This is a genomic window from Paucisalibacillus globulus, from assembly GCF_900184735.1.
Taxonomy (GTDB): Bacteria; Bacillota; Bacilli; order Bacillales; family Amphibacillaceae; genus Ornithinibacillus; species Ornithinibacillus globulus_B.
This window is the reverse complement of sequence record NZ_LT855388.1, coordinates 1-115,343: the sequence shown is the minus strand read 5'-3', so window position 1 is coordinate 115,343 and position 115,343 is coordinate 1. Positions and strand designations below refer to the sequence as shown.

Sequence of the window (115,343 nt, the reverse complement as noted above, 5' to 3'; positions counted from 1 at the left end):
TTACGCAATACCGGGTCAATTCCAACTGTTGGTTCATCTAGTATTAATAGTTCCGGTTCATGAAGGAGTGCAATAGCAAGTGACAATCTCCGTTTCATCCCACCAGAGTAATCGGACACTAATTTATTAACATGCTCTGTTAAATCAACTAGCTTCATCACTTCCTGAATTCTCTCTTTTAGCTTCATTCCTTTTAACCCATACAAACTGGAGAAGAATTGCAGATTTTCCTTCGCAGATAAATCCTCATACAGTGCATCTGATTGTGCCATATAACCTATTCGGTTAATTACATCCAACTTTGGCATTGTTTGACCTAAAACAATATTTTCACCGGAAGTAGGAGTATCTAACCCCGACAACTCTTTTACCAATGTTGTTTTTCCAGCCCCAGATGGACCTAGCAGCCCAAAAATCTCTCCTTCCAGAATATCTAAATGAATATTCTTTAGAACAACATGCTTTCCAAAATGTTTCGTTACATCTTTAATTGACACACAAAAATTGTTCATTAATCGTACACCCTCCTCATAGTGAGTGATTACTCACTACTAACATACAACGAGTTAAACACTTTGTAAAGTGAGTAATCACTCATCTATAAAAATAAACTAGTAATTAGCCCATTCTTGCCTAATAGACTCCCATCCTGGTTCATTTCCCCATATAGTAAATGGAATACATTTTAAGGAGGAATACGATTTGAATCACTTTGGACCACCACATGATGATGAGAGGCAATTTAACCTACCTGGGTATTTATTAGGACAATTCTTTGGTAATCAGGGACAGTTCCCTGGAGGAGGACAGACAGGTGGATTTTTCCCTGGCGGAGGTCAAACTGGCGGACAATTCCCGGGTGGCGGTTTTCCTGGAGGAGGATTCCCTGGGGGCGGAGGATTTCCTGGCGGAGGGTTCCCTGGACAGCCTGGTGGAGGGGGTCAACAAGGCGCGCCGAATACACCACCACCTAGTTTTACTCCACATCAGTCACAATTCCAGACCTTTGCAGTTGATCCAGGGGGAATCAGAGGATGTCTATTCCGCTTCACCTACATTTGGCTAGAGAATGGTAACTCTTTCTGGTATTATCCAACCTTTGTTGGAAGAAACTCTGTTGCTGGCTTTAGATGGCGTGGTAACCGTTGGGTATACTTTGGAATTGACTTAAACAGAGTCGCCTCTTTCCAATGCTTTTAGACAAGTGCCTAGGGTAGCTAGTTTAATATAATTGTTAGAAACGAGGCTCCCTCCTTCTGCATAAGATATAGTGGAAGGAGGGATTTTTGTGTGGGATAAAATAGTAGGATTATATCTAGCAGCTATTCTAGCTGGATTTGCTTTAACACGAGTGCCAACCTCTGCAATTGTGACATCTCAAATTCAAACCATTCTAGTACTAGTCGGTGGAATTGTCATTATCGTTTTTGCTATTGCAATTATACACCTTGCAATAAAAGCACTTTTTCATAAACATTCGTAACTTGAGTTATCATTCCTTTATAAGATTATCTATGAAAGGGACCTTATTGGTCTCTTTTTTCTCATTATTTCTGGGATAGTTACCACTTATAGAACAATTTGATATAAAACTCTGATTGAAATGATGTATAACGTATTGTCATACATCATTTGAGAGCAAAATTTTGGTTGTAATGATACGTGAGGGGGCACTATACTTCATATCGATGCTAGAATCTTAGCCAAATGATGAATGAGAGAGCATCATACATCATTTGAAGTAATAATCTTAGTTGAAATGATGTTAGAAGAGGAGCTATAAATCGTCTCATGTCAAAATCTTTATCTAAATGATGAATGAGAATGTACCGCTCCTCCTTTCAATTTAGGAACCTGGCCTAAATGCTATTTAAAAAACAAAAAACACGGCAAGGTTGCCGTGTCAATTCACTTAATTATTAATAATATCATTAACGGTTGATTCCACTTCTTCTCGAGATATTTTTTCTTTACCACTCTTCAAGGCATTTAATGTACGATGTGCTAATGCAAGTGGAATTTTACAGAATAGGATTATATTTTTTGTCTTAATGGATTTCATATATTCATCTGCTTTTGCTAAGTTTTCCTCCGCATATTCGAACATATCTTCACGGCTCCAATTATCCGGAAAAAACTTAACCCCACGATCTGCATCCTCATCTTGGTTACGTAGCACATTTACAGCTTGTAAGCCTCGTCCGTATCCAATAGCTAACTCAGGAACTGTATCTGTATTATCGTACCAACGCCAAATGTCAGAAAGCATGACTCCAACTAGTCCAGCTACATAATACGTATAATCATCTAAATCCTCTTTAGTACGAATCTGCCAGTTCTTTTCTACCCAATCAGCCATTCCATCGGCCATGATACTTGTTGATTCTTTCACTTTAGGAGTGATACCTTCTGGACAGAAAGCAATCCAGTCACCGAGACGCTTGGTTACTTCCGGTAATTTCTCCTCATATGGTTTAATTAATTGCTGATAGGCTTCTACGTTGAAATCATTCTTTAATAGTTCACTAGTTGCACGTAATAAATGTTGTTTTGTTTCCGATTCTAGCTCTTCATGATCCTCAATTTCATCAATTGCACGCATACATAAGTAGGCTGCTCCAACTGTTTTACGTAATGTTGGTTTTAAAAGCTTTATCGGTATATAGAAAGTTCTGCTTGTTTCCTTTAGCATCTTCATAGCTTCTTTTTCTAATTTCACTACATCATTCAAGCTGGTATATCCTCCTTAAAAAACACATACACAGAGATTATTCTTTGTATGAAAGGGATTCCTTGAAAGCTATCCTTTCTTAGAATCCCTTTATCTATCATGTATATCATCTACTGTTATTTTACTCTTAACATAGATAAAGTATAACAAACTTTTGAGGATATTGCTTAAAATAAGTCATTTAGAACTATTTCTATTCTACTGTGATGGTAATCTTTTGGTTAATGGCTTTTCCATCCCCTTGTTCTACTACGAGATCACCAGATAGTTTTTCTCCCATTTCTCCGTATGCTTCCTTAACCTGCTTACCATTGTTTCCATCAGCAGGATCAATCTCTAATTTAATATCATACTTCTCTAAATCTTTAATTCTATCATCTTTTTCCGGATCCTTAATATAAATAGTTGCTGAACCATCAGGGTTCGTATAAGTTGTTCCATTAAATCCTGTTGTAATATAATTTGGTATCATTCCAGTAGCACGAATAAACGTCTCTTCTACTAAATTACTTTCAATATTTATAACCACATAATCTTCAAATTTTTCGACGCTTGGATTAATCCATACATTTGCATCTCCTAAGTCGTCCGGAATATTCCAAACTGGTGCTTCGATAGAAAAGGATTGATCTTCCCCATCAAATACAATCGTCTTATGGAACGTTGCTTTACTTAATACCTCGTCCTCATAGGAATCATAGTATATTCTTGCAAATTTGCCTGTTATTCCATCAGCATAATGTTCTGTAATTTCATCCGTCTGGTTACCTGATTCGAATGAAAGTTCAATATGTAATACCCCTTCAAAGTCATCCGGAACTCCTGCTTCCAGTTCAAAATCCCCAGTTCCTTCCACATTGCCGAATCCATTTCCACCAATTATAATGCCATCAACAGAATCCGTTCTTAAAGCTAGTTGGGACTCTGGCAACAAATTTGTTTTACCTGAAAGTAAAATGTTATTCCCTTCCACCTTGAAGTCTCCCTCAAACCAAACGTCTAAGTCACCTTGGTCTTCAGGTGCAGTTGAGTCATTTACTTCAAAGGAAACGTCTTCTGATTCCTCTTCTTCCTCAACTACTTCTTCCTCCGATTGGTCCTTACTTTTCTCATTATTTTCAGAGGATTCTTCTGTTTTTTCATTTTCATTAACTGCCTTCTCTTTGTCCTCAGTATCACTACAAGCAGCTAATACAAAAAGAAATGCAATCAGTATTACAAACAACAACCTGTTTCTAATCATTAACATGACACGTCCCTTGATTTTATATGTACCATTTCATAATAGACTTAGGTCAATCTAATCATCAACAGGACTTTATACTTAATTTGTGATTCTACGATAAGACCTTTTTACTAAAGCACTAGAGGTAAGTTCAACTAGAAATGGAATATTTCCTCTCGTTCATCTATAATAAAAATAAAAAAGGAGACCCGCTACATGAATTCTGATAATCGCTTCATTAAATTCCTCGGGGGAAAAAATATTGTCTTTGTTCTATCCGTTTTAATTCTAATCGGATTAATGATATTTATTTATGATCAAGTATCGTATGTTTTTAATCCGCTTTTTGTGATTCTATCAACTATTACACCCCCAATTATTCTAGCATTTATTGCATTTTATCTATTAAATCCTATTGTTGATCTATTAGAGAAGATTAAAATCAAACGTATTTGGGGAATCGTTATTATCATTATTGGTATTACTGGGCTATTAACTGGGTTAATTTTATTAATAGCGCCAGCAATTGAAAAACAAATAACCGATTTGATTTCTACATTTCCAAAATATGTACAACAACTATGGATCGGTATCAATGAATGGGTTCAGAATTCTTTCCTAGCACCATATTACGATCAAGCATACAACTGGGTCGTATCCAACTTCAGTAATATTCCTGGAATAATAGGGTCCTACATTATCGATGCATTTGCCGGTGTACGAAATTTTGCAAGTACTGTTACAAATTTTGTAGTAGCACTTGTTACATTTCCAATTATCCTATTCTTCCTATTAAAAGACGGCGACCGTTTTAAAGCATATTTCTTAAAATTATTACCACCGAAATATCGTGGTGATGTGAATCAAATTCTAAACAATATGGATGCTCAAGTAGGATCATATATCCAGGGACAAATCATTGTTGCGTCTTGTATTGGTATTCTTTTATACATTGGTTATTTAGTCATTGGTTTGGATTATGCCATTACCTTAGCTATTCTGGCAGGAATTTTAAGTGTTGTTCCTTATCTTGGCCCGACACTATCGATCATCCCAGCGGTAATTATTGCAATTGTAAACTCTCCGTTCATGCTATTAAAGCTTGCAATTGTATGGGTCATTGTTCAATTCCTAGAAGGTAATTTAATTTCACCAAATATTATGGGTAGAACTATGAAGATACATCCATTAACAATCATTATTGTTTTACTGGTGGCAGGAAATCTATTTGGGCTTCTTGGCGTTATTCTCGGAATCCCAGGCTATGCAATCCTAAAAGTTCTTGTTACATATATATACAGTAAATTCAAGGAACGTTATAACCGTTTTTATGGCGAAAAATATGGTGAGTATACAACAGAGGAAGAATAAAAAGGTTGGCTTTAGAAGGAATGTTCCTCCTAAAGCCAACCTTTATTGTATGGTTAAATATTGGGGTTCGTTGTCATAAGTGAGTAACCTTTTATGGATAAGGTCTTACCATATTCATTCCTTACGTAAAACTAAAATAGATAACATTCCTAATCCAAATCCAATTGCGCCGCCAGCCTCCACATTATGAAACAACAATCCTATTCCAAATCCTGTAATTAAAAAACCAAAAAAAGCTAGACCACTACGTACATAGTTCATGCTTGAACCCCCAAATTCATGATATCTGTATAGTATATTCACGGGGGAATTTTTTGGTTAATTATTTACATAGTCCACATATAGATATTCAGAAAACTCTATTTGAAGGTCCTCTGGTACCCTTATATAAAAGAATCGAGATCCCGAAGAACTGTAGCCATTTCCAAATTGGCTTTCACCAATCATTTGCTTCATAGGAAATCCAAGTTCATTAAAGGCGAGTTCAATAATTATTTCTTCCTCTGGACTAACAAACTCAAGTGTATCCGAAATCAATTCAACACCCATATCCGGTGTATACTCACTTACATCCATATATGCTGCATTCACTCCGAGCGCCTGCCAGTCTTTAATATAGAATACCTCTATTGCTTCTTTTAACTCATCGGTTCTTTCAATTAATATACCTTCTTCATAAGAATCCGAAGAAAGCGTAAGTTTTTCCCCGGTATAAGAGTACTCCCAACTGTCTGCAATTCGTTGTTTATCAATGGAAGAGAATTCTCCCTGCTCTGCTTTCATAAATAAATTGTCCGTCATGTCACCACTAGGATCTAAGCCCTCCATCATATTTGCTTCAGAACTTGGAAGAAAGAAAGCAGACACTGTTCCTAGAATCAAAATAGAAATATAACCAATAAAAATTAGCTTCAATTTTTTAGTGGTTAAGGACTTTTGTGTCAATCGTTTATTCATGGCAATGAACCAAAATATAATGATCAATATAATAGATAAAATTGCCCCCATCATCTAACCTCCAATCGATTAGATAGTAATATTGCAAGTCCACTTCCTATAATTAAAGTGACCACAGCCTTTAGTAAAAATAGAGAAAACGAGTACTCCATAAAATAGAATTCTAGAATGTTAACAAAACCGGAATTCCCATTATGTTGTGCAATATAATTTAACCCAATTAGAAGAACTGGTATTAATATAATTAGTCTTTTATTAAATTGTGTCATCATCCCAATTAAGTAACCTGCTGTTGCAGCCAATAAGATATACAATAAAGTAACCACTGCCCCTGCAACATAATCACCTACAGAGACTTCATGTGTTACGGTTAGGAACACATCAATGTCTTGTGTTATATAAGTGAGAAGTTGAATGATACCACCTGATAATAGCGCTGTTATTGCACCTATTACACATGCCGTTAGGAGAAAGGCCATGTTTGATAGATTATACGATAATCGGTTGGAAACGAAAGTAAAGTCATCTTCACGATATGCCTTTGTTGTCATTAAAATTGCATTCAAAAATGCCCATATTATCGTCAGAATGATTACAAGACTTGGTGAGAACATTGAAACCTCAACTGTATAAACATTATTGGAGAATGATGTTTGCATACTTCCAACTAAAGTAAGAAGTATTCCAATCACTTGAACCAGTATTAATCCCATAAACACACCAGTATACGCTTTTAATTTATACCGATACTGCAATCGAACTACACTAGAGAGACTAACTTTTGTTAAAGACATCATCAATGGCCCCTTTCGTTTGATTGGTAAGGTAAACACAAATATCTGTAGGAGTAACGGGTGACACCTGTATTCCTAGTCTTTTTACTTCCTCATGGGAAAAGTTGTTCCGAACAACCACCGAACAATTGTCAATATTAACATCACGTTTATAAATGACCTCTTTATCCTGTAAAGTCTGCATAACAACAGCCGTTCTCCCACTTAAGGTAACAGCATACTCTTTCAACTCATCCACTGGTAGCTGAAGGACTTTCTTTCCTTCGTCGACCAATAATATATCCTCTAATATATCCTCGAGCTCATCTAAATGATGGCTAGAAATAATAATGGTCCGTGGGGCTATAAGATAATCTTTTAGTAACGCACGATAAAAGTCTTTTCTTACAGCTGCGTCCATCCCAGTTGTCGGCTCATCAAAAATGGTAAGGGGGCATTTAGCTGCAAGCCCTACAATCATGTTAAACGTACTTCTTTTCCCTTTGGAAAGACTTTGGTGGGTTTGTTTTGGGTTAAAATTAAAGTATTCCAGAAGTGCGAATGCAATTTCCTCATCCCAGTTAGGATAGAAAGCTTTAGCCTCATCTAAAATTTCTCCTAGATTTAACGTATACGTAAAACTCATCATGTCATCTACAAAAATAGAATTCATGGAAACTTCGAGATTATTAAAAGGACTTCGGTTGAAAACCTTCACTTCCCCTTCAGTTCCCCTCCAGAATCCAGCAATTATCTTAAGAAGTGTTGTCTTTCCTGCCCCATTGCGACCAATTAAGCCAGTGATGGTATTCTCTTCAATCGAAAAATTGATCTGATCTAGAGCCTTCATACTGCAATATGCTTTAACTAGCCTCTCACATTCAATTACCTTCACAGTTACTCCCCCTTGCTTTCTTTCATGATTTGTTTAAGCATTTCTAAAAGTTCCTCTTCTGTTACTTGTAAACGGGTAGCTTCTTGTACTGCTTCATTTAATAGACCCTTTAATTTCATTTCTTTTCTTTTTTCTAAGATAATGGTCATGGCCTCATGAGAAACAAACTTCCCCAGTCCCCGCTTGTTGTAGAGGATCTTTTCTTCATAAAGAAGATTAAGCCCTTTGGCAGCAGTTGCTGGGTTGATCGTAAACATATCTGCAAGTTTGTATTGAGAATATACCTTATCATCAATCTTCAGATTACCGTTCAGTATCTCGTTCTCAAGCCATTCCGCGATTTGAACATAAATCGGAATCGTACTGTCCATATTTAGAACCATATTCGGTCCTCCTTAACCAACATAGTGCATTAGTGTTGTAATGTAGTATATATAAAAACACAAAGGATTGCAAGGGCTAAATAATGATGCAAATAAAAAATACTCTCTAGATTCTAGAGAGTATTACTAGATTATGCCTTTAAGGCATGGATTACTTGATTTAATTCGACCGTTAAATCATTCAGCTTTTTCGATACATCTAACGTGTTCTGCACTTCATTATTTTGCTTCTCCGTAATAGAAGTAATTTCCTTTGCACCAGAGGAAGATCGATTAACGGATTGCTCAATTGCTTCCATTGCTCTGTTCATTTGTTCAGATGATGTTGTTATTTCCTCAACCAATGATGATATTCCTTGAATTTGAGCGGCAACCTCATTGGATGACTTTGAAATATGTTGAAAGACATTGTTAGACTTCTTCGCAAGTTCTAGGCCTTCCACTGTGGAGGTTTTAACATTATTTATGGAAGCAACAGAATGATTTGTATCGATAATCATTTGTTTAATAATCTCTGCAATATGTTCGGACGATTCCAATGATTGCTCTGCTAAACTTCTGACTTCACTAGCAACAACAGCAAAACCTTTTCCGTATTCTCCAGCTCTAGCTGATTCAATCGCTGCATTTAAGGCTAATAAGTTCGTTTGATCTGCTATTCCGGTAATGACTTCAATTATTCCCTCAATAGCTTGTGAGCGTTGGTGCAGTTCTTTAATAGCATGATAAGATTCATCTACTTCTTTATCAATCTCTTCCATTTGGCTTAATAGTACTTCTGTTTGATTACTTCCTTTTTGTGATTCCTCTGCAGTCGCATTTGAATTAACGGAAACACTTTGGGCCGTCTGGTTAATTGTTTGAATACCCTGATGAACGAAATTGATTGCTTCTACGTTCTCTTCAATACTAACCAACTGACTTTCTGTAATGGATGCGACTTCTTCGATAGACGCTGCTAATTCAGCACTAGAATCGGATGATACTTTTGCATTATGGGATAGCGTTTCAGACACTTGTAATATTTGATTAGAGGTAACCGCTAATCGGCCAACAATATCTTCAACTATATTCATTCTCTGTTCTTCTTGTTCTTTTTGATAATATTGTTCTATCTTTCTTCCACTATGTACTTGCCAACTAACAGCACTAGAAGTTAGCACTAAAAACAGCGCATGTAATAAAAACATAGAGAACATATACTCTTTTACACCAAACACGATTTCCGGTACCAGTAACAATCCCACTATATGTTGTACTGCAAAGATACTCGTCATCATGATTAATTGTTTAATTTCTTGGTAGAAACCTAGTGCAGCAACTACCATAAAAATACTAAAATGAAATTCTACCCTTCCACTACCTCCAGAAATAATCGCAATACTAGCAAATGTTAACACCAGTGTTAATAGATATGGTAAAAAAATATGATTTCGAACTTTCTTATATAAAACAACACCAAATAAGAACATTATTATTGGAATAGCTAAAAGAATATTTAGCAATCCCCCGAACTGCTCTTCAATCTCATATGATGTTAAAATTTCCATCCCTCCGTGCGAAAAATCAAAAAGATGAAAATACCTTCCTAGTATGTTAATCACTATCGCTAGAAAAGTTACGCTCCCTGCGATTAGTAACATTAACTTATTTCTCTCTCTCTTCATATTCTTCTCTCCCATTCTATATCTAAATCCCCAGTACTATATTACCATATATATTATAATTTTCAGACTGATAAGATTTGCGCAATACTTGCCGCTTTTTTTATAAGAGAGATTAGGCCAGACCTTATAGTATCGTTCCTATATATAAAAAAAGAGGATACCACAGTATCCCCTAACTTCTTAGCCATATTGATTTTGTATAAGCCACTCTTAACCCCATTTTTTCCATGTTATTCGAACTGACACTGGCATATTTGGCTTGTCCAACAACTAATTCAGCACCTTTATGATGTGCATCCTTTATTCTTTCTACTAGTAGAGCTCGGTGTATACCTTTCTTTCTATGTTCGGGGATAGTTGCTGACGCTGCGAGTGTCGCAATTCCATTTTGATAAAACATGACCCCAATTCCTGCTGGCTCGCCCATAATGGTTGCTAAGTAAAACTCCCATTCATTAAGTTGGTATAGCACTTTATTATTTTGAGCAATCCCTGGTTTAATGAATTCTGGTAAACCAAAACCTCTTACATAAATATCTGCAAATAAATCAAACTCATCTTCTCTTAGCTTCCGCAATGAAATCGCCGGGTTCACATTTTCAAATGTAGTAAATTCATTACCATATAGTACACTATGGAAATTACTCTGATAGAATCCTTTACTAGCTAATAACTTTAAGAGATCTGAATTAGTAAAAGAAGGTGTAATCTCAAATTGTACCGGAATATCTTTTTCGTTATAGAAATCTAGAATTTTATCAATCTCACAGGTATCCTCAGCCATCAAGCCTCTGACTGTATTGAATGATGGTCCGGGAATACCTTTTACTGAAAATGCAGTTGAATTGCCAAACTGCTCTACATCTACTTCCATTGGATTCCCGGGAAGATTCTGTATTGCTGTAAGTCTTGAATGAAGCATCTCTATTTCAGAAACTTCAATCCTTCTCGCTAACTCCTTTGTCAATACTGGAACCATCCAAAACCCTCCCTAATCAACACCAATAATTTTACTCCTTCGTTCTAAGAACACAACATCTCTCCATACACCATTTAGTTTTCCTACCCGTCTTCTAGTTCCTACGATATCGAACCCCAAACGGGTGTGGAGCTTAATACTAGCCGTATTTTCCGGAAAGATTAAAGACTGTAAAGTCCAAAAACCTGCTTCCTCACTAACTCGAACAAGTTCTTCTAATAATAATGTACCAACACCTAAACCGGAGCAAGAATTGGAGACATAAATACTATCCTCGGCAACACCACGATATGCTTGCTTATGAATAGATTGACTTAAAGCAGCCCATCCCACTACTTCGTTATCTATACAGGCAACTAATCGACATGACGCTACATGTCCTTTATCCCATTCTTCCCACGATGGAGGCTCCGTATCAAATGTTGCATGACCAGTTTGAATACCTTCTATATATATGTTTCGTACCGATTCCCAATCGGATTCTGTCATCTGTTTAATGATCACATGTTGTTTTCCCATCATACTCACCTAGTTTGTCTATAAATTAAACCAAAAACGTCTTTTCACTATGCCATCTGCATCTGTCTCAGAATGATCTTCTATTCCACCATTATTCATAATAACTTTGGCTGATCCTATATTATCTTCATCACATGTAATTAACACCTTGTCCATACCCAACTCTCTACATTTATGGAGTGCCTCCGCCAAGATATACGTGGCATAACCCCTCCTTCTTTCAGATGGGAGTACACTATAACCGATATGTCCTCCAATCCGATAAAGGAAATCGTTTAATTCATGACGGATATCTAGCATACCTAGTATTCTATTTTCCTCATTCACTAACAAGTAATTAGAACATGGTAGCCATTTTCCATGGCCTTTCTCTCTTTTAGATAATTCTTGTAGGTATACTTCATAGCTTTCAAATCCCTCTATTTCGAAGCCACTTGGGATAAGTCTTTTCGGCCCCCATTCTACCACATATGCACGATGCTCGTTTTCCCACTCCATAGAAGGTCTTACTAAACGCATATTCATCCCCCTTTACACAACTAACAACGAATTAATTATTCTAATCATAATCAATTCGTTGTTAGTTGAAAAGAACTATTTATCTTTTTCTTGCTTTAATAAAGCCGTCAATTGTATCCCATACTAAACCAACTAAGAAAAGGATAACAATTATTCTAGTACTATTTTCCCAAATCGATTCCCCAATCTGGTATCCTTCAGAACCTTCTGTGACTATTCCAGCATGAACTAAATCACTCATAAACTCTGGATTCCAAAAAGCATCTCCGGTAATGAGGAAGGAGACAACCATTATTCCTAATAGATTAATTACCACTGTATAACCTACTAATTTCATGGTCCACTTTCCTGAAATTAATTTTATACTTTCCTTTACAATGAAGATTGCTAGTAGCAATAATACAAATGGCATGAATTGTGAAAAGGTATCTTCATTTAAGAAAGGAACAACCTCTCTGAATCCCCCATCATTAAACACATAGACACCGAAGAAATTACTAGAAAAAGCAAACAATACCATGACGATAACGTAAAATATGATAGAAACGATCGGCTCTGATCTCTTTATTCGTCTTTTTGGATCTGGAACTGCTGAAAGCATAGATGGATGCCAAGTTTTATCTAATCCTAGATCCTTTGTCTTAATTCCCCCGTAGTAATCTGCTATTGCAAATGAAATGGTTACCCACCCTAGGGCTTGCGGTACCGCTGTCACCAATGAAACAATCAACCCTACAAAGTGATCCAGAATCTCGACTGGATTGATTATCGTTTCAATGACAAAAACAATTCCAAGTCCTGCTGTCATCGAAATTAAGACAATCTTCAATACAATGAGAAATGAGTCATAAAGCTCCGGTCCAATTAAATACCTTTTCGTTCCACGATATTTATTAGCCATTTCTCTTGGGCTACCTAATTCTAATAAAACACTCTCCATATCTTTCTTATTGATTTCACGATTGCCAACACGTTCCTCAAGCATATCTTCAATTAAACCACGCAGTTCAATTGCGATATCCTCACGCTGTGATTGTGGAAGCTTTTGTGTTACAGCGTAAATATAACGATCAATCATTTCCATCTTCTTCACCCTTTCCTGTATGAATTAAGTGATTCAAACTTACTACCATACTTTCCCATTCCTTACATAACTGCCCATAAACCTCGGTACCCATTTCACTTAACTTGTAATATTTCCTTGGTCTTGCCTCATTTGTATCCCACAGACTTTCCAATAAACCTTGTTTCTCCAGCCTTCTAAGTAGTGGATACAATGTGCCTGGTTCCACTTGAACACCTTTTTCATTTAGAATTGTCACAAGTGAATATCCATACTGCGGGATTGATAGCTGACTGAGTACACCAATGGTGATCGTACCCCGACGTAATTCGAGCATTAATTTATCGATATGTTCTTGTTCGTTCAACATGATCAACTCCTGACTACATTATAGTGTATGACACACACTATTGTAAAGTGCATATTATTAAAAAATAAAAAACATGATTGGATATACTCCAAGTCATGTTTAATTAATTGGCTTTGTTTTAAATATATCTAATCAAAGTAAAATAGCTCTTCAAACTTCTTATCTAATGCGATACATAATATTAATGCTAATTTGGCCGTTGGGTTGAACTGGCCTGTCTCGATAGAGCTAATGGTTTGCCTTGAGACTCCAACCGCACTTGCCAATTCACCTTGCGTCATATTTTTCTCTGCTCGGGCTATTTTTAAACGGTTCTTAAGTATAAGTTGTTCAGTTTTATCATTCATTTAGTACACTCCATATTGGCTAAGCAATGCTGCAAATGAAATAAAAACAGCCATTGTACTTAAAATTCCAGTAAATAAGTATCCTTTCTTATCCCGCATATTAAAATATTGATAAAAAGAAACTGCAGCTGTCTGTGCCATTAGTATCAAAACAATATCACTAGCAGATTCGTTGTATACACTACGAAGAATAATCAGTAATACCATAACTACGGAAACACTTATCCAACCAATATGAAATGCTTTAACTTTAATAAATTCTTCTCGTTCATCGTTTTTTTCTTGCTGAGCTTTTTTTAAGATGTCTATCTTATTCATTTATAAGCCTCCTAAGATTCTATGTTTTCATTTTATAATTCAAATAACCGCATGTCAAGTTTTGTTGTCATAAAGTAAAGTTTTATTATCACAACCAACATCAACCCTCTTTCAACCGAGAAAAGCGATTGCTCCATTGAACAATAGTGCAAATTTCCATTCCCATTGACAAATCATGTATAATTAGCTTTCATGGAAGTAGACAGAACTTAACAGGAGAATCTTAATGAAAATATATGTAGACGCAGATGCTAGTCCTGCTAAAGATATCGTTATTTCAGTAGCAAAGTCATTTTCTATTCCAGTTGTACTTGTAAAAAGTATTAGCCACTTTTCACATGATGAAGAATTAGAAGGTGTCGAGACCGTTTATGTAGATACCGGTGCAGATGCAGCAGATTACCGAATCATGCAGCTAGCTGAAAAGAAGGATTTAATTATAACTCAGGATTATGGACTTGCTTCTCTTGGGTTAGGAAAGGGTTGTCTTGTTTTACACCATAAAGGATTTGCCTATACGAATAAAAATATTGATCAGCTACTCCAAACCCGCCATCTTAGTGCGAAGGCAAGAAGAAGTGGCCAAAAGACAAAAGGACCTAAACCATATACGGAAGAAGATCGGAAGAATTTTAGGGAATTGCTTGAAAAAACTATTCAACGTAACATAAAAAACGGGAGCAATAATTAATTGCTCCCATTCGTTATAGTTTCCGAATAGTAAAGTTTGACTGAAGTACTGGCCAATTTTGTGGAAATGGATTACCCAATACCCAATAACTAACTCCCCTTAAGCCATATTCTCTCACTGTTTCATATTTAACTTGCACACTCCTCGCATCCTCAAACCATACTTCATGTTCCTGACCACTAGTATCCGTATACCGGTAATAGGGGGATTGATACGTGTTGTCATATTGAATACTTACATTGTTCCTAGCAGCAAGATTAATAGCCTCTTTTGGACTCACTGTCCGTGCAAAAGTACCTTGTACCCAAGGTATCTTCCAATCCCGACCATATAGCGGGATTCCCATCATAATTTTTTGACGTGGTATTACCGTTACAGCGTAATCCAATATATCTCTTACCTTATTGATTGGGGCAATTGCCCAAGGCTCTCCCCCTGCCCATCCCCATTCATAGGTCATCAATACAACAAAGTCACATAACTCTCCATGCACTTCGTAATCATGAGCTTCATATAGGAGTCCAGCTTGATCTCCAGATTCTTTTGGAGCTAGGGCTGTGGAGACTGTCAAGCCCAATGGTCGTAAACGATCGACCACTTTCCTTAAGAAGTTATTATAATTCTCCCTATCCTCTTGATAAAGATATTCAAAATCTATGTTTAAACCTGAATACCCTTTTGTTCGTATAGTGTTTACTATATTCTTAATCAGGGTATCTTGAATGTTAGGATTCCTTAAAAGAGTTGCACCCAAATCCGAGTTAAAACCACCACCCGTATAATTAGTTAATACAAGTAAAGGGGCAATGTCATTTACTCGAGCAGCTTCCAAAAGAGTAGTTTCGCGCATCTCGGTCAGACTACCATCCTCACGAAAGCTATACATAAATGGCGAAAGGTATGTAAAATATCTCCCTAATGCTAATACTTCTTGCCTTCCTTGTTCATTTGTCTCTGTCGTATAGGCATTTACTTCTGTACTTGTTCTCGGTTTTCTTGGAATTTTTAATTGCAGACCTGAATAGATTAACGAGGGACTTTCAATTCGATTTGCTTGAAGGAGTTTATTGATTGTTACACCGTAGCGTTGGGCAATGACCCAGAGGTATTCACCTAATTGAACCGTATGTAAACTATATGGCTTTTCTAATAATTCTCCTACAAAAATTAAATTAGGGTTAGTAATATTATTAAATTGTTGTAATTCCTGTACCGTTACTTCAAGCTTACTAGCAATCGCCCACAAATTATCTCCAGGTTGAATAACATATTCGAGATGCGGCTCCGGAATGACAAGTGACTGACCCACCACCAGAATATTTGGGTTATCCAATTGATTAAGATAAATAATTTGGTTTACATCAGAATGATACGCTTCTGCTATTCGCCACAAAACATCCCCTTGACTCACGACGTGAATTTGCATATAAATTCCCCCAATATAATTGATTACTATTCTCAAACATATTCTCTACATGCCTGTCCTAGTATTGAAATAATGGAAATTCATTACTTTTGTACTTATTTCCTTACCCTTCCACGTAATCAGGATCTTTCCTAGGATCATGGTGGTGATTTTGCCAATACATATGTGTTGATAACGTTCAAAATAAAAAAACGCTCCTAACGAGCGTTTTTCAACTTCTTCTCTTAACATCACTAATTACAAACCTACTCTTTGGCAAACTAGGAAAACGTACCATACTGTACTGCAAATCCTGTTTTGGTACTATATATTCTATATTGTTTACGAGAAAGTTAAGTACCACTTTCATCACTTCAATGGTTAGCCATTCACCAGGACAGCGATGTCCCCGGTAATAATCTCCGCCCCCTTGTGGAATAAAGTCATAGAAGTTTTCTTCTCGATTCTTAAATCGTTCTGGATGAAACAGATGTGGCTTTTCCCAAATATCAGGATGATGATTGGTACCGTATATATCAAGTAGAACTAAGTTTCCTTTTTTGAAGTCATGTCCATTCCACAGAAAGTCTTCCCTCACTTTTGCAGTTAAGACTGGGAAAAATGGATAATACCTTCTCACCTCTTGAATAAAGAGTTCTGCATATTCCTCCCCTTTTTGTTGGAGTTTTTCTTTTTCTTTCGGATGCTCATGCAACGCTAACGCTTCAAATGTAATGTACACCGAAACGGCAACGATTGGCCGTATGATATTGAGTAATTCAACAGCCACTATCTGCTCATTTAATAGTTTTCCGTTTTTATCTTGATACCAAGACATCTTATATAAAGCCGTTTCATTAGGGGGATTTATTTCACCACTGCGAACCTGTGCAACCATTGCCCGCAACCAAGCTTCCGCAAGATTTCTAGAGGTTCTTCCCTTCCAATGTCTTGGTCCTATTGCACCAACACTATCAAATAAAGCTTCTAGCTGATTAGCCCTTTTCTCCACTTCATTCTCTTCTAGCGGTATACCAGACCAAACACAAGCTACCATTGTAAGAACTTGAACCATTTCCTTGTATATCACAACTTTATGTTGTGTTGTCCATTTAGCCAATGTGATCTCTATTTGACTTTCAAGTAACTTTCTTAGATCCTCTAGTCTCTCTTTTGACATGAGGGACATAAATAATTCTTTACGATGTCGATGCTTATCTCCATCCATCGTCTGAACAGCATGTTCTCCAAAAAGAGTTTGACGTACTCGCTTCGGCGCAGCACCATGACGGATTAGTTTTTCTTCATCATAAAATGTCTTAACTGCCTCTTCCCCAGCGATACAAATTGCCTTTTGCCCGCCTAGAATCCTCGTCTCAAATATATCTCTGCCGTACTTTTTTCTTCGATTCGTTATATAGTTGTACCCTTCCAATAATAACTTTGCTGTATTATCGATTCCCTTATCAATAGGAATCTGTTCCCGATATGGCAAATTAGTCACTCACTTCTATTATTTACTATCTATAGTCTGTTGTAGTGCTCTAACCTTTATTCATAAGGATAAACTTTTACTCTTTATGCAAAGTTCATTTATAATGTATACGAGAGGTGAATGGATATGGCACGCGAACGAAAATTTTCCAGGGAAGAACTTTACTTGGAAACGAAGGAATTACTACTACAGCATGGGTATGAAGGCTATACCTTCACATTGCTCGCTAATCAATTAGACATTTCTAGGGCAGCAATTTATAAATACTATGATAATAAAGAAGAATTACTTAGCGAATATATGCTATATGAACTCACAAACTTCCTAAATGAACTGAAAAAAGTTAGTAAAGAGAAAACATTCTCCAATCAGTTCCATGCACTATTTGAATTCATTTTTTCAGATATGAGTCTTTATCATTTACGGGATATTGGATTACAAATTCCTAAAGTAAATAAGAAAGTAGCAGAAAACAAGAAAAAAATAAGCAAAATTATTGTAGAATTGTATACATCACTTCAACATTTCATAGACTTAGGAAGAAGCGAAAAAATATTAAGAGAAGACATTCCAACTAGTTTAATTATAGGAATGATTTTTCAAACGGTTAATATCCCAAACACGGAAAAGATTCCACATGATGATTGGGTAAAAAAAATAAAAGACGTAATTTGTCACGGAATCTTCACGGAATAATAATTGACACTAGTGTAACTTTCAAGTAATAATTAGATAGCGGTATATACCGTTATTTTTTCACCCAAAGTTACGCAAGTGTAACCTCGGGAAAGAAAGGGATTTTATATAATGAAGAATCTACTAAAGAAAATTACGGACGGAGTTTCCACCAAAAAAGGAATGTGGATTACATTAGCTTCATGGTTACTTGTAATGATCATCCTTACCGTTACTGTCCCAAGTGTAAGAGACTATCAAGTTACATCAATTGATTCATTACCAGAAGATATGCACTCCGTTGTTGCGAACGAAAAAATTGCCACCTATTTCGGTGACAGTGAGCTATTACCAGCTATTCTTGTGCTTCAATCAGAGAGTCAGGTTGAGCTCGAGGATTTAGTTACGATAACAGATGCGATTATTGCAGAAGATATTAAAGGTTTAAAAGAAATTATTCCAATGGGAAAATTACCAGAACCAGCTACAACCACCTTTTTCTCTAAGGATCGTACGACAGCAATTATCCCTGCTAACTTAGATGCTAGTCTAGATACTCCAGATGTAAAAGAAGTATTAGATCAAATCACTTCTATTATTTCTGAACAGACAGATTTAACAGTATCGGTAACTGGACCTGCAGGAATTGCGGTTGATACTACTGATTTATTCTCAAGAGCTGATATCGTCTTAATTATGTCCACAGTGGGTGTTATTCTTGTGTTATTAATATTGATTTACCGTTCACCATTAATTGCACTAATCCCATTATTAGCCGCTGTATTTGTGTATCAAGTTGTTACTCAGTTACTTGGACTATTTGGGAAAGCCGGATTACTCATGAGTTCACAGTCCGTTTCTATTATGTCAGTATTACTATTTGCAGCAGTAATTGATTACTCCTTATTCGTATTCTCACGATATAGGGAAGAGCTCAAGCAACATGAAAATAAGCACACTGCAATGAAATTAGCTATGAGAGGAACTGGTTTGCCAGTATTCTATTCAGGTGGTACGGTATTTCTTGCTATGATTATCTTGATATTTGCAGACCTTGGTGATTATAGAAACTTTGCCCCTATCTTTGGTACGGCATTAGCTGTTATCATGATAGCATCTGTAACACTTGTACCAGCCTTATTCACTATCTTCGGTAGAAAGTCATTCTGGCCAATCATTCCTAAAGTTGGCGATACGACTGTAAAACCAAGTTCTATTTGGAGTAAAATTGGAAAATTTGTAACGAAGAAACCAATCGTTGCGATAAGCGTTGTTGGGGTATTTATTGTATTAAGTTCGGTTTATAACGTAAATCTTAAATATGAATTTGATTTAATAAAATCATTCCCAGAAGATATGCCATCTCGAGTTGGGTATGAAGTATTAGAAGAAAAATTTGCACCAGGGGATTTAGCTCCTACAACCGTTCTTGTTGAGTCAGACAAAGAAATTTCCGAAGAGAGTCAGCAAGCTCTATTAGATGAACTTTCAAACGAAGATCATGTCAATACTATTAGAATTGAAAATCAAACTGATGACCAAAAAGTAGTATCCTATAGCCTTACATTTGATGAAAGTCCATATGCGATTGAGTCAATTAATGCCTTAGATGACATAAAAGAAAAATCAGGGGACATTCTGGAGGCAAGCAATATAGACGGTGAATTGTATTTTGCCGGTGAAACATCCGCATCACTTGATGATAAAAATACAAACGACCGAGACCTTGTGTTAATCGTAATATTGGAAACACTATTAATCTTTATCATGTTAATCTTCCTAACCAAGTCATTTAAAATGCCATTGTATATGATGGGTACAATTCTTGTTTCCTTCTTTGCAGCATTAGGTTTAGGGATGTTCTTAACCAATCTATTCTTCGGTATCGATACGATTAGTACTCGTGTTCCGGTATATGCGTTTATATTCCTAGTAGCTCTGGGAATAGATTATAATATTATTTTGGTATCGAGATTCATGGAAGAACGTGAAAAGCATTCCATCAAGGAAGCAACCCGAATCGCAGTCGCAAGTACCGGTGGCGTAATTTCCTCTGCAGGAATAATCTTAGCAGCCACATTTGCTGTACTGATGACTCAACCAATCCAGCTACTATTTGTATTCGGATTTATTGTTGCAGTTGGGATACTGATTGATACCTTCTTGATTAGAGGAGTATTATTACCAGGTTTAATTGTAATGTTCGAAAAAGATAAGAATAGAAAAGAAGCGAAGTAATAAATAACCTGAAGGATAATCCCTTCAGGTTATTTTATTTGTATCCTTTCGGGATGAGGAGAATCTGTCTGGTTAACGGGGAGATGGTTCTGGTTTTGGGGTTCATATTCTCTACTTAATGGAGCATACTCCTGACCATTAGGCTGATACTTTCTACTCTTGGGTGCATCCTCCAGGTTCTCGGGCTCATGCGCTCCACTCAAGGGCACATCATCCAGGCTCTCGGGCTCATGATATCTACTCAAGGGCACATCATCCAGGCTCTCAGGCTCATGATATCTACTCAAGGGCACATCATCCAGGCTCTCGGGCTCATGATATCTACTCAAGGGAGCATACACCTCGACTTCTAATCTCCCCCTCAGGCAACATCCCTTTAACCAAAAACAGCTTAATAGATGGAATGCCCTCCTCCCCTTTGTTAGAATTAACCTAACAAGCAAAATATGAAAGGGAGATTCATATGAAAATAGTATCAATTGAACCGACACCAAGCCCATATTCCATGAAAATAAATGTAGATGAAACAATGCCAGATGGAAAGACAGAAAACTACAAAGCTAATGATGATTTGTCCAGTGCACCTCCCTATATACGAGATCTTTTTTCTATCAGTGGGGTAAAAGGAATCTATCGTGTGATTGATTTTATTGCATTGGAACGTGATGCACGGACTCCATGGGAAGATATTTTACCAGACGTTCAGCGCACACTAGGTTCGGTTGATGGAGATCAAGACACTGAAACTTCAGTGGTGTCATCACCGGATGACCATTTTGGAGAGATAAAAGTGTTCGTTCAAATGTTTCGTTACATACCAACTCAAGTTAAGCTGGAAGAAGGAGATAAGGAGCACCGATATGGCCTCCCAGATCGCTTTATGAATGCGGCCATTGAGGCATCAATTGCATCGGACAATATGCTTGCAGAACGCAAATGGGTAGAGCAAAGTCCACGTTATGGTGATGTAGAAGAAATCGGCAAAGAGGTGGTGGAAGAACTCTCTGCTACGTATGATGATGAGCGTTTGAAAGAATTAATCCAATATGCATTGGATAATAAAGCTGCTCCATCACGCTGGATTAAAGTAACATTGGAAATGCTTGATCACCCTGACTGGAGAGAACGATATGCAGCACTAGATAAAATGGACCCCACTCTAGATGACTTACCTGTCTTAGATAAAGCTTTAGAAGATGAAAAGGCATCAATTCGTAGACTAGCAACCGCATATCTTGGAATGTTAGACGATAAAAAGGTACTACCATACTTATATAAAGCATTGAAAGATAAAGCAGTAAACGTAAGAAGAACAGCTGGAGATTGCTTATCAGACTTAAGTTTTACTGAAGCAATACCTGAAATGATAGAAACTTTGAAAGATAAAAGCAGGCTTGTACGTTGGCGTGCCGCAATGTTCCTCTATGAAATCGGTGATGAATCTGCTATTCCAGCACTTCAAGAAGCACTGGATGATCCTGAATTTGAAGTTCGAATGCAGGCTAAAATGGCTTTAGCACGTATCCAGGGCGGTGAAGAAGGTAAAGGTTCCATTTGGCATCAGATGTCACAACTAATAAATAAAGATAATTAGGGGGAAATGAAATGAAAGTAAGAGAAGCTAAGCCTTCGGATGCGGATAAACTGGCTTTACTCATTCAGGAAGTAGAAAACACCTCACCATATATGCTCTGGGAACCAGGGGAAAGAAAAATTCAAGCAGAGAACCAACAAAAGATGATTGAAAAGATTCAGAGTGAAGATAATTCTACTATTCTAGTGGCTGAACAAGATGATCATTTAATTGGTTATCTGTTTGCCATTGGCGGAAAGCCTAAGAAAACGAGACACACTATATACCTTGTAATAGGAATTCATGTAGATTATAGGGGAAAAGGTGTGGGGTCCTTGCTATTCCATGAGCTAGATCAGTGGGCAACTCATCATCATATACATCGAATTGAATTAACCGTAGCCTCCAAAAACGAGGCTGGGCTAGCCCTTTATAGAAAAATGGGATTTGAAATAGAAGGAACGAAAAGAGATTCATTATTCATAAATGGAGAATACGTGGATGAATACTATATGTCTAAAATAGTAAACTAATAGATTTTTCTATTGAAAAATCAACAATAATAGGAGTAAGGCAAACTCTATGCCTTACTCCTATCTTTCTAAGCAATACCTTTTTGAGGACTTACCTTAAGTAGATTTGCTTGAATAAGTCTATTCCTGACCGTTATCCCAATCCAACTTGCTAAGAAGGCTTTAATAAAACCAACAACAAGGAATGGATAAACCCCTGCCACAAGTGCAGCATTCCAATCCAAATCTAGTACAAACTTTAATTGGATTGTACCAAATGTAAGTGTCACAAACATACCAATAATATTTGCTATAAATGCCATTGGAATGGTGAATTTTGTTTTTTCAAGAATAAAACCAGTGATAAAAGCAGTAGCAATAAATCCAAAAATATAGCCCCCAGAAGGCCCAACGATTACTTGTAAGCCCCCACTAAATCCCGCAAATACAGGCACACCGACAGCACCAATTAGTGCATAACAAATCATTGCCAACGCACCTTGGCGACTGCCAAGGACAACTGCAGCTATTCCAACAGCCAGTGTTTGTCCACTAATTGGAATAAGTGGTAACGGTATTTCTACTTGTGCCAGAATCCCTGTTACAGCCGCAAAGATAGCTACATTCATCATAACTCTTAGTCTTTTACTCTGTTGATTCATATGTACAACTCCTTCTAAACTACCTATAACCTGTCAAAATTATATTACGACAAACCCCTAATGTCAACCCAAAAAATAAATGGTTAACATTAGGGGCGGATAGCCTATTACTTTGAACAAGAATGATAAATTGTAGTGATGAACTTTATGTACATATGAACCTATTTCCGAAGCGACCGAATCCGGTTAGCCTCTTCCTCTTTATCCAAATACTCAAACAAACCAATCGCATTTCCCCAGGGATCTGAAAATGTACACCACTTTACAGGTACTTCTGCTCTGGAGAAGACTTCAAAATCCTCTACCCCTAGTGTATTCATTAATCTGTCTTTAATCACTTCTATGTTCTTCACACCTAATCGAAGAGGACCACTTCCTTCTGCCGGAGTCCCCTCAGCTAACTGTAGCCAACTCCCCGGGACAAGCTCCCACTCAGCAAAGCCCGCGTGTGGTATAAAGTCAGGCTCTTTGTCTAATAATAATTGATACCACTGTATACCTTTTTCAAAATTAGTTACACGAATTTGGATTGTCATTTCAAACACCATCTAACTCACTCCATTCTAAAAATGTATTAAGCGAGGATCTATCTATGATGAATAATTCAATTGTTAAATTTGTCTGTTGCTCTCTTTTATTCTTTGGGGTGTTTACCAGTTATCAACCAATAGATAGTGTATCAGCCCAAAAGGAAGTGCCACCATATGCAAAATGGGGCCGACTAGCCATGCAGAAAGTAAAAGAAAAATATCCTGATGCGAATATTGTTGATTACTTACATGTTGGTCGAAAAAAAGAAATTGAAACTTCTACTGAAACATTTAAATTATGGCTGGAAGCACCCAATAAAGAATTTGGTGTATTTATTGATATCACATTTAATAATAACACAGAAGAAATCGTGGATATACAATATCGAGAAGTGTCTAGTTAGCTGGATATTACTACAACAGAACAGAAATGGCCCACTTCCAATTAGTGGGCCATTTACTATTAACCTATAATATTTAAGATAGCCATCATACATTAACCTGCACACTCTTCCCAAGTTATTGCATCATCTGCCTGATCTTTAATAGCTTTTATATATAATTCCTTTGAAAAGTCCGGGAATAACTCATCGACAAAACATAGCCTTGACTCTGAAGATTGCCACATTAAGAAGTTACTCACCCGTTTTTCTCCACCAGTCCTAATCACAATATCTGGATCTGGTAGCCCTCTAGTATACAGGTACTTTTCAAACGTTTCTTCGTTTAAATCATCCATTGAAATTTCATTTTTCTTTGCGTCTATAAGGATACGATAGATTGCCTGTAGAATTTCACTTCTACTACTATAATTCAAGGCAAAATTTACGATTAATCCCGTATTATTTCGCGTCTTCTCCATTGCCTTTTCTACGGCTTTCTTTGTTTTCTTAGGCAATCCTTCTATATCACCAGAAATAAGAATTTTAATATTTCTCCTCATAAATTCAGGAAGCTTTTGATTAAAGAATTTAATCGGTAGACTCATTAGATAATTCACTTCATCTTTTGGCCGCTTCCAGTTCTCTGTGGAGAAAGCATATAAAGTAAGAATTTTGACTCCCTGTTCCGTACTGGCATCGATAATCTCTTCCATCGCCTTCGTACCAGCATAATGTCCTTCACTCCGAGTGAGCCCTCTCTTTTTTCCCCAACGACCATTTCCATCCATAATAAGCGCAACATGTGTCGGGATTGTATTCATCGAACTCCTCCTTTTAATTTAATTCTAATTCTTGAAGTCTTTCCACAACCTGCTGTTTTTTAAAATTAAATGACTGCCAACTATCTAGTTCCAGATTCGCTATCATTTCTTTTCTGCTTTGAAGAATCTCTTTCAACTCAGGATAATCTGGATCTTCTTCATATAAGGTGATCAATCCATCAATCCCGGTATAAGACAAATAATTTAAGTAATAAATATCAATCTTCCCTGTTTCTTCATATCGTTCTAGATTATTCTCAACGATTATTTCCTCTAAATTCATTGCATTCAATCCTGTGTAAAAAATCAAACCAGCAATCAAATAAAAATGCAGTAATGAAATTCTCTCAAGCCATACACGTATAAGCGTATAGGCGAAAATTACAATTAAGAATAACATGAATGTATGTGCTAAAATCCGATCCAGCGTAAACCCATAAGCCGCTTCATATAGGCTTAATCGTAAGTAAGCAGATGTTAGCATGATGCTACTAACAACAATTAACAAGGAATATAGCATCTTTAAAAAGTAACCCATTGCTTTCTTAGTTGATTTAACAAACTTTAAGCATCCTAATAATATGGACCAGTTAATCAGCGTTACTAATAGCAGTTCAAAGAAACCTTTTCTTGCGTATTCTGCATAAGTTAAATTCTCTTGAAGTGCATCTCCAAAGAAATATTTAAATTGAACCGCAACAAATACTAGATAAATACAGTTTAATAAAACTAAGATTGTCGCAAGTGTAATGCCATCCCATCTTGTTTCCTTTTTATCCAATGTTGGTCTGACAATTGGTGGCACATATCGTTTATACAGTACTTGGAACGCGCCAAAGAACAGTAAAGTTAACAGAAGAACAGCTATTACTCGGAATACACCTTCTAAGAAATTCAATTTTAGAAGAAACTCTGGAATTTTCATGACCACATTACCAAAGTTCACATCAGCCAACATTAATAAAAATGTAATGAAAAATAATAACGGGCCACCGATTAGTAATCCAATAACAATTCGCTTAATAGTCTGTGCAGTCTCATTTTTCATTTGTTTAAACAATACTCGTTTAAAGAAGACTTTTACCAGACGTTTCCCATAACCGAATGTTTGCGAAAACTTCTGTAACACTCGATGAAAAAATGGAAGTGAGATCCAGTCTATATGGTTTGGTGCTGTGATTAACACAATATGGATAAACACTAGTACTGGTATTACTATGATATTCAACATATAGAAAAATTCATTATCAAAGAATAAATAAGATGCTGATAAAATCCAAATCACAACCATTAACAGTAAGCCTATTCGACGGTGATTGAACTTAAAACCAAATCGGTAATAAAGCACAGAATAGAATGCTGCAATAAATACAGGATAGGAAACACCTATCATCCCATGGAAGAAGCTTAACTCTGCAATTACGCCGAGCCCTAGACATATTAGTAAAAACAACAAACTTTTCTTTCTATCTTTCACCCTTTTCACCACCTATATAGTTATTCTACATACATAGTAATTCTATGTATACAAGCAAAAGAATTGTGGATTTTCAGTGATACCGAGGGCAAGGTGACCATTCTACACAGATGCTTTCCTTCCCCAACGATATCCAATCCAACTTATCGGATATAATACAATTGTTAATAAGATACAGGCCAGAATAAACGGGCCATTTAAAAGTGGCTGAAACCATTCGTGTGGAATGAGTTTAAAGACAATTAAATACATTAAAACAAGATTTGGTATAACGGCGTATGTAAATGTTCTTCGAAGAATTTTTAAACCGCCACTCCCAAATTCTTTCCCTATTTCATAGCCAAGTAATCCCCAAAACACCATATAAACCATTATGATAATGGAAGGAACTGCGGTAAGCCTCTTCCATAATACTTCAATCCATTCAAATTGGTACACATTATAGGCAATCGTTAGCGTGATTCCACCAAGAAAAATCAATATGTTTAGTAGAACAAATAATATTTGCATTTTTTTCGGTGTTACTTTGGCTTCTTCCATCCAAATCTCGGCAATTTCTTCTGGAGTTCCTAGACGCATCGTTATTGCTTCATAGACACCAGGCTCTGTAAACTTTTCCTCCTGGAGAAATTCATATACATGAGACCGGTACTCTGCGATAATCTGCTCCTTTTCAGGGTGTTTTCCAAGAACTTGATTAAGCTCTTGGAAGAACTGTTCTTCCCCTGCACTCACGATTCACTTCTCCCAATTAGGTTGTTCATCACCTGAACATAACGATGCCATTCACTTGTTTTTGCTTCAAGCATTTCTTTACCTTCAGAAGTAATTCGGTAATATTTACGCGCCGGACCTTTTTCTTGATTTTGCCAATAGCATTCAATGTACTCCTGCTTTTCAAGCTTGTGAAGCGCTGGATACAATGTCCCTTCTTTCATTTGAAAGTTATGGTCACTGCGATGATCCATCTCCTTTACTAGCTCATAGCCATACATATCACGTTCATTTAAAAGTTGTAGGACAAGTAGTGATGTACTTCCCTTTACTAATTCACGGTCAAACATTTTCTCACCTACCTAGAATTATTAGGTAACTATACTATATAGAAATTCGAGGTATATGTAAAGCCTAATTTAAAAGATTATTTTACCTTTGAGTATACACAAGTATCTCGAAGCTCTTCCCCATAAGCATCATAACTATCCTTGCGTAATATCCCCTCTAGCTGAAACCCTAGACGTTCTGCAATAGCACGACTCCGTATATTCTTTGTACACACTCGAATTTCTACACGATTTGCTTGCAATTGATTGAAGGCAAAGTTCGCTATTCCTTCTACAGCCTCTGTCATATACCCTTTCCCGCTATAACGAGAATCAATCCAATAGCCAATCTCAAATTTTCTTATCCCCCAATCAATACGATGCAACCCAGAGTTTGCGATTAATACACCTGTTTCCTTGTCAAAAACTAGTAGTCTTAAATCTTCTCTAGTTAAAAACTTCACGTGGGCCTCGCGAATATTGATCTCTGCATCTTCTTCACTTTCATCTCGATGTGCCCATGGCATCCACGGTTTTAATTCATTTAATGATGCCTTTTTTGAATTATATACCGCCTTTCCATCACCAGGTTTAGGCATACGAATCAGTAGCCTTTCTGTCTCAAATTCATTTGGAAAATCAATCAAAATCGGATTCATGCTGTTCCTCCTCAAAGATTGTAATAGGGTTGATTAATAGATATTAGTGCCTTTTTTACATGCTCTCGTAATTCTTCCTGTTTATTTATTACCTCTAAATGTAGGAAAAGACTTCTTAGGAATTGCTTAACATTGGTTCGTTGTATGAAAGGCTTCACTCCATCTTTAACAAAACTTTGTTGTAATTCGTTTGTAAGTTTGTCAATTTCCTCATATAAGAATGTGTCATCTAAACCTCTTTGCAATAAGGATATCATCGGAATAACCATTCGTTCATCCTCTTCAAACAGGAAGTAATCTTGGTCAAAACTCATTTTTTCAATTATAAGTAGGGCAATTTCTCTAAATCTCTCTTCTTTTAGTTGAGGTTGTTTGACGAGCTCATCTAGTGTATCAGCAATATGAGCTATACTATGCGCCCATCCTTTCCCTTCTACATACCCGCGAACATCTTCTTCCCGCTTCACATAATCCATTATTTTCGTAGCAACCTCATCCATCTCTTCATCTGCTATAAAGGAGTTTTTGACGTTTACAAATAGTAAGACTGCGATGATTAAAGAGGAGAAAGCCCTCTTGAATACTGCATCCTCTTCTCTCTTTTGATCTATTTTATAAAAGAGATGGTCGTCATCTAAGCAAATGTTTAATATTCTATTTAACTCCGGACGAGGATAGTATCCATTAATAATAAGATTGGATAGACTCGGGTAGATTAATGAATCTCTTAACTCCGAATCGGTATTTCCAATCTGTTCAAGCATCGCATTCGTTAGAGTGTAGATATCAACATTTCCAGGATGTTGAAAATTAGTATCCTTAAACATTTTTAGTATCGTTTTTAACTCATTTGCATTCATCTTTATCACCTGTTTTTATTATTTTGGTGCCACTATTTCAACTTTTATTCGATCAGGGTCCTCAAAGAAAACCGCATAATACCCCTCACCACCAGCATATGGATGTTTATTCTCATATAGAATCGTAACACCCTTCTCCTTTAATTGGTTGGTGACCTCATCAACATGCTTTCTAGAGTCAGCATAAAAGGCAAGATGATTCAATCCAACTCTTTTCCTGTGGTAGGGAACATCCAAGAAGCGTTCTTCTGCTTGTACAAAGACTATATAGGAGTCTGCAAGCTTCCAACTTCTCCCTTGTTTCCATGTTTGAAATTGTTCATAGCCCAATTCCTCTAGGAGCCACCCCCAAAATTCAATTGTCTTATCTAAGTCAGAAACATATATTTCGATATGATGTATGATTCCTCTCACAATCGTTTCCTCCAGTTTTACTTTAATCCTATATTATTCTATATCTTAATCCGAAAACCCTTTTTATTTCATGGAAAAGCGAATCGAAACTAATTCATGATCAACAAAAAAAGAGAGCCAACCGAAGTCAACTCTCTTCCCACCTAATGACCAGCAACATTCTCCAGCCCACCAGGTTTATTATAATTTGCAAGCTTATCAACTAATTTATTACTCTCGTCATTTAAGCCAACAACTTCTACTTTAATTCCATTTTGATGATATTTCTGTACAATCTTATCGATTGCTCCTACACCAGAATCATCCCAAATATGGGCATTAGCTAAATCTAATCTTATTACTTCTACATTTTCTTTATAGTTAAAGCTATCTACAAACTCCGTAACAGATGCAAAAAATAGCTGTCCTGAAACTCGGTAAATTTTCACCTTTGCATCGTTAGTAGCTAGTGTAGTAATTTTTACTTTAGAAATCTTAGCAGCAAAGAAGATTGCACTTAAGATAATACCAACCAAAACACCTTTCGATAAATCATGTGTAAATAATACCGTGACAACAGTAGCCACCATAACAATGGTATCGGTAACTGGTGTTTTACGCATATTTTTAATAGAAGACCAATCAAAAGTACTAATGGATACCATGAACATAATACCTACTAATACTGCCATTGGAATTTGAACTAACAGTCCATTAAATACTAAGATTAGCATCATTAAAAATGCACCGGCAACAAAAGCAGATAACCTGCCACGCCCTCCGGATTTCACATTAATAACAGACTGACCAATCATCGCACAACCTGCCATACCACCAAATAAACCGGAAACAATATTTGCGATACCTTGCCCTCTTGCTTCTTTATTCTTATCACTTTTCGTATCGGTAATATCATCTACAATCGATGCTGTTAGTAGCGATTCTACTAACCCAACGATAGCGATAGATAATGCATACGGGAAGATAATTTGTAAGGTTTCAAAGTTAAGTGGAATATCTGGGAATAAGAAGATTGGTAACGATTGGGTTAACTCTCCCATATCTCCTACTGTTTTAACACCACTTCCAGTAAAGATTGCTATCGCTGTGATTACAACTATAGCAACTAAAGGAGCCGGAATCACTTTAACAAATCTTGGTAAAATATAGATGATTGCTAGTGCTCCCGCAAGCATCGCATACATTTCCCAATTCGCTCCCGAAAAATGCTCAAGCTGTGCCATAAAAATCATAATTGCAAGTGCATTAACAAAGCCAATCATTACCGAGCGAGGAACAAATTTCATAAGTCGGCCAAGTTTTAATACACCCATTACAATTTGGATAATACCAGTAAGAATTGTAGCTGCTAATAGATATTGCAATCCATGCTCCGCAACCAACGTAACCATTAATAAAGCCGTAGCACCTGTTGCAGCAGAAATCATACCCGGACGTCCACCAACAAAGGCAATGGTTACTGCAATTGCGAATGATGCGTACAATCCAATCATCGGATCTACACCAGCAATAACAGAGAACGCAATTGCCTCTGGGATTAAAGCAATCGCTACAACGATACCAGCTAAAATATCTCCTCTGATATTTCCAAACCATTCATTTTTTAATGTTGCTAAATTCATTTACCCACCTCTTTTTAGTTTTAGATGACTTTCGACTCTCACGAAAGTCGGGACCGTAGCAAACAAATGTATTATAACGGGATATGATAGTTTTGTGAAACACGAAAGAAAACGTAAACATTTGTCGTTTCCTTGTTTTTTCTTTAATTCTCTAAATTTTAGACCCACATATGCTATAATGAGAAATAATTTTAGTAAATAATGGTTAGGTATTACTAGATTGGTAGAGGAGGAGTCCCATGTTCAAAAAAATTCTTTATGCAGCTGATGGATCAGAACATTCCTTACGTGCAGGTGAAAAAGCATTCGAATTGGCTAAGCTAAGTACCAAAGCAAAAGTAGATATTATATATATTGTGGATCCAAAGCACTCGAAAGATGATGTCTTAAGTAACTGGGGAAAAGATGCGGAAGATGCAAGAAAAGAAAAACTTGCCTTTATCATTCAAAAAGCGAAAAAATCTGGAATTGAATTTGAAGTCATTTTCCTTAATGGTGATCCTGGCCCTACCATTGTCGAACATGCAAATAAACATGATTATGACCTGATTGTTCTTGGAAGTCGTGGACTAAATAAATTTCAAGAAATGATGTTAGGTAGTGTTAGTCATAAGGTAGCTAAACGAGCTGTTAGTCCTGTACTAATTGTTAAGTAAACTAATTAACTCCCATGATTGGGAGTTTTTTATTTCTGCTTGCATATCTTAAATCCAAGTTGTTTGGTATGATTAAAAAACAACAGAATAAATGAGGTGAAATTTCATGTCTGAAAAAATATATATAATCCACGAGAATAGTGAGTGGACAGATCATCTTACAAAACGATTAAATGAACTAGATTTACCCTATGAGGAATGGTTTTTGGATAAAGGTACTGTAGACTTATCCACTGTTCCGCCTGAAGGAGTTTTTTATAATCGAATAAGTGCCTCGTCGCATACTAGAGACCATCGTTTTGCCCCAGAATTAACAGAGGCGGTATTAGCATGGTTAGAACTGCATGGTAGAAAAGTCTATAATGGAAGTCGTGCATTAAGGCTTGAAGTCAGTAAAGTAAATCAATATACAGCTCTACATGCGGCACAAATTCGCACACCTAAAACGATTGCAGCAGTCGGCAAGGAAGAGATTATAAAAGCTGCTAGAAGGTTGAATTTACCTTCTTTTATTACAAAACATAATCGGGCTGGTAAAGGTTTGGGTGTTCAGCTATTCCATTCCATAGAAGCATTAGAGAGTTATGTAAATGGTCCAACCTTTGAACCTTCTGTTGACGGTATCACTTTAATTCAAGAATATATTCAAGCACCGGAGCCTTATATCACTCGCTGTGAATTTGTCGGTGGGAAGTTCGTATACGCTGTTCGTGTAGATACTTCAGAAGGGTTTGAACTTTGTCCTGCAGATGCTTGTACGATTGAAGATATGTTTTGTCCAATTGGTGAGGAAGTTGATGAAAAGCCTAAATTTGAAATCATCGAGGGATTTAATGATCCAATAATAGAGAAATATGAACGATTTCTTCAGGTTAATAAGATTGATATTGCCGGAATTGAATTTATTCAGAATCAGGACGGTGAGATTTTCACTTATGATGTGAACACGAATACGAATTATAATTCCGATGCAGAAGCAAAGGCAGGAATTTATGGGATGCTGGAGCTGGCTAAATTTCTTGGTAGTAGGCTGAATGTGCCACTGAGGTAATATAATGAACAGAGCCTGATTGGGGTTTACCATCAGGCTCTGTTATTACTGTTCCAATAGAAACTCAATCTACCTTACTTGTCTTAACCCTCTGTCTAGCTACCACATAAAGCATAATCGTTAACAAAAGAGTGACAGGAATTCCTTGCCACCATTCTCTTCCATTTTGAAACAGAATTGCCTCTAGTGGCAGTAAATACTGAAACGGATTAAACCAAGTTAGCGGACTCCATGAGACAATTGCGGTCATCCCATAACCTACAGCTAATAATCCTAGGACAGTAAAGAGTGTTGCTAATGTATGCTTGAAAAGCAAACTAAACAATATACATAGAGAAATTATCATGAATATACTCAACGAAACCAAAATAATTCCTAATTGCATATACTCCGCAATGGTTATGAATTGAAATGCGTTATTGACTTCGATTACAATCGGATAGTTAAAAAAGCCTTGATATCCAAAGATATACCCAATCACTGAAGTTGTAGCTAACAGAAATATAGTTGTTATGAGATAAAGAATAATGGAACTTAAGAATTTACTCGTAATAATATGCGTTCGTTTCAATGGTTGGGTAAACAATAGGTTAATCGAACGATTCTCAAACTCCGATGACATAATTTCTCCCACTAATAAAATTATAATAAGAATTGCGCCCAAACTAAGGAAAAGATCTACCACTTGTTTGATAAAATTCGGCAATGCCCTACTATAGGTTTCATGTTCAGGTGGGATATTCAATTCGAGCAGTTTTTCATTTAATGCTAAGGAATAAGAGATCTCCTGAAACGTTAACGAGTGTTCCCCACCTTTTTCTTTATACTCTTCTGCAGTCGCATAGTACTCATTTTGTAGTCTTAGTCTTTCTTGAAATTGGTTAGGTTCTAGTAAATTCCTTGTTTCATACAAATTATTAATCATAGCGCTATTTAAACGCCTGAGTTCCTTTTCCTCTTCATTCTCTGGATCATCGTCAAGAACAGCTTGGTGTATCTTTGAATTGGCAAAATTAATCTCCAACAAATCATCTACCTGTTCTCTAGCCTCTTTTTCAATAGACGATTCAAATATTATATTACGGCCCATAAGAAAAGCTACACCAATAACAATACCAATTAAGATATATAAGAATTTTTTACTAAACAAAATCTTATTCAACTCAAATGACAACAATCTCATGGGGATAACTCCTCTTCAAACAGTTCACGATATCGTTTTTCAGCACCTACTTTTTGTACTTCAATATCTGTAATCGTGATATCATTTTCATTCAATGAATCAATAAAGCTCTGTAAGTCAATGTCGGTTTCTTCAAATCCCACTTGGTATTCGTCCGTTACAGAGAATGGTATACTTTTATCGTTTAGAACCTTTTGAGCTTTCCCGATATCATTTATAGTAATTAGGTACTTTTTCGCGGAAATATCTTGTAGGGATTCCTTTAGCAGTGCCCCATCTTTCATAAAGTAAATCGTATTCGTCAAGCGATCAATTTCATCTAGATTATGGGAGGAAACAATAATCGTAGTTCCTTCCTGGTATAACTCTAATAAAATATTACGCATATTAATCGCACTCGTTGGATCTAGTCCATTTAATGGCTCATCCATTAATAAAAGCTTTGGTTCATTGATAATAACCATGGCAAGCAACAGATGCTGCTTCATACCGAGAGAATAATTACGAACGCGCTTTTTCATATACTTTTCCATTCCAACGCGCTCCGCTACCTCTTTAATCTTTGAAAATGGTATTTTTTGTACACTACAAACAAATTTTAAATGATCATAGCCTGTTAGATTTCCATAGAGGATACGGTTATCCTGTAAATAGGATACTTTATAGAAAAGGGAAGCATCAGTATGTTTTTTACCTAATAACCTTACTTTGCCTTCTTGAAAGGAAAGTAGATTCGTCATACAGTTCAATAAAGTAGTTTTCCCTGAACCATTTGGACCTACCAAAGCGATAATTTGTGGTGTCTCTACTTGTATATCGATACCTTTAAGAACCATTTGCTTTTTATATCGTTTCTTTAAATTACTTACTTCTATAATCACATCACCACTCCCCTTTCCTAATTACCCTTTTTAGATTGAACAAAAGATATAATGTATGTGACAACTAACAAAACAAGACTAGCAATACCTAACGAAATTATTCCATTCGTGTAAGTGAGATTAAAGTTATCCAAGGTTAATGCTAATTCATTTGTTACTACTTCAAAAACGGAGAAATATTGAAAAGGGATATAGTGTGCAATGCTGGAAGTGACTAACCCCCCACTCATTTTCATTCCAATAAATAACAACCCAAGGGTAAGTCCCATTGCCACTAATACACGTTTAGTCAATATGGAAAATAGGAATAGAATCGTGTAAGAGAATAATAGAATTAACATAAATAAGAATGTCGCTTTAATTAGCACCTCTCCCATCCCCATAAGTGTGAACGTCCTATCCTCACCATAGATTAATACTGGATAGTCCCAATCACCAAGTCGATCAAAAATACTTCCAACTATTAATGAAAAGATAACCGCACACAAAAGTAGCAATAAACTAGTTAAAATGACAGTTAGATATTTACTGGCCAATATTTGATATTGTTTAATTGGTTGTGTTCGTAATAAATGAATAGGCCCATTTCTGCCAAGACCTTCCTTCGTAATAATGTCGCCAAACAAGAAAAGGAAGAAAACTGCACCAATAAAACTGAACAATAAACCAAACAGACGGAATAAGTAATGGATACTGGCTGATGAATATTTATTGCTATTTTCTTTTATATAATTCATTATTTTTTCCGCCTCAGCTGCACTAGTACTATTAACCTCCCGATCGTATAAAGTCACATAAGAATAATACTTATCCCATGGTAATAAAGGAACAATATCTTTCTCTTGCATCCACTTACTCATTGCTACATACGTTTCTAACGTAAACAATGTTGGATGACTATATGTATGTGTTTGGTTTTCATATCGCATCCGTCCAATATCTGGCTCGGTCTGATCAATCTCTTTTTGCAGGAAGGCATCCCAATTATGTTCTTCTAATAATCTTAATTCTATTTGCCTTTCCTCTAACCAGTTCTCATTAAACTCTAATGTTCCTTCTATTTCCTCTATTTCCGTATCTTCTGCTGATTCTAAAGCCAATTTATTTTCCTCAATAGTTAATTCCGTTCGTTGAATGTCTTCCTTTATTGGTTTTATCTCATCCTCAACACGTGTTGTATTCATATAAATAAACACATAATAGGCTATAGAAAATATGAGTAATGCCACCAGAAGTATCCGAAAAAATGTAGTATTCCACATCTTCTTTACCTCAAATAAGATTAACTTGGACAAAATTACACCCCCTCGTTTTATCTATTTACCGTACACTGATACTAAACACATAGTAAGCCTGCCCCACTAATTCCCCATCCCATTGTAGTTTCAAAGAATAATAATATCTCCCTGTTTCCATAGGAGCTAGGATTTGTCTATTGTTGATTTCCACTTCCTTCTCTTCACCCAATCTAACTTGTGTTAAATCAATGATATCAGGATAAAATATGTGATCTGGAACATCTGGTTCATCGGTAGATATCGAAATATTAATAACCTCATCTGGTTCCACTAGTAACGGTTGCATCCCATATAACTGCTCCTCTAGCGGATTTGGTTCCAACGAACAAAGGCTTTCTTCTTTCCAACACCAAACATCAAGAGCAACATATGTTGATTTATCACCGCTATGTACCTGTACACTTGGCGGTTTACTTACTGCGTTATTTTCTTTGGTTTCAGTTTCACCTTCCTTGGTATTAGTTGACTGAGGTACTTCTTCTTCCTTTAAACCTATCAATGCTGGATTCTCCGCACATCCCACTAACAGTAGTACTAATAAAATATGGGCATAAATAAAGTAATTTTTCACATCAAAAATCTCCTAACTTATAAAGGATATAAACTCAGTTAAAATGTCAACTTCATATTCGCTATAAACAGCGCTAATTAACGAACATTAATACCAATAGCAAAATAAACTTGACGTACTAATTCTCCATCCCACTGAAATTTAAGGACTTGACCAGTATAAACGACTCACTTTAACAGAATTGTAACACTAATTTAATATTTTGAATATTGATATTTCCAAGTTTGAATATAACCCTTTAATTTAGGCCACGTGATAAAATGGTAAGGAATTATATTCCTACTATATAGGTACATTAAAAAGGAACTCACATAAGGAAGTGATTACTTGATTCAAGCTGCCATTAAATTTCACGACGTCAATTATTCCGCAGATGGTCTACATATTTTAAAAAACATCACAGGATCCTTCCCCGAAGGTAAAATCACAACTCTAGTTGGTCCTTCGGGCGCAGGAAAGTCCACTCTTTTTAAACTATGTAACGGGTTACGTTCCCCTGATTCAGGTGAAATCTTAATCAAAGGAAAACCAATTGAAGAGTATAATCCAGTAGAGTTACGTAGAAATGTGGGCATTGCCCTACAAAGTGCAACGATGGTTAAAGGGAGTGTATTAGAAAACCTAGACCTCCCACTAACATTACAAGGTAAGAGTATTGACTTAGATGATGCAAAGGAGTTACTTCATGACGTCGGATTAGCAGATAACATATTAGAGCGAAACGCAAAGGATCTCTCCGGCGGGCAAAGACAGAAGCTTTCTATAGCACGGACATTAGTAAATAAACCAAAAGTATTATTATTAGACGAAATTACTTCATCACTCGACCGAGTATCACAACATGACATCGAGGAACTGATAGAAAAAATTAATGAAAAATATGGGACAACGATGATTTGGATTACCCATAATCTAGACCAAGCTTTAAGAATCGGTCACTGTACTTGGGTGATGATGAATGGAGAACTAATTGAATCAGGTGACAGTTCACTTTTAATGAATCCAAACGACAAGCGTGTCCAAGATTTTGTAAAGGGGGAAATAGAATGAGCTATCTCACACTATCACTGACACTTATTTTCGTTCTTATCCCGCTTATTCTATCTCGGACATTAAAACTGGGGTTAGAAAAAGATACCCTAATTGCAACAATTCGATCCATTATTCAATTATTAGCAGTTGGTTATGTCCTACAATATGTATTTGAAGTGGATAATATTATTTTCATTGTTCTTATGATTCTACTCATGATAGGAGCGGCAACCCAGAACGCGAGGAAAAAAGGCGCAACCATCCATGGAATTACCTGGAAACTTATTGTGACATTTGTCTTTATCGAAGTATTAACGCAAAGCATCTTGTTAGGGTTCCAAATTGTCCCACCAACACCACAGTATATAATTCCAATTAGTGGAATGGTAATCGGGAATTCGATGGTGCTTGGTATTCTATTTTTAAATCGCTTTACAGCAGAAGTAGAAAGTCGCCAAGACGAAACAGAACTCATTCTAACCTTGGGCGGCACCCCAAAACAAGCCATTCATACACAATTAATCACATCGATTAAAGCAAGTACGATTCCAACTATTGAAAGTCAAAAGACAATTGGTCTAGTACAGTTGCCAGGGATGATGAGTGGACAAATTATCGCTGGGGCTGACCCGGTCCAAGCAGTGCAATTTCAACTTTTAATCCTATTTATACTATTAACAACAGCAGTTGTAACCAGTATTATGTTAGGGTTTTTATCCTACCCTACTTTATTTAATAATCGAATGCAGTTTTTAAAACTAAAAAGTTAATGGTAAGGGAGTCTCAAAATAGACAGAGATTCCCTTTTTCCAATAGAATGAAAGTAACAAATATAGGAGGTCATGAAATTGTCAAAGAAAGTTCGCATAGGTAAAACAGATTTAGTTGTGAATCCAATCGGTCTCGGAGCAAATGCAATTGGTGGGCATAATCTTTACCCAGGAATCGATGAGCAAGTGAATAGAGAGTTATTGAAAACAGCGATCAATGAAGGATTAGATTTTATTGATACGGCATTTACATATGGGATGGGGCGTTCCGAGGAAATTATTGGTGAAGTAGTAAAGGAAATGAGGAAACGCCAAGACCTTATTATTGCTACGAAAGGAACCCAAAAATTTGTTAATAGTGAGAAACTAATCGATAACTCCCCAGAATACCTTCGTGAGACTGTTGACGCGAGCCTAAAAAGACTTCAAACAGACTATATTGACCTATTCTATATACATTACCCGGATGAGAACACACCGAAATATGAAGCAGTGGGTGCTTTAAAAGAACTTAAAGATGCAGGGAAAATTCGAGCAATTGGTGTATCTAACTTTTCACCAGAGCAACTAAAAGAAGCGAACCAGGATGGCTATGTGGATGTCTTACAGGGTCATTACAATCTGTTAAACCGTCAGGCAGAACAAGATTATTTCCCTTATACTATAAAAAACCATATTTCATTTGTCCCATACTTCCCATTTGCTTCCGGTCTACTTGCTGGAAAGTATTCAAAGGATACCCAGTTTAACGATTTCCGTTCTAATATGCCACAATTTCAAGGGGAAGCATTTGAGGAGAATCTTGCAAAAGTAGAAAGGTTACGCAGCATTGCTAACGAAAAACAAACAGAAGTATCTAATCTTGTATTAGCATGGTATTTAGCCCATGATGCCATTGATACAGTTATCCCAGGAGCAAAGAAGCCTGAACAAGTAATCCGTAATCTAAAAACTCTAGAGGTTCCATTAAATAAAGTAGAATTCGATGAGATTAGTAAGATATTTTCATAAGAGGGGGAAATCTCCCTCTTTTTTTAATGCTAATTATAGTGGTAAATGTCCATGCTAGTAGTAGTCATTTGACAAATGGTCCTAGATTTATTAATATATATTTAATTAAAGATATTTAAATTCATAATAAATAAATTAATTATAAGAAGGTGTAAAAATGAGCGAGAATCTTTCCCTAAAAGCATTCGTCGTTCTGATGAAGGCCTCGAAGTCACTCCAAGAGGTAATCAAAGATGACATAAGTAACCACGGAATGCGTACATCTGATTTTGAAATTTTAGAAGCGCTATATCATAAAGGTAGACTTACGGTTAGAGAAGTATCGGAAGCTGTATTAATTAACACAGGTTCCATAACTTATGTTATCGATAAATTGGAGAAAAAGGGGTTATTAGAAAGAAGTAATTGCAAGGATGACAGACGTGTCGTGTATATCCAAATTACAGACGAAGGGAAAAAGCTAATGAATACAATCTTCCCTGCACATCAACGTGTTATTGAGGAATTATTTGACGGGATCTCAGAGGAAGACAAGCAGACAGTAGTAAACGTATTAAAGCAAGTGGGAAGAAAAGCATCTAAAGATAAAGATGGAAAGTAAGTTATTAGAAGAAATGCCCTATTAGAAAGGACGGATACAATGAGACATATTTTTCAACAAGGAACCAATCCAGATAAACCAACATTATTATTGTTACATGGGACAGGAGGGACGGAACAAGACCTACTTCCACTAGCAGAAATCATAGATAAAGAAGCAAACGTTCTAAGTGTACGAGGGAATGTATTAGAAAACGGTATGCCACGATACTTTAAACGCTTAGCGGAAGGTGTTTTCGATGAAGAGGATTTAATTTTCCGCACACAAGAATTAAATGAGTTCTTAGATGAAGCTGCAGTGAAATATGAGTTTGACCGTAATAATATTGTTGCAGTAGGTTATTCGAATGGAGCAAACATCGCCGCTAGCTTAATGTTCCACTACCAAGATGCATTAAGAGGGGCAAGTCTTCACCATCCAATGGTGCCTAGAAGAGGAATTGAATTGCCAGATTTAACCGGTACACACGCATTTATTTCAGCTGGAACAAACGATCCAATATGTCCTGCTCAAGAATCTGAGGACTTGAAAGAATTACTGGAAAATGCTGGTGCTAATGTTAAGATACATTGGGAAGACAGAGGTCATCAGTTAACCATTAGTGAGGTAAGAGCTGCTGCTGCTTGGTATCAAGGGCTATAAGTACGAAATGCTCCCTGTTATGGGGAGCATTTTTAATTTCGAACTATAATATACACCATATATATTATATAGATAAAGGCTAAAATAAAACCTTCTTTCTTTCCAACAGTGTAGTGGGTTCTGGAAAATAGTAATAATATGAATGTCAAAACAATCATTAATATAACATCTAAGAACACCTTATCGTTTATTGGTAAAGGTGAGATTATCGATGAGGCACCTAATACAAATAGGATGTTAAAAATATTACTCCCTACTATATTTCCTAAGGCAATTTCACTTTCTTTTCGCAATGCTGCCGTAATTGATGTTACCAGTTCTGGTAGTGATGTACCAATTGCAATAATTGTCAATCCTACTAATGTTTCACTCATCCCAAGGGTGTACGCAATCTCTGTACCATTATCAACTACCATATCCCCACCAAGCACAATGGCCCCAAGACCTATTAAAGTTAAGAAGGTATTTCTTCCCCATGTAATATCTTTTGGAATTTCAACTGATAAACTTTCTTTTCGACTTTTTAGTCCAATTTCAATGACATAATACATAAAAACAGAAAAGAACAGTAGGAAAATTAACCCATCGCTTCGTGTTAATAAATTGGAACCAAAGCCCTGTAATACAATATCACTTATTAAGATAAGTAATGCCCCGCTAGCTAATAATGTGAAAGGAATTTCCTTCCTAATGGTTTCTGACTGAACCACTAAAGGGAAGATAAATGCAGCTACACCAACAACCAGAGTCAAATTAAAAATGTTACTCCCCACTACGTTACCTAAGGATACATCTGCATTTCCTTCTATGGCAGCAATGATGCTTACCGTTGCTTCTGGAGCACTTGTTCCAAAGGCAACAATAGTTAATCCTATTAATATGGGTGGTACTCTTAGAAGTCTAGCTAAATTTGAAGAACCTGCGACAAATAAATCTGCTCCCTTAATCAACAAAAGAAACCCTATAAGTAATAATATATATACCAACTGCTAATCCCCTCCGTTATAAGGTAGTATACCCCAAAGATTTTTCACTTATAAAAGTGAACTTAATTAATGGAGTTATTGCTCCTCCACTGAGAAGGGGGGTTAGAGTATTCAACTTTTTTATCATTTATCTCTCAATCTATAAAAATAAAGGCTGTCATAAATTGACAGCCCTCATTCTTTCTATACTTTTAGCTTTTGTTTACTTGTTTCCCTACGCAGTATGGGTGCAACCTCTGTAGCCAATAATTCGATTGTTTCTGCTACATTCTTAAAGGGCACTCCACCGATATCTGTTTGCAACATAAAACGGGAATGACCATAAAGTTCATGTTGATATAGTACCTTTTCAATTACTTCCTGTGGACTACCAATAAACATAACACTCTCTGGACCAGTCATCTGTTCAAAAACTTCACGAGGCAAGATACCAGATCTCATCCCTCGTTGTTCTTGGATTAACTTGAGATAATGCGCATAATAAGGATAAAACTCATCCCTTGCTTGCTCCATCGAATTTGCAATATACCCATGTCCTGTGACAGTAATCTTTAGTTGTCCATCTGTAAATCCAGCATGGTAGCCCGCTTCTCGATATGCATCAATTAATGGTAGAAAACGTTCATGTGTACCACCAATCATAGCAATCGCTAGTCCTGTTCCATATCTACCAGCTCTTCTAGCGCTTGAAGGTGTTCCTCCTACTCCAACGGAAATCGGTAGTTGTGCTTGTTCTGGTCTTGGAGCTATTTCAGCATTGTTTAATGCTGAACGATGCTTTCCACTCCAAGTTACACGTTCCCTTTTATTTAATTCCATCAATAATTGTAGATGCTCCTCAAATAATGCATCATAATCATTGAAATCATAACCAAATAACGGGAAGGACTCCACAAAGGCACCACGTCCAGCAGTTATTTCTGCTCTACCTCCAGAAATTAAATCTAGAGTAGCAAAGTCCTCAAATAAACGCACAGGATCCGTTGTGTTTAGTACCGTTGTCGTACTGGTAAGCTTTATATTATTAGTAGCTTGTGCTATTGCCGATAATACCATTTGTGGCGAGGAGACTGCATAATCTAATCGATGATGCTCCCCTACCCCAAAAACATCCAAACCTGCTTCATCTGCAAGTTTTGCCGCTTCAATTATTTCATGAATACGGCCGCCCGCACTAATTGTTTTTCCAGTTATCGGATTCTTGGCTATATCTGCAAGTGTATAAATCCCAATTTCAAATGGTTGATTTGTCTGTATTGTATTCATCGATGTTCCCCCAACAGTCTACCAGATCAATTATTAACGCGAAGTTGAATGGTATTTCCAGCAGGATCTTTTACTACATAGTAATTACCTTCTGCAACAACTTCTGCGCCAACTTTACGAAGACTTTCGATGCTTTCCTGTCTAGTCTCTTCATCAGCTAACACTAATGTAAACCAGTTTAGACCGACACTATTGTCTAGGGGAGCAGGTGCACCTACACCATTCCAAACATTTAAACCTAAATGATGATGATAGCCCCCAGTAGAAGCGAATAGCGCTCCAGGATATCTAGTTACAATATCAAATCCAAGGCCATTAACATAGAAGTTCTCTGTTTCTTCTAAATCAGCAACATGTAAATGGATATGTCCCATAACAGTATCTTTTGGTAGTCCATCCCAAACCTTATCACTCTCAGCTAAAAGTCCTTGAGCATCTAAAGCAACTGTTGCCATTTCAACATTACCATTATCCCAAGTCCAACTAGTAGCTGGTTTATCAGCAGCCACTTCAATTCCATTACCATCTGGATCATCGAAGTAAAGTGCCTCACTTACATAGTGATCAGATGCACCTAAACGTAATGTTTGTCCTTCTGTTTGCACTAAATGTTGTAGGAAATTAGCTAAGTCTGCTCTTCTAGGAAGTAAAATAGCAAAGTGGTAAAGTCCTGTTGTTCTACCTTGTTTTGGTTTTACATTTTCAGGTTGTTCCAAGATTAGAATTGGTTGAACACCATCAGCAGATAAAGCTACCTTACGCTCTGATTGTTCTAAAATTTGAAACCCAAATACTCGTTGATAGAAATCTAATGAGTTCTTTAAATTGGTTACATTTATATTCACTTCACCAACATATGTTGTAGGTTTTTGAAAGAATTTCTTTTCCATTTGATTAACTCCTCTATGATTAATTTGTTACTATTTTAAACTTAGTTACTTAATGTAATTTTAATGGTGTCTGTAGAATTTGTCAAGAATCATTAAGCTTCAAGTTACCATTATTCTCTTCGTATTTCGTTATATTATTTGTCAAAAGCCATACTATCTTAAAGGAAATAAAATACCTCTTTATATTTTCAAAAATCTATACTATACTAGATAAGTTGCTTGCAAGACGTGGTTCGAGACCATCCCACGTAAAAAAACTAAGGGAGAGATTAATATGAAAGCAAGAACATTAGTGGTGAATGCATTGATTGCGGCGTTATATATCGCTGTATCTGCCCTCATCGTTCCATTCGGATTTACTAACGTACAGTTCCGTATTTCCGAAGTTTTTAACCATCTTATTGTATTCAATAAGAAATACTTCTTCGGTATTGTAATAGGTGTTTTTCTATACAACCTATTATTCTCACCACTAGGTTGGTATGACCTCGTATTCGGTATTGCACATTCCGCAATATCACTTGGAATTATTATTCTTTTGAGTAAATATATTAAGAACATCATGGTACTCTTAGCAGCCAATACACTAGTGTTTACGTTCAATATGTTCATTATCGCGTTTGAGCTAAACCTAGCCCTAGAACTTCCATTCTTATTTACTTGGCTAACTACTGCCGCTGGGGAACTTGCTGTATTAGCAGTGGGTATACCAATTATTTATGCTCTTAATAAACGATTGAATTTTGATAAGATGATTTAAACAATAAAAAGAACCTTCACAGTACAATAAAGTCTGTGAAGGTTTTTCTTATTTAATACTATCTTGTAAAGCGTTCATTTCCTTATCTAACTGCTCCATCAACACATCCATACCTTCCTTTTTAGAAAGACCTTCTGGAAGATAAATTGGATCACCATAGATTAATCTTGGTTTAATTCGTTTAAATAAATCTTTAAAATTATTTGGCCCCACATAAGCTGCTGGCACAATTGGCACGTCCGCATGTGCTGCTATCGTTACCGCACCACGCTTAAGGGGAGCACCCTCACTAGAACGTGTACCACTAGGAAAAATTCCAACAACCTTTCCTTGCTTTAGAAGTTTCCTTGGTGTTTTAATTGCACTTGGCCCCGGATTTTCCCGATCCACCGGAAAAGCATGTAAACTTTCCATTAGCCATTTCAATAACCTCTTCTCAAATAACTCTTTTTTCGCCATATAGTGTATTTCTGTCGGCAGTGTTGCAATTCCTAACCATAAAATATCAACAAAACCCGTATGAGTACAGGCAATCACATAGCTACCTGACTTTGGTAATTTATCCTTTTGATAAACTTTAATTCTTCCAAAAAGGCTTAGAAAACCTTTAACTACATTAGCCGCGAATTTATACATTTGTTCTCCTCACTTCTTCCTAACACTATCTTAATTTTACCATAAACTAATAGCACCTGATACCAAATTATATCGAACAATTAAGTGGTACTTTTTAACACTTTACCAATTATAAGTTTTGAATAAACGTAACTAGACGTCCTGCTTCTTTAAATCCAACACTCTTATGGAAAGAATAACTGTCCAGATTACCTTCTTCCATATCCGACCCAATCTGTTTGCATCCTTTTTCCAATAGCCATGTTTTCCCATCATGAAAGAGTGCAGTTGATATGCCTTTTTTACGATAGTCTGGCATTACATATACCCCTTCTAAGTATCCGGTAGGGCTGGATTCACTACCTTGTACATAATCCACCCGAATAGAGAGGTGCATGAATGCGATTGGTTCTCCATTTAATATATATAAAAGAAACCGGTGTTTATCTGATAGAAACATCTCTTCAAACTCATCTTGCAATCCATCGTAACTACTTCCCGTATATACTCTCATTGCTAGATTGATAAGATGGTTCATCTCTTCTTTACCTGCAACTTTAATTTCCCCCAACCAAAACACCCTCTCTAAAATCAAATCTCTAAACATAGAATATCCTTTTCTCTTTCTACCTTCAACTACTTTTACTATTTGTAAAATCCTTCCTAAAGTCTGGTTAATTTTGAGTTGATTTGGTAAGTATAGATACTGTGATTCAAGTACATAGGAAAGAAGTGAGAAATGATGGTTCAAGATTCAAATGATATTCCGCAAACGAATATCGAGAACGAGGACACGCTAACAACGAGACAAGGACATCCCGTAACAAATAACCAAAATATCCGAACAGTTGGTAACCGCGGGCCAGCTACATTAGAAAACTATGATTTCATTGAGAAAATCAGTCATTTCGACCGAGAGAAAGTACCAGAGCGAATTGTACACGCAAGAGGTGCTGGTGCTCATGGATATTTTGAAACATATGGAACTGTTGGTGATGAGCCTGCTTCCAAGTATACAAGGGCAAAAGTTTTCAATGGAAAGGGGAAACAGACTCCTGTATTTGTTCGTTTTTCAACAGTTGTGGGGGGAAATGATTCTCCTGAGACCGCACGTGACCCTCGTGGCTTTGCTGTTAAGTTCTATACAGAGGATGGGAACTGGGATCTGGTTGGAAACAATTTAAAAATCTTCTTTATCCGAGATGCCATGAAGTTTCCAGATATGATCCATGCTTTCCGCGCAGACCCTGTAACCAACATGCAGGATCCGGAACGTTTTTTTGACTTTTGTTCTAATTCGCCGGAATCCTTCCATATGGTAACCTTTGTCTACTCCCCTTGGGGTATTCCAGCAAATTACCGTATGATGCAAGGTTCAGGAGTGAACACCTATAAATGGGTAAATAGTGAAGGAAAAGCTGTTCTGGTTAAATATCATTGGGAACCAAAACAAGGAATTAAGAATCTTACGGTGAAAGAAGCTTCAGAAATTCAAGCAAAGAGTGTTAACCACGCTACCCAAGATCTATATGAAGCAATCGAAAAAGGTGACTATCCGGAGTGGGAGCTATTTGTTCAGATAATGGAAGATGGTCCACATCCAGAACTTGACTTCGACCCATTAGATGACACTAAACTATGGCCTGAAGACCAATTCCCATGGCTTCCAGTTGGGAAAATGGTATTGAATAAGAACCCAGAGAACTACTTTATGGAAGTTGAACAATCTGCATTTGGTACGGGGGTTTTAGTAGATGGTTTAGATTTCTCTGATGATAAAATGTTACAAGGACGAACATTCTCTTACTCTGACACACAGCGTTATCGTGTTGGTGCTAATTATTTACAAGTACCTATTAACGCTGCCAAAAAACGCGTTGCTACCAATCAAGAAGGTGGCCAATTACGTCACTACAATGATAAAGCCCCTGGGCAAAACCCACATGTCAACTATGAACCATCCACACTAGGTGGTTTAAAAGAAGCTGAACAAGTTGGGAAAGAATACACACCAAAAATAGAAGGAAATCTAGTAAGAGAATCCATTGACCGAAATGATAATACCAAGCAAGCGGGTGAAACATACCGCCGCTTCGAGCAATGGGAAAAGGATGAGTTAATCAACAATCTTGTAAATGATTTATCAATTTGCGATAAACGAATCCAAGATAAAATGATCGCCTTAGCTGAAGAAGCCGATGAAGAATATGGCCGTCGCTTACGGGAAGGTATTGCAGCGAAGACCAAAGAAATGGGCGATATGAAGATGGAAGCTGGCGAGGAATTCCGTCCACTAGGTAAAGAAGATGCCGCTGAAGCAGTTGATGATGCAATAAAAAAAGGCAGAGATGCCGAGCCTTATTAATATTGATTGGAGGTACCGCGATGAACGGTTCCTCCTTTTTTCTTGCTTATATGATAAACCCCATTTTTTATTTGCATCGAGGTTTCATTTGTAAATGACCGTAATACGAGCTCTCTTTCTTCTTTTCAAGCGTTATTAGGGGGTGTAATGATGTACGAGGGTTTATCATTCTTCTTTTCAACCTTTGATGGAGGGCAAATGAAGTACGAGGAGCTCCCATTCTTCTTTTCAACCTTTGTCAGGGGACCAATTGATGTACAAGAAACTTCCATTCTTCTTTTCAACCTTTGTCTGAGGACCAATTGATGCATGAGGAACTTCCATTTTTCTTTTCAACCTTTGTCTGAGGACCAATTGATGTACAAGGAGCTCCCATTCTTCATTTCAACCTTTGTCTGAGGACCAATTGATGCATGAGGAACTTCCATTCTTCTTTTCAACCATTAATAGAGTTTCAAATGATGAATGAGGGATTTTCATTCGTCTTATCTACATCAAACTATGTTAATTTTAATATAGTTATGTTATATTGTTACCAACAAATACCAAAGGATGTGAAAAATGGAACTTAAAAATAGAACTATGCCAAAGGAACTCCAAATGTTTAATAGTTTAGCCCCTCGATTTGAACTGACTAACAAGGATAAACTAACCCACTTTAATCTCCAAAAAGGATATGAAGGAGAATTAATGTTTGATCAAATCCTACACAACCAACTTCAGTGTGAACACCTCATCATTAAAGACCTTCTCTTAGACCTTGACTCAAATATTTTCCAAATTGACACTCTTGTTATTTTCCCCTCTGTTATTGAACTGTTTGAGGTAAAAAACTTTGAAGGTGAACACTTTTATGACAGAGATAAGGACAAGCTTTATAGAAACATAGACTACGAAATTCAAAACCCCGAACATCAAATGTCACGAGCAGAATCTCTGTTAAGAAAACTTCTAAAACAACATGGATTTCCTGTAAACCTACGAGGTACCGTAGTATTCGTCAATCCTGAATTTACTCTTTACAACCATACCCCAGACAAACCGATAATTCTCCCGTCACAGATAAATCCATTAATGAGAAAACTCAATCAAAATTCCACCCGAAAAATAACTAACCAACAAAAGACCATTGGTAATAAGCTTGTTTCCCTTCACGAAGAAGATTATCCAACAAAGAAGGTACCTGAATATACTTTCAGAGAGTTGAGAAAAGGTATTAATTGTGGCCATTGCAGCTCATTTTCTGTAACGATAAAAGGACACTATTGTTACTGTGGCGTATGCGGACAAAGAGAATTAGTAAAAAGTGTAGTTATTCGTAGTGTTCAAGATTACAAACTACTTTTCCCGAAGGAGCGCGTCACAAAAGCAATAATATTTGAGTGGTGCGGAGGCATGGTATCTGAACAAAGAGTTATGAGAATATTAACTAAGCACTTTCAATTGGTAAATAAGAAAAGATGGGCATATTATGAGACAAGTACCACTAGTAGTTAAAACTACTAGTGGTTTTTTCTTTTTGGGTTTGTAGATATTATTTAATAAAATGGGGTTTCAAGAAATCTCTCCATCATGTTATTACAATTGCTCTAGCAAATGGTGTATAGAATCTTTCATTTTTCATTTCAAACCCTTTTCCAGTTTCAAATGATGTACTGCACTCTCTATCTCTTCTTTTCAAACCCAATTTCTGTTTCAAATGATGTACTGCACCCTCCCTTTCTTCTTTTCAAACCCACTTCCAGTTTCAAATGATGTACTGCACTCTCGCTTTCTTCTTTTCAAACCCACTTCCAGTTTCAAATGATGTACTGTACCCTCCCTTTCTTCTTTTCATCACAGATTCTCTTTCAAAATGATTAATAACGCTTCCTTTCTTTCTATATCAAGGCACAAAAAAAGCAGCGACCTTAGTCCCTGCCAAATCAATAACTATTAATGATGATGTCCAAACTTAGGATTCGTAATAAACATCTCTTCCTGTGGAACATAGAAATATTGAATCCAGACACCATCTAGATACTCATTTCCTTTTTCTAAAATAATATCAATATCTTTATCGGTTTTAACAACTTCATCATTCTCTGTTGGGGTATCCAATTCAACATCATAATGTGCATGGTCGCCATGTACATGTGTGACAACTACCCGAATCATTTTCCCTTGAGCTTCTTCTGTCTCAAGCATCTTTTTTAATACTTTTGCTGCATTACGATTTATTTTACATTTCATATGATGTGTAGCTCCTTTTACTTTTTTCTACTACATTGTTTCAGTTTTTGCAAAAAAATACAATTTAAACAACTTAGATACAAATTCGCATATTCACAAGCAATGTTTTCATGTATACTAGAATTAGGTATTTTTTGAGAGGGGGAAAAGTTTTGCCGGTACCTGTCAATCATTCTAAACCTATTCGTACGACAGCAAAAGAAAGCGCATACAAACAAATCTTGCATTGGATTATTGATGGAACCTTATATCCGGGTGAGAAGTTAAATGACACAGAACTAGCTGAGGCACTTGGAGTTAGTAGGACACCGGTTCGAGAGTCACTACAACTTTTAGAATCACAAGGTCTCGTAAAAATGTATCCTGGAAAAGCGACTCAAGTAACAGAAATAGAAAAAGAGTCGATCAAAGATTTACTTCCACCATTGGCCGTTTTACAAGCTTTATCTGCAGAGCTTGCAATCGATCATATTACACGTGATGAGATTTCTTCATTAAAAAGTATTAACCAAGAATTTGCCGAAGCTCTTTATAAGAAGGATTTCCATGCAGCTTTAAACATCGATGAACAATTTCACCAACTGATTGTCGATACGGCTAATAATTCTTATATTATTGACATAGTGGAAAGATTACAAGCTCATGTTAGACGTTTGTTTTTCCACAACTCTATCATACTTTCGGAAAGCTCAATAGATGTTCATGATCATATTATTCGTTCCATCGAAAACAAGGACAAAGAAAAAGCATCTGCTTTAATGAAAGAAAACTGGTTAGAAATTCTGAAAGACTTCTATCTTCCAGATGAAGTCACCAAATAAAAAAGTCGGTTTCCTAATGAATAGGAACCGACTTTTTATTATGCTTCTACCGGATGCGATACTTTCTGAAACCGTGCTACGATACCTGTAATAATAATGACAATTAATGCAGGTACTAGCCATCCTAGACCTTCATTATAAAGTGGCAGGGTGTTTTCAAAAAAGGTAACAATAGGTTGAAAGAATCCATAACCCTCGATTTCTAGTGATTGGTATAACGTCTTTAAACCATCAAAAATACTTATTACGAACGTAACTGCAATAGTTGCGACATACACAACACGAGAATGATTAAATAATGGTGACAAGAAAGTTAGTAACATTAGTACAATAGCTAGTGGGTAAAGGAACATTAATACAGGAACCGAGTAGGTGATAATGTTCGATAGTCCAAAATTAGCAATGATAAATGTTATGGTTGTAAAAAATACCACTAATGTCTTATAACTTAATTTAGGCATTAGACGATGGAAATACTCCGCACATGCTACCATTAGTCCAATATTGGTTGTTAGACAAGCTAAAATAATGACTACTCCTAATAAAACAGCGCCTAATATACCAAAGTAATAATCAGCTGCACTACTTAGAACAGCGCCACCAGTATCAAACACTCCAAATGCCTCAACACTTACTGATCCTAAATAAGCAATCCCAACATAAATTAATCCTAAGAGAGCAATAGCGATAACACCAGTTCTAGCAGTAGTAGCTAGAATTTCCTTTTTAGATGTAACTCCTAGTGCACGAATTGCCTTGATAACAATAATACCGAATACGAGTGATGCCAGAGCATCCATTGTATTATATCCTTCTAAAAACCCGGTCACGAAAGCATTACTCTGATAAGAGTTTAGAGGTCCTTGTGCATCACCCATAGGTTTAAATACTACTAGTACAAGTAATACCGAAAGTAATACTACAATTCCTGGAGCTAGCAATTTTCCAACGTTATCAACAATTTTTGCTGGATTTAATGAAAACCAGAGTGAGATAGCAAAGAATATAACGGTAAAAATTAGTATTGCTATTTGTGTAGATCCTCCCCCTAAATGAGGCGCAATTGCGATATCAAATGCTACTGCACCTGTTCTTGGAGCCGCGAAAAATGGTCCAATTGTTAAATATAGTAATGATGTAAAGAATACCGCATAGGCGGGATGAATTCTACTAGAAAGGTCCTGTAAATCCTTACTTCCAGAGAACCCCATTGCAAAAACTCCCAGAAACGGTAACCCTACTCCTGTAATTAAGAATCCAAGTACCGCAGGCCATAAATTGGTCCCTGCAGCTTGTCCAAGCTGTGCTGGGAAGATTAAATTTCCAGCTCCAAAAAATAGTGCAAATAACATGACTCCAATCGCTAATTGCGATGTGAATGAAAGTTTTCCGTTCATTTATCTCTCTCCTCGATGTATAGTTTCAAAATTATCTGAAATCGTGATATGCAATATATTACTTAAGTTATGAAAATCATCATACTATGATTTCCGTCCAAAAGCAACACATTTTGGTTAAATTTTTAGATTTTTTTAATTGTTTTATTTAATTGTAATATTTTGGTGATTAGGGAATCGTTTTCATATAACTTTTTCAGGATATCATACCCAGATTTACTAATAATCTTTAGGTGGCGCAGCCAAAAGCCTTAATCGATAAGCATTCATTGCTGTTTCCCCTAAATGATCGAGAAGATTATAGTTAGCATAAGCTCCAACAACTGCACCAATCCCTGGTAATAGTTGTAGCATTTTCACAAAATCAATATAATCACGATATTCTTGTTGGAAAACTCGCCAGTCCATGTCGATAAGTTTCTCTTTTTGTTCTTCCCAGTTTTCTATTATGAATAAGGTTTCTCGCTGCTTCTCATCACTAGAAAAGGCGAGCTGAAAAATATGAAGTATAAATAGACGTTCTTCATATTCTTCCGTATCGAAACCATAAATTGCAGCCGCTTCAAATAGAAACTTCATCTTTATTGACATTAATAATGGAAAGTCAGCTAACCCAAGAAAAATTCCACCTGCTCCGGTACCTGCACCCTCTACTGTCGCAGTCTTTCGATATGTCGATAATTTTTCTTTTGCAAGTTCGTCTCGATCATAAAGACTTGTTTCTGTTGCAATTACTTTTTTGGTTGTTATGTTAGAGCCTACTAAAGTAGCTTTTACCATCTGCTTAATGCTTTCCGTAATGATTTGATGTGCCTTTTCAGGTATCATACCATTGATTTTATTTTGAGCTTTTTTAGCTAATCGATTTACCATTCCAGATCGTTTCATAATTTTTGTTCGCCATTCTTGAATTTCATCATAGACTTTTATTTCATATTCTTTCATAGCATTCTTCCTTTAATTTTGTTGTATATAAATTTATACGCTTTTATTTCTGTTTCAGTTTCATTTATCACTTATTTATCTTATGCACCTATTCTTTCCTTCTTCCTAAGCTATTCTTAATAAGATACCAACTATGATGGTAATTGTTTTATTTGTATCCAGAATAAAAAGCTGTACAGGTATTATTACCTTCACAGCTTTACATTAATTACTATAAATTAGATCTTCTATTTTGAAAATCAACATTTCGATAATATGCATTTTTCACTAACAAGTTTGGACCCAAGCATTTCACTGCAGGACAATGACAGTTTAGACTTTTGGCAGTCTTTGATTCCATCCAGTTACTATATGCATCTTCCAGTCTGGTATCCTTAATATTACCTAATGATGGTTCCTCATCACCGAAGTCCGTTACGATGATGTCCCCAGTAAATATATTGACATTTAAACGTGATCTTCCATCAGGATCATTTCTTAGAGTGACATTCTTTTCCTTATACAAGCGCTTTAATAAAGCTAATTCCTCCGCGTTTGAACTACAAGCATAAAAAGGTAATGTGCCAAATAACATCCAAACATTTTCGTTACGGTGATCAAGAAGCCTAGTAATTCCTTCACGCATTTCATCCAAGGATAGGGTTTCTAGTTTACTAGCAAAATCAACAGGATACATGGGGTGAATTTCGTGACGCGCACATCCCATTTCTAAGACATGATCATGAATTTTTTCTAGGTATGGAAATGTCCTTTTATTTAACATTGTTTCTGCAGATACCATAACACCTTGCTTAGAAAGCTTTTGAGCATTTTCCACCATTCTAGCAAAATATTTTTTCCGATTTTCCTCAGTCGGTTTTCGTTCCATATGAGCAAAACCAGTTTCCGCAAATTCTTCCTCTGTACCCCAGTTATGCGAAATATGTAATACGTCTAAATATGGAATGATTTCCTCATACCGTTCAAATGGTAAGGTTAGATTGGAATTTATCTGGGTCCTACATCCGCGCTCATGAGCATATTTTAGCAGTGGGACAACATAATTACGAACCGACTTTTTATTCATCATCGGTTCCCCACCAGTTATGCTCATTGTTCGTAAATGAGGAATCTCCTCTAATCGTTGAATTAATAGTTCAATAGGGAATGCATCCGGGTCCATAGCCTGTAACATATATCCTACTGCACAATGAGCACAACGCATATTGCACATATAGGTTGTCGTAAATTCTACATTGGATAACATCATTTTCCCATGTTCTTCTACATCTAAGTACGCTTCCCACGGGTCATACTTTGGTGACATTGGTTTTCGTTCAATTATTTTCATATAATTTTCCTTTCAGTAAAAACATGTTGTTTATTCATTATATAATAGGATTCCGGTACTTATTCTACCATGTTTGTTACCCCAAAGTAATAAAATCCATAGCCTTTATAGACTATGGATTCGGATACATTTAGATATTTAACATCGACAAGCAATGCCTAACGTTCTAGGCGTCCCAGCCTCAATTTTTTCCTATGTCAATTGTTGTTCTGCAAATTCCCGATACAGATCATGGGTTTCAATTAATTCCTGATGCGTTCCAGCACCTGTTACCTTCCCTTTCTCAATAAAAATAATCTTATCTGCATCAACAATTGTGGATAATCTGTGTGCAATAACAAATGTGGTACGCCCTTCCATCAATCTAGAAAGAGCCTTTTGTACAATTCCTTCCGATTGGCTATCAAGGCTTGCTGTAGCTTCGTCCATCATAAGGATTTTTGGATCTCGTAGAAAAGCTCGCGCGATACTAATTCGTTGTCTTTGCCCTCCTGACAATTTCACACCACGTTCGCCTACTTCTGTATCCAATCCTTTTTCAAATCCTTTTATAAATTCATCAGCATAGGCCATTCTAGCCACTTCCCATAGTTGGTCATCTGGTACACTATCGGAATTAGGTAACCCATATGTTAAATTCTCCCGTATTGTCCCCGCCATCATGGCACTTTCCTGGGATACATAACCTATTTGACTGCGCCAAGAATTCATAGATAGCTGGCCAATTGGGATATCACCAACTCGTATCTCTCCTGAAGTTGGTTCATAATATCGTTCTAATAAACCGAACATGGTGGTTTTCCCACCACCACTTGGTCCTGCAAAAGCAATCATTTCCCCAGGACGAGCTTCAAAGGAAACATTCTCAAGTACCGCTTCACCTTCTTCATAAGCGAATGATACATTGGAAACACGGATTGGTTGATTCGTAATATCCTTCTCCAATCCTTCTTGTCCCGCTTCTTCGGGAACTTCTAAGATCTCAATAATTCGCTCTGTCGCACCTTTTGCTTTTTGTAACTCCGTGAAAAACATCGCAAAGGATGTTACGGGATAGATAATTTGGAACAAATAAAGTAAAAAAGCGACCAATGATCCTGTTGACATGGTACCTTCCGCAACACGTATTCCACCATAGCCAATGATTACTACTATGACAAACATCATGACCGTATACATAAAGGGGCCAATTAGTGCGAAAATACGAGCTTCTTTTAGTCCAAAATCATATAGCTTTACTATACCTTTCATTCCTTTAGTCTTTTCCACTTCCTCAGCGGTTGAAGCTTTCATGAGCCTAGCCTCACTCAATGTCTGTTGAATCTCTCCAGTAAATGTGGCCGTTTCATCTTGTAACCCTTTTGAAATCTTGGCCATTTTACTCCCTAGTGGCATCATGATAATAAAAGTAACTGGCACTGCAATAAGCATTAATAAGGTCATTTTCCAGTCCATAATCAGTAATATTACAATTGCTCCAATAATAGTAATTAATCCTGTAATAAACTGAGGGAATTGCTGTGAAATTAAATTTTTCACAATTCCTGTATCATTCACAACGCGACTGACCGATTCACCACTAGGTTGTTTATCAAAATAACTTACTGGTAATCGAATTAATTTAAACCACATCATTTCACGTAACCTTGCGACAATCTTTTGTCCTACAACGGATAATAAATAGGTAGAAACCCCGTCTACCACTGCTTGAAGGATGAACACGACAAATATTACGACTACAAGTGTAGTGCTTAATGATTCAACAGAGAAACCATCTACCAGTTCTCTTGTTAAAAGTGGGATTGATAGCCCAACAAGCATGGTAATAATACTCCCAATCAATCCGATAGTTAGTGCTAATTTGGGAATTTTAGTTGATAACATCAGGGTTATAAAGGGTTTGAGGCCATTATCTTTTTCTTTCATTAGTACACCTTCTATTAGTTAATATGATACTTCCATTATTCACTAGTTTTTTTGTCCTTACTCTTGTACGAGTAATAATTACATTCTTTTTTCGTACAGTATGTTGCTATTTGCAGAAACTGTGCGGTAACTAAGGATTTTGGATAGCGCAACATACCCGCTACAGAAATACACTCCGCTTTCCGCGGGCGGCTGGTGAGCCTCCTCGTGCTTACGCACTGCGGGGTCTCACCGATGCCTTTCCTCCCGCAGGAGTCTCCGTGTATTTCCTTCGCTAGTAATAAGTGATTAAGGGCAATAAAACCACTTAAATCCAAAACATGATCAATAACTAACAATAATTAGAATACTAAACTAGCGCAGGCAGAATACGTAGACTCCTACGGGAATAGCACGTGTCCGAAGACCCCGCAGCGGCGAACTTTCCGCGAGGAGGCTGAGGCCGGGCCCGTGGAAAGCGGAGTATTCTGCCGGAGCGGTATTGTACCGCTATACCCGCTAACTATGGTATTTGAAGCAGTTACCACGAAGTTTCTATCTATTATTTGTTAAATTACACTAACCGAAATGAAACAGCAGATTATTAGAAAACAGGCAATTTAAAAAGCACCTGATATTTGCTTTTATTAATGGGCAAATACCAGGTGAGTAAAGAGAGACATTACCTAAGGGGGATTCCTGATCCCCGTATCCGTTTATCCATTCTGTTCCTCAATGTATTTATATTAGTATACCATGTTTTAGCCGAAACAGAGCAGTCATTACCCGTGAATATCACGTCTGCAATATCCAATAATACCAATTACAGCTAATACCGCTGAGACAAATACGAGTATGATACTACCTATCCAATCCATTTCCTCGATTGGTAGCTGCGGGATATATCCGAATGGGGAAAGTTTACCTACCCATTCTGAAAACTGGAATAATCCACCAAGATATAAGACAAAGAAGGAATAAAATACATATAGCCATATGAGGCTAGTTCTTCTCGGAAACCATCCTATCAGAACAACAGCTAGACTAATCATAACTAGTACTGCCGGATAATACACCATGGTTGCTCCGTACACCATTCCAAAGTCAAGACCGTCTTCGACAACTGAAGTACCAGCAGCCCACAAGCCAATCCCTGTTAATGAAAGCATGACAAATCCATTAACAATCGAGATTAGTAGATAACTAGAAATTAGTTTTGACCGTGATACTGCTTTGCTTAATACATGTTCTACACGTCCCTTTTTCTCTTCCCCGTACAATTTGTTTATATTCATAACTGCTGGAACAGTAGCCAGTATCGACATTACCATCATTAACATTGGTAAAAACTGTTCTGTTAGGGTATATCCTTCAGCCGCAACTAACATATTCTGTAATTCTTCACTACCCGCAAAGAAAGATTCAAGGTCACCTAGAACAGAGCCATACGAAGCTCCCATAACAAACATTCCAATTGCCCATGAGATAATCGCAGTACGCTGAAGTCTTACACCTAATCCAATAGGAGATTGTAAAAAAGTACTTGCATACTTTCTTCCAGGTTTGGCAGGAATAAAACCTGCTCCCATATCCCGAACAGAATTAAGATAATTGGCCAGAACAACCAATACGAAAGCTGCGCCTAATAACACTATTACCGGCAACCAATTGTTGGTAGAATATACATCAGTTTGTGTTACCAACCCCAATGGGGATAACCAGCTTAGCACCTCATTGCTAACATCACCAATTGCTCGTAATAGGTAAGCCAATATCAACACTGTGATGGATAATCCAATGGTTCCCCTAGAACTTTCTGAAGCTTGAGCAAAAACAGCAGTTAAACCGGTAAAGAAAATACCTGTTGCTCCTAACACAGCACCATATAGCAGGGAACCTTCTAAATCCATACTCTCGATATTTAACGCAAATAACCCAAGACCTATAATCAAAGCTAGTAGTATAAACGTAACCACATAGACTATTATAGTTGCATGGAGATTAGATAAACGACCAACTGGCAGAGAACGAACCAATTCTATCCGTCCATCTTCTTCATCAGCACGAGTATGTCTTGTTACAAGTAAAATACTCATTAAACCTACGACAATTGCTGTAAAAATTAACATCTGATGAGCAGTCATAACCCCAATCGTATAATTCTCAAAATCTGCAGGCCCAGCCATTGCTACCATAGCAGGGTTATTCATCGTTTCTGCCATGATATCTCTGTCCTCTTGTGAAGGATATAGATCTAGAAAGGCACTAGGGATGATGAAAGTAAAAAATACAATGCCAAGAATCCATAAAGGAAGCCGTACTCGATCTCGTCTCAAAATAAATCTAGACAAACGACCTGTTCCAGAAAGTGAATTGGAAGCCACTAGGATCTCCCCCCTACCCCTATTTCCGGGTTTCCTTTTCTTTCATAATGTTGCATAAACAAGTCTTCTAATGTTGGGGCAGCACTTTCTAGCTTAGTCACTCCATATTGACTAATATGTTTTATAACAGAATCCAACTGTTCCGAATCAACCTGGAAGGAGATTGTTTGACCTTTTTCTACTAGCTCATGTACACCCGGGAAGTCATTTAAATCTTTAACACGATTCTTTGTTTCCACTAATAGATTAGTACGTGTTAAATGGCGCAACTCATTTAATGTACCGGTTTCAATGATTTTACCTTGTCTAATAATCCCTACACGGTCACATAACTTCTCTACTTCTGACAAGATATGACTCGATAACAGAATACTTTTCCCAGCATTTTTTGCTTCCAGTACACATGCTTGAAAAACTTGTTCCATCAGTGGATCTAGCCCCGAAGTCGGTTCATCCAAAATATATAAATCCGCATCTGAAGAAAAGGCAGCAACTAACGCTACTTTTTGGCGATTTCCCTTAGAATATGTCCTGCATTTTTTAGATGGGTCTAGGTCAAATCGTTTGATAAGTTCATCACGTCTCTGTTTATTGATTCCTCCTCGAAGAGAACCAAATAAGTCAATTACTTCTCCACCAGTTAGATTTGGCCAAAGATTCACATCACCAGGAACATAGGCAATTCGCTTATGAATCTCTACCGCATCAGACCATGCATCGTTTCCAAAAATCTTCGCCGCACCTTCTGTTGCCTTTAAAATTCCAAGTAATATACGGATTGTTGTAGACTTACCTGCTCCATTAGGGCCAATAAACCCAAAGACTTCTCCTTCATCCACATCTAAATTCACACCATCTAAAGCAGTAAATTTACCAAATCTTTTTGTTAACTCCGTAACCTTTAAGACAGTCATTCTCCTACCCCCTTATAGTTATAGCAAATTCAAGTTTTGAAATATTTTATCGTTATGAGTTCATAATATAAAAAAATTAAGGATTGCGCAAGAGATTTATGAACTATTTTAATTGTTATATTTCAAAAGTTTTATTAAACTAATGAGGAGGTGAACAATATTGGATGGTTTTAAACGAAGAAGTGAAATGAAAAAGACTAGTATTCTTCAGTCTGCACTAGATCTTTTTATGAGATATGGAATTAAAAAAGTTTCCGTCGCTGAAATCGCAAAAGCTGCTACTGTATCACAAGTAACAATCTATAATTACTTTGAAAGTAAGGATCAACTAGTAGATGAGGTCATATCTTATTATATTGATCTTATGTGGAATGAATATGAAGAGATTGTAAAGAGTGACATGGATTTCACCGATAAGATAAAGCAGTTTATTTTTAACAAAAGAACATCCGCTAACTCGATCCATGAAGAAGTTTATCATTATATTATGCAGGAATTTACTTCTGGGAAAAACTCCTATATTGAAGAATTCTATACTAAAAAGGCACTTCCAGAATTGATTAAACTATTTGAGCAAGCTAAAGAAGAGGGTAAGATTGACCCTACTATTTCGAATGAGGCAATCTTAGTTTATATTCAGATGTTTCGTGAGTATTTACAACAGAAAGATGTCTATGAACATGTCTTACCATTAACAGAGGACCTAACTAAATTATTCTTTTACGGTATTGTTGGGGGCAGAAATAAATAATTCAGTTATAAATAAAAAGGGTAGAAACATTTTATTATTTCTACCCCATGAATTATTTTGAAATGGTAATACTACCATTTACAGTTTTCAACTTAATCCTATGTTCTCCATCTCCAATTACAGCATTTCTTGAATCATTTCCAAAAACATCGACTTTTCCATTGACTACATTGACTTCGATTGTTGCATTAGTTGGTTCTTGATCTGTCACTACTTTAATTTTTCCATTAACCGATTCTAAATCGATTGAGCGATCTAAGTTATCTGTAATGAAGGTGGTACTACCGTTTACTACGTCACTCGTAATGATTCCATTAACATATTCTAATTCTATACTTCCATTTTCAGAGGATACAGTAGTTCTTGTTGTATTCAAATCCTCCATTACAATCCTGCCATTGACTGTCTTTGCATGGATAGTTTCCACATTAATTTGTTTCACACTAACTTTGCCGTTTATATTATCAACCATTAATTTTTCATATTGCTTATGTGGTAAATAAACAGTAATTTTGGGACCAGAAAAATCAAAGTCTAAGTTAAAGTTAATAAACTGAATGAGTTTTTCACTTAATTCCACAGATAGAGTATCCCCATCTTCTTCAATCTCTAATTTGTATTTATTGTATTTAGACTCCTTAGCAGCAAACTTAACGGTAATATGTTCATCAGTTGTCGGTAAAACTTCAATTGTAGCATTGTCTGATTCAATTGATATATCGGTTATATTCGGATTCTGTATCACTTTCTCATTCATCGTTTCTTCTGCTGCACCAGATGACTTATAGGTAAATAGAACACCAATCAGCCCTACAACAATCAAACCTGTGGCAATAAACGTCATTAGCCTTTGTTTAGGCATGCTTCATTCCTCCTTTAACCATTCTCACATTAAAGTTCAAATACTTCACAAATCCCTTAAACAACCAGCGAGTTACATAGAACATTCCAATCGCTATAAATATCCCTAATCCAGACAAGAATAAAGCAAAAAACAGATCAAACCATGCAAATATTTCTGGATAGATTACAACATTTAACAAATACAAAATAGGAGTTAAAATAAATCCTAAGCCCGCAGCCCATCCAGAAAACACAATCCCAGCTAAGGCCACGAACGGCCCGAGAACGATAACAAGATTAAAGAACCCAAGCCCAATCACCGCCCATACTGCCCGGAGTACATTTCCTGTTGAAGCAGATTCTTCCACCTGCTCTAATCGATACGATGCAACCATCTCCTTAGCAATCTGATGAGGTGAACCAAGTCCTTTTGCGATTTCCTCTTCTGAATTTCCTTCACTTAAACCAACTTCAAAATGCTCTCTAAAGTCCTGTAAAATATCCTCCCGTTCAGTAGAAGGTAGCCGCTTCAAAGCATCATTCATTTTTGCCAAGAATTGTTCCTTATTCATCCCTTACACCTTCCTTTATTAATTGATTCACACCATTTGTGAACTTCTCCCAATCAGTTAGGAGATCACCTAGGTATGTTCGTCCTTCCTCAGTTAGAGCATAATACTTTCGTGAAGGTCCTTCTGAAGACTCTTTTAAATACGTAGTAAAGTATCCTTCTTTTGTTAACCTTCTTAGTAATGGGTAAACCGAGCCCTCTGATATAGCAATTTGGTCAGAAATCTTTTGAACTAATTCATAACCATACCGATCTTGTTTATCTAATAAAACGAGAACACAAAGCTCTAATACACCCTTTTTAAATTGTACATTCAAGACTTTCACCTCTTTAATAGGAATAGGTTTAACTACTATACATTATATAGTACCATTCTATAAATTATACCTTTAGCTATAATTTATCATACACTACTATTTAATGCAAGGTACTATTTATAAAAAATAGTTACATAAGTAAAAAGCCCAGGGAATCCCTGAGCTATGCTAAATTTAATTGTTTACGATTTTCTATAGTAGTTAATTCGTTTATTAAGAACATAGAACAGTCGTAAGTATACAAGAATAAGTACGACATCTACACCAATAACAATATAACGGGGCCATCCACCCCAAGATGTAAATACTCCTAATTGAGAAACTAGAAATAGAATGAAAATGAGTAAATAGAAGCCTCGCATTCTAATATAGGAATCTTGAATCGACTGGCTATCGGAGTATATCTTTTGAACATCTGGCCTTTTAGAATCTGTGCGAAAGTAATGAAATACGCCAATCACTTCTGTTATATATTCCCACCCAGCATCTTTATATAATTGAAAATAATCCTGTTTAGCACCTTGTCTAAAGTCGATTTGGTACGTATAAGATTTAGAATGGTCCTCCTCAAAGTAATAGGTAAAGAATCGATACTTTTGTAGATGCAACCCTTTTTGGGACATCTCTGTTAACCATTCTTCCTCTTTGTTAATATCAGGAGCTAACCATATCTTAAACTTTTTCACTGTCATTTATCTCTCCCCCATTTCCTTGATCAGTACACCTGAATTCTCAACTAAGGATTTTAACCTTTTATACTCTAATAACAATACTTCTTTTCCCAAGTCAGTAAGTTGATAATACTTCCGCCGGTCATCATCTTGTACGGTAGCCATTTCTATGACATTCTGTTTTTCTAGCTTACCCATTGCACCATACAATGTACCCGGACCGATCTTCACTTCCCCTTTACTTACCTCTTCTACATCTTGCATAATTCCATAACCATGACGCACTTCCCTTAATGACAACAGAATATAATACGTAGCTTGAGATAAAGGTAAAAACGATTCTGGTTTTTTAGCCATTTTTCCACCACCAACTTATATCACGTTTCGATGTATCTACTAACGATATATCGTATGACGATATAATAACATGGACGTATTCATATTGCAATAAGTATTTTGTGAAAATACAATCCTTGTTGAATAAGTAGCATATTTTAATAGCAAATGATTATTTATCTTTAATTGCGAGAAAGATAAATTGAAGCAATTAGGCTTTTTCATTATACTAGGGACAATGAAAGGGGTAAGAATATGGAACAAACTAAATTAGAATCAAAAGTACTATCTGTTTTGAAGGACAAAATTCAATCAATTAATACACCAGAAGGCGCTATCTATTTAGTAGGGCCCATTCGCCTTCCTGTTAATTTATATGGAGAAACTGTCGAGTTTAAATGGTATTGCTGGCTAAACTGTACGGATGTTACCGATGATTATCAAACTATCATCGATAATCTTTCCTCTCAAAACTTGGCCGAATTCCAACAATCCAGTGTATTAGTTTATGGAGATTTTGAAAATGATGATGATGCATTAATTCGTATGCACTCCATTTGTCATACTGGGGACATATTTGGTAGCAAACGTTGTGACTGTGGATTTCAGTTGAAAGAATCCATGCACAAAATTAAGGAGCATGGGACTGGAGCTATTTTTTATTTAGCAAACCATGAAGGTAGAGGAATCGGCTTATTCTCAAAAGCAATGGCTTATATCTTACAGGAAAATGGTTATGACACGGTAGAAGCAAATGAAGCTCTTGGATTTGTAAATGACTCCAGAAATTATAGTGATGCGATACAAGTTCTTAAGCGTCTACGCTCTAAACCGGTAACCTTAATTACAAACAACCCACTAAAGCTTGACGCTTTAAAAAATGCAGGTTTAACAGTTTCAGGTCGTGTTCCATTATGGGGGGATGTTTCCGAATATAATGAACGTTACTTGAAAACAAAAGTAGAAAAATCGGGCCATATGGAGGAAGAAAGGAATTGCTCCAATGACTAGTCATGAATTTTACATGGATCTCGCCCTCCAAAATGCAAAAGCAATGAAAGGACAAACAGACCCTAATCCTTTGGTTGGCTCTGTAATTGTTAATGATAATCGCATCGTTGGTGTTGGTACTCACTTGAAGGCAGGAGAACCCCATGCCGAGATTCATGCCCTGCGCATGGCTGGCGACAAGGCTAAAGGAGGTACTATTTATGTTACCTTAGAGCCTTGTTCCCACCATGGACGGACCGGTCCATGTGCAGAAGCAATTGTACAAGCTGGGATTAAAAAAGTTGTCATCGCTACTCTTGACCCTAACCCAATTGTGGCAGGGAATGGTGTTAAGATCCTTGAGGATGCAGGAATAGAAGTTATTACAGGTGTAAGAGAACAATCTTCCATAGAAATGAACGAAGTGTTTAATAAGTTTATTGTGGAGAAAAAACCATTTATAACCATGAAAGCCGGAGTGACCCTTGACGGAAAGGTAGCAACCCATACATTTAGTAGTAAGTGGATTACTTCCGAAGATGCAAGACTAGATGTTCATCATCTTAGAAATGAGCATATGGCCATTCTAGTCGGAATTAATACCGTATTAAAGGATAATCCATCTTTAACAACTAGAATCCCCAATGGCAGAAATCCGCTACGGGTCATTATGGATTCATCTTTGAAAATTCCATTGGATGCCAATGTAGTTACAGACCAACATGCAAAAACTTGGGTATTTACTAGTCAAAATTACGATGAAGATAAAAAGCAAGCATTAGAAGATCTAGGAGTTCGTGTCTTCGTAACAGCCAGCACAAACTCCGTTAACCCAAATGAGGTAGTAGATATTCTAGGGGAACACCTAGTATCTTCTGTATTTATTGAGGGCGGCGGTAACATCCATGCGTCCTTCCTCGAAAATAAATTAGTTGATAAGGTCGTTCTATATTTTGCTCCTAAGTTAGTTGGTGGGAAGAATGCTCCGACATTCCTAGAGGGAGAAGGAATTAGCGATATGGCTGATGCTATAGAACTCTCAAATACGGACATCGTCAAGATTGGGAAGGATTATAAATTTACTGGTTACCCAATTTATAAAGATTAAGGAGATATCATGAGATTTGGATTTGATATTGATGATACACTAATCAACTTACGAGAACATGCTTTTAATATATATAAAAGGAAGCTAAATAAAGATGTTCCAGTGAACGAGTTTCATGAACTACAACGAGTAGAAATTCATGAGCCCTTCGGATTAACAGATGATGAGGGTAGTGAAATGTGGAATCGTTCACTTGAGGAGATCTATTATACAAACTGCCCTCCATTTCCAGGAGCAGTGGAAGCCTTAAATAAGTTAGAAGAAGATGGCCATGAAATCTTCTATATTACAGCAAGACCAAAACAACATGGGGAACGAACGAAAGAATGGTTAAAGGAGCGAGGTTTTCCGGTTCATAATAACCAGTTCTTCTATGGCATGAAGGACCATGAGAAAATCGATATCATTAAAGACTTAAACTTAAATTACTATGTAGATGATAAACCAACCATCTTAGCTACCCTAACCGAACAACCGATAAAACTTTTCTTGATGGATCAATCGTATAATCGTACAAGTAACTTTAATAGAATCAAGAAATGGTCTGAGTTTTTGAAAGAAATATAAAAAAGGTATTGCTTAAAAGCAGTACCTTTTTCCCTTTTCTAAAGAACATTTTTTCTTAAATTTGTACCAGGTCTTTAGCAAAGAGACCCAGTCTCTTCAACTGATCTACGGCAACTTTTTTCTCTTCGACGTTTAGACCTCCCATGATTTCACTCATTGCAACTGCATGTTGAGGGAAGATTTCGTCCATTAATTGAGTACCAGCTTCAGTTATCACGGCGTGTGTTACCCTTCTATCTGTAGGACACGCTTCACGAGTTAAGTAATTCTTTTCTTCCAATTTATCTACTACATAGGTAATACTACTACTTGCAAGTAATACCTTTTGTCCGATTTTCTGAATAGGTTGTCCACCTTTATGATATAACAATTCAAGTACGCCAAATTCGGTTAAATTTAGTCCATAGCTCTTAATATTATGGGTCACCTGTTTTTCAATTGCTTCTAATGCTCTTGTTAATACAACAAATAGCTTTAGAGAAAACTCTTGGTCTTCGTTAAACTGATTCGTTTTGACCATAAAATATCAATCCTTTTACTTATTGTAATCAAGTTGAATATAGTATATCTTATAAATTCGTGATTTTCTATGAATTTCACATTAAATAGTTATTTATTTCCATTCATGAAGGTGAATAGAAGCCATATTATAAGAGTATTATGTTTTACAGTCTCTCAAATTACGTCAAGCACAGAGGAGCACTACATCTATGAAATTTCGAGACTTATTGTGTGAGCTTAATGTAAATCCTTTATCCTATAAAGGATTTGAAGATAAAACAGTAAGAGGAATTGCTGATAACTCAAATGATGTCAAAGATGGATATATATTTATCGCGATAAAAGGCCATCAAGCAGATGGTCATGATTATATTCAGAATGCTATTCGTAAAGGCGTAAGTCTAATAATTGGAGAAAAGGAGATTGGTGATCTCCCGGTTCCCTACATTAAGACTGACAATAGCCGAAAAGCATTAGGAGTAATTTCCAAAAAGTATTACCAAAATCCATCTAAAGACAAGATTATGATTGGAATAACGGGTACAAATGGCAAAACAACCACAAGTTATGTACTAAAACATATTGTCGAGCAATGTGGTAAAACTTGCGCCATTATCGGTACTATTCAAAATACCATAAACGGAAAAACCTTACCAAGTGGTAATTCCACCCCAAGTGTACTCATGATTAATCAATTACTCTCTGTAAGTACTGACGATGTAGTGATTATGGAGGTATCTTCGCACGGCCTAACTCAATGTCGTGTAGAAGGGGTTGAATTTGATATTGGCATCTTTACCAATCTCTACCACGAACATCTTGACTATCACCGGACAATGGACGAATACTTTCAAGCAAAGCTACTATTATATAATCACTTAAAGAAGAATGGTGTTGCCATTATTAATAGGGATAATGAATGGGGAGAAAAGCTAGCTGCTATTCTAATTGAACGTAAAATTCCAGTCTTTAGTATTGGAGAAGACCAAGACAATGATGTTCAACTACTAGACTTTTTAGCTACTACGTCTACGATAAAAGCTAAGGAAAACGATACAGCTTTTGAAGTGGCATGTCCTATTCCAGGAATACATAATATGTACAATACCATGATGGCCTACTTAACAGCTCGGCATATTAATATCTCCCGTCCATTAGTGCAACAGGCTATTTTGAGCTTTACTGGGGTAGATGGGCGATTCGAGCAATATAAATCGGACCACATGCCAACGGTTATCGTGGATTATGCCCACACACCAGATGCTATTTTCCATTGTATAGCTTCAGCGAAAACCTATGGAGCGAAGAGAATTATCCATGTATTTGGATTTAGAGGTAATCGAGATAAAACCAAACGCCCACAAATGGTATCGATATCAGCAAAGTATAGTGATATATACATACTTACATTGGATGATTTAAATGGAATTCCGGAAAATGAGATGGTCAAAACACTAGAAGATTTGCATCACAAATTCGGTAACCAAAAAGGGGTAATTATACCTGACCGTACAGTTGCTATACAGCGCGCGATGGAGTTTGCTAATGATGGGGACTGGGTTATTATTACAGGAAAAGGTCACGAAAGCTATAAACAAAACTTTTCTTTACATACACACTCTGATAAAGAAACTGTAGAACTGCTTTTGGAACCATCGAAGGTACAAGAGATAACCAATTAAAAGGATGTGCTACAGGGAATTTCCCCTATAGCACATCCTTTTTCATTAACCGCATAGAATTCAAGACCACTATCAATGTCGCTCCCATATCAGCGAAGATAGCAATCCATAAGGTTAACCATCCCGGGATGACTAATAATAACGCGACAAGTTTTAACACGAATGCAAATGTGATGTTCTGTTTAATGATTGCCAATGTCTTTCTACTTAGTGAAATAGTATACGGCAACTTCTCTAAGTCATCTGCCATTAAGGCAATATCTGCTGTCTCAAGAGCGGTATCTGTTCCAGCTCCTCCCATCGCAATTCCAACATCAGCACTTGCTAGAGCAGGTGCATCATTTACCCCATCACCAACCATTGCAACAGTACCATATTTTTCTTTTATATTGTTTATCTCCAATAATTTATCTTCTGGTAAAAGTTCTGCCTTTGTTTCGGATAAACCAAGGCTTGATCCTATCACATTCCCAGCTAGTTTATTATCACCTGTTAACATAACAGTCTGCTTAATACCAAGCTGATGTAGCTTTTGGATAACAGTTTTGCTTGATTTACGAATTTGGTCAGCAACCGCAATAAGAGCATCGACTTTCGTTTCTGTTCCTATTAGCATAACGGTTTTTCCATCTGGTTGTAGCTGGCTAATTTTGTCTTGCACTTCACTAGTTATGGAAAATTTATCTTCAAACAGTGCAGGTGAGCCAATATAGTATTCTTCCCCTTGCACCATGGCCTTTGCGCCTTTTCCCGTAATAGATTGGAATCCATCTGCTTGATAAACATCTGCGTGTACACGAATTGATTTTCGTGTAATGGCAGAGGCAAGTGGATGTTGCGAAAACTGTTCAATAGCTTGAGCGATACCTAATACCTCTTGTTCGGTTTTGTCTGTTAATAAAACGATGTCCGTCACTTCTGGTTTTCCTTTTGTAAGGGTTCCGGTTTTATCAAAGGCTATTGCATTTAATCGCCCTGCCTCTTCCAGATGAATTCCGCCTTTAATTAACACACCATTTCGCGCGCCATTTCCTATTGCTGTTACAATGGCTACTGGTGTTGAAACCACTAATGCACATGGACAACCAACTACCAATACCGCTAATCCACTATATACCCATTCTGACCAGGACCCTCCAAAGAGTAGTGGGGGAACAACAGCAACTAATAAAGCTATGATCATAATGGCTGGCGTATAATATTTAGCAAATCGATCAACGAACTGCTGAGAAGGTGCCTTTTCAGCCTGTGCTTCTTCAACAAGATGAATAATTTTAGCAATGGTAGTATCTTCTACACGCTTCGTAACACGTACTTCTAATGAGCCTTCTTCATTCATTGTTCCGGCAAATACTTCATCACCCGCTGACTTATGAACAGGTATGGACTCACCCGTAATCGCAGCTTGATTAATAGAGGATTGACCTTTTACTACCTCTCCATCCATGGCAATCTTTTGACCTGGTTTAATCATTAGTATATCGTCAATCTGAACATCTTCCACATCGATTTCCATTGTCGCACTACCACGTTTAATCGTAGCTTTCTTTGGCGCAATATCCATTAATGACTTTATTGACTTTCGTGCTTTATCCATGGAATAGCTTTCCAAGGCTTCACTCAGGGCAAACAAGAAGACTACAACAGCACCTTCTGCCCACTCACCAATAATTGCTGCTCCAATAATAGCTATAGTCATTAAGGTCTTCATATCAAACTGTAGCTTTGTTAAGTTCTTCAATCCAACCTTAAATAGACTATAACCACCAATTAAGATTGCACCGACGAATACACCAATTGTAGCAGGGTGACTTTCACCCATAATAAAGTATAGTACATATCCAATAGCAGTTAGTATCAGTGAAATCATGGTGGTAATATTTTCTCGTTTCTTCCAAAATGATTGCTTATTCTCAGGTTCTCGGCTTTTCTCCGGATAGACTTTGATCCCATCAAATGCTCCTGCTTCTTCTAGTTGTTCAATCGTTGCTGCTCCTTGTACCGTTAACTTAGCCGCGCCAAAATTCAACTGAACATCTTCTACACTGGTAATTCCTCGAACATTCTTTTCAAATTTAGCAGCACAATTTGTACAGGATAAACCTTGTAGTCGATAGACCTGTTTACTTTCCTCCAACTCATGCACCTTCCTTCGAATGGATCAATGCAATGGAAACCAGCTGGTATACGTGTTCATCCTTTAAAGAATAGAAAACGAGTTTACCTTCCTTCCGATATTTAGCGAGCCCCATGTTTCGAAGTAATCGTAAATGATGGGATGCAGTTGCTGTGGTAGACCCAATGATATTCGCAACATCACATACACATAATTCTTCCTCTAAAGTAAGTGCATACGTAATCTTCAGGCGTGTTGCATCTGACAATGCCTTGAATATCATTTCAACACCAGCAACCTCTTCCACTCTTGGCTTAATTCTATTCACTTTCTCTTCATCAAAACAAAAGCTATCACATGTATCTTTCTCTACCTTTTTCAACAAAGTATCCGACATCTATATCGCCTCATTCTAATATTCGTTTGATTATATGAATATTGTATGCTGCGTACGAATATTTTGTCAATTATAACATTCAAATGGGCGTTTGAATGTTAAGATGGTTGTAAGGAGGAATTCAGATGTACAATACGATTGTAGTTGGAGCTGGCCAGGCAGGCCTTTCAATAGGATATTATCTAAAAAAGACTGGGCGGGACTACCTTATCCTAGATATGAATCAAGAAATTGGCCAGGTGTGGAGAGAAAGATACGATTCTTTAATACTTTTCACTTCCAAACAATATAGCTCTCTTCCAGGGTTAACACTAGAAGGGGACCCAAATTCACTTCCAACTAAAGATGAAATTTCAACTTATTTAAAGCGATATGCAGAAATGTATGACTTGCCAGTAAAACTTAATACTGAAGTTTATCAAATAAAAAAGACTGGGAAATATTTCACTATCTCTACTAATCAACTAGAATACAAAGCCAAGAATGTCATTATTGCTACGGGTCCGTTTCAACATCCAAAAATCCCTGTTTTTGCAAAAAACTTGTCATCAGATGTTTTACAACTCCATTCATCTGAATATAGAAACCCTACCCAATTGATTGAAGGAAACGTTTTAGTCGTTGGGGGAGGAAATAGCGGAGCCCAAATAGCTACAGAAGTCTCTAAGGAGAGAACTACCTATTTATCAACTAGTCAAAAGCTAAGGTATATGCCACTACACATTGGAAAAAGAAGTATGTTTTGGTGGTTTGACAAGATAGGTATTCTATCAGCTAGTTCTTCCTCATTCCTCGGAAAAAGAATCCAGAAACAAGGCGATCCTATTTTTGGTAATGATTTAAAGGAAGCGATTGTTGAAAAGAATGTGAAAATAGTAGGGCGCGCTTTCGATGCAAAAGGAACTACTGTATTTGTTAAAGAACAAGACCAGCTTAAGATTCAAAATGTGATTTGGGCAACTGGTTTTAAGCCCGACTATGAATTTCTTGGTACTATAGAAGGGGTTATTAACCACCATGGATTCCCAATACATAAAAGAGGAATTTCAACTATTGAGGGGCTATTTTTCCTTGGTTTACCATGGCAGCATAGAAGAGGTTCGGCTTTACTCCAGGGCATCGGTTATGATGCCAAATTCTTAATTAATCATCTAAGACAATAGGACAGGTATCCCCTGTCCTATTGTTACTAGTTATAAACCTTCAAGACCTCATATTGAAAACCTATATACTGATAATTTTGTCTCTGATACATTTCTCTTGGGGTATCATCCCCATCCGCGACTAAAATTACTTTTCTATCTTTATAAGAATCCATAACCATTTTCTGTAATCTACTGCCAATTCCCTTACGCTGGAAAGATTCAACCACAAACAAATTATCAATCTCAGCGAATCCATCCGTCAGAATAACATCCACTGCACCAGCAGCAATCCCTTTATAGTAAGCGATAATCTGAATAATCGAATCACTGTCAAAATGGTGTTTCAGCAAATTCTGTTTCTCTCGTGCAAAGTTCTCTCCATACGTCAGGTCCTGTTCGTACTGTAGAAGTAGATAGTCCTTGAACGTCTCCCTACTTACCTTCTTAACTTGAATATCTTTATTTGCTAGAACCTCAGGGAAATTTTGAGGTTCGATGACATATAATTCATTTTTGGAAATGGAGTATTCTTGCTTATTCAGGTACTCAATTAGTTCAATTGTAGGTTTTCCGTCTTGAGGAAAAACAAATTCCACGTGATGTTGCCCATGTTTTGCATGAAAGTCACGTAATAAAGTTTCTGCTTCTAAAAATTCATGAAGCGTTGGCATTCTTTTGAATGCTATAAAATTACTAGAATACCGATTCAACATTTCTGGATAATGATAATGTTGATAGAGATTATTTTCATTAATGATGTTTCCTATTACGTCAATATTGTTAAATGATATATTCATCGTTGTCTCCTTAATCTTCCTGTTACCCTGTGCAGATCATGATCACATTTTGGTCCGGGTCTCGTACGGTGAAGAAAGATAAATCTTCAAATCGTATTATTTCAGAATCGATATCGTAATTTAGTTGTTTAATATAATCATAGGCTTCATCAATATCATCCGTATGAAAATTGAACAATGGATGATCTAACCCACCTAGATGTTTAGAAGTATCATCTGGACCAGCATCTAAAGTTATTCCTACCTGTGAATTAACTTGCAAGTTATATACGGGTCTTTTTACGGTTGATAAATCATGATCTTGTCCTAGTAAATTACAATACCACTCCACAGAACGTTCCAAATTACTTACATGAATAAAAATAGTATGGACCCTATTTTGAATTGGGCTCTTCAAGTTCCCCACTCCCCTTAAATTATCAGTCTTTATTCTATCTAATTCGACAGACCACCAAGAATTCCTTTTATTTCAGGGGAAAAATTCATTTCGAAATATAGACCTATAATCTACAAAAAACTTTTTAACCGATAAATTAAAAAACGCTCATTCGAATTCTTTTCGTAATAGTAAGGCACCTTTACTTCCTGAATTAGCTCAAAAGCCGTATCATTTTCTAAATAAAAAATGTATTCCTTGGAAGGATAATAAATGATGATATCTACGTTTCTCGGTAACTCCTCTACTGATAATAGAATTCGATTAACGACTCGTTGGAAGATATGGACCGAGAATGGATTGAAGAAATAAAAGCAATTATCTTTTTCATCAATGTCATATTCCTCTGCTCGACAACATTTAAATTCAATTTTTTCGATATACCTATTTGTTTTTTGAGCATAGTGTTTTCGGTTTTGGAGAGCTTTCTTAAAAGAGATTTCATTCATCTCAATTCCAACCACAAAAGCATGATAAAAGTAATGGATAAAGAAATTTAGTCTTCCTAGCCCACAACCAAAGTCAACAACTTGGTCACTGCTATTCAATTCATATTGTTCAAACAGTGCCTCTAATGCTTCATACGGTGTTGGTTCATAGGGATAATAATGGCCTAATTTATTGGGGACGCCTTTCCCATTTGTATGTATGTTCAGAAGTTTATCGTAAGAATACTCCTTCATATGATATTCACCCTAGTTGTATTTTTATAGTTATTCTACGCTTGTTCGTATGTTTAGACAAGGTGTTCTCAGGGTGTGTTCTAACTGCTTGATTTCCTGCTTGTTTTCCCTCGTCAACACGGTTATCATTAAAAGGTATTTAGAAAGGACGTATTTACTTCATGGACAAGCGCGTATATTTTTTAATGATTGTTTCGTTTATCGTTGGAATGGTTGAGCTAATTATTAGTGGGTTATTAGATTTAATCGCTAAAGATCTAGATGTATCTCTAGGAGCGGCAGGCTTTCTAGTGACTATCTTTTCATTAATATTTGCCATTGCATCTCCGATTTTACTTATCATGACAGCTAAGATTGAACGGAAAAAGTTAACACTAAACTTCTTAGTTCTTTTCTTACTTGGGAATATCATATCTGTTATTAGTCCAACTTACACCATATTATTACTTGGGCGAATTATCTCTGCTTTAAGTGGAGCACTTCTCATTATCTTATGTCTTGTAATGGCACCAAGACTTGTGGAACCGAAATACCGTGGTCGAGCAATTGGTATTGTATCGATGGGAGTTAGTGGTTCTTTAGTGCTTGGCGTACCGATTGGGCTAATGTTAGGAGAAATGTTTAGTTGGCGAGCACCTTTTATACTTATTTCGGTATTAACAGCATTCTCTATTATCGGTGTTTATCTATGGATGGATCGTGTTGAACCAAGGCCCTCTGTGCCAATAGGTAAACAACTTGCCACGTTGAAGAGTCGGAGAATACTATTTGCACATATTACCACCTTTTTATATATGACCGGACACTCTGTGCTTTACACTTATCTAAAGCCTTTTCTACAGGAATCCATGGATTTGGAAGCAACATGGATTAGTGTTATCTTCTTAATCTTTGGTATAGCCGCCGTAAGTGGCGGTGGAATTGGTGGTACCTTAGCAGATACATTAGGAACAAAAAGAACCGTGATATCAGCTATTGTTCTTTTCGGTGTGATTATGATGATCATTCCATTTACAACTGGTATCATGCCGATATTCATTATTACCTTAATTATATGGGGTATTATGAGCTGGGCTATCTCCCCCGCTATGCAAAGCTACCTCATAGAGAGCTCACCAGAAACTGCTGATATTCAACAGAGCTTAAGTAATTCTTCCTTACATTTTGGAATAGCAGTAGGAGCATTCTTTGGAGGAATTATTATTGGGCAATTTACTACAGATGCCAATGCATTTGTTGGAGGAATATTAATTATTGCTTCACTTGGATCTATGTATGTCTCGTTAAGAAGTGGAAATTCAACGAAAGCTTCCACCACAAACTAACCCTTACAAAAATACCCCTGGAGAGATATTCCCCAAGGGTATTTTTATATTAAGCTACATCATAGCCTTGATCTTCAACCGCTTCTTGCATTTTTTCTAATGTAACTTTTGACTCATCATACGTTACATTTACTTTACCAGTGCCTAAATCTACTTCCACAATGGATACACCTTCTAACGTATTTAGAGCACCTTCTACTGACATTTTGCAATGACCACAAGTCATGCCTCTGACATCTAGAGTAGTTGTTTGCATATTATATATCTCCTTTCTTAATGGTTTAAGTATTTTATTGGGGACTGGACTTGCTACCGTCCCCAATAAGAATTTATATTAAATTTTTACTCGTTTCAAACGAAGAGAGTTCGTTACAACACTAACCGAGCTAAAGGCCATCGCTGCACCAGCAATCCAAGGTGCTAACAGTCCTAATGCTGCGATTGGTATCCCTGCGGTATTATAACCGAATGCCCAAAATAAGTTTTGACGAATATTTTTAATGGTTGCCTTACTTATTTTAATTGCTTGTGGAATTAACAATAATTCGCCACCAAGAATAGTTACATCTGCAGCTTCAATCGCCACCTCTGTACCTGTTCCAATCGCAATACCAATATCTGCAACTGCTAAAGCTGGTGCATCATTTACACCATCACCGACCATGGCTACTTTCTTACCTTGCAACTGAATTTCTTTTACTCGATCCGCTTTCTCCTCTGGTAAAACTTGGGCAATAACTCGGTCTATACCAACCTGTTTTGCTATTGCATTAGCGGTACGTTCATTATCACCGGTTAACATGATCACTTCTAATCCTAATTCTTTTAGTTCTCTAATTGCTTGAGCAGCTGTCTCTTTAACTGTATCCGCAACGGCAATGATACCTTTAAATTCACCATCTACTGCGATTAACATAGCGGTATTACCATTCGTTTCGTAGTTAACGAGTTCTTCTTCCACTTCAGAAACAGATATATGATGGTCATTCATTAACTTTCTAGTACCTACTAATATAGTTTTACCGCCTATAACTGCTTCAATACCATGCCCAGGTATTGCACGGAATTCTTCTGTCTCTACTAGCGGGACACTATTTTCTGTTGCATAAGCTACAATAGCATCTGCTAATGGATGTTCTGAGCCTTTTTCAGCGCTAGCCAGTAATGATAATGTTTCCTCGTCTGCAGTAAAATGAGTAACCTCAGGTTTTCCTTTGGTAATCGTTCCTGTTTTATCAAGAACAATCGCATTTAATTGATGTGTCCGTTCTAAATGTTCTCCACCTTTAAATAGAATCCCACTTTCCGCAGCTCGACCAGAACCAACCATGATAGAAGTTGGCGTTGCTAGTCCTAAAGCACATGGACATGCAATTACTAATACAGCAATTGAAGCAACTAATGAAGGTTCCAATTCACCTGGTGTAACGAAAATAATCCAGACTAAGAATGTTAGAAAGGCTATCCCAACAACAATTGGTACAAAGTAACCGGAAATCACATCTGCTAAACGTTGGATTGGTGCTTTGGAGCCTTGAGCATCTTCTACAACTTTAATAATCGACGCCAGTGCTGTGTCTTTTCCAACCTTAGTTGCTTCCATCTCAATCGTTCCGTTTTTATTGATGGTTGAACCAATCACATTAGCCCCCGCATCTTTTTCAATCGGAATCGATTCACCTGTAATCATCGATTCATCAATAGAAGTTCTACCTTTGACTACAATACCATCCACCGGTATTTTTTCTCCCGGTTTTACAACAAGACTGTCGCCCACAACAACTTCCTCAATTGGAATCATTAATTCTTCTCCATCTCGTAATACCCTTGCCTGCTTCGCTTGAAGATTTAATAATTTTGATATTGCCACTGTAGTTCTGCTTTTAGCACTCGTTTCAAGGTACTTACCAAATAATATCAAGGTAATGAGAATGGCACTTGTTTCAAAATATAGATGTGGCATGTATTCTGGATTACCAATGGTTTTGAATGCCTCATATAGACTATAGAAAAACGCTGCACTTGTACCCAGCGCCACTAAAACATCCATATTTGCCCCACCATTGCGAAGGTTTTTATATGCACCAACATAGAATTGCCAACCAATGATAAATTGCACCGGAGTAGCCAACGCAAATTGGAACCAAGGATTCATGAAGATATCTGGTATATTCATTCCACCTAAATGAACTAACATAGTTACTAATAATGGTGCAGATAATATGGCAGAAATAATTAACTTTATCTTCATTTTTTGAAGTTGCTTTTCTTTCTGTGTTTGTTTTTCTTCTTTATCTGCTTTCCGCTTTGCATCATACCCGAGTTTTTGAATCCTTCCGATTAAATCAAGTTCCTCAATAAGCCCAGGGTTATATTCAATGGAAGCACTCTCTGTTGCTAGGTTAACCGTTGCCTGCTTAACCCCTTCTTGCTTATTCAACACTTTTTCAATTCGAGTGGAACATGCCGCACAGGTCATGCCTAATACATCAAATTCAACCTTTTCCAATTGTACCCCGTATCCAAGCTTTTCAATCTTTGCCGTTATATCTTGAACGGAAACCGTAGAAGGATTATAATCAACCGTTGCCTTTTCAGTCGTTAAATTGACCTGTGCCTCCACGCCTTCCATTTTGTTTAGAACCTTTTCAATCCGATTGGAACACGCGGCACAAGTCATCCCCGTTACGCCAACGGTAATATGTTGAGATTCACTCATTTAGAATACCCCCCTTACTTGGAGAAATGTTTCATGATCTCCATTAGTTCGTCAATTGCTGCATCACCTTCACCAGATCTAACAGCACCACTTACACAGTGTTTCATATGTCTTTCTGTCACTTGATAGCCAACTTTTTTCAATGCTGCACTAATGGCGCTAATCTGAACTAATATATCTGCACAATAGCGATCATCCTCAACCATCTTCTGTATACCCCGAACCTGTCCTTCGATCCGCTTCAGACGATTGACTACCGCTTGTTTTTCTGCGTCTGTTCTTGGTGTAACTGGATGATCATGTAAAAAGTGATCCATGTGAACACCTTCTTTCGTTATCTTTAATTATACTATACCCCCCTATAGTATAATTGTCAAATGAATTTACTTATTGTTATATAGGGGGAATTACTATTACTATAAATGTTTACTTTCCTTCTAGATTTAAATCTATAAATTTAACGCTGCCTTAATTTGTTCAAAACCAAAGCGGTCCACAAAACGATAGAATTTCTCTCTTTTTTTCCCATTCTCTCGGTAAATATCTAGAATTTGGTCAACAAGTTGATATAATTCCTCAGGATTTAAGTTCTTTCTTACTAACTGGCCTGCCCTTGCTTCTCTCCCTTTAGGATGGCCACCAATATAGAGCTCATATTCATCATGATCCTTCATGACACCTATGTCATTCATTAATGGCTCACCACACCCAATCGGACAACCTGTATAAGCAGGACGCAAAGTAAATGGAACCTCTTGTCCAGCAATTCTCTTATTTAGCTCTTTAGCTACAGGCATTCCTTCCTCTATTTCCCCCTTACAAAAATTACATGTTCGAAGGTTCTTTACAAACTTCCCTACCGGATAATGAGAAAGACCAACTTCTTCAAACCTTCTCTTTGCTTCTTCTATTTTTTCTTCAGGTATCTGCACAATTAGTTGTTGTAGAGTTGTTAATTCGATTTCACTATCCTCATCCAGATACTCCCCTAATACTGCTAATTGTTTTGGCTTTAGCTTTGAACCAAAACCAATTCCTCCATTCACTGCTAGAGGTATATATTTTTTTATCAATGTATTTTCTCCCCTTGCCATCTTCATGATCTGTCTTTATTATCTTTTGTTTTTATACTATACCCCCGGAGGGTAAGATTCAAATGATAAAACTTAGATTGACTATCTTAATATCATTTTTAGTCAAATAATCACCATTTTTACTTGAACAGTAACGCAAACATATTTATTACCCATGCATTTAAAGGTATTTTATCCCAATTATTGCTAATGATAGTAAATATAAAATTAGGAAAGGGGTACATAGAATGATTGAATTAGAAACGGAATTAGAAGGAAAAAGAATATACTTCGGAGATGCCCGCAGACTAGCAAAACAGTTCGGCTTAAGTATGTGTGGAAGTTGGGAGTATGACGGGGCTTTCTTTGATGCTACGATGCATCGCGAAGGTGGAGAAACGATATATCTTCGCATGCCTTTTCATGTGATAGAGGGAATGTTGGATAGAAGTGATGCATTTATTGAGTTTAGGAGACCGTTTATTATTAAACACGTTGTACATCTAGGATTAGATAAAGATGAGAATTCCTTACTTGCAGCAACAGGTTTTAACCAGTTTCAGGCTCCACTCGATAAAGACGGTCATATCCGCGATAAGACGAAGTGGGAAGAGATTGGGGAAGATGTGTCCAATCAGTTTGCCAACGAGATAGCTGTTCGTAATAAATCTATATCTTAAAAGATAAATTTAATATATATGACTAAAGCAACATATCTTTTATGTTGCTTTTTGTTGTTTCACAGCTGAATTAACGAAATAAATTAATTATTTTTCATTATTTATTTATTTTGATTTTTCTTGACAATTGTTTGTACGTACATATAAAATACTAGATATGTAAGCGTTTTTCAAAAAAATCAAGGAGGAGAAAGTGCATGAAAAAGTTACTATATTTTAGTTTAATAATCACTTTAATTCTCATTTTATCCGCATGTGGCGACTCTACCTCAGGTGAAGGCGGAGATGGAGTTTATACGGTTGGCGTTGACACTACATATCCACCATTTGAATATCAAGAAGATGGTGAAATGAAAGGAATCGATATTGATTTAATCAATGCAATTGCTGAAGACCAAGGTTTCGAGATTAAGATTGAAGCAATGGATTTCAGTGGGATTATTCCTGCCATGCAAGCTGGTGAACTTGATATTGGTATGGGTGGAATGAGTATTACTGAAGAACGTAAGAAAACAGTAGACTTTTCTGATCCATATTTTGAATCTGGTTTATCACTAGTAGTTGCGAAAGACAATTCAGAGATTACTAGTATTGAAGATTTAGAAGGAAAGACAATTGCTGTTAAAAATGGAACAACTGGTGCTAATTATGCAACGGAAAACAAAGACGAGTACGGCTACGAGATTATCCAAGTGAAAGACAGTACTTCCATGTTCCAAGAAGTTTCAAATGGTAGTGCCGATGCTTTATTGGAAGACTATCCAGTTATCATGTATGCCATTGCAACAAGTGATCTTGAATTAAAAGTTGCAGGAGATAAGTTAAATGGTGATAACTACGGTATATCTGTATTAAAAGGTAAAAATGATGAGCTATTAAAGAAAATAAATGATGGATTAGCTAATTTAAAGGAAAACGGAAAGTACGACGAGATTATCAGTAAGTACCTAGGAGAGTAAGTAATCTATAAATGAAGCGAGCGCGCAAATAATTAGCGCGCTTTCTTGTTTAAAGGAGTTGAATCAATGGAGGCCATCATGAATGCCCTTCCTTATCTTTTGGAAGGATTAAAAGTGACTATATATATATTTGTTATTGCGATTATTCTTGGTTTTATAATTGGACTTATCATGGCATTGTTACGCTTATCACCTATCAGGGCATTAAATTGGATAGCCAAAATATTTATCGATGCTATTCGTGGAACCCCTATTCTAGTCCAGTTGTTCTTTTTCTACTTTGGTCTAAACTCTCTAGAATTTATCTCTTTTGATCGAACTACTGCGGGTATTATTACTGTAGCAATTAACGCTGGAGCATACTTTGCCGAAATAATCCGCGCTGGTATCCAATCGATGGATAAGGGTCAAACCGAAGCAGCACGTTCCCTAGGATTGACTGGCACGCAAAATATGCGCTATATCATACTACCTCAAGCATTTAGAAGGATGCTACCAACCTTTACAAACCAAGCAATAATCAGTTTAAAGGATACATCCTTACTATCCGTAATCGGGATTGCCGATTTAACACAACAAGGACAAATTGCTATTGCAGCAACATTCAAGGCTTTTGAAATATGGCTTGTAGTAGGTATTATGTATTTCCTATTAATCTATTTATTATCCCTGCTATCTAGTTTCCTGGAAAGGAGATTTGAACTACGGTGACAATGATTGACGTAAGAAACTTAAAGAAATCATATGGTAAATTAGAAGTATTGAAAGATATTAGTGTAGAAATTAAAGAAAAAGAAGTGGTCTGCGTAATTGGAGCATCTGGTTCGGGTAAAAGTACATTCCTTCGTTGCTTAAATCGTCTAGAAGAAATTACCGATGGTCAGGTCATAATTGATGGGCAGGATATAACAGCAAAGGAAGCAAACATTAATAAAATACGCCAAGAAGTGGGTATGGTATTTCAACAATTTAATTTGTTCCCTCATAAAACAGTATTAGAAAATATTATCCTTGCACCCATGAAAACGCGTGGAACACCAAAAACAGAAGCAACGAATAAAGCGATGGAACTTCTTGATAAGGTTGGTCTGAAGGAAAAAGCAGGAAGTTACCCTGGCGAACTATCTGGTGGACAGAAGCAACGTGTGGCAATCGCAAGAGCATTAGCAATGAATCCAAAAGTAATGCTGTTTGATGAGCCCACTTCCGCTCTAGATCCCGAAATGGTCGGGGATGTGTTGGAAGTAATGAAACAACTAGCACAAGAAGGTATGACAATGGTCGTTGTAACACATGAAATGGGCTTTGCCCGAGAAGTAAGTGATCGTGTATTATTTATCGATGAGGGTGTTATTGCAGAACAAAATGTACCTAGTGAATTATTTACGAATCCAAGAAATAAACGTACCCAAGCATTTTTAAGTAAAGTGTTATAGAGGAGTTAGTTACAAGTAATTCAATTGGGCAGATTTTCTGATTTAATAGAAACTCTGTCTTTTAAATTAGTTCTTATTGACAGAATTAGCGATTTTTAATTAACTTTGTCTTTTAGACCCGTTCTTTTAGACAGAGTTAACCCCTTTTCCTTAACTCTGTCTTTTATAACCATTTGAATAGCCTCAGATAATATTTCTCTATACTCCACTGCCCCATCGTTACAGCATAATACCAGGATCCGTAAGATACTCCATATTCACAAATGGTGAAGTTGAATTTAGCTTACCTTTTATTTGCTTAATAAGTACCTTTTCTCCATCAAGCCACTTGTTAAAGTCAAAGATTACAGGTTTCTGATTTCCACCAATTGAAAACCAAGCTTTCATTTCTTTTGGGAAATAAGCAGCCGTGTGCAAGGTCCCTGCCCACGCGCCATACTTCTCGGAAAATACCCCTCTTTCTATTTCATTCATCATTTGGAATGCTTGATAACCATCTTGTAAATCTGCTCCTTGAGCACTCATCTTTCCCTGTCTTTCCATGGATTCATCCATTCGATACCGATTTTCCTCGGTTAATTTTTCAAAGTGGTTGGTACAAACATTACCTTGATGTATATCGACCCTACGCGGGGAGGCTTCTACCACGTATGTCTGGCCCTTCCGATCTAACAGTACATAATTAAATGAATGCCTATGTGGTATCTCCTTAAGTAGATCAACTGCTTCTTCAACGGATGCACAGGTCTCCAAGATAATTCGCCCTAGCATATTACAAACAAAACCGCTCCCAGACTTTTTTCGGTTAACAAAGTTGTATCCCATCGCAAGTCCCTTTTCATTCAACCCATCAATCCGCCCGGTTATTTGCATCGAAGGTCCGACTACAGCATACCCCCGGTCGTTAGGTTGATAAAATACATATCGCCCCTCATAAGAAGCTGGGTGGTTATCATAATTCCGTATCATAAAATCTTTGCCCGTAAAGATAGAACAGCCGCTTCGACCATACTCCAAATAATATCCACCAAATTCACGTATCGCATCATGCATATTCATATCTAAAGCATCAGCAAGTCCCTCTATTTCATCCCATATTCCTGATGCAAATTTAGTCAATACATTCTTTACTTCCCTTACATCAATCGAAAAATGAAATTTCCTTTTCGCACCCCATTGTTGTTCCCGATTAGGGAGAATAGGGGATTCCTTTAACCGCTCACCTTGCATATAGCCGAAATCATAATGACTACCTCGAAATTGGATGATATCACTATATACTTGTTTCATCATAATTCTCCCCTCTGATTTACCAATAGTGTAGATTATTTTTGATAAGATATGAAAAATTATGCCTATGGAATAAAAGCACCACTATAAGCCAATCTACTAAAGAGGTGAATAGTATGACAAAAGAAGATGCAAAAAAGAAATTTAGTATGCCAACCCCGGCAAATGTGGACGGTGAATTTGGAGTACAAAATGGACTTCGTGAGAATTACCCTTTTGATTATCAGAACAAAATGGTTGGAGACTCTGTAAAGGAACATAAGGAGTTAGAGGCAGCTAATGAAGTTATTGCAGAAAAGGAGATAGGTCAGAGTTTTAATAACTCTTAAGGGTATACCATTCATTTAAGGTTGAAATTTTATCTTCTTCATTGTATTAATACAGGCTTATTTAAGAGACCCCGAACAGCGGAGTCTCTTATTTATCTATTATCTCTAATTTAATTAGAACGCAATTAGTCAAATGCCTTACATCAAATCTTGAGAAACTAAAAAGCACAACTCCTAAAATTGTGCTTTTAATCAATCAATCTATTATTCCGCTGCCATAGCCTCTGCCTTTGTTCGATGAATCGTTCCACGAGGATGGTGTGGCGGCGCGTAGATTGTATAAAGTTTGATTGGCTCATTTCCTGTATTTATCAGGTTATGCCATGTTCCAGCTGGTACCATAATCGCGGAGTCTTCTTTTACTCTCTTTTCAAAGTTTAAGTTATGTTGACTGCGGCCCATTTTAACGACTCCTTGACCTTCCTCTATACGTAAGAACTGATCAGTATCTGGATGAACTTCTAACCCGATATCTCCTCCGACTGGAATACTCATGACAGTAACTTGAAGATATTCACCAGTCCACAGTGCTGTGCGGTAATTCTTATTTTGCTCACTTGCTGCTTCAATATCGACAACAAATGGATTGGGACCATAGTCTTGTAATGGAACCCTAGACTTCATTTTTTTAACTTGCCATGTACCCCATCTTTCATCTACAGGCCAATTAGGCTGCATTCTAACATCATGAAATTGCGGTACATAATATGGGGTAGGATATGGATATGCATATGGGAAATAGTACATTTTTTCCATCCTTTCATAGAATTTCTAAACTATTCTATGCAGATAGTTGGGTATGTGTACTTATTGAAAGATAAATGAACGTCAAGTTAGCTTTAAAACCTCACTTAAGTCATCAATGATGAAGTCCGCATCATCACAACTCCAAGTGTCATCTCTTTTCAATACACTAATCATTCCTGCATTATTAGCAGCTTTTACATCGTTAATGGGATGATCTCCTATGTAGATTGATTCATGAGGAGCAACACCTAATTCAGATAATGCTTTACGAAATATTGCTTGGTTTGGTTTCTTGATCCCTTCCCACTCTGAAATTAGGATCACATCAAATAAACTCTCTATTCCTAGTGCGCGGATATTATCCATTTGGAATTGGCCGAGACCATTTGTAATAACACCTATACGAATGGATTTACTTTTTAACTGTGTTAGTGTCTGTTTTAAGTTTGGGAAAGGTATACAGTTCTTGTGGAATTGTTCCATATAGTCTTGGAGCAAGGCTTCCCAGGTTATAAGGTTTATATAGAATTCCTCTGTTAATTGTTGATAAACAATATCTTTCCAAACATACCCCTTGTTGTCTAATTCTAGAAATCTTGAGATATATTGTTCTTGCGGGATATGACTCAAGTACTCGATCAACCTATCATACTGACTCTCTATAAAGTGTTTAACTGAAGCATCCCTGTTTAATAGCGTCCCGTCTAAATCAAATAACACGGCTTTAATTATTAGTTTCACTCCTTTACTATCCAGTCGTTGTATTTATTTACCTTTAAGCCTAGGTCGTTTGTTTCCAACCACTCCATTGCTTTCAGAACAAGTGGAGATGCATTATCTTCTGAAATATCCTGCCGATTTACCCACTCAGCACCTAATGAATCTTGTCCTTCAAATTCTTCAGGAACTGATATCTCTCCCCCAACTTTCATCACCTTGTAGAACACTGCGATATGGTGTACATCGGTGTGACCTTTCCATTTCCAAGGAAGAAGAAAATCTGAAATACCTATTTGTTCTACAATTTCAATTTCAATTCCTGTTTCTTCTTTAAATTCGCGCACCATCGCCTCAGATAAACTTTCCCCCTCTTCTAAACTACCTCCAGGAAGGTCAAAGCGATTTTTATACGGCCCACCATTCTTATGTATTACTAGCAATTGATTGTCTTCTACATAGATACCATACACTCCAAATGCTCGGTGGTACTTTCTTTTATACGACAATTTCATCACCCCCAGTAGAAAAGGCCATGGGGACAGGTTCATCGGCCCGTAAATACCATGCCACAGTACATGTCCCCATGACTCTAATTAGTGTGTTTCCCTATCTCAAATTGTCCCTTGGAATTGATACTGATTCTATGATGATCGGAAGTTTTTATTTCTATCGGATATACAGCAGATAATTTATCAGAAAAGATCCATCTTCGTCCAGGCTGGTTTAAAATGATAAAAATTCCTTTATCTTTATCACCCATAAAGTTCAAAGAGGTTGAGCTTAACGGCTTATTAAACCTTTCATAAATACCATTCGCAATCATTTCGTTTCCAACAGAAATGGCATCTTTTACTGTTAGACCGATTTCACTGATATTGATTATGTCATGAATAGAAAACGGATTAACCCCTTCTTCTGACGTTTTTCTAGCAATGAATTCAACAATATTTCCGGAAGGGTCGGAAAAATACAGTGCATCAGCTCTCATAAACGAGAAATGAGCTTCATCATCCCCATCTTCTTTACTTAGTTCTACTCTTTCACTTGCCCATGACTTTGCCTCATGAAATACATTAGAAGGTATATTAAACGCAAAATGATAATAAGGGTTCCCTTCCACACCATCAGATGTAAAACCTAGCTCACTAGAACCAGTTGCAATACGAAAGCTATGCTCATCTTCATTCACTAGAGGAAATCCTAGCTTTTCAACATAAAATTCTCTCATGTCTTTTATATTTGTAGTATGTAAGAGTACGGATGTTATTTCCATTATGTGACCTCCTGTTTTTACAAAACTTTCTGTCACCATTAGTATAATAGGTTATCAGCAATAAGAAAAATACTAATTACAAATTCATATGTATAATTAAAGGTTATACTTGGGTTGGTAAACCCTAGTTGCCGCATATTTTCTATTACAATAAACCGTGCTAAAACAGGCCAGAAAAAAGAAAGCAATTCATCTTGATGAAAAAGATCAAAATGAATTGCTTTACTATAATGCCTAGTTTGTATTGAAGATAGTTTTGTTCTTCCCTGAATTCTTAGCCTGATATAAAGCTGAATCCGCTCCTTTAAACAGTTGTTCCTTATTCATACCAGCTACCAAATTCTGTACGCCAATACTAACCGTAACCATTTTACCATCTAAATCACTAAAAGATAGATTTGATATAGCTTTTCTAATCCTTTCGAGCTTTTGAATAAACTCTTCAGTGGATGGTCCTATACTAATAATCGCAAATTCTTCGCCACCATAACGAGAAGGAAAATCATCACCTACCATGTGTGACTCTATTAGTTTAGCCACTTCAATAATGACATGGTCACCCGCTCTATGCCCGTACGTATCATTAATTGATTTAAAGTTATCTATGTCTAGAATTGCTACATGAACACTAAATTTCTCTGGTGATTTAAAGGCGAAGATGGATTTAAGATGTTCATGAAATGATCGGTGATTATATAAATTAGTTACTGCGTCAACTCGAGTTAATCTTTCCATATGTATATTCTTAGAAAATAGATCTTGTTTCTCTTTCTCAGTTTCAATTAACTGGTTTGCTAATTGATAGCTGTGCTTTATCAACTTGTATAATAACAGCGTAATACCAATTAACATAGCAATAATAAAGATAAACTCTGAATGCTTCATATTTGGTCTAAGACTGTCTGAAAAAATATATATAGATAAAAATGAGATAATTGCCATATAAAAAGCAAATGTTAATAGTTTAGTTTTGTAAAAATATAAAGATATCAGAACCGGAACAATTAATAATAAAAGCGCCATCGTCAAGGTTTGTAAACCATAGATAATGACATCAATAATGATCGTAATAATAACTAGCAACCAATATTCTAAGTGCTTTATTTTCTTTGTATAAAGAAATTCTAAGATTACCATTAACATGATAAATTGTATGGTAGGAGGTACCATGATTTCTTTTACAAATAACCATTTATCATATGTTGTGAATATAAGATTTGTACTAGTTCCTATGATGTATAGCCCAACACCCATCCATAAAATATTTAGTATATCCCTAATTAACGAATGAGTATTTATAACCTCTTTGTTATTCATAACTTTCCTCCAAGTCAAGGTAACACACCTAACGCAACTTTAAGCAATTGCAAATCTTACATTCGCTCATCTGTATCCATTATAGTACTCCAATAAATTGTTATAAAGATTTTAACTATAGACAATATTATCCAAAAGAATATTGGATGATTTGGCTTGTGGTGAAGTATATTCAAAGCCATTAATACTTTAAGCAATATAACAGACCATAAATAAGAATAATTTTAAGGTCAAATGCCATCATAACCTTATGAAAGAAATTAAAATAAGGAGAGAAATAATGAAAAAGTTGCTAAACTTCATGACTGTTTTTATGTTAGTTTTCGGAACCTTTGTTATTAGTGGACCAACAACTGCTAATGCACAGATCGAATATGTTCCAAATGCAGGAGTCTATATCAATGGAAAAGTGGTAAATGGAATTAATCCAATTATTGAAAATGGCGTTTATTACTTACCATTTGTTGATCTTGCTAAGATATTAAATTACAACAGCATAAAATTTGAAGAAAAAACAAAGACCTATGAGATCACAGACGGTTCAACGGTTATTCGAGTAACAATGGGTGGGACTAGGGCCAAAAAAGGTAACGAATATATAAATATAAAGCCTCCAAGATGGATTAATGAAACAGGATATATTTCCTTACATGCTGGTGGAGCTTTGTTTAACTCCTATATTACGTTTAAAAAAGAAAATGGCTCTATTCAAATCCAAAACCCAGCAACTAAGTATGCGGTCCATAAAGGTGATACACTATACAATATTTCTCGCATACACCATATCAGTGTTCAAGAACTAAAACAAGCAAACAATCTTACCTCCAACCTAATTAAGGATGGACAAATATTAAAGTTACCATCTCCTGATACGTCAAAAGGTGAAATGGAACCTATCAAAGAAAAGAAGCCTGTTAAAAACAATAGCAATGCATCCGTAGGAGAACAGGCAGAAAAAATCCTAAGGGAAGCCAAGAAATATATTGGCGCGAAATATAAATTTGGAGCAACACTTGCTGAGGCACCAAACTTATTTGATTGTTCGTCTTACACACAATTTGTCTTCGGACATGCTGGTGTTCAGCTTCCAAGGGTTTCTCGGGACCAGGCGAGTACGGGTGTTGCGGTTTCCACTTCTAACCTAAAAGCTGGAGATTTAATGTTCTTTACTATGAAGGATACGTATACCGATGGAAGAGTAGCCCATGTTGGTATTTATATGGGTGATGGAAACATGATTCATGCTTCCACCTCCAAAGGTGTCATGATTACAACAAACGTATTGCAAAATCCTTATTGGTCAAAAAATTATCTATTCTCAAAGCGTGTACTTCGATAAACATCAATTGAGATAGGGGGAGGTGACTAACCTCCTTCCCTCTCACACCACCGTACGTACGGTTCCGTATACGGCGGTTCCAGATTATGTATGACGCAAAATTTCATATCTAATGGTTATGCTCTTTAGCCCTTGGTCTGTCCAGTATTTGGTGCCAAGGGCTATGTGTAATATAGGACTCTTTGCGATACGCCAATATGCTTTCCTAGAGTTTGCCCATTCATATGCCTTTTGTGGCGATATTCCTAACGAGATAAGTTTCTTCTTCTTCGTTTTGGGTAATCTCCATTCTTTCCAGCGTATCATTCGAAGTCTTCGGTGTAACCACGATTCTAGCTGTTTTAGTTTGCTTGGCGTTTCAATCAATTGATAGTACCCAAGCCAACCATTGAGATAACTATTTAGTTTGGCAATGCGTTGTTCCATTGTTATTTGATGTTTTCGTGAAGTCCATTTCCTAATACGTGCTTTGAATCGTTTAATGGATTGCTTTGCTAATCGAATTTTAGGCTGTTTCTTATTGTTTGTGAAACTAAACCCCAAGAATTTACGTTTCCAAGGGCGGTCTATCGTACTCTTTTCCCGATTAACCTTGAGTCTAAGTTTCTTTTCGATGAACGTTGTGATGGATTCCATCACTCGCTCTCCAGCACGTTTGGATTTCACATAGATTTGAAAATCATCCGCATACCTCACGAATTTGTGACCACGTTTCTCCAGTTCTTTATCCAGTTCATCTAGTACAATGTTGGAAAGTAATGGACTTAATGGACCACCTTGTGGTGCTCCTTCTGTGATTGGACGGACCAGTCCGTTTTCCATTACACCTGCTTGTAGGAAGCTTCGGATAAGACGGAGAAGTGCTTTGTCTTTAATCTTATTCGCAAGTCTTGCCATTAATCGGTCGTGGTTTACTCTATCGAAGAATTTCTCCAAATCCATATCTACAACCCAGCGATATCCTTCTTTCATATAAGCTCTTGCCTGTTTGACTGCGGTATGTGCCCTTCTGTTTGGACGGAATCCATAACTGAACTCCGAAAATGTTGGGTCAAATACCAATGTTAATTGTTGGGCAATTGCTTGTTGAACGAAACGGTCTGTCACCGTAGGGATACCTAACTTCCTAGTCCCTCCGTCTGCTTTCGGGATTTCGACTCGACGGACTGGTTTCGGTTGATAGGTACCCGACCTCAGTTGGTTCGTTATGGTTGTCCAATTTTCTACCAAATGATTCCGCAGGTCTTTTGTGGTCATTTGGTCGACACCATGACTTCCTTTATTCTCTTCTACTCGTTTAATTGCTTGTAAAAGATTCGGTCGTGCCAGAATCCGTTCCATCATGAGATATTCCTCCTGCGTGAATCACCATTCTTCTTGTGCCATTTCATCCTCCACCCTCTTAAAGTCCCCCACGGGATTCACCGTTTCCTCCTCCAAGTAGGTTGTTATCTTTTCTGTTTCATTGGATGAAATGAACGCCTAGATGTGATTCTTCATAATCGGTTCAGTCCTTCCCTACTTCCTTAAGTAAAGTAGGTACTGTGACCTCTGCTGACGCCTATTGTTCAACAACCCTTCACAAGGTTGCTTACCGTGTGAGCACGGCACTCCAATAGGTTCTCCCCGGGTAAGAGTACAGACTTTCCTTCCATGTCCCCGCCTCATTTACTCTGTAATACCTTTGGCAGTAAGAACTTTGTCTTGTTTAGCAGACTCATTCAATATTACCTAGCCTATATGAGATTCGTGTTCCTCGGGGCGGAAGTTTGCCGCCGACTTCCTTCAGACATGACGGTCACCCGTCATGCCCTTGTCTTAAGCTACAGCTACTACTGCCTTCACTGTTCGGGACTTTCACCCTATAGTCTGCACCCATGCCGGGCACACTAAAAGAATATTCCCTAACTAATTGGTTAGGAAATATTCTTTTATAGAGATTACTCTGGAATAACTACATATATTCTTGATGTATCAGATGCAATTTGACCAGTTGTTTTTGAGTATGCGGTTACCGAAGCATAGTATGTTCCTGTACTTCCATAAGTACACGGCATAGTGGTCGAGCCAGGACCTGAAAAAGGATTAGTAATCCTAGAACCATTACCACAATTCATAGTGACATCGTAACTTCCTATTTCACCACCCCAAGACAAGTCAAACCAAAGAGTAGTTCCTTTGGAAATGGTTAGGTTTCCAGGGCTAAGTGTAGCATACATGAAGAACGCACTTGCAGGATTAGTAAATGCTGTCAAACCTAGTATCGTTACTAATGACATGATAATAAGTTTGGCTCGCTTTTTAGATAAAACTCCTTTTAACATAACTCTTCCCTCCTATATTATTTTTAATTCAATATATAATTCGATAAAGTATTTCATTTTTCCTTCTGTTTTTACAGAAAAATTAATATAATTTAAAATAATTAAATAATTGAAGCGCTTTTTGAGATTGGAATTTTCCCTGAAGTAGAAGGAACAGTATAAAAGTACTTCAAGTCCCTAGTAGATAAAGGATATGGATTTAATCATGATGGTAAAGGTTGGAGAAAAGCATACAGAAAACGAACAAATAAATCTATAGTTAGTAGAGGAATGTGTTGAAATTGTGGCGAATACTTTAAACATATCTTTTAAGAGATAATTATTCTACTCGTTAACACAAGATGGTTCTGCCCTTGTTGTACTAACCTGCCCCTTTAATAGAATATCTTCAACAAAATAAACGATAATCCTTTTTGAATTATCGCACTCGATAGCTTAATAAAGTAAATAAAAAAATGCTAGTGAGCAGAGTAATGGATGTCTTCAGATTCTATAACCACTCCGTCCTTATCTGTTATTACCACTTTAATAAATTCGTTATCGTAACCAATTTGTTCAAGATCTTTTTCATTGATTTCTTCCTTTAAGTTAAAATATGTACCAAAGCCCGATACACCATTTTCAGTTTGAAGGACTGAACTCTCTATTACCAAACTTGCTTTTTGATTTTCATCTAAATATGACAATAAGTAATCATTAGTGACATCTATTGTTATAAGAAAAGGGTGACTTTCTCTCCATATAAAATGTTCAAACTCTATCCCAAAGTTAAAAGTTTTATTTTCAGAATCAAAACCAACAAAGGTTAGTTCTGGTAGGATATTGATACGATTAATTTCCTGTTTCTTCAAACCCAACTTCTTAGATTCTTTATGATTTTGGGATAATTTGCTCGGTGATTCATAAGATTCCGTTGTTCCTAAAAATGTAGAGAAAATAAATAATACAAGTAAAGCAATTATCGATAAAAATACTTTGTTAGAGTTCATTTTCAATCTTTTCCCTTCCTTTCATCATATATCTTCAAGTATTCTGCCTTATTAGTCAAGTACTTAATATTAATAATATTATTCATATTTTAACATGAGTATCCATTTCTTAGCTCAAATAGTTCCTAAAAAAATTACCCCGATAATTTGTACGATTTCCAATCACTCTAAAGTAACCACAAAAAAACCTCTGTCCCTATTTAAGGGCAGAGGTTGAAAAAAAGTATCTATCCACTTTTTGAAATTTACCAACTATAATGTTATTGGACATCAAGTATCAAATTCAATTATAGATTGTCTCAAGTATAATTATTTTAAGTCTCACTTATAAGGATAAATCACACTGTTCACTTACATTATAGTTGGTAAATTTAAAATGCTTATATAACAGGTGTTTTGCGTTTTTCTGTAAACTAAATAATTACATTAAAGTTGGTAACTTTGCATGGGGGGAAAATAGCAATTACATTAAAGTTGGTAAATATACCTCACTCCTATGATTGTAATGCTGATGTAGAAGCAGTTTTTAATTGCACAAAAATGTTAAGTGAAAATAAAGTTGTTTACTTTTGCTCACAATCGCGCCCAATAATTCTATAAGGACTGGTTTTTTTAAAAGCTCATAGAAAGCTAACTGAATGTTTTGGTTAAAAGTAGCTTTTTCTGAGTTTTACTCATTTATCTCTTAGTAAATTTAACACTTTCTTAATTGAAGTGTTCGGATCAATAAAAGCATCAATAGTTTCTTCTGCAATATCAATATAATCATTTTTTTGTAAGAAGTGGGCTTTTTCTTTATCAACTTCGGTGTCTGGAATTACTTTATCCCATTTAATCTCACCCGATTTTAACTTCTTCACATAGCTATCTAAAAAAACCCACAAAGTACCCTTATCATACATTTCTTTAAGATAAGGATGAAGATTATTCTCCTGTAAGAGATCATCAATAAAGTTTTGATATTGATTAAGCTTAAAATCCTGTTCTTGGTCATAATAAACAGCATATACTAATAATCTAAAGTACTTATAATTTTCGATATCTTCATGATTCTTACTAGGCATAATTTCTTCAGAAGTATAATCTATCTTTAATTCAGCACCACAATCATGGCAATACTTTGATTGTTGAAAAAGAAGTTCTACACCACATCGAAAACAAAACTTCATTTCTTCCCCTCCATTATTATCATATGTCATTCACTCTATATTCATCGAGTTGGAAACCCTCACATGTGAAATGTTTTACAATAGTTTTAGCATATTTTGTACTATAACCCTGCCTGTTAATTAAAGATGTCTTTTTAACAAAGTCAATTAATAATGAAGATCTTTGCTGCACAGTATAGATCTACTAAGCAGGGTTAGAGTTACTCCACAATCTGGACCCGTTTGCGGTAAAGTGATAGCCGGGTCCAGTATAGAATTTTGTTCCAAAGAAAATAACTATTTTCCCAAGTAAAAACTTTATTTCCACGAAACAAAAAAAATACCGAGAAAGCATACCTTTGGGTACGTTCCCGATTCTGAATTGATCCAGTAAGTTTACTAACTTTGTTGTAAATTTACCAACTATAATGTTACTGGACACATGGAACTATAAACATAAGATAAGTTCCTTTCTTTAAAGGACAATTTGGTACTATTTTTACCATTAACATAATGTAAGCTATACAGTAGAATAGTCAGTAAGAAAATTAAAAAGACAAGACATTCCTAAGGGAACATAGCCTCGTCTTTTTTAGATAGACTTTAAAAAACCTATTACTTATAGACTAATTATAATCTAGGGGTGGTTCCATAACTCCAATTCTGAGGAATTACTATTCCAATTGGCGTACCTTTAACAACTACACCTAACACATAATCGCCATAAATCTTAAATCCAACAGTTTTTCCATTGTTGGTAATGCTGTAGGTTGAATGTCTATGATGATAAGTTCCCGCAACTGCACCAACATAATCAGCTTTAATGTTTTTTACTTTCTTAATCTTGCCAGAGATATCATAGTACTGATAAGAAATTCTTCTGAATTGAAAAGCAGCGTCATACCAGGCCTTTCTAACGAATGAATCATAACGCCATGTTACATTTGTAGTGAATACAGGATCGTGACTAATTTCTTTGAGAATCGGTTCTTCAACCGATGGCGCTTCTACTTCATCCATGACTGCATGGTTGTTTAAATCAACTACTTGTTTCGTGGTGTTCAAGATTTCAAAATTAGAATTCATTTCTACCATTTCAGTTCCTTCTGGTAATTCGCTAGCGTCTATTAGCTTAATATTAGGATCAATAGCTTTTAGAGCCTTTTCTAATTCTGCTAGTTCTAATTCTTTCTGGTCTAGTTCACTAACACTTGTATCAGCACTTACAGGACTTACCACAAATGCAGAAACTAGTAATACTAATGCCAAAAATATCAATCCAATCTTTTTTAATGTCATTAGTACTTACCTCCCTTGTTTTTTTATTTTATTTCAGGTAAATTATATCATATGCTTGTATTAAAATTGTTAAAATTTAGAAAAATGGAAAACTAGCACTAGAACGGAGGTGAATATTAATGAAAACAAGGGTATTTATACTTAGTCTTTTATTAACCTTGCTAACTATTTTCTTATTTAGTGAGAAAGTAGAGGGGGATAAAGTACTGGGCTTCCCTCTGTCGTTTTATGTATTTTATGATTACGAACAATGGTATAACAGCCCATTGTCTGTATTAAATCCACTTAATTTAGTTAATATAAGTTTCAATGCTCTGGCCTTTTTAATCAATTCGCTTATTTATTATTTCATTATCTTGCTGGGCGTTAAAGTATATAAAAAGATAAAGAACTAAATTTACTCTTAAAATAAAATAAAAAGACATCCAATCTTATTTTATGAATAAATTAGATGTCTTTTTTAGCATTGAGTTAAGCTACAATCCGCACTTCAATTGTGCCACAATTGTCACAAGTAGCACAACCAGCAGCATCTCTTAACGTGCCTACTTCACAAATGGAAACGGAGAAAAAGGTTAGAAGCGGTTTTAATTTGCACAAAAAAAGAACCGAGAAAGCGTACTTTTAGTACGTTCCCGATCCTGATTGATTTTACATAAAGGTTCAGTACATAGCTGTCACCTGTAACTCCTTATTTGTAAAACTAAGTTACCTCTTCTAGGACTTAGTTTTAAATTGCAAAGCAGAGTTTCAGATAGATATCCACTTTATTGAAATTTACCAACTTTAATGTAAATTTACCAACTTTAATGTAAGTGGACACACACCGAAAAACATGTGTTATTAACCAAAACTACTCCACCGTCACACTCTTCGCCAAATTACGAGGCTTATCAACATCACATCCACGATGTAATGCAGCATAATAAGCAATAATTTGTAGGGCAATAACGCTAGCTAATGGCGTCAATAGTTTATGGACTGTTGGAATGACAAATGCATCATCATCCTGTTCAAGGCCTTTCATACTAATGATTAATGCATTAGCTCCACGTGCTACCACCTCTTGCACATTACCACGAATAGAATAATTAACTTTTTCCTGTGTTACAAGAGCAATGACAGGAGTTCCTTTTTCAATTAAAGCAATAGTACCATGCTTTAATTCTCCTCCAGCAAATCCCTCTGCCTGGATATAGGAAATTTCTTTTAATTTCAATGCACCTTCAAGAGATACATAATAATCTAAACTACGCCCAATAAAGAATGCATTTCGAGTAGTTGAGAGATACTCTCTTGTTATTTGTTCAAGCTCTTCTTTCTGTGCAATTAAGACATCCATTGCATTGGCCACAATTCCAAGTTCTTGGAATAGATCAAAATCTAATTTATAGCCTTTTACTTGAGCTGTATCTGCCGCTAATATTGCAAGAACCGCAATTTGTGCTGTATATGCTTTAGTAGATGCAACAGCAATTTCTGGTCCTGCATATAGGTGTAACGTATAATCTGCTTCACGAGAAAGGGTAGATCCTGGCACATTTGTAACTGTTAGTGCTGGGTATCCCATTTCTTTAATTTTTACAAGAACTGTTCGACTATCCGCTGTTTCCCCACTTTGAGAAATAAAGATAAATAATGGTTTTTCTGATAACAATGGCATGTTATAAGAGAATTCACTAGATACATGCACTTCAACCGGAACATTCGCTAATTTTTCAATTAGGTTTTTACCAACTAATCCAGCATGGTAACTTGTTCCTGCAGCAATAATATAGATACGATCACAATTTTTCATTGCAGAGCGTATATCATCATCTACTTTTAATTCACCATTTTCATCCTGATACTCGTTGATGATTTTACGCATTACAATTGGTTGCTCATCCACTTCTTTCAACATAAAGTGTGGATAGGTTCCTTTTTCAATGTCGCTTGCATCAATCTGTGCAGTATATGGAGCACGTTCCATCACTGTACCGTCTAATGATAGAATCCGAACAGAGTTACGTTTAACAATAACGATTTCTTTATCATGAATCTCAAGATATTGATTTGTCTCCTTTAATGTTGCCATAGCATCACTTGCCACAACATTAAATTCATCACCAAGACCTACTAATAATGGGCTTTTATTTTTTGCCACATAAAGTGTTTCCGCATCTTGATTATCAATCATCGCAATAGCATAAGACCCATTTAGAAGTTCCATTGCTTGACGGAAGCTTTCTAACGTATCGTTTGTTTCTCTATGAAGTTCTTCAATCAAGTGAACAATTACCTCTGTATCTGTTTCACTATGAAATTCCACACCCTGGAGATAATCACGCTTTAAGTCTTGATAATTCTCAATAACCCCATTATGCACAAGGGTAAATCTTCCTGATAGACTTTGATGTGGGTGAGCATTATCCACACTTGGTTCCCCATGTGTTGCCCAGCGTGTATGACCAATTCCCATCGTCGCATAGGCATCTAGATCAACTTTTTCTTTAAGGGCAGCAATACGACCTTTTACCTTAAATAGATCCACGCCACTCTCTTGTAATAAAGCAATACCAGCTGAGTCATAACCACGGTATTCTAATTTTTCTAGTCCATTTAGTAATACTTCTTTTGAATTATTCTGTCCAATATATCCAACAATTCCACACATTCGTTTAGTTCCTCCTCGTAGGGGCAACAAACGACCAATAAAAGGACAAAATCTTTCTACGGGGCGTTTCATTGCCCCTTTCTCGTGTTTTTATCTGTAACACTCGACTTTTTTCCTTTGTGCAGTAAGTTACCCCACTGTTTTAAGAAAAAAGCATCACGACTGGAGTGTACAATCGGAAGGCATCCGCCGAATACTTCGATAACCTTCTTCCTCGTCAACTATTTTCCTTTTTCCGATCAGAAAATAGTCCTGGCGCTTTTTATTACTATTCTTTTCTATCCTCCTTGTAGTTATAATAATGACCAACATGTTCTTGGCAATACAGATGCCAAAAGTGAACACCAAATAATTTTACATGAAAAGGTATTAGTTGGTCAATATTAATTTATGCAGGTGAGGACATATTTATAGTATATGGCTATTTCATAATAATCGTTCTTTTTTAAAACGCACAAAAAAGCATATGGGAAAAATGGTTCCCCATATGCCTCTCACTTTAGCCCTGATGCTTTTCTAAGAAATCCAACATCATATTATAAACTTTAATCTCATTCTCTTTTTTAGAGAATCCATGCCCTTCATCTTCTAAGACGAGATATTCGACGTCGCGTCCTTTTTCTTCTAGTTTTGCAACAATTTGATCTGATTCTTCTTTTACTACTCTAGGATCTTTTGCTCCTTGAATAACTAACATAGGCTTGGTCATGGTATCCAAGTATGTGATTGGTGAATCTTTTATAAATCGTTCTTTATCCCTCTCAGGATCTCCCACCCAACGTTCCATCATTGGTTTCCAATGAGGTGGAACAGAATTAACAAATGTAAATAAATCGGATGGGCCGAAGATGTCGACAACCGCTTTAAAATATTCTGGATGACGGCCATGCAGGAGTAAGGACATATATCCACCATAGCTACCGCCAACTAAGAACAACTTATCTCTATCGGTTACATTATTTTCAAATAGCCACTCAATTCCTGCAACGCAATCTAGGCGCGGCCCATGTCCCCAATCTTGTTCCACTAATTTTACAAAGGATGACCCATAACCTGTACTCCCACGGAAGTTAGGTGCAAAAATAGTATATCCGCGATTTAATGCACTTTGGAACATTGCACGGAACATTTTACGTTCTGACGCTTGCGGTCCCCCATGTGGCCAAAAAATGGTATAGCCATTATCATTATCCGGCTTAGCCTTAAATAATAATGCTTCAATTTCCATTCCATCAAATGATGAATAGGTAACTACTTCTGGTTCAACCATCACTTCTTGGCTTACACCTAGTACTCGGTTATTGGTAAGGGATTCCCAATTTTCTCCGTCTGTACTCTTGTAAATGTTAAATGGAATTGTTGCACTACGTCCCAGTATATAAAGATTACCGGATTTTGTAACAACCAGTTTTTCCAGTACATCTACTGGAGTAGTTAACTTTTCAACCTCATTTGTTTCCAAGTTATAGCGATAAAGAATATCCTCTACCCCTTTTTCCGTACCGAAATAAAGGTAATTATTTTCTTTATCATACTGAAGTCCTTCAATACTTTCATTATCAATACTAACTACTTCTTCAAACTTCTTAGTATCCAAGTTATATTTGGCTACATAACTATATTCTTGATCATAGTTCGTAGTAAAATAAATATCCTTATCCCCAACAAACACTGGACCAGTAGCAACATGTACTTTATCTGGATCAGGAGTTAAGCTAACCATTTCTTCGCCATCTTTAACAAATAGCTGTATATAGGTATTCGCCAACAAACGCATGTAAACCAATACATCTTCTTTCTCCGATACACCTGTCAAGTAAGTTGGACCGTTTGTCCCCTCATTTAATAAGATATCTGATCCGTCTTCTAAATTACGAACTCGTGTGTTTAAAAAGTTAGGATTTCCTTCTGATGTAACATAATAAACGCGTTTACCATCATCACTTAAATGCACATAATAATACTTTTCCGAAGCGTCCCCTGTAATTAATCCTTGAGGCACTCCACCTTCACTCGGTACTGCATAGATCTGATAATTCTCATCCCCATCATTATCATATCCCGTTAGTACATAACGACCTTCCGGGTCAAATTTAATAAAATTGGAAGATTGATCCTTTTGAGCGAATAAATACGGAAATGTACTTGGTAAATCCATAGCCCATAAATTCATCTTTCCATTTAAATTCGTATTAAAAACAAGTCGACTTTCATCTTTACTCACAGCAAAGTTCGATATGACATATGTACGTAAAAATTGTTCTACCGTTGGCTTTGAAAATTTAATCATAGTTATCTCTCCATTCTTAAAAATGTGTGACATAGATAGTATAACGTATTTTCTATTATCTGACATTTTTAAATACTGCAGATTACTCTTAATTTTTGAGCTAGATTAAGATGGTGAGTGGTGATTATTTATCATTTGATAGTAGAATTGCGTTCCAAATAAATAATGGGGATAGTACAAACATCATTTGATGCGGAATTCATGAATCAAATGATGAATGATAGCTCCTCTTACATCATTTGATGTAGAATTCATAGATAAAACGATGAATGACTGCTCCTCTTACATCATCTGGTGCTGTATTCATGAATCAAATGATGAATGACAGCTCTTCTTACATCATTTGGTGCTGTATTCATGGGTCAAAACGATTAATGACAGCTTCTCACTCATCATTTGATGCGCAAGGTACTGGAATCAAAACCTAAATAAAAAAACTGCCCTCATCATGAGAGCAGTTAAACATTATTCTTTAATTCCTAGTAAATCCTCAATTACATTTGCAATTTGATTAGTATATTGTTCACATTCTTCTTTGGTAGGTGCTTCTACCATTACTCGAACTAGTGGTTCCGTTCCAGACGGTCTTACAAGCACACGACCATTGCTTCCAAGTGCCGCTTCTACCTTATCAACTTCTTGTTTGATGGTTGGATCATTTAATGCCTTTTCTTTATCCGTTACTCTTACATTTTTTAATACCTGAGGGAAAACAGTCATTTCACTAGCTAGTTCAGATAACGGCTTTCCAGTTTCTTTCATGACATTCACTAATTGAATAGCAGATAACATGCCATCACCTGTTGTACTGTAATCTAGGAATATAATGTGACCAGATTGCTCACCACCTAGGTTATAGCCACCTTTACGCATTTCTTCCATTACATAACGGTCACCAACTGCTGTTTTATCGCTTCGCATGCCGTTTTCTTCTAGTGCTTTATAGAACCCAATATTACTCATAACAGTGGATACAACTGTGTTATGACGTAGGAATCCTTTTTCATTCATATATTTTGCACATATGTACATAATTTGGTCGCCGTCTACAATATTACCTTTTTCGTCGACTGCGATTAATCTGTCACCATCACCATCAAATGCTAGCCCGATGTCTGCACCCTTTTCTAAGACAAAAGATTGTAGTGTTTCAGGGTGTGTGGAACCAACACCATCATTAATATTCAGACCATCTGGTGATGCCCCAATTGTATAAATATCAGCTTCTAAGTCCGCAAATAAATGCGTTGCTAAACTAGAAGTCGCACCATGTGCACAATCTAGTGCAATTTGCATTCCTACAAAGTCATTATCAATAGATTCTTTAAGGAATGAAAGATACTTATGACCTGCTTCAAAGTAATCAGAAACAACCCCTACATCAGCACCTACTGGACGAGGTAGATTATCTTCTCCATCCATTAACGTTTCGATTTCTTCTTCTTGAGCATCTAACAGTTTAAATCCATCTGGACCGAAGAATTTAATTCCATTATCTTCAACTGGATTATGAGAAGCAGAAATCATGATTCCAGCTTGAGCACTGGTTGCTTTTGTTAAGTATGCAACTCCAGGTGTTGAAATAACACCTAAGCGCATTACCTCAGCTCCGATTGATAATAGCCCTGCAACCAATGCACCTTCTAACATATTTCCTGAGATACGTGTATCTCGACCAATTAATACTCTTGGTTTTTGTGTTTCTTTTGTTAACACGTAACCTCCAAATCTACCTAACTTAAACGCTAATTCAGGAGTTAACTCCTTATTTGCTACACCACGAACACCATCTGTTCCAAAATATTTACCCATATTAGTACCTCTCCTTTACATCCATTACTGCAGGACGTTATTTAGCACGGATGAGATAAGTCCTCTTATCTCATTAAACTTCTTCTAATTCAATAGTAACCTCGTTTACTTCAACATCCACCGATACGTTTTCAGGTCCTTCTACTTCAATTGGTACCGTACTTCTACCAGTATCTAAACCATTAGCATTAATAAATACCCGAAAATCTTCTATACTTAATTCTCTAACATCTTGTTCATTTCCAGTCACAGTTATACTCAACTGTCCATTACTCGGTTCGGTAAAGTGAACTATATACCCATCTTGTAGGTTGTCCACTTCAATAGCTACATCATCAAATGACTTCGTTTGCTCAAGTTCTACCACTACCTCTAATTCTGTCACATCTGGAGCTTGTACCTTTTCAGGCAACGCCAGTTCAACCTTAATGGTCCCTGATTGTTTAAGTTCTGAAAGGTTTACTGGTTCTGTTGTAATCTCATCTAACGTTTCCAGTATCTCGGATATAGCAAAGACCTCAACTTCTTTTGTTACCAGTTCCATGGAAACCAATTCATACCCTTCCGCCAACTCTCCTGACGTTGCGACACTTACTGGTACTTTCTTGCTAGGGTTCTCTATTTCCGCAGAGATAACAACGGTTCCTGGTTCTACTCTTACAGCCAATTCATTTCCTTGACTATCGTATACATTTACTGGCACTTCTCGTTTATTAATTGATTCCTTTAATCCTGCAACATCCACATATACTTTTACAATCGCAATTCGATCAATGATTTCTTTGGAACTTGTAATCGTTACTGTTTCCGTATTTAACTCGTGGTCACCTATTTGATAGCCTTGTGGAAGTTTATCTGTATTAATAAAGTCTACCGCAACTTCAAATTCTTTCGAAGAGCGTTCTTCAATCATGACGTTTATCGTTTTCGGTTCAATATACACGGAGAGTTGACTTGAAACCGGTTCATGCTGAATCTCAACTTGGTGCTCTCCTTCTTCTAGCCCCGTTAAGTCAATAAACACATCAATATTTTGTTGTTTTACCACTGGGGTAATAGCACTGGACGGCCCTTCTAAAGTGACGGTTACTGTTTCCGGAACCCCACTGACCACAAATTTCTCACTATCAATCCGAATATCATCTAACGGAATATCGGGCAGTGTTTGTGTTTGTGTCGAACCTCCAAAAAGGGTAGTAAAGGAAATTGGGCTTTCCTCTTCTGTATCTACCTCTTCAATCGCAACAAATACATACAATAGGATAGCAAAGCCTAGAGAAATTCCTCGGATAAACCATTTGCTTCTAAACCAATTATCCATTCTTTTTCCCCCTTATCTTCCAGGTCTTCTTCTCAGAAGCTCTTTGAATAGGAGCTAAATTCTCTAGCAAAAAGTCTCTTAATCCATCTTGACCCAAGTCTCTACGCAACTCACCATTTTTAGTTCCAGATATTCCACCAGTTTCTTCTGATACAACAATGGTCAAGGCATCCGTCACTTCGCTAATCCCCATTGCCGCTCTATGTCTTGTTCCTAGTTCCTTAGAAATAAATGGACTTTCGGATAACGGGAGGTAACATGCAGCAGCCACAATTACGTCCTCTTTTATAATGACAGCCCCATCATGAAGTGGGGTATTTGGTGTAAAAATGTTAGTTAATAATTGGTGGGTCAAATTCCCATTGATTGGTATCCCAGTTTCAATATATTCACCAATACCTGTCTCGCGTTCTATGGTAATTAGTGCCCCAATTCTACGCTTTGCCATATAATTACAAGACTGAACGATATCCGTGACAAGCTTCTCAAATTTCTCCTCTTCGGACTTCGTGCTTCGCGAAAAGATATTTCCTCTACCTAGCTGTTCCAAGGCTCTTCTTAATTCTGGTTGGAACAGAATAATAATAACAAGCACACCCCAGGTAATGATTTGATCTGTTGCCCACATTAATGTCTTTAATTCAAACATCATACTGAGTAACCTGACAACAAATACCACAACGATACCCTTGAGCAGCTGAATCGCCTTTGTTCCTCGTATTAACATGATCAATTTATATAGAACATACCATACGAGACCTATATCTACGCCTATCCTTAGTAGGTCTACTATACCGAAATCTCCATTAGGCATGTCTGCACTTCCTTTTATACATCGAATTCTTAACTATTTTCTTAAGAGATTTTTTATCAGATGATTTATGTAGTGAATCATAGTTCGCAATTAGTATCTTTAAAAAGTGTTCACTCTAAAAATGTCGCTTCCATTATACCATAATTTGAATCGATATACGCTACTTTAGCTAGTCTCTATTTTCAGAAATTTCCCTTGCTTCAATACATTAGTTACCAAAGAAAAAAACCTGGTTTTACCCAGGTTTTACTACTCAATTGAAAATATACCTTTAACCATCTTTTGGATATTATACCATACCCATTCAAAGATACGATCGACTTCTTTCAGTTCTCCATTAACACCGCCAACATCAGCCATTAAACCAGAACTATCTAATCCTTGCTCTTCCACCAAGTTCCCATTAATAAGGGTAACATTTCCGTCAACTTTTCCATCTATCTTGAGATTACCATTCTGAACAACTAAATCACCTTGGACCGTGACTCCTTCTGGAACAATAACCAAATTATCCTCTATAATTAAATCTTCAGGGTTAGATACCATAAGTTGAGAGTCTTGTTCAAATGCAGATAATAACCCGGTAAACATAAAGACAAAGAATATTGCCGCTGCTGTAAGTATTGGGTGCATCTTGAACCAGCGTAAATACTTAACATGCTTCTTCTCAACAGGTAACTGCTGCATTACTTTACTTGTAAAATCATCAGGGGCTTTTAATTTTTCAGTACTTTGTATTAATGTTATGGTTCTTTTCAATTCATGGAGATGCTTTTGACATTCCACACAACCCTCGAGATGACTTCTCAATAGAGACTCTTCTTCCCTCGTAATATCACCATCTAAGTGCTTATGCATCATTTCTAATGCTTCTTTATTACAATCCAACTGGATTCACTCCTTTTACACATGACGAAGCTTTTTCCTTAAGGCTTCCCTACCTCGATGGATCCTAGTTTTTACAGTTCCAATCGGGATATCTAATATTTCACTTATCTCTTGAAGAGAGAAGTCTTCTAAATAACGTAGCATTATTATACTACGGTATTTTGGTGGAAGCTCAGCAATTTGCTTTTGTATATAATTTTGAAGTTCCAGTCCTTCTACTTCATCTTCTGGAAGCTTTCCATCTGCCGCTAACTGAGAATACATATCCAAACCTTCTGTACCCTTTACTTCCGCATCTAGATAGTAATCTGGTTTTCGTTTTCGTAATCGGTCAATAGTAAGATTGGTTGCTATGCGATATAACCAAGTAGAAAACTTTCTGCGCTCATCATAGGAGTGGATATTAACATATGCTCGGATAAATGCTTCTTGAGCAATATCCTCTGCTTCATGTTTATTGCCAAGCATTCGGTGGCAATGTTGATATATTTTGTCCTGATAGAACATGACAATATCTTCAAACGCGGCGTGGTCTCCCTTTTTAACTTGTTTAATTTTATCTCTAATTATTAATTCCATTACCTGTACCTCCGCCTGCTGCGGTATTAAACCTTACGTTTCATCCTCAAAAAGGTTTCACTTTTTATAAAAAAAAATATAAAATCCGCTTCTTTATTTAATTTAGTTGTTATTCATTGAAATAATAGTCTATTCAAAAAAATACTAGAAAGACTCATCATAATGAAAACAAACTAGCAGTAAACATTTTCCAACTATATTATAACGCATATTCAATAAAAGATATCGACTTTTCTAAATTTACTATTGCTAATAATAATTTATCAGGTTAATATAGTTTAATGTATGGTAATAGGGGGAATTGAAATGGATAAGCTTTTATTACAAATAGAGCAATGTAGAAAAGAGATGATTGCTCTGAGTGACACATACAAATTAACATCTGAGGCAGTAGTAAAAACTAGTAAAAAATTGGATAACCTGTTAAATCAATATCAGACAAACAATATTAATAAATAAAAAGGCATTAATAGAGTTCATTAATGCCTTTTTTGTTGAATTTATTTCAGCTTTTCACCGAATAAAGATCCCATTAAACCAACAGCTAATGTAGCTGTTTTATTTTTTTCATCTAGTATTGGGTTTACCTCTACTACTTCAAGTGAGGTAATGAGGTCTGAATCAGCTAACATTTCCATGGCTAAATGACTTTCACGATAAGTCATACCACCTAATACTGGTGTACCAACACCAGGTGCTTCGGTTGGGTCTAGTCCGTCTAAATCTAAGCTTAGATGAACACCATCTGTATTCTCTTTAAAATACTGAATCGTTTCCTCCATTACTTGAGACATTCCCATACGGTCAATTTCATGCATGGTATATACCTTCATTCCTTTTTCTCGAATGAGTTCTCTTTCCCCAGGATCTAAAGAACGGGCACCAATAATAATGACATTCTCTGGCTTAACTTTTGGTGTATAACCATATAAGTTTGTAAGTCTTTCATGACCAAGACCTAGACTAACCGCAAGAGGCATGCCATGAATATTACCAGATGGAGATGTTTCGCTAGTATTAAGATCACCATGTGCATCATACCAAATGACACCGAGATTATCATAATGCTTCGAAATACCTGCTAAACTTCCAATAGCAATACTATGGTCTCCACCTAAGATTAACGGAAATCTATCCTTCTCAATCTCTTTATCCACCATATCTGCAAGTGTTTCATTAGCTTCAATAACTTGTTCTAAGTTCTTCAATTTCCCTGTATCATTGAATGTATCAGGGCGATTAATCGAAATATCACCTAAATCGTGAATCTCATAGTTTAGATTTTGTAACCGTTCTATAGCTCCAGCATAACGAAGTGCACTAGGTCCCATATCCACCCCGCGGCGACTTTGGCCTAAGTCCATCGGAACACCGATTAAAGAAATTTTATTTTTCATAATATATTAGCACCTCCAATAATTATTTTACCTTAGTTTATTTAAACGACTCAACTCGACAATTTTACGAATATTTATTCATATTTCTTCTTTAAAAGGAGAATAGGCATCGCCATTCTAGACGATACCTACTCAAATCTTCGGGCTCTTATTTAGATATGGTTGTATGGTTAACGGAATAATTCCTTCATTTCCCCACGCTACCACTAGCTGATCTGCACTTTCTTTAGTTGGCATAAAAGCAATGCCACAGTCTCCACCACCTGCACCTGATTGCTTGGCAGCTCCACCATGTCTTTCAGCTAGATTACATAACTTGGTTATCATGGATGTTTCAAGTTCCACATTTGCATCTTTCCCCACCGTAACTAATGCAGCCCTGTTTTGTTTTATACCATTAAGTAATAGCGGAAGATTATTTTCATATATTCCTTTTAAAATATTATCTACCGCTTCTCTACTACATTCTAAGAATTTCTGATACTTATCAAAGTTAGTCTTCTTAAGACCTTTTATTTGATCCACTAAACTCCCAGTTGATGCTGGACTACCTGTCCAACCAATACACAAATGTATATCTTCAGGAAGTTCAATAGGACTGATCGAGAGATACTTCCAATCTGTTTCCAATAATTCCATCAATGAATGTGATTGATTATACTGATTTCTTAACCATTCCGCTTGAAAGGAAGAGTACTGAATAATACCACCAAATGCTGAAGCTGCTACGTCAGCACCTGAACCATTTCCTTGTGCAGCTACATGAGAGATAGAAGCAAGCTTAAAAACAAGTTCAGGTGATGGCTCTTTTTCAAGATGCCAATGTAATATTGCCTTAATGACACCAACAACCACAGCAGCACTGGATCCTAGGCCAAACTTTTTGCCAGAAACTTTATCATCTAAATCACTTCTTACATGGATTCGAAAATGTCTAAGGCTAATATTATTTTCCTTTAAGTAAATAAAAGCCGTTGTCATTGCTTCCTGTACAAAATTAACCCGCTTATCAGTGGATTCAATGGAAGATTTATTCTCGTTAAAATGCCAAGGCAAATTTTCGAGTCGAAATTTCTCAAGTGTGATTTGATTCATATGGCTAGCGTCAACTTCAACAGTTACAAATCGATTAACTGCCATGGCAAGTAATTTATGGTATGGTTCCAATACGGCAAATTCCCCAGCAATCATTAATTTCCCTGGAACTTGAACACGAAGAGATGAATTAGACAAATGTATCATCCTCTAAATACGATATTCCTTGTCCGACGCGACTTAATTTAACATCAGAGACACCAGGTATATTACGAAGTGTTTCTTGTACCTTTTCCTCATGTTCTGGTAAATAAAGAACCTTAACATTAGGACCAGCATCAATTGTAAAATAAGCTGGAATTCCAGAATCACGTAATTGTTGAACGGTTTGCATTACGGAAAGTGTTGTATCTAACCAATAAGTAAATGGCGGGTTAGCTCCTAATGTTGTCGCATGCATTTTTAAGCAATTTGCCTCCGCAATTTCACCGACTTTTACAAAGTCCTTGTTAAGAATCCCTTCTTTGATTGCTTCTAAATCGTAAGGAATACTATCTACCCAACCATTAAAAAAGGGTGACGTTTCTACAGTTCGTCTCATCCCTCTTCTACTGGATACTTTTTTCATTTTGGAGGAAAGTACAACAGCCGCTACCCGAATATCCCAATGTTCTCTTGGGGCAATAGGGACCGCATAGGAATCTGAACCGTCCACCGCTTCCCCTTTTTGCCACTCTGCGAATCCACCATAAATTGATCGACATGCAGAACCAGATCCTTGCCTGGTAAGACGGGATAATTCTGTTTCTGTTAGATTTAATCCAATAGCCTTAGATGAAGCTGCAGCAAGCGCTGCAAATCCTGATGCGGAAGAAGCAAACCCTGCAGCTGTTGGTACTGCATTTACTGAAGCAACTTCAGCATATAACCTTTTCCCACTAAGGCTTCGAACTAAATCAAGAAACTTAGTTACCCTTTGAAATTGTTCTCCTTCGACTGCCGTTTCATTTAGTACGAACCGATCCTTTGTCAATTCCTCATTAAACTCAACAGATGTCGTGGTATAAAAGCCATCTAATGTTATGGACAAGCTATTATTCGTTGGTAATATTAAAGCTTCATCGCGTTTTCCCCAATATTTAATTAAAGCAATATTTGTATGTGCTTTTGCAGTTGCTTTCATGTCGATCCCCTTTTCAAAAGCCAGTTCTCATTAATCTTGTTTTCTTAATACGAAAGGCCAAACTGCTTGAGCACCAAACTCTTTCAGTTTTTCAGATAGTTGTCTAGAATGGATTTCATTTTTTGCAAGTGCAATAATACAACCACCATTGCCTCCACCAGTTAGCTTGGCTCCAATGGCTCCTTCTTTACGAGCAAAGTTAATCAAGCGATCTAATCCCTCATCACTAACGCCAAGAGCAGAAAGTTCTTTCTGAGCCTCATTCAGCATCTGACCCAATAAATTCTTTCCAGCTTTCTCTAAAGCATGTTTAGCTAAGTGAGTTAGTTCACCAATCCGCTCAATCTTTGATTGTATTTTACTAGGAGCCTTTTTCAGTAAATGTGCAACTGACTCTACCGCAGAACGGGTATCCCCAATTCTTCCAGAGTCCGCTACAATAAAATGAAAGTCTTCACCTGGACTAATATAACTCACAGGATTCTCCCTCTCAAACCAAACAGGAGATTCCGATGTTATGGTTAGTGTATCAATTCCACTTGGAGAACCATGCGCAAATTTTTCCGCTATATTAGCAAAATGCAATAACTCTCCTTCTGTATAGTCCACTTTCGCATATGAAAATAATGAACGAATAATTGCAATTGCTACCGAGGCACTTGACCCTAATCCTTTACCAGGCGGAATAGATGATTTTACTTGAATCACCATATCCCTACTTGGAAGTCCAAGGTATTTTAAAGTGGCATGGATAGCATTGACTATTCCTTCCAAAGCAAGTGGCGCAGAATCCATAGCTCCATGATAGAAAGTACTATCAAATTTAATTGGGCCAGTTTTGTATTTAATTACCGATTCTACACCGACTAACGGAAAAGGGATTGCGATTGCAGGTTGTCCGTGCACAACTGCATGCTCACCAATTAAAATTAATTTGCTATAGGCAATTCCAATTCCACTTTTATCAGTTGTTTTTATGTTATCTGTTAAAGTTACCTTTTCAGCACTCATTTTGTATATTGTTCCACCAGTTCTTTAGCCTTACCTACACGGATTTCCTTTGATTTGACTAATTGTTCAGCTATAATATCAATCATCTCCCCAGTAGCGCCTGCAGCAATCGCAACAGATCGTGAATGAAGAGCCATATGACCCTTTTGAATTCCTTCTGTTACTAGAGCTTTTAAAGCACCAAGATTTTGCGCTAATCCAACTGCTACAATAACTTGTGCAAGCTCTGAAGCAGATTCCGTTCCTAACATCTTATGCGCTAATTGTGAAATTGGGTGTACCCGAATTGCACCACCTACAGTTCCGATGGACATGGGTAATTCTAATTCACCAACTAAATTTCCTTCATCATCAATAGACCATTTTGTCATCGATCGATACCTTCCAAATCGCGAAGCATAGGCATGTGCACCTGCTTCTACCGCACGCCAATCATTACCAGTTGCAATAATAACTGGATCAATCCCATTCATAATACCTTTATTATGAGTTACAGCACGATAAGGGTCAGAGTCAGCAAATTCAAAAGCATGGACAACCCCATCGCGAACCTCCTCACCAGAGTATTCGCCAGTTACTAGTAATTTAGGAGGGATTACACATGTTGCTTTTGCAACACAACGGTCAGCAAAATTAGAAAGTATCCGTAAATAAACCTTACCAGAAGCAATATCCTCTACCATTGGAGCTAGTGATTCAACCATTGTATTAATGATATTAGCTCCCATTGCATCACATGTATCAACATATAGATGTAACACAAGCATTTTCCCATATTCTGAGTCAGGAGAGTCATTAAGGATTCGAACATCCAAATCCTTCGCTCCTCCACCTCTAGCTACAATACTTGGGTAGGCAGCATTTGCAGCTTCTATCAGTTCATGTTTGGATTCCATTAAAGTTTGCTTTGCTAATGCAAAGTCATTGCAACCCACAACCTGGATTTGACCAATCATAATTCTTTCTGATGCTTCCGTCTTAAACCCACCAGCATCTCTTACTATCTTTGCAATATGACTAGCTGAAGCCACGATCGATGGTTCTTCAACTGCCATCGGTATAATATAGTCTTTCCCGTTTATGAGAAAATTCAATCCTAAACCTAAAGGAAGTGGGAATGTTCCTATAACATTCTCAATCATTTTATCTGCAGTTTCGATTGGTAATGCTTCCTGTGAAGATAAGACACGTAATTCATCTTCCTCAAATTCAAGAGCCTCTCGCAATAGCTCTCTTCGCTCTTCAACTGTTTTTCTATAAAAACCAGGAATCCTAGAAGATACCATACCAACCATCCTTTATATCGTAATAAGTTATATATATTTTTGTTCAATAGAATTACTCTATCTATTATGTTAAAAAACAGTATAAAATGCAAATAAAAACAAGGTTACAATAGGAATGTAACCTTGTTTTTATTTGATCTATTATAAATGATGAGCCATGTAGGATTCGAACCTACGACCCTCTGATTAAAAGTCAGATGCTCTACCGACTGAGCTAATGGCTCATGTAATCTAGAAATTCTAATGTTGTCCTGAGCGTTCATCAAGAAGACCCCTGCATCTCTAAGAATATTCATAGAAGTGAATTCTTCGGGGTTACTTGTAGCTTATTCGGTGGAAGTAATGCTCGTTGCTCTACCGACAAGTGTGCTCGTCACGGAAGATTCCCATAGGAGAAATGTTCCTCGCAAGCCTGCACATAGGAGCTTGTCCACGGAAGTAAGCGGCTAGCTAATGGCTCATGTTGATTAATTACCAGTTGTTGACCATAGCCTCTCTTCATCCTATGAAATTCCCCATAAAATAAAAAAAGCTGGGCTACCAGGATTCGAACCTGGGAATGACGGGACCAAAACCCGTTGCCTTACCGCTTGGCTATAGCCCAATAATCTAAATGGTGGAGGGGGGCAGATTCGAACTGCCGAACCCGAAGGAGCGGATTTACAGTCCGCCGCGTTTAGCCACTTCGCTACCCCTCCATATATTTAGCATATTAAATTTTTTTATACAAAAAATGGTGCCGGCCAGAGGACTTGAACCCCCAACCTACTGATTACAAGTCAGTTGCTCTACCAATTGAGCTAGGCCGGCAAATGGTGGAGGATGCAGGGCTCGAACCTGCGACCCCCTGCTTGTACCTACTGATTACAAGTCAGTTGCTCTACCAATTGAGCTAGGCCGGCAAATGGTGGAGGATGCAGGGCTCGAACCTGCGACCCCCTGCTTGTAAGGCAGGTGCTCTCCCAGCTGAGCTAATCCTCCACATGGTGACCCGTACGGGATTCGAACCCGTGTTACCGCCGTGAAAGGGCGGTGTCTTAACCGCTTGACCAACGGGCCATGCTTTTAATAGGTTGTCTTGCAGTCAACGAATTTTATTATATACAGATTTAGGTTGTTTGTAAAGAGGAAAAGTAAATTTTTATAAAAATATTTGTTATGTCCCCATTAACTATCGGGTTTATCATATCCCTTATATAATAATTTTATCTAAAAGATTGGTTTTTTTATAAAAAGATGATAAATTATAGTTAGGTACTAATAGTTAATCATAATTATTGGAGGTTCGAAATGTCAGAACTATTAAAAGGTAAAAATATCGTTGTAATGGGAGTAGCCAATGAACGTAGTATTGCTTGGGGGGTAACTAAATCACTTCACCAGGCAGGAGCAAACCTCATTTTTACCAATAGACAAGAAAGATCCTATAAGAAACTTACGCAACTACTAGAAAAAAACAATATTGATGCTAAATTAATTGTTTCATGCGATGTAGCAGATGATGAAAGTATTACAAATGCGTTTAACGAAGTCAAAGAAAAAGTTGGCGTAATCCATGGACTTGTTCATGCAATTGCATTTGCTAATCGTGACGAACTAAAAGGAGAATATGCGGATACTTCACGTGAAGGATTCTTACTTGCCCAAAATATTAGCGCATTTTCATTGGTTGCCGTTACAAAAGCAGCAAAAGAACTAATGACCGAAGGCGGTAGCATAGTTACTCAAACTTATTTAGGCGCAGAAAGAGTTATTCCTAATTATAATGTAATGGGAGTAGCAAAGGCATCACTTGAAGCGAGTGTAAGATATTTAGCTGAAGACGTAGGAAAGTATGGAATTCGTGTCAATGCTATTTCAGCAGGACCTATTCGTACTCTTGCAGCAAAAGGAGTTTCTGGTTTTAACGAAAAGATGGGAATTGTAGAAGAGAAAGCTCCATTACGTCAAAATGTTGACCAAGATCAGGTAGGAGATGCAACTCTATTCTTCATGAGCGATCTTTCAAGAGGGGTCACAGGTGAAGTTTTACATGTAGATTCAGGCTACCATATTATGGGTGGATAATAAGTCAGAATTTTAGACGCTTACTATATACTATTATAGTAGGCGTTCTTTTTCTATATTGCCAAACGGGGTGAGATATATGGGAGAGTGGTTTGGAAGTAAGAGCATTATGGCTTTTAACATTTTCGGGTGGCATCATACACTGATGATCACATTGTACCTAATCGGTATGGGGTATCTATTAGTCTACTCCAAAAAGCTTAAACAGGAAAATAGGTTAACCCAAACATTCAGATGGGGATTATTTATTATTTTAGTTTGTTCTGAACTTAGCTATCAAGCTTGGGGAATTCTCAATGGTACATGGAATTCACCAGAATTTTTGCCGTTTCAATTATGTAGTATTGCTGGTATATTAGCCATGTTAGCTTTATTTACACAAAATCATAAACTTATACAAATCAGCTTTTTTATTGGAATTGTTCCATCCTTTCTTGCAGTTATAACTCCAGAATTGCAGCATGGTTATCCTCATTTTCGCTTCTGGCAGTTTTTCATCCACCATATCATCCTATCATGGAGTAGTTTATTTCTTGTTGTCTCCAACACCATATCCATTACCTTTAAGAAGGCATTGGAGTCATACGCTTATCTTTTAATATATGCAGGAATAATCGGCTTTTTTGTAAACCCTACTTTTGACGCAAACTTTCTTTTCCTTGCGAGAACACCTTCAGCAAGTACACCATTAGACTTACTTGGGGATGGTTTTTGGTACTATTTTAACCTCTGCTTAGTTGGGTTAATTGTCTTTATTGCTCTATATACTATCTATAAGCTATTTGCTTATTATGTTAATAAAAAGAGTTGAGCTGTGTAGGTACTGCACCGCTCAACTCTTTTACTTTCCCTATTAATTTTCTATTGTACATCTGTATAAACTAGGCAAGCTCATTTTAAGATGTATAGATCTATTTCTTGTTCAACTTCTATTAGCGAAAAATACTCTAAGAAACCATACAAAAAGCGTCTAAGAACTCAAATCTTAGAATCACTTATTGTTTATTGTCTTCTACAAAGAGTCCTTCTAATGGTTTCCAAGGATGAACTTGATAATTAAACCTTCCATCTATTACTGCAGGGTCATTCTTTGCTACCAATTCAGCGTCTTCTAATCTTTCTACCTCCATTATTACTAAACCACCGGTATGATCCAAAAATGGTCCTGCAGATACTAACCTTTCTTGCAATACGTTTACTAAATACTCTCGATGTGGTCGTAACTTCTGCTCCCAAAAAGGCTTGCCTTCTTCCCAGGATTCTCCTAATGAATAGATAATTACAGCTTTCATCTCATTACCTCCCCACATGTGAATTAATTCACATAGAATATAACTAAGTTTCCAAATAATTGCAACCTATAATCATAAAATGAAGTATCATAATTTTTGAAGTTAAGCTTTTTTAACGCTGCTTCTAAAAGATTGTTACCTTTTTGGATAGTTAATCTAACGAATAGTAGATAGAAACTGCGTGGTAACCACTGTTAGTCTCCCTAAAATAAATGGGTATAGTGGTATGATTCCGCTCCGGCAGAATACTCCGCTTTCTGCGGGAGGATAGGCATAGGTGAGACCCCGCAGTGCGTAAGCGCGAGGAGGCTCACCAGCCGCCCGCGGCAAGGTAGACACTGTGAGGTCTTTTCGAACAGATGTCGCCCCTGTGCTGGCAGTAAAAGCGGAGTGTATTTCCGTAGCGGGTATGGTGCTCTATCCAAGATCCTTATTTAACGCACAGTTTCTATTAAATAGCTACAAACTATACGACAACAGCCCCATTTAAAGACATGCTTGTATGTTTGGGCAGTATCAAACATGTTGAGTCAATTAAACAAAATAAAAGGGATTGCAGTTTATGCAATCCCTTTTATGAATAGAGCTTCCAACAGGATTTGAACCTGCGACCCCCACCTTACCATGGTGGTGCTCTACCTGCTGAGCTATGGAAGCGTATGAATAAAAACACAAAAATGGCTCCACAGGTAGGATTCGAACCTACGACCGATCGGTTAACAGCCGATTGCTCTACCACTGAGCTACTGTGGAATAATAATTAATTCTCAATCTAGGTTTTTTAAAGTTAATCCACTTACTATGTACTAACTTATTGACCTTATTAATTTGTACAAATTTTAGTAATCTATACAAAAATTTATACAAAAAATTGCCTGGCAACGTCCTACTCTCACAGGGGCAATGCCCCAACTACCATCGGCGCTGAGAAGCTTAACTACTGTGTTCGGTATGGGAACAGGTGTGACCTTCTCGCCATCGTCACCAGACAATGAACAGGTTATATAATTCAAAAAGAATTTATACCCTAAAAACTAAATAAGAGTAAACAACGAATCAAAAAGTTAGTTAAGTCCTCGATCTATTAGTATCCGTCAGCTCCACGTGTCACCACGCTTCCACCTCGGACCTATCAACCTCATAGTCTCTAA

Annotated in this window: 124 protein-coding genes, 8 tRNA genes, 2 rRNA genes and 1 riboswitch (1 of these 135 running past the window's edge); of the genes, 39 read left to right on the top strand and 95 right to left on the bottom strand. The window is 36.7% G+C overall.

What is annotated here, in order from left to right:
• On the bottom strand, window positions 1–512 hold the 5' portion of the coding sequence (locus BN999_RS07745) for an ABC transporter ATP-binding protein (RefSeq protein WP_096270822.1). The gene continues 220 nt to the left of window position 1, outside the view; the window shows 512 of its 732 coding nt (coding positions 1–512); the start codon lies at window positions 510–512; its stop codon lies off the left edge, out of view.
• A 190-nt stretch (window positions 513–702) separates the two neighbouring features.
• On the opposite strand from BN999_RS07745, the gene BN999_RS07740 reads away from it, so the two are divergent.
• Window positions 703–1,200, top strand: a complete 498-nt coding sequence (locus BN999_RS07740; protein WP_096270821.1) for a hypothetical protein — start codon at window positions 703–705, stop codon at window positions 1,198–1,200.
• A gap of 88 nt (window positions 1,201–1,288) precedes the next feature.
• Window positions 1,289–1,483, top strand: coding sequence for a hypothetical protein (locus BN999_RS07735; RefSeq protein WP_096270820.1), 195 nt, complete (start codon window positions 1,289–1,291; stop codon window positions 1,481–1,483).
• A gap of 429 nt (window positions 1,484–1,912) precedes the next feature.
• Here the strand turns inward: BN999_RS07735 and BN999_RS07730 are convergent, their stop codons facing one another.
• Window positions 1,913–2,731 (bottom strand): squalene/phytoene synthase family protein, encoded by an 819-nt coding sequence (locus tag BN999_RS07730; RefSeq protein WP_096270819.1) that lies wholly within the window; start codon window positions 2,729–2,731, stop codon window positions 1,913–1,915.
• Window positions 2,732–2,924: 193 nt separating this feature from the next.
• Window positions 2,925–3,980 carry a hypothetical protein gene (locus BN999_RS07725; protein ID WP_096270818.1) on the bottom strand — a complete coding sequence of 352 codons (1,056 nt, stop codon included), beginning with the start codon at window positions 3,978–3,980 and terminating at the stop codon, window positions 2,925–2,927.
• Window positions 3,981–4,172: 192 nt separating this feature from the next.
• Here BN999_RS07725 and BN999_RS07720 point away from each other — a divergent pair, with 192 nt between their 5' ends.
• On the top strand, window positions 4,173–5,327 hold the full coding sequence (locus BN999_RS07720) for an AI-2E family transporter (protein ID WP_096270817.1): 1,155 nt from the start codon (window positions 4,173–4,175) through the stop codon (window positions 5,325–5,327).
• Window positions 5,328–5,441: 114 nt separating this feature from the next.
• Here BN999_RS07720 and BN999_RS20565 read toward each other — a convergent pair whose 3' ends face one another.
• From BN999_RS20565 to BN999_RS07660, 13 genes are all read right to left on the bottom strand, one after another.
• Window positions 5,442–5,588: a hypothetical protein gene (locus BN999_RS20565; protein WP_155982681.1), complete on the bottom strand. Its 147-nt coding sequence runs from the start codon at window positions 5,586–5,588 to the stop codon at window positions 5,442–5,444.
• Window positions 5,589–5,645: 57 nt separating this feature from the next.
• Window positions 5,646–6,335, bottom strand: coding sequence for a hypothetical protein (locus BN999_RS07715; protein ID WP_096270816.1), 690 nt, complete (start codon window positions 6,333–6,335; stop codon window positions 5,646–5,648).
• Window positions 6,335–7,078 (bottom strand): hypothetical protein, encoded by a 744-nt coding sequence (locus BN999_RS07710; protein WP_096270815.1) that lies wholly within the window; start codon window positions 7,076–7,078, stop codon window positions 6,335–6,337. Before BN999_RS07710 ends, BN999_RS07715 begins: the two co-directional genes overlap by 1 nt.
• The gene (locus tag BN999_RS07705) at window positions 7,059–7,952 is read right to left on the bottom strand and encodes an ATP-binding cassette domain-containing protein (RefSeq protein ID WP_096270814.1); all 894 of its coding nucleotides are present in this window, start codon (window positions 7,950–7,952) and stop codon (window positions 7,059–7,061) included. Before BN999_RS07705 ends, BN999_RS07710 begins: the two co-directional genes overlap by 20 nt.
• 2 nt (window positions 7,953–7,954) lie before the next feature.
• The gene (locus BN999_RS07700) at window positions 7,955–8,335 is read right to left on the bottom strand and encodes a GntR family transcriptional regulator (protein ID WP_096270813.1); all 381 of its coding nucleotides are present in this window, start codon (window positions 8,333–8,335) and stop codon (window positions 7,955–7,957) included.
• A 131-nt stretch (window positions 8,336–8,466) separates the two neighbouring features.
• Window positions 8,467–10,002, bottom strand: coding sequence for a methyl-accepting chemotaxis protein (locus BN999_RS07695; protein WP_176481910.1), 1,536 nt, complete (start codon window positions 10,000–10,002; stop codon window positions 8,467–8,469).
• Window positions 10,003–10,174: 172 nt separating this feature from the next.
• The gene (locus BN999_RS07690; RefSeq protein WP_096270811.1) at window positions 10,175–10,981 is read right to left on the bottom strand and encodes a GNAT family N-acetyltransferase; all 807 of its coding nucleotides are present in this window, start codon (window positions 10,979–10,981) and stop codon (window positions 10,175–10,177) included.
• A 12-nt stretch (window positions 10,982–10,993) separates the two neighbouring features.
• The gene (locus BN999_RS07685) at window positions 10,994–11,500 is read right to left on the bottom strand and encodes a GNAT family N-acetyltransferase (protein WP_096270810.1); all 507 of its coding nucleotides are present in this window, start codon (window positions 11,498–11,500) and stop codon (window positions 10,994–10,996) included.
• An 18-nt stretch (window positions 11,501–11,518) separates the two neighbouring features.
• Window positions 11,519–12,019, bottom strand: a complete 501-nt coding sequence (locus tag BN999_RS07680) for a GNAT family N-acetyltransferase (protein ID WP_096270809.1) — start codon at window positions 12,017–12,019, stop codon at window positions 11,519–11,521.
• Between the two features lie 79 nt (window positions 12,020–12,098).
• Window positions 12,099–13,103, bottom strand: coding sequence for an HAAS signaling domain-containing protein (locus BN999_RS07675; RefSeq protein ID WP_096270808.1), 1,005 nt, complete (start codon window positions 13,101–13,103; stop codon window positions 12,099–12,101).
• A complete protein-coding gene (locus BN999_RS07670; RefSeq protein ID WP_096270807.1) occupies window positions 13,090–13,452 on the bottom strand; it encodes a PadR family transcriptional regulator in 363 nt (120 codons plus the stop codon). Before BN999_RS07670 ends, BN999_RS07675 begins: the two co-directional genes overlap by 14 nt.
• 128 nt (window positions 13,453–13,580) lie before the next feature.
• Entirely contained in the window at window positions 13,581–13,799 is a 219-nt protein-coding gene (locus BN999_RS07665) for a helix-turn-helix transcriptional regulator (protein ID WP_096270806.1), read from the bottom strand.
• Entirely contained in the window at window positions 13,800–14,117 is a 318-nt protein-coding gene (locus tag BN999_RS07660) for a DUF6442 family protein (RefSeq protein WP_096270805.1), read from the bottom strand.
• 226 nt (window positions 14,118–14,343) lie between these two features.
• Between BN999_RS07660 and BN999_RS07655 the strand changes: the two genes are divergently transcribed.
• Window positions 14,344–14,808, top strand: a complete 465-nt coding sequence (locus BN999_RS07655; RefSeq protein WP_096270804.1) for a YaiI/YqxD family protein — start codon at window positions 14,344–14,346, stop codon at window positions 14,806–14,808.
• Between the two features lie 13 nt (window positions 14,809–14,821).
• On the opposite strand, the gene BN999_RS07650 is transcribed toward BN999_RS07655, so the two are convergent.
• Together BN999_RS07650 and BN999_RS07645 are read right to left on the bottom strand one after the other, a co-directional pair.
• Entirely contained in the window at window positions 14,822–16,234 is a 1,413-nt protein-coding gene (locus tag BN999_RS07650) for a LysM peptidoglycan-binding domain-containing protein (RefSeq protein ID WP_096270803.1), read from the bottom strand.
• 211 nt (window positions 16,235–16,445) lie between these two features.
• Entirely contained in the window at window positions 16,446–17,717 is a 1,272-nt protein-coding gene (locus BN999_RS07645; RefSeq protein WP_306418998.1) for a cytochrome P450, read from the bottom strand.
• Window positions 17,718–17,834: 117 nt separating this feature from the next.
• On the opposite strand from BN999_RS07645, the gene BN999_RS07640 reads away from it, so the two are divergent.
• Together BN999_RS07640 and BN999_RS07635 are read left to right on the top strand one after the other, a co-directional pair.
• Window positions 17,835–18,404: a TetR/AcrR family transcriptional regulator gene (locus BN999_RS07640; RefSeq protein WP_096270801.1), complete on the top strand. Its 570-nt coding sequence runs from the start codon at window positions 17,835–17,837 to the stop codon at window positions 18,402–18,404.
• Between the two features lie 111 nt (window positions 18,405–18,515).
• On the top strand, window positions 18,516–20,621 hold the full coding sequence (locus BN999_RS07635; protein WP_096270800.1) for an MMPL family transporter: 2,106 nt from the start codon (window positions 18,516–18,518) through the stop codon (window positions 20,619–20,621).
• A 29-nt stretch (window positions 20,622–20,650) separates the two neighbouring features.
• Here the strand turns inward: BN999_RS07635 and BN999_RS07630 are convergent, their stop codons facing one another.
• Window positions 20,651–21,100 (bottom strand): hypothetical protein, encoded by a 450-nt coding sequence (locus tag BN999_RS07630; protein WP_096270799.1) that lies wholly within the window; start codon window positions 21,098–21,100, stop codon window positions 20,651–20,653.
• Between BN999_RS07630 and BN999_RS07625 the strand changes: the two genes are divergently transcribed.
• Together BN999_RS07625 and BN999_RS07620 are read left to right on the top strand one after the other, a co-directional pair.
• Window positions 21,085–22,215 (top strand): conserved virulence factor C family protein, encoded by a 1,131-nt coding sequence (locus tag BN999_RS07625; RefSeq protein ID WP_096270798.1) that lies wholly within the window; start codon window positions 21,085–21,087, stop codon window positions 22,213–22,215. The genes BN999_RS07630 and BN999_RS07625 overlap by 16 nt on opposite strands.
• 11 nt (window positions 22,216–22,226) lie before the next feature.
• Window positions 22,227–22,727, top strand: a complete 501-nt coding sequence (locus tag BN999_RS07620; protein WP_096270797.1) for a GNAT family N-acetyltransferase — start codon at window positions 22,227–22,229, stop codon at window positions 22,725–22,727.
• A gap of 68 nt (window positions 22,728–22,795) precedes the next feature.
• Here BN999_RS07620 and BN999_RS07615 read toward each other — a convergent pair whose 3' ends face one another.
• Both BN999_RS07615 and BN999_RS07610 read right to left on the bottom strand, forming a co-directional pair.
• Complete coding sequence (locus BN999_RS07615; protein WP_096270796.1) at window positions 22,796–23,368, bottom strand: biotin transporter BioY; 573 nt, start codon at window positions 23,366–23,368, stop codon at window positions 22,796–22,798.
• Window positions 23,369–23,529: 161 nt separating this feature from the next.
• Window positions 23,530–23,916, bottom strand: a complete 387-nt coding sequence (locus BN999_RS07610; protein ID WP_096270795.1) for a VOC family protein — start codon at window positions 23,914–23,916, stop codon at window positions 23,530–23,532.
• A 44-nt stretch (window positions 23,917–23,960) separates the two neighbouring features.
• Here BN999_RS07610 and BN999_RS07605 point away from each other — a divergent pair, with 44 nt between their 5' ends.
• Entirely contained in the window at window positions 23,961–24,302 is a 342-nt protein-coding gene (locus BN999_RS07605; RefSeq protein ID WP_255247418.1) for a YqzG/YhdC family protein, read from the top strand.
• 92 nt (window positions 24,303–24,394) lie between these two features.
• On the opposite strand, the gene BN999_RS07600 is transcribed toward BN999_RS07605, so the two are convergent.
• The 8 genes from BN999_RS07600 to BN999_RS07565 all read right to left on the bottom strand — a co-directional run bounded on the left by BN999_RS07600 (window position 24,395) and on the right by BN999_RS07565 (window position 31,177).
• The gene (locus tag BN999_RS07600) at window positions 24,395–25,102 is read right to left on the bottom strand and encodes an isoprenyl transferase (protein ID WP_096270794.1); all 708 of its coding nucleotides are present in this window, start codon (window positions 25,100–25,102) and stop codon (window positions 24,395–24,397) included.
• 13 nt (window positions 25,103–25,115) lie between these two features.
• A complete protein-coding gene (locus BN999_RS07595; protein ID WP_096270793.1) occupies window positions 25,116–26,579 on the bottom strand; it encodes a DUF4153 domain-containing protein in 1,464 nt (487 codons plus the stop codon).
• 102 nt (window positions 26,580–26,681) lie between these two features.
• Window positions 26,682–27,314 carry an HAAS signaling domain-containing protein gene (locus BN999_RS07590; protein ID WP_096270792.1) on the bottom strand — a complete coding sequence of 211 codons (633 nt, stop codon included), beginning with the start codon at window positions 27,312–27,314 and terminating at the stop codon, window positions 26,682–26,684.
• Complete coding sequence (locus BN999_RS07585) at window positions 27,311–27,643, bottom strand: PadR family transcriptional regulator (RefSeq protein WP_096270791.1); 333 nt, start codon at window positions 27,641–27,643, stop codon at window positions 27,311–27,313. Before BN999_RS07585 ends, BN999_RS07590 begins: the two co-directional genes overlap by 4 nt.
• Before the next feature lie 77 nt (window positions 27,644–27,720).
• The gene (locus tag BN999_RS07580; RefSeq protein WP_096270790.1) at window positions 27,721–28,281 is read right to left on the bottom strand and encodes a GNAT family N-acetyltransferase; all 561 of its coding nucleotides are present in this window, start codon (window positions 28,279–28,281) and stop codon (window positions 27,721–27,723) included.
• 11 nt (window positions 28,282–28,292) lie between these two features.
• Window positions 28,293–29,141, bottom strand: a complete 849-nt coding sequence (locus BN999_RS07575) for a DUF2785 domain-containing protein (RefSeq protein ID WP_096270789.1) — start codon at window positions 29,139–29,141, stop codon at window positions 28,293–28,295.
• An 18-nt stretch (window positions 29,142–29,159) separates the two neighbouring features.
• The gene (locus BN999_RS07570) at window positions 29,160–29,558 is read right to left on the bottom strand and encodes a VOC family protein (RefSeq protein ID WP_096270788.1); all 399 of its coding nucleotides are present in this window, start codon (window positions 29,556–29,558) and stop codon (window positions 29,160–29,162) included.
• 140 nt (window positions 29,559–29,698) lie between these two features.
• Window positions 29,699–31,177: a SulP family inorganic anion transporter gene (locus tag BN999_RS07565; protein ID WP_096270787.1), complete on the bottom strand. Its 1,479-nt coding sequence runs from the start codon at window positions 31,175–31,177 to the stop codon at window positions 29,699–29,701.
• A 239-nt stretch (window positions 31,178–31,416) separates the two neighbouring features.
• Here BN999_RS07565 and BN999_RS07560 point away from each other — a divergent pair, with 239 nt between their 5' ends.
• Together BN999_RS07560 and BN999_RS07555 are read left to right on the top strand one after the other, a co-directional pair.
• Entirely contained in the window at window positions 31,417–31,833 is a 417-nt protein-coding gene (locus BN999_RS07560; RefSeq protein WP_096270786.1) for a universal stress protein, read from the top strand.
• A gap of 106 nt (window positions 31,834–31,939) precedes the next feature.
• Window positions 31,940–32,884 (top strand): ATP-grasp domain-containing protein, encoded by a 945-nt coding sequence (locus BN999_RS07555; RefSeq protein ID WP_096270785.1) that lies wholly within the window; start codon window positions 31,940–31,942, stop codon window positions 32,882–32,884.
• 64 nt (window positions 32,885–32,948) lie between these two features.
• On the opposite strand, the gene BN999_RS07550 is transcribed toward BN999_RS07555, so the two are convergent.
• The 4 genes from BN999_RS07550 to BN999_RS07535 are packed head-to-tail and all read right to left on the bottom strand — an operon-like array spanning window position 32,949 to window position 36,817.
• Window positions 32,949–34,067: an ABC transporter permease gene (locus BN999_RS07550; RefSeq protein ID WP_096270784.1), complete on the bottom strand. Its 1,119-nt coding sequence runs from the start codon at window positions 34,065–34,067 to the stop codon at window positions 32,949–32,951.
• Window positions 34,064–34,948 carry an ABC transporter ATP-binding protein gene (locus BN999_RS07545; protein WP_096270783.1) on the bottom strand — a complete coding sequence of 295 codons (885 nt, stop codon included), beginning with the start codon at window positions 34,946–34,948 and terminating at the stop codon, window positions 34,064–34,066. The genes BN999_RS07550 and BN999_RS07545 overlap by 4 nt, the downstream gene beginning before the upstream one ends.
• A 17-nt stretch (window positions 34,949–34,965) precedes the next feature.
• On the bottom strand, window positions 34,966–36,243 hold the full coding sequence (locus tag BN999_RS07540; RefSeq protein WP_096270782.1) for an ABC transporter permease: 1,278 nt from the start codon (window positions 36,241–36,243) through the stop codon (window positions 34,966–34,968).
• Between the two features lie 25 nt (window positions 36,244–36,268).
• Entirely contained in the window at window positions 36,269–36,817 is a 549-nt protein-coding gene (locus tag BN999_RS07535) for a hypothetical protein (protein WP_096270781.1), read from the bottom strand.
• A gap of 327 nt (window positions 36,818–37,144) precedes the next feature.
• Here BN999_RS07535 and BN999_RS07530 point away from each other — a divergent pair, with 327 nt between their 5' ends.
• From BN999_RS07530 to BN999_RS07510, 5 genes are all read left to right on the top strand, one after another.
• Window positions 37,145–37,867: an ABC transporter ATP-binding protein gene (locus BN999_RS07530; protein WP_096270780.1), complete on the top strand. Its 723-nt coding sequence runs from the start codon at window positions 37,145–37,147 to the stop codon at window positions 37,865–37,867.
• A complete protein-coding gene (locus BN999_RS07525; RefSeq protein ID WP_096270779.1) occupies window positions 37,864–38,619 on the top strand; it encodes an ABC transporter permease in 756 nt (251 codons plus the stop codon). The genes BN999_RS07530 and BN999_RS07525 overlap by 4 nt, the downstream gene beginning before the upstream one ends.
• 78 nt (window positions 38,620–38,697) lie before the next feature.
• Window positions 38,698–39,630, top strand: a complete 933-nt coding sequence (locus BN999_RS07520) for an aldo/keto reductase (protein WP_096270778.1) — start codon at window positions 38,698–38,700, stop codon at window positions 39,628–39,630.
• A gap of 157 nt (window positions 39,631–39,787) precedes the next feature.
• Window positions 39,788–40,231: a MarR family winged helix-turn-helix transcriptional regulator gene (locus BN999_RS07515; RefSeq protein ID WP_096270777.1), complete on the top strand. Its 444-nt coding sequence runs from the start codon at window positions 39,788–39,790 to the stop codon at window positions 40,229–40,231.
• A 39-nt stretch (window positions 40,232–40,270) separates the two neighbouring features.
• Complete coding sequence (locus BN999_RS07510) at window positions 40,271–40,873, top strand: alpha/beta hydrolase (protein WP_096270776.1); 603 nt, start codon at window positions 40,271–40,273, stop codon at window positions 40,871–40,873.
• A 32-nt stretch (window positions 40,874–40,905) separates the two neighbouring features.
• Here BN999_RS07510 and BN999_RS07505 read toward each other — a convergent pair whose 3' ends face one another.
• From BN999_RS07505 to BN999_RS07495, 3 genes are all read right to left on the bottom strand, one after another.
• Window positions 40,906–41,859: a calcium/sodium antiporter gene (locus BN999_RS07505; RefSeq protein ID WP_096270775.1), complete on the bottom strand. Its 954-nt coding sequence runs from the start codon at window positions 41,857–41,859 to the stop codon at window positions 40,906–40,908.
• 183 nt (window positions 41,860–42,042) lie between these two features.
• Window positions 42,043–43,125: an LLM class flavin-dependent oxidoreductase gene (locus BN999_RS07500; RefSeq protein ID WP_096270774.1), complete on the bottom strand. Its 1,083-nt coding sequence runs from the start codon at window positions 43,123–43,125 to the stop codon at window positions 42,043–42,045.
• 26 nt (window positions 43,126–43,151) lie between these two features.
• Window positions 43,152–44,015, bottom strand: coding sequence for a VOC family protein (locus BN999_RS07495; protein WP_096270773.1), 864 nt, complete (start codon window positions 44,013–44,015; stop codon window positions 43,152–43,154).
• A 222-nt stretch (window positions 44,016–44,237) separates the two neighbouring features.
• Window positions 44,238–44,282: riboswitch (PreQ1 riboswitch) on the top strand.
• Between the two features lie 7 nt (window positions 44,283–44,289).
• Between BN999_RS07495 and BN999_RS07490 the strand changes: the two genes are divergently transcribed.
• Window positions 44,290–44,775 carry a QueT transporter family protein gene (locus BN999_RS07490; RefSeq protein ID WP_096270772.1) on the top strand — a complete coding sequence of 162 codons (486 nt, stop codon included), beginning with the start codon at window positions 44,290–44,292 and terminating at the stop codon, window positions 44,773–44,775.
• 48 nt (window positions 44,776–44,823) lie between these two features.
• On the opposite strand, the gene BN999_RS07485 is transcribed toward BN999_RS07490, so the two are convergent.
• Entirely contained in the window at window positions 44,824–45,411 is a 588-nt protein-coding gene (locus tag BN999_RS07485; RefSeq protein WP_096270771.1) for a lysophospholipid acyltransferase family protein, read from the bottom strand.
• Window positions 45,412–45,520: 109 nt separating this feature from the next.
• Complete coding sequence (locus tag BN999_RS07480; protein ID WP_176481909.1) at window positions 45,521–45,961, bottom strand: GNAT family N-acetyltransferase; 441 nt, start codon at window positions 45,959–45,961, stop codon at window positions 45,521–45,523.
• A gap of 171 nt (window positions 45,962–46,132) precedes the next feature.
• On the opposite strand from BN999_RS07480, the gene BN999_RS07475 reads away from it, so the two are divergent.
• From BN999_RS07475 to BN999_RS07470, 3 genes are all read left to right on the top strand, one after another.
• Complete coding sequence (locus BN999_RS07475) at window positions 46,133–47,755, top strand: catalase (RefSeq protein ID WP_096270968.1); 1,623 nt, start codon at window positions 46,133–46,135, stop codon at window positions 47,753–47,755.
• A gap of 150 nt (window positions 47,756–47,905) precedes the next feature.
• Window positions 47,906–48,061, top strand: a complete 156-nt coding sequence (locus BN999_RS20560) for a hypothetical protein (protein ID WP_217988466.1) — start codon at window positions 47,906–47,908, stop codon at window positions 48,059–48,061.
• Between the two features lie 255 nt (window positions 48,062–48,316).
• On the top strand, window positions 48,317–49,252 hold the full coding sequence (locus BN999_RS07470; RefSeq protein WP_096270769.1) for a nuclease-related domain-containing protein: 936 nt from the start codon (window positions 48,317–48,319) through the stop codon (window positions 49,250–49,252).
• A gap of 73 nt (window positions 49,253–49,325) precedes the next feature.
• Here the strand turns inward: BN999_RS07470 and BN999_RS20990 are convergent, their stop codons facing one another.
• Both BN999_RS20990 and BN999_RS07465 read right to left on the bottom strand, forming a co-directional pair.
• Window positions 49,326–49,454, bottom strand: coding sequence for a hypothetical protein (locus BN999_RS20990; RefSeq protein WP_255247417.1), 129 nt, complete (start codon window positions 49,452–49,454; stop codon window positions 49,326–49,328).
• 236 nt (window positions 49,455–49,690) lie between these two features.
• A complete protein-coding gene (locus BN999_RS07465) occupies window positions 49,691–49,987 on the bottom strand; it encodes a heme biosynthesis protein HemY (RefSeq protein WP_096270768.1) in 297 nt (98 codons plus the stop codon).
• A gap of 152 nt (window positions 49,988–50,139) precedes the next feature.
• Here BN999_RS07465 and BN999_RS07460 point away from each other — a divergent pair, with 152 nt between their 5' ends.
• Window positions 50,140–50,808: a GntR family transcriptional regulator gene (locus BN999_RS07460; RefSeq protein ID WP_096270767.1), complete on the top strand. Its 669-nt coding sequence runs from the start codon at window positions 50,140–50,142 to the stop codon at window positions 50,806–50,808.
• 38 nt (window positions 50,809–50,846) lie between these two features.
• Here the strand turns inward: BN999_RS07460 and brnQ are convergent, their stop codons facing one another.
• The 6 genes from brnQ to BN999_RS07430 form a co-directional block, all read right to left on the bottom strand.
• The gene (brnQ, locus tag BN999_RS07455; RefSeq protein WP_096270766.1) at window positions 50,847–52,205 is read right to left on the bottom strand and encodes a branched-chain amino acid transport system II carrier protein; all 1,359 of its coding nucleotides are present in this window, start codon (window positions 52,203–52,205) and stop codon (window positions 50,847–50,849) included.
• Window positions 52,206–52,424: 219 nt separating this feature from the next.
• Window positions 52,425–53,150 (bottom strand): EcsC family protein, encoded by a 726-nt coding sequence (locus BN999_RS07450; protein ID WP_096270765.1) that lies wholly within the window; start codon window positions 53,148–53,150, stop codon window positions 52,425–52,427.
• Window positions 53,151–53,361: 211 nt separating this feature from the next.
• On the bottom strand, window positions 53,362–54,480 hold the full coding sequence (gene yfkAB / locus BN999_RS07445; protein WP_096270764.1) for a radical SAM/CxCxxxxC motif protein YfkAB: 1,119 nt from the start codon (window positions 54,478–54,480) through the stop codon (window positions 53,362–53,364).
• 192 nt (window positions 54,481–54,672) lie between these two features.
• Window positions 54,673–56,406, bottom strand: a complete 1,734-nt coding sequence (locus BN999_RS07440; protein WP_096270763.1) for an ABC transporter ATP-binding protein — start codon at window positions 56,404–56,406, stop codon at window positions 54,673–54,675.
• Window positions 56,407–57,167: 761 nt separating this feature from the next.
• Window positions 57,168–58,769, bottom strand: coding sequence for an ABC transporter permease (locus BN999_RS07435; RefSeq protein ID WP_096270762.1), 1,602 nt, complete (start codon window positions 58,767–58,769; stop codon window positions 57,168–57,170).
• Complete coding sequence (locus BN999_RS07430; protein ID WP_096270761.1) at window positions 58,769–59,683, bottom strand: ABC transporter ATP-binding protein; 915 nt, start codon at window positions 59,681–59,683, stop codon at window positions 58,769–58,771. The genes BN999_RS07435 and BN999_RS07430 overlap by 1 nt, the downstream gene beginning before the upstream one ends.
• 160 nt (window positions 59,684–59,843) lie before the next feature.
• Between BN999_RS07430 and BN999_RS07425 the strand changes: the two genes are divergently transcribed.
• On the top strand, window positions 59,844–60,434 hold the full coding sequence (locus tag BN999_RS07425; RefSeq protein ID WP_096270760.1) for a TetR/AcrR family transcriptional regulator: 591 nt from the start codon (window positions 59,844–59,846) through the stop codon (window positions 60,432–60,434).
• Between the two features lie 52 nt (window positions 60,435–60,486).
• Here BN999_RS07425 and BN999_RS07420 read toward each other — a convergent pair whose 3' ends face one another.
• From BN999_RS07420 to BN999_RS07400, 5 genes are all read right to left on the bottom strand, one after another.
• Entirely contained in the window at window positions 60,487–61,296 is an 810-nt protein-coding gene (locus BN999_RS07420) for a DUF4097 family beta strand repeat-containing protein (RefSeq protein WP_096270759.1), read from the bottom strand.
• Entirely contained in the window at window positions 61,289–61,849 is a 561-nt protein-coding gene (locus BN999_RS07415; protein WP_096270758.1) for an HAAS signaling domain-containing protein, read from the bottom strand. The genes BN999_RS07420 and BN999_RS07415 overlap by 8 nt, the downstream gene beginning before the upstream one ends.
• On the bottom strand, window positions 61,842–62,165 hold the full coding sequence (locus BN999_RS07410; protein ID WP_096270757.1) for a PadR family transcriptional regulator: 324 nt from the start codon (window positions 62,163–62,165) through the stop codon (window positions 61,842–61,844). The genes BN999_RS07415 and BN999_RS07410 overlap by 8 nt, the downstream gene beginning before the upstream one ends.
• A 182-nt stretch (window positions 62,166–62,347) precedes the next feature.
• Window positions 62,348–62,857: a DUF2812 domain-containing protein gene (locus BN999_RS07405; RefSeq protein WP_096270756.1), complete on the bottom strand. Its 510-nt coding sequence runs from the start codon at window positions 62,855–62,857 to the stop codon at window positions 62,348–62,350.
• Window positions 62,858–63,193 carry a PadR family transcriptional regulator gene (locus BN999_RS07400; RefSeq protein WP_096270755.1) on the bottom strand — a complete coding sequence of 112 codons (336 nt, stop codon included), beginning with the start codon at window positions 63,191–63,193 and terminating at the stop codon, window positions 62,858–62,860.
• 234 nt (window positions 63,194–63,427) lie between these two features.
• Here BN999_RS07400 and BN999_RS07395 point away from each other — a divergent pair, with 234 nt between their 5' ends.
• Genes BN999_RS07395 through BN999_RS07385 form a run of 3 tightly spaced genes read left to right on the top strand, consistent with a single transcriptional unit; the run spans window position 63,428 to window position 65,837 of the window.
• Window positions 63,428–64,183 carry a GTP cyclohydrolase II gene (locus tag BN999_RS07395; protein ID WP_096270754.1) on the top strand — a complete coding sequence of 252 codons (756 nt, stop codon included), beginning with the start codon at window positions 63,428–63,430 and terminating at the stop codon, window positions 64,181–64,183.
• The gene (gene ribD, locus BN999_RS07390; protein ID WP_096270753.1) at window positions 64,176–65,270 is read left to right on the top strand and encodes a bifunctional diaminohydroxyphosphoribosylaminopyrimidine deaminase/5-amino-6-(5-phosphoribosylamino)uracil reductase RibD; all 1,095 of its coding nucleotides are present in this window, start codon (window positions 64,176–64,178) and stop codon (window positions 65,268–65,270) included. Before BN999_RS07395 ends, ribD begins: the two co-directional genes overlap by 8 nt.
• Before the next feature lie 9 nt (window positions 65,271–65,279).
• Window positions 65,280–65,837 carry a 5' nucleotidase, NT5C type gene (locus BN999_RS07385; protein ID WP_096270752.1) on the top strand — a complete coding sequence of 186 codons (558 nt, stop codon included), beginning with the start codon at window positions 65,280–65,282 and terminating at the stop codon, window positions 65,835–65,837.
• Between the two features lie 55 nt (window positions 65,838–65,892).
• On the opposite strand, the gene BN999_RS07380 is transcribed toward BN999_RS07385, so the two are convergent.
• Window positions 65,893–66,357, bottom strand: a complete 465-nt coding sequence (locus tag BN999_RS07380) for a MarR family winged helix-turn-helix transcriptional regulator (protein ID WP_096270751.1) — start codon at window positions 66,355–66,357, stop codon at window positions 65,893–65,895.
• Between the two features lie 190 nt (window positions 66,358–66,547).
• On the opposite strand from BN999_RS07380, the gene BN999_RS07375 reads away from it, so the two are divergent.
• The gene (locus tag BN999_RS07375; protein WP_096270750.1) at window positions 66,548–68,020 is read left to right on the top strand and encodes a UDP-N-acetylmuramoyl-L-alanyl-D-glutamate--2,6-diaminopimelate ligase; all 1,473 of its coding nucleotides are present in this window, start codon (window positions 66,548–66,550) and stop codon (window positions 68,018–68,020) included.
• 25 nt (window positions 68,021–68,045) lie between these two features.
• Here BN999_RS07375 and BN999_RS07370 read toward each other — a convergent pair whose 3' ends face one another.
• Entirely contained in the window at window positions 68,046–70,157 is a 2,112-nt protein-coding gene (locus BN999_RS07370; RefSeq protein WP_096270749.1) for a heavy metal translocating P-type ATPase, read from the bottom strand.
• 1 nt (window position 70,158) lies between these two features.
• Window positions 70,159–70,533, bottom strand: a complete 375-nt coding sequence (locus BN999_RS07365) for an ArsR/SmtB family transcription factor (protein WP_096270748.1) — start codon at window positions 70,531–70,533, stop codon at window positions 70,159–70,161.
• Window positions 70,534–70,658: 125 nt separating this feature from the next.
• Here BN999_RS07365 and BN999_RS07360 point away from each other — a divergent pair, with 125 nt between their 5' ends.
• The gene (locus BN999_RS07360) at window positions 70,659–71,696 is read left to right on the top strand and encodes a flavin-containing monooxygenase (protein WP_096270747.1); all 1,038 of its coding nucleotides are present in this window, start codon (window positions 70,659–70,661) and stop codon (window positions 71,694–71,696) included.
• A 26-nt stretch (window positions 71,697–71,722) separates the two neighbouring features.
• Here BN999_RS07360 and BN999_RS07355 read toward each other — a convergent pair whose 3' ends face one another.
• From BN999_RS07355 to BN999_RS07345, 3 genes are all read right to left on the bottom strand, one after another.
• A complete protein-coding gene (locus BN999_RS07355; protein ID WP_096270746.1) occupies window positions 71,723–72,475 on the bottom strand; it encodes a GNAT family N-acetyltransferase in 753 nt (250 codons plus the stop codon).
• Between the two features lie 22 nt (window positions 72,476–72,497).
• Complete coding sequence (locus BN999_RS07350) at window positions 72,498–72,881, bottom strand: VOC family protein (RefSeq protein ID WP_255247416.1); 384 nt, start codon at window positions 72,879–72,881, stop codon at window positions 72,498–72,500.
• Window positions 72,882–72,982: 101 nt separating this feature from the next.
• Window positions 72,983–73,594 (bottom strand): methyltransferase domain-containing protein, encoded by a 612-nt coding sequence (locus tag BN999_RS07345; RefSeq protein ID WP_096270744.1) that lies wholly within the window; start codon window positions 73,592–73,594, stop codon window positions 72,983–72,985.
• A 161-nt stretch (window positions 73,595–73,755) separates the two neighbouring features.
• Here BN999_RS07345 and BN999_RS07340 point away from each other — a divergent pair, with 161 nt between their 5' ends.
• Window positions 73,756–74,919, top strand: a complete 1,164-nt coding sequence (locus tag BN999_RS07340) for an MFS transporter (RefSeq protein WP_096270743.1) — start codon at window positions 73,756–73,758, stop codon at window positions 74,917–74,919.
• A 49-nt stretch (window positions 74,920–74,968) separates the two neighbouring features.
• Here BN999_RS07340 and copZ read toward each other — a convergent pair whose 3' ends face one another.
• The 4 genes from copZ to BN999_RS07320 all read right to left on the bottom strand — a co-directional run bounded on the left by copZ (window position 74,969) and on the right by BN999_RS07320 (window position 78,738).
• A complete protein-coding gene (gene copZ, locus BN999_RS07335) occupies window positions 74,969–75,175 on the bottom strand; it encodes a copper chaperone CopZ (RefSeq protein ID WP_096270742.1) in 207 nt (68 codons plus the stop codon).
• Between the two features lie 78 nt (window positions 75,176–75,253).
• Complete coding sequence (locus BN999_RS07330) at window positions 75,254–77,638, bottom strand: heavy metal translocating P-type ATPase (RefSeq protein WP_096270741.1); 2,385 nt, start codon at window positions 77,636–77,638, stop codon at window positions 75,254–75,256.
• A gap of 14 nt (window positions 77,639–77,652) precedes the next feature.
• Complete coding sequence (locus BN999_RS07325) at window positions 77,653–77,955, bottom strand: metal-sensing transcriptional repressor (protein WP_096270740.1); 303 nt, start codon at window positions 77,953–77,955, stop codon at window positions 77,653–77,655.
• A gap of 132 nt (window positions 77,956–78,087) precedes the next feature.
• Window positions 78,088–78,738, bottom strand: coding sequence for a nitrite reductase (locus BN999_RS07320; protein ID WP_255247415.1), 651 nt, complete (start codon window positions 78,736–78,738; stop codon window positions 78,088–78,090).
• A 221-nt stretch (window positions 78,739–78,959) separates the two neighbouring features.
• Here BN999_RS07320 and BN999_RS07315 point away from each other — a divergent pair, with 221 nt between their 5' ends.
• The 4 genes from BN999_RS07315 (at window position 78,960) to BN999_RS07300 (ending at window position 81,786) form a co-directional block, all read left to right on the top strand.
• A complete protein-coding gene (locus BN999_RS07315; protein WP_096270739.1) occupies window positions 78,960–79,391 on the top strand; it encodes a YugN family protein in 432 nt (143 codons plus the stop codon).
• A 197-nt stretch (window positions 79,392–79,588) separates the two neighbouring features.
• A complete protein-coding gene (locus BN999_RS07310; protein ID WP_096270738.1) occupies window positions 79,589–80,350 on the top strand; it encodes a transporter substrate-binding domain-containing protein in 762 nt (253 codons plus the stop codon).
• A gap of 66 nt (window positions 80,351–80,416) precedes the next feature.
• Window positions 80,417–81,061, top strand: coding sequence for an amino acid ABC transporter permease (locus tag BN999_RS07305; RefSeq protein WP_096270737.1), 645 nt, complete (start codon window positions 80,417–80,419; stop codon window positions 81,059–81,061).
• Window positions 81,062–81,063: 2 nt separating this feature from the next.
• Window positions 81,064–81,786, top strand: coding sequence for an amino acid ABC transporter ATP-binding protein (locus BN999_RS07300; RefSeq protein ID WP_176481919.1), 723 nt, complete (start codon window positions 81,064–81,066; stop codon window positions 81,784–81,786).
• A 219-nt stretch (window positions 81,787–82,005) separates the two neighbouring features.
• Here BN999_RS07300 and BN999_RS07295 read toward each other — a convergent pair whose 3' ends face one another.
• On the bottom strand, window positions 82,006–83,076 hold the full coding sequence (locus BN999_RS07295) for a C45 family autoproteolytic acyltransferase/hydolase (protein WP_096270735.1): 1,071 nt from the start codon (window positions 83,074–83,076) through the stop codon (window positions 82,006–82,008).
• Between the two features lie 116 nt (window positions 83,077–83,192).
• Here BN999_RS07295 and BN999_RS07290 point away from each other — a divergent pair, with 116 nt between their 5' ends.
• Window positions 83,193–83,405, top strand: coding sequence for a hypothetical protein (locus BN999_RS07290; RefSeq protein ID WP_096270734.1), 213 nt, complete (start codon window positions 83,193–83,195; stop codon window positions 83,403–83,405).
• A gap of 204 nt (window positions 83,406–83,609) precedes the next feature.
• On the opposite strand, the gene BN999_RS07285 is transcribed toward BN999_RS07290, so the two are convergent.
• From BN999_RS07285 to BN999_RS07265, 5 genes are all read right to left on the bottom strand, one after another.
• Window positions 83,610–84,152 (bottom strand): cupin domain-containing protein, encoded by a 543-nt coding sequence (locus BN999_RS07285; protein ID WP_096270733.1) that lies wholly within the window; start codon window positions 84,150–84,152, stop codon window positions 83,610–83,612.
• Window positions 84,153–84,233: 81 nt separating this feature from the next.
• A complete protein-coding gene (locus BN999_RS07280; protein WP_096270966.1) occupies window positions 84,234–84,884 on the bottom strand; it encodes an HAD family hydrolase in 651 nt (216 codons plus the stop codon).
• A gap of 5 nt (window positions 84,885–84,889) precedes the next feature.
• Entirely contained in the window at window positions 84,890–85,378 is a 489-nt protein-coding gene (locus BN999_RS07275; RefSeq protein WP_255247414.1) for an NUDIX hydrolase, read from the bottom strand.
• 83 nt (window positions 85,379–85,461) lie between these two features.
• Window positions 85,462–86,145, bottom strand: a complete 684-nt coding sequence (locus BN999_RS07270; RefSeq protein ID WP_096270731.1) for a VOC family protein — start codon at window positions 86,143–86,145, stop codon at window positions 85,462–85,464.
• Window positions 86,146–86,379: 234 nt separating this feature from the next.
• Entirely contained in the window at window positions 86,380–87,462 is a 1,083-nt protein-coding gene (locus BN999_RS07265) for a GGDEF domain-containing protein (RefSeq protein ID WP_096270730.1), read from the bottom strand.
• A gap of 280 nt (window positions 87,463–87,742) precedes the next feature.
• On the opposite strand from BN999_RS07265, the gene BN999_RS07260 reads away from it, so the two are divergent.
• On the top strand, window positions 87,743–88,801 hold the full coding sequence (locus BN999_RS07260; protein ID WP_096270729.1) for an NlpC/P60 family protein: 1,059 nt from the start codon (window positions 87,743–87,745) through the stop codon (window positions 88,799–88,801).
• Between the two features lie 84 nt (window positions 88,802–88,885).
• On the opposite strand, the gene ltrA is transcribed toward BN999_RS07260, so the two are convergent.
• The 5 genes from ltrA to BN999_RS07235 form a co-directional block, all read right to left on the bottom strand.
• Entirely contained in the window at window positions 88,886–90,145 is a 1,260-nt protein-coding gene (ltrA, locus tag BN999_RS07255) for a group II intron reverse transcriptase/maturase (protein WP_096270728.1), read from the bottom strand.
• Window positions 90,146–90,741: 596 nt separating this feature from the next.
• Window positions 90,742–91,125: a hypothetical protein gene (locus BN999_RS07250; protein ID WP_096270727.1), complete on the bottom strand. Its 384-nt coding sequence runs from the start codon at window positions 91,123–91,125 to the stop codon at window positions 90,742–90,744.
• A gap of 458 nt (window positions 91,126–91,583) precedes the next feature.
• Entirely contained in the window at window positions 91,584–92,120 is a 537-nt protein-coding gene (locus tag BN999_RS07245) for a hypothetical protein (RefSeq protein WP_096270726.1), read from the bottom strand.
• A gap of 668 nt (window positions 92,121–92,788) precedes the next feature.
• Window positions 92,789–93,283, bottom strand: a complete 495-nt coding sequence (locus tag BN999_RS07240) for a hypothetical protein (RefSeq protein ID WP_096270725.1) — start codon at window positions 93,281–93,283, stop codon at window positions 92,789–92,791.
• Window positions 93,284–93,892: 609 nt separating this feature from the next.
• The gene (locus BN999_RS07235; protein WP_096270724.1) at window positions 93,893–94,561 is read right to left on the bottom strand and encodes a hypothetical protein; all 669 of its coding nucleotides are present in this window, start codon (window positions 94,559–94,561) and stop codon (window positions 93,893–93,895) included.
• Between the two features lie 119 nt (window positions 94,562–94,680).
• Between BN999_RS07235 and BN999_RS07230 the strand changes: the two genes are divergently transcribed.
• Entirely contained in the window at window positions 94,681–94,956 is a 276-nt protein-coding gene (locus BN999_RS07230) for a hypothetical protein (protein WP_096270723.1), read from the top strand.
• 458 nt (window positions 94,957–95,414) lie between these two features.
• Here the strand turns inward: BN999_RS07230 and glmS are convergent, their stop codons facing one another.
• Window positions 95,415–97,217: a glutamine--fructose-6-phosphate transaminase (isomerizing) gene (gene glmS / locus BN999_RS07225; RefSeq protein ID WP_096270722.1), complete on the bottom strand. Its 1,803-nt coding sequence runs from the start codon at window positions 97,215–97,217 to the stop codon at window positions 95,415–95,417.
• A 499-nt stretch (window positions 97,218–97,716) separates the two neighbouring features.
• Entirely contained in the window at window positions 97,717–99,507 is a 1,791-nt protein-coding gene (locus BN999_RS07220) for a S9 family peptidase (protein WP_096270721.1), read from the bottom strand.
• 269 nt (window positions 99,508–99,776) lie between these two features.
• On the opposite strand from BN999_RS07220, the gene BN999_RS20555 reads away from it, so the two are divergent.
• Window positions 99,777–99,935 (top strand): hypothetical protein, encoded by a 159-nt coding sequence (locus BN999_RS20555; protein ID WP_176481907.1) that lies wholly within the window; start codon window positions 99,777–99,779, stop codon window positions 99,933–99,935.
• A 37-nt stretch (window positions 99,936–99,972) separates the two neighbouring features.
• Here BN999_RS20555 and glmM read toward each other — a convergent pair whose 3' ends face one another.
• The 5 genes from glmM to sigW all read right to left on the bottom strand — a co-directional run bounded on the left by glmM (window position 99,973) and on the right by sigW (window position 104,921).
• Window positions 99,973–101,319, bottom strand: coding sequence for a phosphoglucosamine mutase (gene glmM / locus BN999_RS07215; protein WP_096270720.1), 1,347 nt, complete (start codon window positions 101,317–101,319; stop codon window positions 99,973–99,975).
• A gap of 73 nt (window positions 101,320–101,392) precedes the next feature.
• Complete coding sequence (locus tag BN999_RS07210; RefSeq protein ID WP_096270719.1) at window positions 101,393–102,640, bottom strand: CdaR family protein; 1,248 nt, start codon at window positions 102,638–102,640, stop codon at window positions 101,393–101,395.
• On the bottom strand, window positions 102,633–103,454 hold the full coding sequence (gene cdaA / locus BN999_RS07205; protein WP_096270718.1) for a diadenylate cyclase CdaA: 822 nt from the start codon (window positions 103,452–103,454) through the stop codon (window positions 102,633–102,635). Before cdaA ends, BN999_RS07210 begins: the two co-directional genes overlap by 8 nt.
• Before the next feature lie 249 nt (window positions 103,455–103,703).
• Complete coding sequence (locus BN999_RS07200; protein WP_096270717.1) at window positions 103,704–104,342, bottom strand: zf-HC2 domain-containing protein; 639 nt, start codon at window positions 104,340–104,342, stop codon at window positions 103,704–103,706.
• A 15-nt stretch (window positions 104,343–104,357) separates the two neighbouring features.
• Window positions 104,358–104,921: an RNA polymerase sigma factor SigW gene (gene sigW / locus BN999_RS07195; RefSeq protein WP_096270716.1), complete on the bottom strand. Its 564-nt coding sequence runs from the start codon at window positions 104,919–104,921 to the stop codon at window positions 104,358–104,360.
• 306 nt (window positions 104,922–105,227) lie between these two features.
• Between sigW and BN999_RS07190 the strand changes: the two genes are divergently transcribed.
• Window positions 105,228–105,380 (top strand): aspartyl-phosphate phosphatase Spo0E family protein, encoded by a 153-nt coding sequence (locus tag BN999_RS07190; protein WP_096270715.1) that lies wholly within the window; start codon window positions 105,228–105,230, stop codon window positions 105,378–105,380.
• A 41-nt stretch (window positions 105,381–105,421) separates the two neighbouring features.
• Here BN999_RS07190 and rocF read toward each other — a convergent pair whose 3' ends face one another.
• From rocF to BN999_RS07130, 11 genes are all read right to left on the bottom strand, one after another.
• A complete protein-coding gene (gene rocF, locus BN999_RS07185; RefSeq protein ID WP_096270714.1) occupies window positions 105,422–106,318 on the bottom strand; it encodes an arginase in 897 nt (298 codons plus the stop codon).
• 132 nt (window positions 106,319–106,450) lie between these two features.
• On the bottom strand, window positions 106,451–107,551 hold the full coding sequence (locus BN999_RS07180; protein WP_096270713.1) for a phosphomevalonate kinase: 1,101 nt from the start codon (window positions 107,549–107,551) through the stop codon (window positions 106,451–106,453).
• Window positions 107,544–108,536 (bottom strand): diphosphomevalonate decarboxylase, encoded by a 993-nt coding sequence (gene mvaD, locus BN999_RS07175; protein WP_096270712.1) that lies wholly within the window; start codon window positions 108,534–108,536, stop codon window positions 107,544–107,546. Before mvaD ends, BN999_RS07180 begins: the two co-directional genes overlap by 8 nt.
• 30 nt (window positions 108,537–108,566) lie before the next feature.
• The gene (mvk, locus tag BN999_RS07170; protein WP_096270711.1) at window positions 108,567–109,547 is read right to left on the bottom strand and encodes a mevalonate kinase; all 981 of its coding nucleotides are present in this window, start codon (window positions 109,545–109,547) and stop codon (window positions 108,567–108,569) included.
• Window positions 109,544–110,833: a hydroxymethylglutaryl-CoA reductase, degradative gene (locus BN999_RS07165; protein WP_096270710.1), complete on the bottom strand. Its 1,290-nt coding sequence runs from the start codon at window positions 110,831–110,833 to the stop codon at window positions 109,544–109,546. The genes mvk and BN999_RS07165 overlap by 4 nt, the downstream gene beginning before the upstream one ends.
• A gap of 151 nt (window positions 110,834–110,984) precedes the next feature.
• Window positions 110,985–111,057: transfer RNA gene (locus BN999_RS07160), tRNA-Lys, on the bottom strand.
• Window positions 111,058–111,365: 308 nt separating this feature from the next.
• Window positions 111,366–111,437, bottom strand: a tRNA-Gln gene (locus tag BN999_RS07155).
• Window positions 111,438–111,447: 10 nt separating this feature from the next.
• Window positions 111,448–111,531, bottom strand: a tRNA-Tyr gene (locus BN999_RS07150).
• Between the two features lie 36 nt (window positions 111,532–111,567).
• A tRNA-Thr gene (locus BN999_RS07145) sits at window positions 111,568–111,643 on the bottom strand.
• A gap of 95 nt (window positions 111,644–111,738) precedes the next feature.
• A tRNA-Val gene (locus BN999_RS07135) sits at window positions 111,739–111,814 on the bottom strand.
• A 3-nt stretch (window positions 111,815–111,817) separates the two neighbouring features.
• Window positions 111,818–111,892 (bottom strand) — tRNA-Glu (locus tag BN999_RS07130).
• Window positions 111,893–112,123: 231 nt separating this feature from the next.
• On the opposite strand from BN999_RS07130, the gene fabI reads away from it, so the two are divergent.
• Together fabI and BN999_RS07120 are read left to right on the top strand one after the other, a co-directional pair.
• The gene (gene fabI, locus BN999_RS07125; RefSeq protein WP_096270709.1) at window positions 112,124–112,900 is read left to right on the top strand and encodes an enoyl-ACP reductase FabI; all 777 of its coding nucleotides are present in this window, start codon (window positions 112,124–112,126) and stop codon (window positions 112,898–112,900) included.
• 109 nt (window positions 112,901–113,009) lie between these two features.
• Window positions 113,010–113,711 carry a YwaF family protein gene (locus BN999_RS07120; protein WP_176481906.1) on the top strand — a complete coding sequence of 234 codons (702 nt, stop codon included), beginning with the start codon at window positions 113,010–113,012 and terminating at the stop codon, window positions 113,709–113,711.
• A gap of 184 nt (window positions 113,712–113,895) precedes the next feature.
• Here BN999_RS07120 and BN999_RS07115 read toward each other — a convergent pair whose 3' ends face one another.
• The 5 genes from BN999_RS07115 to BN999_RS07095 form a co-directional block, all read right to left on the bottom strand.
• On the bottom strand, window positions 113,896–114,192 hold the full coding sequence (locus BN999_RS07115; protein WP_096270707.1) for a YciI family protein: 297 nt from the start codon (window positions 114,190–114,192) through the stop codon (window positions 113,896–113,898).
• Between the two features lie 584 nt (window positions 114,193–114,776).
• Window positions 114,777–114,849: transfer RNA gene (locus BN999_RS07110), tRNA-Thr, on the bottom strand.
• Window positions 114,850–114,870: 21 nt separating this feature from the next.
• A tRNA-Asn gene (locus BN999_RS07105) sits at window positions 114,871–114,945 on the bottom strand.
• A gap of 120 nt (window positions 114,946–115,065) precedes the next feature.
• Window positions 115,066–115,181: ribosomal RNA gene (rrf, locus tag BN999_RS07100) — 5S ribosomal RNA — on the bottom strand.
• 75 nt (window positions 115,182–115,256) lie between these two features.
• Window positions 115,257–115,343, bottom strand: a 23S ribosomal RNA gene (locus tag BN999_RS07095); the annotation flags it as partial.

Bases quoted from the DNA above. Each gene is read 5' to 3' on its own strand.
- BN999_RS07725 (WP_096270818.1), bottom strand. From the start codon at position 3,980: ATGTTAATGATTAGAAACAGGTTGTTGTTTGTAATACTGATTGCATTT.
- BN999_RS07720 (WP_096270817.1), top strand. From the start codon at position 4,173: ATGAATTCTGATAATCGCTTCATTAAATTCCTCGGGGGAAAAAATATT.
- BN999_RS20565 (WP_155982681.1), bottom strand. From the start codon at position 5,588: ATGAACTATGTACGTAGTGGTCTAGCTTTTTTTGGTTTTTTAATTACA.
- BN999_RS07715 (WP_096270816.1), bottom strand. From the start codon at position 6,335: ATGGGGGCAATTTTATCTATTATATTGATCATTATATTTTGGTTCATT.
- BN999_RS07710 (WP_096270815.1), bottom strand. From the start codon at position 7,078: ATGTCTTTAACAAAAGTTAGTCTCTCTAGTGTAGTTCGATTGCAGTAT.
- BN999_RS07700 (WP_096270813.1), bottom strand. From the start codon at position 8,335: ATGGTTCTAAATATGGACAGTACGATTCCGATTTATGTTCAAATCGCG.
- BN999_RS07695 (WP_176481910.1), bottom strand. From the start codon at position 10,002: ATGAAGAGAGAGAGAAATAAGTTAATGTTACTAATCGCAGGGAGCGTA.
- BN999_RS07690 (WP_096270811.1), bottom strand. From the start codon at position 10,981: ATGGTTCCAGTATTGACAAAGGAGTTAGCGAGAAGGATTGAAGTTTCT.
- BN999_RS07685 (WP_096270810.1), bottom strand. From the start codon at position 11,500: ATGGGAAAACAACATGTGATCATTAAACAGATGACAGAATCCGATTGG.
- BN999_RS07680 (WP_096270809.1), bottom strand. From the start codon at position 12,019: ATGCGTTTAGTAAGACCTTCTATGGAGTGGGAAAACGAGCATCGTGCA.
- BN999_RS07675 (WP_096270808.1), bottom strand. From the start codon at position 13,103: ATGGAAATGATTGATCGTTATATTTACGCTGTAACACAAAAGCTTCCA.
- BN999_RS07670 (WP_096270807.1), bottom strand. From the start codon at position 13,452: ATGTTGAACGAACAAGAACATATCGATAAATTAATGCTCGAATTACGT.
- BN999_RS07665 (WP_096270806.1), bottom strand. From the start codon at position 13,799: ATGAATGATAAAACTGAACAACTTATACTTAAGAACCGTTTAAAAATA.
- BN999_RS07660 (WP_096270805.1), bottom strand. From the start codon at position 14,117: ATGAATAAGATAGACATCTTAAAAAAAGCTCAGCAAGAAAAAAACGAT.
- BN999_RS07655 (WP_096270804.1), top strand. From the start codon at position 14,344: ATGAAAATATATGTAGACGCAGATGCTAGTCCTGCTAAAGATATCGTT.
- BN999_RS07650 (WP_096270803.1), bottom strand. From the start codon at position 16,234: ATGCAAATTCACGTCGTGAGTCAAGGGGATGTTTTGTGGCGAATAGCA.
- BN999_RS07640 (WP_096270801.1), top strand. From the start codon at position 17,835: ATGGCACGCGAACGAAAATTTTCCAGGGAAGAACTTTACTTGGAAACG.
- BN999_RS07635 (WP_096270800.1), top strand. From the start codon at position 18,516: ATGAAGAATCTACTAAAGAAAATTACGGACGGAGTTTCCACCAAAAAA.
- BN999_RS07625 (WP_096270798.1), top strand. From the start codon at position 21,085: ATGAAAATAGTATCAATTGAACCGACACCAAGCCCATATTCCATGAAA.
- BN999_RS07620 (WP_096270797.1), top strand. From the start codon at position 22,227: ATGAAAGTAAGAGAAGCTAAGCCTTCGGATGCGGATAAACTGGCTTTA.
- BN999_RS07615 (WP_096270796.1), bottom strand. From the start codon at position 23,368: ATGAATCAACAGAGTAAAAGACTAAGAGTTATGATGAATGTAGCTATC.
- BN999_RS07610 (WP_096270795.1), bottom strand. From the start codon at position 23,916: ATGGTGTTTGAAATGACAATCCAAATTCGTGTAACTAATTTTGAAAAA.
- BN999_RS07605 (WP_255247418.1), top strand. From the start codon at position 23,961: ATGATGAATAATTCAATTGTTAAATTTGTCTGTTGCTCTCTTTTATTC.
- BN999_RS07600 (WP_096270794.1), bottom strand. From the start codon at position 25,102: ATGAATACAATCCCGACACATGTTGCGCTTATTATGGATGGAAATGGT.
- BN999_RS07585 (WP_096270791.1), bottom strand. From the start codon at position 27,643: ATGTTTGACCGTGAATTAGTAAAGGGAAGTACATCACTACTTGTCCTA.
- BN999_RS07580 (WP_096270790.1), bottom strand. From the start codon at position 28,281: ATGAATCCGATTTTGATTGATTTTCCAAATGAATTTGAGACAGAAAGG.
- BN999_RS07575 (WP_096270789.1), bottom strand. From the start codon at position 29,141: ATGAATGCAAATGAGTTAAAAACGATACTAAAAATGTTTAAGGATACT.
- BN999_RS07565 (WP_096270787.1), bottom strand. From the start codon at position 31,177: ATGAATTTAGCAACATTAAAAAATGAATGGTTTGGAAATATCAGAGGA.
- BN999_RS07560 (WP_096270786.1), top strand. From the start codon at position 31,417: ATGTTCAAAAAAATTCTTTATGCAGCTGATGGATCAGAACATTCCTTA.
- BN999_RS07555 (WP_096270785.1), top strand. From the start codon at position 31,940: ATGTCTGAAAAAATATATATAATCCACGAGAATAGTGAGTGGACAGAT.
- BN999_RS07550 (WP_096270784.1), bottom strand. From the start codon at position 34,067: ATGAGATTGTTGTCATTTGAGTTGAATAAGATTTTGTTTAGTAAAAAA.
- BN999_RS07525 (WP_096270779.1), top strand. From the start codon at position 37,864: ATGAGCTATCTCACACTATCACTGACACTTATTTTCGTTCTTATCCCG.
- BN999_RS07515 (WP_096270777.1), top strand. From the start codon at position 39,788: ATGAGCGAGAATCTTTCCCTAAAAGCATTCGTCGTTCTGATGAAGGCC.
- BN999_RS07510 (WP_096270776.1), top strand. From the start codon at position 40,271: ATGAGACATATTTTTCAACAAGGAACCAATCCAGATAAACCAACATTA.
- BN999_RS07500 (WP_096270774.1), bottom strand. From the start codon at position 43,125: ATGAATACAATACAGACAAATCAACCATTTGAAATTGGGATTTATACA.
- BN999_RS07495 (WP_096270773.1), bottom strand. From the start codon at position 44,015: ATGGAAAAGAAATTCTTTCAAAAACCTACAACATATGTTGGTGAAGTG.
- BN999_RS07490 (WP_096270772.1), top strand. From the start codon at position 44,290: ATGAAAGCAAGAACATTAGTGGTGAATGCATTGATTGCGGCGTTATAT.
- BN999_RS07485 (WP_096270771.1), bottom strand. From the start codon at position 45,411: ATGTATAAATTCGCGGCTAATGTAGTTAAAGGTTTTCTAAGCCTTTTT.
- BN999_RS07475 (WP_096270968.1), top strand. From the start codon at position 46,133: ATGGTTCAAGATTCAAATGATATTCCGCAAACGAATATCGAGAACGAG.
- BN999_RS20560 (WP_217988466.1), top strand. From the start codon at position 47,906: ATGTACGAGGGTTTATCATTCTTCTTTTCAACCTTTGATGGAGGGCAA.
- BN999_RS07470 (WP_096270769.1), top strand. From the start codon at position 48,317: ATGGAACTTAAAAATAGAACTATGCCAAAGGAACTCCAAATGTTTAAT.
- BN999_RS07465 (WP_096270768.1), bottom strand. From the start codon at position 49,987: ATGAAATGTAAAATAAATCGTAATGCAGCAAAAGTATTAAAAAAGATG.
- brnQ (WP_096270766.1), bottom strand. From the start codon at position 52,205: ATGAACGGAAAACTTTCATTCACATCGCAATTAGCGATTGGAGTCATG.
- BN999_RS07450 (WP_096270765.1), bottom strand. From the start codon at position 53,150: ATGAAAGAATATGAAATAAAAGTCTATGATGAAATTCAAGAATGGCGA.
- yfkAB (WP_096270764.1), bottom strand. From the start codon at position 54,480: ATGAAAATAATTGAACGAAAACCAATGTCACCAAAGTATGACCCGTGG.
- BN999_RS07440 (WP_096270763.1), bottom strand. From the start codon at position 56,406: ATGAAAGAAAAAGATAATGGCCTCAAACCCTTTATAACCCTGATGTTA.
- BN999_RS07430 (WP_096270761.1), bottom strand. From the start codon at position 59,683: ATGACTGTCTTAAAGGTTACGGAGTTAACAAAAAGATTTGGTAAATTT.
- BN999_RS07420 (WP_096270759.1), bottom strand. From the start codon at position 61,296: ATGCCTAAACAAAGGCTAATGACGTTTATTGCCACAGGTTTGATTGTT.
- BN999_RS07415 (WP_096270758.1), bottom strand. From the start codon at position 61,849: ATGAATAAGGAACAATTCTTGGCAAAAATGAATGATGCTTTGAAGCGG.
- BN999_RS07405 (WP_096270756.1), bottom strand. From the start codon at position 62,857: ATGACAGTGAAAAAGTTTAAGATATGGTTAGCTCCTGATATTAACAAA.
- BN999_RS07400 (WP_096270755.1), bottom strand. From the start codon at position 63,193: ATGGCTAAAAAACCAGAATCGTTTTTACCTTTATCTCAAGCTACGTAT.
- BN999_RS07395 (WP_096270754.1), top strand. From the start codon at position 63,428: ATGGAACAAACTAAATTAGAATCAAAAGTACTATCTGTTTTGAAGGAC.
- ribD (WP_096270753.1), top strand. From the start codon at position 64,176: ATGACTAGTCATGAATTTTACATGGATCTCGCCCTCCAAAATGCAAAA.
- BN999_RS07385 (WP_096270752.1), top strand. From the start codon at position 65,280: ATGAGATTTGGATTTGATATTGATGATACACTAATCAACTTACGAGAA.
- BN999_RS07380 (WP_096270751.1), bottom strand. From the start codon at position 66,357: ATGGTCAAAACGAATCAGTTTAACGAAGACCAAGAGTTTTCTCTAAAG.
- BN999_RS07375 (WP_096270750.1), top strand. From the start codon at position 66,548: ATGAAATTTCGAGACTTATTGTGTGAGCTTAATGTAAATCCTTTATCC.
- BN999_RS07365 (WP_096270748.1), bottom strand. From the start codon at position 70,533: ATGTCGGATACTTTGTTGAAAAAGGTAGAGAAAGATACATGTGATAGC.
- BN999_RS07360 (WP_096270747.1), top strand. From the start codon at position 70,659: ATGTACAATACGATTGTAGTTGGAGCTGGCCAGGCAGGCCTTTCAATA.
- BN999_RS07355 (WP_096270746.1), bottom strand. From the start codon at position 72,475: ATGAATATATCATTTAACAATATTGACGTAATAGGAAACATCATTAAT.
- BN999_RS07345 (WP_096270744.1), bottom strand. From the start codon at position 73,594: ATGAAGGAGTATTCTTACGATAAACTTCTGAACATACATACAAATGGG.
- BN999_RS07340 (WP_096270743.1), top strand. From the start codon at position 73,756: ATGGACAAGCGCGTATATTTTTTAATGATTGTTTCGTTTATCGTTGGA.
- copZ (WP_096270742.1), bottom strand. From the start codon at position 75,175: ATGCAAACAACTACTCTAGATGTCAGAGGCATGACTTGTGGTCATTGC.
- BN999_RS07330 (WP_096270741.1), bottom strand. From the start codon at position 77,638: ATGAGTGAATCTCAACATATTACCGTTGGCGTAACGGGGATGACTTGT.
- BN999_RS07325 (WP_096270740.1), bottom strand. From the start codon at position 77,955: ATGGATCACTTTTTACATGATCATCCAGTTACACCAAGAACAGACGCA.
- BN999_RS07320 (WP_255247415.1), bottom strand. From the start codon at position 78,738: ATGAAGATGGCAAGGGGAGAAAATACATTGATAAAAAAATATATACCT.
- BN999_RS07315 (WP_096270739.1), top strand. From the start codon at position 78,960: ATGATTGAATTAGAAACGGAATTAGAAGGAAAAAGAATATACTTCGGA.
- BN999_RS07310 (WP_096270738.1), top strand. From the start codon at position 79,589: ATGAAAAAGTTACTATATTTTAGTTTAATAATCACTTTAATTCTCATT.
- BN999_RS07305 (WP_096270737.1), top strand. From the start codon at position 80,417: ATGGAGGCCATCATGAATGCCCTTCCTTATCTTTTGGAAGGATTAAAA.
- BN999_RS07300 (WP_176481919.1), top strand. From the start codon at position 81,064: ATGATTGACGTAAGAAACTTAAAGAAATCATATGGTAAATTAGAAGTA.
- BN999_RS07295 (WP_096270735.1), bottom strand. From the start codon at position 83,076: ATGAAACAAGTATATAGTGATATCATCCAATTTCGAGGTAGTCATTAT.
- BN999_RS07290 (WP_096270734.1), top strand. From the start codon at position 83,193: ATGACAAAAGAAGATGCAAAAAAGAAATTTAGTATGCCAACCCCGGCA.
- BN999_RS07285 (WP_096270733.1), bottom strand. From the start codon at position 84,152: ATGTACTATTTCCCATATGCATATCCATATCCTACCCCATATTATGTA.
- BN999_RS07270 (WP_096270731.1), bottom strand. From the start codon at position 86,145: ATGGAAATAACATCCGTACTCTTACATACTACAAATATAAAAGACATG.
- BN999_RS07265 (WP_096270730.1), bottom strand. From the start codon at position 87,462: ATGAATAACAAAGAGGTTATAAATACTCATTCGTTAATTAGGGATATA.
- BN999_RS07260 (WP_096270729.1), top strand. From the start codon at position 87,743: ATGAAAAAGTTGCTAAACTTCATGACTGTTTTTATGTTAGTTTTCGGA.
- ltrA (WP_096270728.1), bottom strand. From the start codon at position 90,145: ATGATGGAACGGATTCTGGCACGACCGAATCTTTTACAAGCAATTAAA.
- BN999_RS07250 (WP_096270727.1), bottom strand. From the start codon at position 91,125: ATGTTAAAAGGAGTTTTATCTAAAAAGCGAGCCAAACTTATTATCATG.
- BN999_RS07240 (WP_096270725.1), bottom strand. From the start codon at position 93,283: ATGAAGTTTTGTTTTCGATGTGGTGTAGAACTTCTTTTTCAACAATCA.
- BN999_RS07235 (WP_096270724.1), bottom strand. From the start codon at position 94,561: ATGACATTAAAAAAGATTGGATTGATATTTTTGGCATTAGTATTACTA.
- BN999_RS07230 (WP_096270723.1), top strand. From the start codon at position 94,681: ATGAAAACAAGGGTATTTATACTTAGTCTTTTATTAACCTTGCTAACT.
- glmS (WP_096270722.1), bottom strand. From the start codon at position 97,217: ATGTGTGGAATTGTTGGATATATTGGACAGAATAATTCAAAAGAAGTA.
- BN999_RS07220 (WP_096270721.1), bottom strand. From the start codon at position 99,507: ATGATTAAATTTTCAAAGCCAACGGTAGAACAATTTTTACGTACATAT.
- BN999_RS20555 (WP_176481907.1), top strand. From the start codon at position 99,777: ATGACTGCTCCTCTTACATCATCTGGTGCTGTATTCATGAATCAAATG.
- glmM (WP_096270720.1), bottom strand. From the start codon at position 101,319: ATGGGTAAATATTTTGGAACAGATGGTGTTCGTGGTGTAGCAAATAAG.
- BN999_RS07210 (WP_096270719.1), bottom strand. From the start codon at position 102,640: ATGGATAATTGGTTTAGAAGCAAATGGTTTATCCGAGGAATTTCTCTA.
- cdaA (WP_096270718.1), bottom strand. From the start codon at position 103,454: ATGCCTAATGGAGATTTCGGTATAGTAGACCTACTAAGGATAGGCGTA.
- sigW (WP_096270716.1), bottom strand. From the start codon at position 104,921: ATGGAATTAATAATTAGAGATAAAATTAAACAAGTTAAAAAGGGAGAC.
- BN999_RS07190 (WP_096270715.1), top strand. From the start codon at position 105,228: ATGGATAAGCTTTTATTACAAATAGAGCAATGTAGAAAAGAGATGATT.
- rocF (WP_096270714.1), bottom strand. From the start codon at position 106,318: ATGAAAAATAAAATTTCTTTAATCGGTGTTCCGATGGACTTAGGCCAA.
- mvaD (WP_096270712.1), bottom strand. From the start codon at position 108,536: ATGAAAGCAACTGCAAAAGCACATACAAATATTGCTTTAATTAAATAT.
- mvk (WP_096270711.1), bottom strand. From the start codon at position 109,547: ATGAGTGCTGAAAAGGTAACTTTAACAGATAACATAAAAACAACTGAT.
- BN999_RS07165 (WP_096270710.1), bottom strand. From the start codon at position 110,833: ATGGTATCTTCTAGGATTCCTGGTTTTTATAGAAAAACAGTTGAAGAG.
- fabI (WP_096270709.1), top strand. From the start codon at position 112,124: ATGTCAGAACTATTAAAAGGTAAAAATATCGTTGTAATGGGAGTAGCC.
- BN999_RS07120 (WP_176481906.1), top strand. From the start codon at position 113,010: ATGGCTTTTAACATTTTCGGGTGGCATCATACACTGATGATCACATTG.
- BN999_RS07115 (WP_096270707.1), bottom strand. From the start codon at position 114,192: ATGAAAGCTGTAATTATCTATTCATTAGGAGAATCCTGGGAAGAAGGC.